At 71.6% G+C, this 91,286-nt stretch carries 34 protein-coding genes; 23 read left to right on the forward strand and 11 right to left on the reverse strand.

What is annotated here, in order from left to right:
* Positions 1-822: 822 nt before the first annotated feature.
* The 3 genes from ACZ7CH_RS37375 to ACZ7CH_RS37385 all read left to right on the forward strand — a co-directional run bounded on the left by ACZ7CH_RS37375 (position 823) and on the right by ACZ7CH_RS37385 (position 37,232).
* A complete protein-coding gene (locus tag ACZ7CH_RS37375) occupies positions 823-35,538 on the forward strand; it encodes a hypothetical protein (RefSeq protein ID WP_470376087.1) in 34,716 nt (11,571 codons plus the stop codon).
* A 68-nt stretch (positions 35,539-35,606) separates the two neighbouring features.
* Entirely contained in the window at positions 35,607-36,311 is a 705-nt protein-coding gene (locus ACZ7CH_RS37380) for a type VII secretion system-associated protein (protein ID WP_470376088.1), read from the forward strand.
* Between the two features lie 420 nt (positions 36,312-36,731).
* Positions 36,732-37,232, forward strand: a complete 501-nt coding sequence (locus tag ACZ7CH_RS37385) for a hypothetical protein (protein WP_470376089.1) — start codon at positions 36,732-36,734, stop codon at positions 37,230-37,232.
* Between the two features lie 33 nt (positions 37,233-37,265).
* Here ACZ7CH_RS37385 and ACZ7CH_RS37390 read toward each other — a convergent pair whose 3' ends face one another.
* On the reverse strand, positions 37,266-37,925 hold the full coding sequence (locus ACZ7CH_RS37390) for a helix-turn-helix transcriptional regulator (protein WP_089919718.1): 660 nt from the start codon (positions 37,923-37,925) through the stop codon (positions 37,266-37,268).
* Positions 37,926-38,302: 377 nt separating this feature from the next.
* Here ACZ7CH_RS37390 and ACZ7CH_RS37395 point away from each other — a divergent pair, with 377 nt between their 5' ends.
* The 15 genes from ACZ7CH_RS37395 to ACZ7CH_RS37465 all read left to right on the forward strand — a co-directional run bounded on the left by ACZ7CH_RS37395 (position 38,303) and on the right by ACZ7CH_RS37465 (position 74,572).
* Complete coding sequence (locus tag ACZ7CH_RS37395; protein ID WP_360388218.1) at positions 38,303-38,716, forward strand: YbaB/EbfC family nucleoid-associated protein; 414 nt, start codon at positions 38,303-38,305, stop codon at positions 38,714-38,716.
* 5 nt (positions 38,717-38,721) lie between these two features.
* On the forward strand, positions 38,722-39,189 hold the full coding sequence (locus ACZ7CH_RS37400; protein ID WP_470376090.1) for a hypothetical protein: 468 nt from the start codon (positions 38,722-38,724) through the stop codon (positions 39,187-39,189).
* 49 nt (positions 39,190-39,238) lie between these two features.
* Entirely contained in the window at positions 39,239-50,452 is an 11,214-nt protein-coding gene (locus ACZ7CH_RS37405; RefSeq protein WP_470376091.1) for a protein-glutamine glutaminase family protein, read from the forward strand.
* A gap of 271 nt (positions 50,453-50,723) precedes the next feature.
* Positions 50,724-53,018 (forward strand): helix-turn-helix domain-containing protein, encoded by a 2,295-nt coding sequence (locus ACZ7CH_RS37410; RefSeq protein WP_470376092.1) that lies wholly within the window; start codon positions 50,724-50,726, stop codon positions 53,016-53,018.
* Between the two features lie 50 nt (positions 53,019-53,068).
* Positions 53,069-55,300: an ATP-binding protein gene (locus ACZ7CH_RS37415; protein ID WP_470372038.1), complete on the forward strand. Its 2,232-nt coding sequence runs from the start codon at positions 53,069-53,071 to the stop codon at positions 55,298-55,300.
* 105 nt (positions 55,301-55,405) lie between these two features.
* Positions 55,406-56,056 carry an ESX secretion-associated protein EspG gene (locus tag ACZ7CH_RS37420; protein WP_360388232.1) on the forward strand — a complete coding sequence of 217 codons (651 nt, stop codon included), beginning with the start codon at positions 55,406-55,408 and terminating at the stop codon, positions 56,054-56,056.
* 367 nt (positions 56,057-56,423) lie between these two features.
* A complete protein-coding gene (locus ACZ7CH_RS37425) occupies positions 56,424-56,744 on the forward strand; it encodes a WXG100 family type VII secretion target (protein ID WP_360388235.1) in 321 nt (106 codons plus the stop codon).
* Between the two features lie 45 nt (positions 56,745-56,789).
* Positions 56,790-57,092, forward strand: a complete 303-nt coding sequence (locus ACZ7CH_RS37430; protein WP_143091682.1) for a WXG100 family type VII secretion target — start codon at positions 56,790-56,792, stop codon at positions 57,090-57,092.
* Positions 57,093-57,164: 72 nt separating this feature from the next.
* Complete coding sequence (locus ACZ7CH_RS37435; protein WP_458433021.1) at positions 57,165-57,767, forward strand: hypothetical protein; 603 nt, start codon at positions 57,165-57,167, stop codon at positions 57,765-57,767.
* A gap of 89 nt (positions 57,768-57,856) precedes the next feature.
* The gene (locus ACZ7CH_RS37440; protein WP_470376093.1) at positions 57,857-61,777 is read left to right on the forward strand and encodes a WXG100 family type VII secretion target; all 3,921 of its coding nucleotides are present in this window, start codon (positions 57,857-57,859) and stop codon (positions 61,775-61,777) included.
* Positions 61,774-65,805 (forward strand): type VII secretion protein EccCa, encoded by a 4,032-nt coding sequence (gene eccCa / locus ACZ7CH_RS37445; protein WP_360388245.1) that lies wholly within the window; start codon positions 61,774-61,776, stop codon positions 65,803-65,805. The genes ACZ7CH_RS37440 and eccCa overlap by 4 nt, the downstream gene beginning before the upstream one ends.
* A complete protein-coding gene (eccD, locus tag ACZ7CH_RS37450) occupies positions 65,802-67,205 on the forward strand; it encodes a type VII secretion integral membrane protein EccD (protein WP_470376094.1) in 1,404 nt (467 codons plus the stop codon). Before eccCa ends, eccD begins: the two co-directional genes overlap by 4 nt.
* Positions 67,206-67,208: 3 nt before the next feature.
* Positions 67,209-68,582: a type VII secretion protein EccB gene (gene eccB / locus ACZ7CH_RS37455; RefSeq protein WP_470376095.1), complete on the forward strand. Its 1,374-nt coding sequence runs from the start codon at positions 67,209-67,211 to the stop codon at positions 68,580-68,582.
* Between the two features lie 48 nt (positions 68,583-68,630).
* A complete protein-coding gene (locus tag ACZ7CH_RS37460; RefSeq protein WP_470376096.1) occupies positions 68,631-71,228 on the forward strand; it encodes a hypothetical protein in 2,598 nt (865 codons plus the stop codon).
* On the forward strand, positions 71,228-74,572 hold the full coding sequence (locus tag ACZ7CH_RS37465; protein ID WP_470376097.1) for a right-handed parallel beta-helix repeat-containing protein: 3,345 nt from the start codon (positions 71,228-71,230) through the stop codon (positions 74,570-74,572). Before ACZ7CH_RS37460 ends, ACZ7CH_RS37465 begins: the two co-directional genes overlap by 1 nt.
* 62 nt (positions 74,573-74,634) lie before the next feature.
* Here the strand turns inward: ACZ7CH_RS37465 and ACZ7CH_RS37470 are convergent, their stop codons facing one another.
* The 4 genes from ACZ7CH_RS37470 to ACZ7CH_RS37485 form a co-directional block, all read right to left on the reverse strand.
* Complete coding sequence (locus tag ACZ7CH_RS37470) at positions 74,635-76,743, reverse strand: Hsp70 family protein (RefSeq protein WP_470376098.1); 2,109 nt, start codon at positions 76,741-76,743, stop codon at positions 74,635-74,637.
* A 147-nt stretch (positions 76,744-76,890) separates the two neighbouring features.
* Positions 76,891-77,391, reverse strand: a complete 501-nt coding sequence (locus ACZ7CH_RS37475; protein WP_470376099.1) for a hypothetical protein — start codon at positions 77,389-77,391, stop codon at positions 76,891-76,893.
* Between the two features lie 211 nt (positions 77,392-77,602).
* The gene (locus ACZ7CH_RS37480; protein WP_470372047.1) at positions 77,603-78,922 is read right to left on the reverse strand and encodes a PrnB family protein; all 1,320 of its coding nucleotides are present in this window, start codon (positions 78,920-78,922) and stop codon (positions 77,603-77,605) included.
* Positions 78,819-79,730 (reverse strand): cytochrome b5-like heme/steroid binding domain-containing protein, encoded by a 912-nt coding sequence (locus ACZ7CH_RS37485; RefSeq protein WP_470376100.1) that lies wholly within the window; start codon positions 79,728-79,730, stop codon positions 78,819-78,821. The genes ACZ7CH_RS37480 and ACZ7CH_RS37485 overlap by 104 nt, the downstream gene beginning before the upstream one ends.
* A 616-nt stretch (positions 79,731-80,346) precedes the next feature.
* On the opposite strand from ACZ7CH_RS37485, the gene ACZ7CH_RS37490 reads away from it, so the two are divergent.
* Positions 80,347-80,664, forward strand: coding sequence for a hypothetical protein (locus tag ACZ7CH_RS37490; RefSeq protein WP_470376101.1), 318 nt, complete (start codon positions 80,347-80,349; stop codon positions 80,662-80,664).
* Here ACZ7CH_RS37490 and ACZ7CH_RS37495 read toward each other — a convergent pair.
* A complete protein-coding gene (locus ACZ7CH_RS37495) occupies positions 80,612-81,139 on the reverse strand; it encodes a DUF2017 family protein (RefSeq protein ID WP_470376102.1) in 528 nt (175 codons plus the stop codon). The genes ACZ7CH_RS37490 and ACZ7CH_RS37495 overlap by 53 nt on opposite strands.
* A gap of 265 nt (positions 81,140-81,404) precedes the next feature.
* Between ACZ7CH_RS37495 and ACZ7CH_RS37500 the strand changes: the two genes are divergently transcribed.
* Positions 81,405-82,037 carry a helix-turn-helix transcriptional regulator gene (locus tag ACZ7CH_RS37500; RefSeq protein WP_360388266.1) on the forward strand — a complete coding sequence of 211 codons (633 nt, stop codon included), beginning with the start codon at positions 81,405-81,407 and terminating at the stop codon, positions 82,035-82,037.
* 27 nt (positions 82,038-82,064) lie between these two features.
* Here ACZ7CH_RS37500 and ACZ7CH_RS37505 read toward each other — a convergent pair whose 3' ends face one another.
* Genes ACZ7CH_RS37505 through ACZ7CH_RS37520 form a run of 4 tightly spaced genes read right to left on the reverse strand, consistent with a single transcriptional unit; the run spans position 82,065 to position 87,178 of the window.
* On the reverse strand, positions 82,065-83,420 hold the full coding sequence (locus ACZ7CH_RS37505; RefSeq protein WP_360388268.1) for an NAD(P)/FAD-dependent oxidoreductase: 1,356 nt from the start codon (positions 83,418-83,420) through the stop codon (positions 82,065-82,067).
* The gene (locus ACZ7CH_RS37510; protein WP_470376103.1) at positions 83,417-84,895 is read right to left on the reverse strand and encodes an amino acid adenylation domain-containing protein; all 1,479 of its coding nucleotides are present in this window, start codon (positions 84,893-84,895) and stop codon (positions 83,417-83,419) included. Before ACZ7CH_RS37510 ends, ACZ7CH_RS37505 begins: the two co-directional genes overlap by 4 nt.
* Positions 84,892-86,037: an acyl-CoA dehydrogenase family protein gene (locus ACZ7CH_RS37515; protein ID WP_360388273.1), complete on the reverse strand. Its 1,146-nt coding sequence runs from the start codon at positions 86,035-86,037 to the stop codon at positions 84,892-84,894. Before ACZ7CH_RS37515 ends, ACZ7CH_RS37510 begins: the two co-directional genes overlap by 4 nt.
* Before the next feature lie 34 nt (positions 86,038-86,071).
* Positions 86,072-87,178: a methyltransferase domain-containing protein gene (locus ACZ7CH_RS37520; RefSeq protein WP_360388275.1), complete on the reverse strand. Its 1,107-nt coding sequence runs from the start codon at positions 87,176-87,178 to the stop codon at positions 86,072-86,074.
* A gap of 138 nt (positions 87,179-87,316) precedes the next feature.
* Here ACZ7CH_RS37520 and ACZ7CH_RS37525 point away from each other — a divergent pair, with 138 nt between their 5' ends.
* Genes ACZ7CH_RS37525 through ACZ7CH_RS37535 form a run of 3 tightly spaced genes read left to right on the forward strand, consistent with a single transcriptional unit; the run spans position 87,317 to position 90,520 of the window.
* Complete coding sequence (locus ACZ7CH_RS37525; protein WP_360388278.1) at positions 87,317-88,468, forward strand: cytochrome P450; 1,152 nt, start codon at positions 87,317-87,319, stop codon at positions 88,466-88,468.
* Positions 88,465-89,658, forward strand: a complete 1,194-nt coding sequence (locus ACZ7CH_RS37530) for a hypothetical protein (RefSeq protein ID WP_470376104.1) — start codon at positions 88,465-88,467, stop codon at positions 89,656-89,658. Before ACZ7CH_RS37525 ends, ACZ7CH_RS37530 begins: the two co-directional genes overlap by 4 nt.
* On the forward strand, positions 89,645-90,520 hold the full coding sequence (locus ACZ7CH_RS37535; protein WP_470376105.1) for an alpha/beta fold hydrolase: 876 nt from the start codon (positions 89,645-89,647) through the stop codon (positions 90,518-90,520). The genes ACZ7CH_RS37530 and ACZ7CH_RS37535 overlap by 14 nt, the downstream gene beginning before the upstream one ends.
* Here ACZ7CH_RS37535 and ACZ7CH_RS37540 read toward each other — a convergent pair.
* Positions 90,498-91,142, reverse strand: coding sequence for a GNAT family N-acetyltransferase (locus ACZ7CH_RS37540; protein WP_360388286.1), 645 nt, complete (start codon positions 91,140-91,142; stop codon positions 90,498-90,500). The two genes, ACZ7CH_RS37535 and ACZ7CH_RS37540, sit on opposite strands and share 23 nt — an antisense overlap.
* Between the last annotated feature and the right edge of the window lie 144 nt (positions 91,143-91,286).

Consider the following 91,286-nt stretch of genomic DNA (forward strand, 5'->3'; position numbering starts at 1 on the left):
TCGCAGACGCCGGGCTCGCAGACGCCGGGCTCGCAGACGCCGGGCTCGCAGACGCCGGGCTCGCAGACGCCGGGCTCGCAGACGCCGGGCTCGCAGCCTAGTGGGGTGCAGCCGGGTGTGTTCTCGCCTTCGCCGCAGGGTGGGGACGTTTCGGTTGTGGACGCTCCGCGTCTGGACTCGCCGGCGTTGAGTCCGCAGGATTCGGGCGGGGTTCGGTCGGAGGTTCCCCCGCCAGGGGCCGTGCACTCGCAGCTGCCGCCGACCGTCGGGGGTGAAGCGCGCACCGATGTCGATGCCGTGGGTGAAGAACGGCGTGAGTCCAGCGCACCGCAGCCTCAGGCGTCGCAGCCTCAGACACCGCAGTCCCACACACCGCAGTCCCAGACGCCACAGCCTCCGCCGGACCAGGCTCAGCCGGATCAGCCTCAGCCGGGTCAGTCCCAGACGCCCCAGAGCGAGCAAGGTCAGCCGCAGACGGGGCAGCCGCAGACGGGGCAGCCGCAGACGGGGCAGCCGCAGACGGGGCAGCCCCAGACGGGACAGCCGCAGACGGGGCAGCCCCAGACGGGACAGCCCCAGACGGGACAGCCCCAGACGGGACAGCCGCAGACGGGGCAGCCCCAGACGGGACAGCCCCAGACGGGACAGCCGCAGACCGGGCAGCCGCAGACCGGGCAGCCGCAGACCGGGCAACCCCAGCAAGGACAGCCGCAGCAAGGGCAACCCCAGACCGGGCAGCCCACGGGCCGACCTGGCCGGGACGATGTCGTGGCACCGCCCCTGCCTTCGTCGGTCGAAACACCCGCACCCCAGCACGTGCCGGTGAGGCCGGACGTGCTCCCGGTGGTCGAGGCGCCGAGCGAGCTCGGAGTGGACCGCGGGACAACGGAGATCCAGAATCCGGAGGTCTCCCACACCCCGACGCCACACGCGGCCGAGGTGGACACGGTCTCCGACCACGACTCTGACCGCGCGACCGACCGCGACTCCGATCGCGCGACCGACCGCGATCCCGACCGCGACTCCCACCGCGAGACCGATCGCGCCTCCGACCGCGAGACCGACCGCGACTCTGATCGCGACTCCCACCGCGAGACCGGTCGCGAGACCGACCACGACTCCGACCGCGAAACCGACACCGAATCCGTCTTCGACGACACGCTGACCGACGACTCCGACGTGGAGTCGGAGCCAGACCTGGAAGCGCAGCCCACCCCAGCCGCCCCCGCACAGCAGTACCGCCGTGACGCACTGGAACAAGCCCCCGCCCACCAGCGGGGAACCCTCCGCGGCCTGCCCGGCCAACCGGAGGTGCAACGGTCGGCGTTCGAGGTGCGCAGGGCGGTGCAGGACGGTGTGTGGACGACGGAGCTGACCGTCGTCGTCGACATCGACCCCGAAGGCCGCTTCGGCGAGGACGTGCGGCGGGAGGTGTTGCGGGACGCCCAGGACGGGGTGGACCAGTACCTCAACGGGCCGGACCTGCGCACGGACGACGGGGACCTGCTGCGGTTCCGGGTTGTTCCGCACGACGGGAGCTCGCCGGTGGTGCACCACGTGGTGCACCTGGACCCCGAGCACGACGTGGACCAGACGCACTGGACGCCGGGGCAGGGGCCGTTGGCCTCCGCGCACGAGGTCGGGCACATGTTCGGGCTCGTGGACGAGACCGGTGGCGCGAACCGGCCGACGGTCGAGGGCACGCTGATGGGGCGCCACCAGCGGACCGGGCCGGACGGGGTGCCGCGGGCGGTCACGAAGGTCGAGGTGCCCTCGCGGTACCTGTCCGTGCTGTCGCGGGTGATCGGGCCGGTCGAACTGCTCGCCGACGTCCCCCGCGGACGGGTCACGGCCGATCTGCCCACGGGCGCGGTGGAGCCGCGGCTGTACCGGGGCACGGAGGAGAAGGGGGCCGGCGGGCGCCGGGTGCGGTTCGCCCTGCCGGACAAGGAACCCGTCAAGAAACCCGACGAGGAACAGGAAAGCGGTACAACACCGGAGGAGCAGACACCCGAGTCGGCGGAACAACGGCTGCGCGACAGCCTCCCGCAGTATCTCCGGGACAGCCGCGGGCTCGGTGCCGCCGAGCAGATCGACGTGCTCCGCGGGGACGACGGAGCGCGCGTCGAGGTCGAGCAGGCGCTGAGGCGCCTCGCACCCGGCGTGCAGAAGTGGGACGGTGCCGCCGAGCTGTCCGAGGGGCTCGAGCACGCGGTCGCCGGCGCGTTCCAGGAGCACGGCAGCCGTCCCACCGTCAAGGGTGACGACCGGTTCCACAGCCTGGAGGTCAAGGCCACGGCGCACTGGGACCGCGTGGTGGTCCTCGGCGAGGCCGAGAACAAGCAGGTCGCCTCGTCGAAGACCAAGACGTCGTCCTCGGTCGAGGAGGACGGCACGCGGCAGAACAACCTCTCGCCGCCCCTGCAGTTCACCGGTCTGCCCGGCGTCGTGGTCCAGGTCATGCCCACGATCCCCGCCGCGCCCGTCGAGCAGGTGAGCAGCGAGCAGAAGAAGGAGCTGGGCAGGTCGACGAAGGTCGAGCACACCCCGGCGGTGAAGGCCGACGTCCCGGTCACCCTGTCGTTCCGGCTCTTCGACGAGGACGGCCGCAGGGTCATGTCACCGGAGGGGGAGCAGGAGGTCGAGGTCAGCGGCCGGGTGACCCTGACGGTGCCGACCGACCTCCCGACGAAGGACGACGCGGGCCGCGCGGTGCTCCACAAGGAGATCGGGCCGCGGATCGGCGACGTCGTCGGAGCGGACATCGCCCCGGTCACCAGGGCGGACCGCGAGCGGCTCGTCGCCGACGACCCGGTGTGGCAGGAGAAGCAGGGGGACGAGACCACCCGCCTGCCGGAGCTGACCGGCCTGCCGCGCGGCGTCGCCACCGAGTCGGCCGTGGTCAACAACCCCGGCACGGCCACCTTCGCCGAGCAGGTCCTGTCCCGCCTGCAGCCGCGTTTCGCGAAGGCGACCGCGCTCGGTTCGGACGGCCGCGAGGTCGTGGAGGAGTTCTTCAGCGAGAGCACGATCGCGGAGAACCTGCCGAAGATGGCCGTCTACGACGGCGAAGCCGACCCGGAGAAGGGGTGGGTCGCCTCACCGCCGATCTTCAAGGGACGTGGGCGCGGGTTCGAGTGGCGTCCGCGCAGCACGCAGCTGGAGATGCGCGCCGTCGCGCGGTGGGTGCGCGTCGACCAGGTCAGGGACAAGGTCAAGATCACCGAGCGGACGCACGCGCACTTCGAGCACTCCGGCAAGTACGCCGTGAAGCGGAAGTTCGCGTTGTCCGGCTTCATCGGTGGTGGCGGCGAGCCGATCCCCGGTGTCATGGCGGCGGGTGGCCTCACGGGCAGCGCGAGCGTCGAGCGGAACGCGTCGGGGAAGGTCTCCGGCTCGACCGCGGGCAAGCAGGCGCTGAAGATCACGGGCGACGCCGTCCGCTACGAGATGGTCTACGACATCGAGGTCCGCCAGGTCGGCAAGGAGGGGCAGCGGCCCTGGAAGCTGGACGGCAACGTCACCGCACTGCACTGGACCTCGCGGCGCAACGCGGCACGGGTCGGGCTCGCCGGGCCCGACCCGGAGGACGGCGGGTTCCGCGGTGGTGCCGACCGGACCGTGCAGGGGCCGCCGGAGTTCGAGCGGGGCAAGGCGATCCTCGGTGTGGTGGAGGAGGTCGACAGCGGCCGGCTGCTCGAACAGGCGCTGGTGCCGCTGCTGCACGACGTCCCGCTGCAAAGGCGGTGGTACGTCAGCAGTTCGATGTTCGTCCGGCAGTTCACCGACGGCGACGTCGAGGACGGGCGGCTCACCGCGAAGGCGGTCGAGGCGATCCAGCGGGGCCGATCGCTCGCGGAAGCGCTGGACGAGAACGAGATCGCCCGCCTCACCCGGCGCCTGAGCGACGGCGGGCTGCTGATCCCGGTGCGGCGCAAGGGCTGGTTCCACGACTACCGCACGACGGTGACCGTGACGGCACGGGTCAGCGACATCGAGGAGGGTGACCCGCTCACCGCCGACGAGCTCGAAGAGGTCTACGTCGGCAAGGCCACCGACGGCATCGAGAGCGGTGGTTCCAGGTCGGCCGAGGTCGGCGGCGGACCCCAGCTGCGGTTCATGGGCCTCCTTCCCGGCTCGGGGCCCTCGACCACCGCGTTCGGCGTCCTGCTGTTCGGCGTGCGCGGAGCGCGGAACTGGTCGAAGGAGACGACCTTCGGCTCGAAGGCGAAGCGCAGGGTCGAACGGCGCAAGGGCGACTCGCTCACCGAGGAGGGCAAGATCGGCGACCGGGCGGTCCGCCAGTTCAAGTCCACGCTGACGATCGACTTCAGGGTCGACTCGGAGCGCCGCCACGCCGAGGCCGTGCGCAGGATCATCCCCGGCCGCAGCGGTCGTCAGCTGCCCACGCACGCGGAGATGCCCCGCGTGCCCGGCGAGATCTCGGTCGAGATGCGCACGCTGGTCCCCGAAGTCTTGCTGGCACCGGGGAACCCGTTCGACGCCGAGCCCGCCGCGCCGGTCGTGCCCACGCCCACGCGCACGCTGCCCGACCCGCCCGCACCGCACGCGTTGCGCCCGCCGATGTCGCACCGCTTCGACGACGTCGAGATCGTGTCGTTCCACGGCGCGGAGAAGCTCCAGCAGGCCGCGCTGGAGGTGATGAGCGCCGCCTCCGGTCACGACCCCGTGGTGCGCAGCCGCACCGGCGTCATCGCGCAGACGGTCAGCGAGGAGCTCGCCTCCGAGAAGCTGACGCAGGACCTGCGCCTGTTCAGCGACACCTTGGTGATCGACTCCGCCAAGAAGCTGCACGGCCGCCGGGTGCACGACCTGTTCGGCAGCTGGGGCGTCACCTTCGCACCGCGCCTGTCGGCGACACCCGTGACCGCGCACGAGTACCAGCAGGTCGTGCGCGAGGTCCAGGGCACGTCGAAGGTCACCGGTGTCGGAGGCCCCACGGACAGCTTCGGCGGTTACGTCGTCGGGGTTCCGGTGCTGACCGACAGGAGCCTGACGGCCGGCGAGCAGGGCACGCACGCGATGCCCCGCGGCATCCTTGTCCTCCTCGGATCGCCGTACAGCGGCAGCGACAGCCGGTCGGACTCCGGCTACGTCGAGACCGCGGAGAAGCTCTCGATCAGCGAGCTGCCGCAGAAGATGTTCCTGGTCCGCCTGGACGTCGACGCGACCGTCGTCGCGGAGGCCGTCCACAAGAACAACCTCACCTTCGGCCTGACCGCCCCGAAACCGCTCACCAGGGCCGGTGAGGTGGTCCACCTGCCGGAGTCCGTGCTCGCCTGGGTGACGGCGGACCAGCTCGCGGAGCTCGCGACCGGCACCCCTCCTGCCGCGCCCCGCCCCGACGGAACGCTCGCCGTGCCGCCGGGGCTGAGCCCAGGACGGACCGAGGGCCAGTCGGTCGGCCTCGGCGGCATCAGCCGGCCGATCGACCTCCGGCAGCACGTCGACGCCCTGCGCGACGAGCTGGCACGCCACCCCGCCATCGGCGCGGACAAGGCCGGAAGGCTGCTGCCGGACTCCACCCTCGACCCGAACAACGTCAACATCGCGAGCGTCAAGAACTTCCTGTCGGACGCCAACCGCATGGTCAACAGCCTGATCAACGGCGGGCAGGTGGCCCCGAACAGGCTGGAGGACCGCTTCCACGGCGAGACCTACGAGCTCGTGATCGACGCGTCGTTCACCGAGGAACCCTCCCAGGGCGCGGTGCGGAACGTCGCGAAGCTCAAGGCCGGGGTGAGCACGGAGCTCGGCGCGAAGGGCGTCACGAGCCGGGTGCGGACCCTGTTCACCGCCATCGCGTCGTCCCGCGCGGCCGTCGTCGTGCGCAACCCCGGCACGACCGACCCGAGCAGTGGGCAGGACGAGAACGCCAAGCCCAAGCGGACCGAGGGACAGGCGGGCGCGGGGCCCGGTCTCGAAGGGATCTTCGGCCGCAGGGAGCTGAAGAAGTCCACGGAGGAACGGACCAAGTACAGCCAGTCGGCCACCGTCGAGGGCCCGGTCGCCGTCCACACCGGACGCCTGGACGTCACGCTGCGGGTCCAGCGCCACGGACGTGACTACGGCTCGGTCGAGGTGACCGAGGAGGCCGAGGTCACCAAGCTCGCGGAGGAGGCGTTCCCCCCGCCGGTGCGGGGAGGCCGGTTCGGCTCGGCCGAGGCGGACAGCGGTGTCCGCACCGGCCCGCTGAGCGACGAGGACATGGCGGCGTGGCGGACGACGCTGCCCGACGGCACGCCCGTTCCGCCGATGAAGGACCTCGGCGCCCACTGGGCGGAGCACTACTTCGGAGACATCGACGTCCTGCGCCGCGACGCGGTGGACGTGCTGCGCGCCGCGGGCGTCGACATCACTCCGAAGGTCCTGCGCGTGCTCCGGACCGCGATCACCCCCACGAGCGTGCGCGCCGCGTTCCAGGCCGCGCTGGACGGCCGGTTCGTGCTCTCCCTGCACGACGGCCTCGACCACGACGTGGAGATCCACTTCCGGCCGTCGCGCACGCCGAGGTTCGCCAGCACGAGCGCGGGTGTGCGGATCGACGCCCAGCGGGTGCGGTCCGAGGAGACCGAGGTCGGCTTCACCAGCGGCAACGAGGCGGAGCTGCTCAACACGGCCCCGTTCGGCGCGCTGGGCCAGGCGACCTCGACCGGCTCCGGCAAGGGCACCGAGTCCGGGACGAAGCCGTTCCGCAGCCCGTTCGACGCGAAGGGCGCCTCCACGACGAGGACCACGCACACCGCGCTCGGTCCCGAGCTGGAGGAGAGCGAGCTCTCCCGGACGGACGAGTCCAGGAGCGCCGAGCCGATGAGCTCCGAGACCAGGACGGACGAGAAGCTCACCCGGGCACTGGTCGCCAGCGTGGACACCCGTGTCGTCGCCCGTCCCCGCACGCAGCACGGCGAGACGGAAGCGGTCGCCTACAAGGACCGCCGCGTGCACGACGCGTTCGCCGTGCGAATGTACGACACGAACGCCACGCAACTGACGGGCAGGGAGCTGCCCGACCAGCTGGTGGACTCCACGACGGTGCTCGCGGAGAAGGCCGAGGCCTGGCTGAAGGCCGAGCGGGCCCGGATCGCCGCGTCCGACCGGGTGGAGGTCGCCGCCCGGCCGCTGGAGGCCGCCGACCAGCGGCGCTCCACCGCGATCGTGGACCGGCAGGACATCCGGCCCCTCGTCCAGGCCCAGCGGGAGCTGGCACGTGAGCGTCGCGACGAGTTCACGCGGGCGCGCGAGGAGTGGAAGAACGCACCCGCCGAGTCCAGGGAGCACCACCGCGAGGAGGTGAAGCGGCGGCGCGGTGAGTGGGCGGCCGCCGACGCGGCTCTGCGCAGGCTCGTGGACCAGGAAACGCGACTCGCCCGCGTCATCGCGCAGTCCGGTGCGGTCACCGCCGCCCACGCCGCCACCGTCGAGGCGGAACGCGCGGCCGTGCGCGAGGAGGAGAAGGCGAAGCAGGAGTGGTGGGCCGCCAAGGCCGAGCACGACCGCGAGATCGCCGCCGAGCAACGCCGGGAAGCCGACGAGGAGATCGCCGAGGAGGTCTCTGACGAGGAGGTCGCCGAAGAGGAGGTCGCCGAGGAGGAGGTCACCCCCGATCCGGCACCGGAGGTCGAGGAGCAGGAGGCTCCCCGCACCGCGGCCCCGGACCTGCTCTCGCGCCTGGACCAGGTGGGAGAGGTGGACCGCCGCTGGGGCAAGGCGCCGCAACGCGAGGTGGACGCGCTGCGGCAGGAGGCGCGCCGGATCGTCGACCGGCACGTGCGCAGGCCTCCGTTGTTCATCGAGGTCCCCGCGCAGGAGAACCTCGACCACGACGCCATCGTCACGCTGGTGGCCTACCGCAGGTACCAGGAGCTCCGCGGTCTGGTCGGCGACGGGGACAGGCCGGAGGACCTGGCGGCGCACCTGGCCGCCGAGACCGGGACCCAGGTGGTCGAGCGCGAGCGCGAGGGACTGCCCGGCGGCGCTTCTCCCGCCGGTCCGGCCGGTACCGCCGGAAGCCCCTCGACATCCCCGTACGCCGTTGTCACCTACCCACCGACGAAAAACGCACGCGAAGCGATCGCCCTGGTGTCCGACGAGTCGGAATCGGACGGGTGGCCGCAGCGGGTGCACGAGTGGCTCGGGGAGGGCGACTGGACGGCGACCTCATCGGCGTTCGTCCTGCTGGAGTTCGAGGACGGTCACGCTGTCGCCGGTGACCACCTGCTCGACGCGGACACCGCCGGCCGGGTGGTGCGCGACTCGGACACCTTCCGGTCGCTCGACCGGGAGCTGCCCCTTCGCGTCATCCTCCTGTTCAGCTCGCCCGACGCGTTGACCAAAGATCCGGCTGGCGAGGTGCGTGCCGCCGAGGACTTCGTCCACCGGTTCGCCGAGGTGGTTCTGGCGGACGCGCCGAACCGACCGGTGTGGACCAGGGTCGATCAAGACCAACCGGACGATCTCCGCACCCTGTTGGAGCCGGCCGACCTGCTGTTCGACCGGGAATACCTGACCACCTCCGAAAACGTCGTCTCCGGTCCCATCACGAACTCGACCGGCGCTCTGATCGGGTTCGACGTCTCCAGAGCACGCTGGTTCACCCCTCTACCGGGAACCGTCCCGACAGTGCACGCGGAACGGGTCTCGGCGGTGGTTCCTCCGGGCCGGCCCAGGGCGGAGGGACGTGAACTGCCGCTTCCGTGGGCGGTGCTCACCGAACCGGGGCGGGTGCGCCCCCTGGTGGTGGCACTGTCGTCGACCCCGGAACCAGGGCACTTCGACCTCGCGGTCGGTCAAGACGGCAGGATGCTGCTGTCGACCCCGCGGGAGACCGCCGAGTTCCTGGTGAACAGGCCGGAGTTCCTCACCGCGGTCACGGGACCCGAGCAACCGGCCCTGGTGCTGCTGAACCGGAACGTCTGGGGGGACCCGCAACAGGCGCTCGGCCTCACCGCTGAACTGGCTGCCGAACTCTCCAGAGCCACCGGGAAGACGTTCGAAACCCACACCGCCGCCGGCGAGATCGGGATGAGGACGGACGGCGTCACGATAGTGGCGACCGGCGTTCTCTTCGGCCACCACCCGCTGCCGGTCGACGCGACGTCGGTGTTCCGCTCCGGTTCGGTGTTCGGTCTTCCCGGCGCGGAGCAGACGGGCCCGTGGTCACGTGACACGTTGCAAGCGTTCTCCGACGCCGTGGAAAGCGGCCGTTTCGTGGTTCCTGGGCCGTGGGGCGCCGCACGGCCGTTCTTCGTCGCCGCCCCCGGTGATGCCGCGGGTGCCGCCCGCGCGACTCTCGGCGACGGCGCGCAGGTCGACGTGGATGGTGCCTGGGGCGGAACGGCCCTGTTGTCCGACCAGGGCTTCTTCTCGGCGCTGACGGCCGATCCCACCCGTCCCGTGGTGATCGTCAAACCGCACCTGTCCGGTGAGCAGGACTTCGGCACCTTCGCCTTCGACCTCGTCACACGGCTGCACGAGTCCGGCTTGTTCCCGACGGTGTACGCGTTGCGGGGCGGCGGCGACCTCACGACGATCGCTGATCCGGGAACCGGCTACACCGACGTGTCGGGGCTGCGAGCCGGTGACCTCGACGTGACGCTGGTGCTGGACCGGGAGGGCGACCCCAGGGCCCTGGTCGTGCGCACCCTGGGCGACGACGACTTCTTCGCCCAGGTCCAGGCGTGGGCCGCCGCAGCGGAGGACGACTCGCTGTGGTTCCCGAGGCTTCCGGACGGCACTCCGGTCACGGCGAGCTGGTCGAACGAGGACAGCACGCCGGGGTTCGTCCTCGTGCGGACCGGTCCGGTCGGCTATCGCGCCTCCTTGCGAGGACTGCGCGATCTCGACGTCACCCCGCAGGTCATGATGACGGTGCTGCGGAACGACCTGAGGCTGCGGTTCCTCCTCGGCAGCGGACCGACGGAGGCCGACGGTACGGGCCTGGTGGAACCGTCGGTCGTGTTCGCCGCGATCGACGGTCCCGTGGTGGGGCCGGACGAGTTGGCGACGGGCCTCGCCGGAGGCGGCTACTCGCGCAGGATCCACTGGTCCGGTGGACGGATGGGGTTCTCGTCCGACGGTTCAGTCGTCGTGGAGGTGCCCCGGTTCGACAGTGCGGCCACGCCACCCGTCGAGATCTCCAGCCTCGTCTCCTACCCCAAGAAGAACGACCTCCACGGTCTTCACGGTGTGATCTTCCCGTCAGCAGACTTCGATCTGGTCGACGACGTGAACGACGCGGGCAGAGCAAGCGCCGGCTACCGCGACTTCTACTTCTCCAGCCGCGTGCTCCAGGACTCGTCCGGCACCGGAGCGAACACCCTGGTGCCGAAGCTCAGTCCCTTCTTCGGGCTTGAGACCTGGTACGCCGGGGCGCACGGGAACCGGTCGGCCGTGTACGCGGCGCTGCCGGGAAATCGGCCCTACCTGCTGGGTGACGCGGTCCCGCTGGACCCGCGAGCGGCGGCTGCCGTTCTCAGCGGCCACCACCTGTTCGCACAGGCGCATCCGAACACCACCCCGGCCCTGATGCTCGAGATGTGCTTCGTGGGTGGTGTCGAACCCGGTGACAGCGGCGAGAGCATGGCCAGCGCGATCCTGCGGGCGTGGCGGTCGGTCGCGCCGCAGCGGGCGGTCCCGAGGATGTTCGCGGCCACCCGGGAACTGTTGCCCGGCAAGGGCGACAACTACGTGGTCGAGGACGGCGGCGACATCGTGGAGGTCGTCCCTCCCGGCGGCCGCGCACGCCCGCCCGTCGAACTGCGGGAACTGGCGGCCAACGACGTTCCCGCGGTCACCGCCGCGTTCGACCCGGCCGGAACGGACGTCCTCGCCGGTTCGGACGCCGAGATCGAGACGACCGCTCGTGCCGTGGTGCGGGCCGCCGCGTGGCGGCAGCTGAGGCTCGCGCAGGAGCACTGGGTCACGGCGATGCCGGCCGTGACCATCGTGGGCGGGGGGACGAACCGCGGTCCGGTGCACCCGCAGACCGGCGGGCTGCTCTCGTCCGCGCGGGTGGCCGAGGTCGAGCGCCGGTTCCGCGCGGCGCTGGCCGACGAGGCGCAGGACATGGCCGACCGCGGCATGCCCGTGGACATCGACCACGTCCGGATCACGACCAGGGGGCCGCAGGGCGACCACGGCGTCGGGCCGCACGAGGTCAGGATCGAGGTGGCGCTGGAGGCACGACCCGACTCGGACGTCGTCAGCACCGGGAACCACGAGAGCATCCGGGAGCTGTTCCGCGACCGGCGGGGTACCGCGATCGGCGCGGCCTTCCCCGCGATGAGCAACTCCGGCAGCGGGCGGGCCACCGTCGCGGTCTCGCGCGCGGCGTTCGACGGTCCGTCGAGGACGGTGGACCGTTCGGACGGTGTCCGCACGACGCGTGGAGGTGACACCGCACCGCCGGTCGCCCTCCTGCCCCGGCCCGCCACGCCGGTCCCCGGCGCGGAGAGCGACGACTCCGGTTCGGACACCGTGAGCGAAGCGGGCTCCATCCCGGCCGGGTTCGAACTGGTGCAGCCACCGGTCACGCCCGCACTGCGCGACGTCGTCAAAGAGCAGCTGGCGCAGGCGAGCCTCTTCCACGTCGACCCGGTGTCGAACCAGCTCTCCGACCCCGCCGAACAGGCGGACCTGGCGGTGCTCAGGTCCAGGCTCGCCACCGCCGTGACGCTCCAGCAGGACTCCGGCTCGGCGATGCCGGTCGTCCTGATCTCCGGCAGGCCCGAGCAGACGACCGTCGTCGCGGCCCTGCTGCGGGACGGCCAGGCGGTGGACCCCTCCCAGCCGGCGCCGGACGTGCTGCAGCTGGCGGTTCCGTCGACCGCGGTGAGCGTCGTCGTGGACCTGCCGGACTGGCCCCAGGGCCACGAGCACGCACCGACCACGGCCGCGGCGGGAGGCCTGAGCTTCGGCTCCGGCTTGCCGGACGAGCCGCCCTGGGTGTTCCTGCACGCGCGGCAGCCGGTCAACCCGCGAGCGCGCAAGTCGTTCTACGTCTACGCGACGCTCGTGGGGGACCGGTTCCTCGTCCGGGGCGTGCCGGTCACGCCGGCGACCCTCGCGTCCCGCGTCCGGAACTCGCCCGCCTACCGGCGCTGGGTCACCCCCGCCACGCCGATCCGGCTCGTCGGTGCCGACCCCGACCGTCCCGAGGCGTCCCGGCGCGCGGCGCAGGAGTTCGCGGAAGCGTTGTGGCACGCCGGATCGCGCCACCTCGTGAGCGCGGCCACCGATCCGCTCGGGCTCGGCCCGTCCAACAGCACCGTGGTGATCAACGACGGCTACTACGAGCCCGTCTCCCAGGTCCGGCCGAGTGATGTCGGCTGGGTTTCGTTCAGGAGGAACGACGGCGGCCTGGTGGGCATCGGGTTCGCCACCCCCGGCGTCCTCGACGGGGACGTGCTGCGGTCGATGGCCCTGTCCACCGACCAGTCCCAGCGACTGGTGGCCGAGGAGCTCAAGGACGCGGACGGTCACGTGGTGCACCACTACCGCGCCGGGAAGTGGGCTCCCGCGACGACGGGCGCCCGGACCCGCCCGGTGACGCTGGTGGGCGAACACGGCCAGAACGGGTACACCCTGCCCCTGGTGGACGGTTCCACCCTGCCCGTGGACGCCGAGGTGGCGGCGCACATGCTGGCGGGATCGGCGTTGTTCCGCCAGGCGACGGCCGGTCCGGTGCGCCCGCAGTTGCTGCTGTTCACCCATGACGAGTCACTGCCGACCGGCTCGGTGAGCGGAGCGAACGCGAAGCTGCTGGCCACCCTCCGCGACCTCACCGGACCCGTGCAGGGCCACGACTTCGGGGGCAGGCTCAAGTTCTCCGACGAGGGCGCGCTGGTGATCCCCCATGACGCACGGGTCGAGGAGAGCGGGACGCCGACCGCCAGCGACGTGGTGAGTGTCGCAGGCGGCCCGGTGACCGGGTTCCCCGTGGCGGGCCTGGAAGCCGCGACGATCCAGGACTTCGCGGACGCCCTGCGGACGGGCCGCACGGAAGGGCCGACGGGTCCGTGGGCACCCGGCTCGCCCCTGGTCGTCGTGGTGGACTCTCCCGACGGCACGTTCGTGCGCGTGCGGTCCAAGGCCGGAGCGGTGCTGGAGCTCGGAGGCGGGGACCTGGGCCGGTTGTGGCTGTCCGACAGCGGTTCCCGGGCCGCGCTGGAGGCCGATCCGAGCCGTCCCGTGGTGCTGCTCGCGAATTTCGCCGGCACCGAGGCGAACTTCGGCCAGCTGGGGTTCGACTTCGCCGGAGCGTTGCACGAGGCGGGTTTCTTCACCGACGTCTACGCCCCCGACGGTGCGGTCGAAATCAGGGACGACTCGGTCACCCACGACCCCGCCACCGAGTTCCCCCTCGTGTCCCCCCTGCGCGCCGGTGATCTCCAGTCGGTGGTGCTGCGCAACCGCGACGAGGTCGCCGTGGCCGTCTACCTCAGGGCTCCCGGAGACGAGACCGAGTTCGAACGGGCGAGCCAGTGGGCGGAGAACGTCACCGCGGACACCGTGCAGTCGTTCCGCGTGGCCCAGGGCAGCGAGCAGTCACCGTGGCTGGACCGGCTCCCGGTCTTCCTGATCGCGAGCTCCGGCAGGCGCGGGGTCCAGGCGGTGCGCCGTGACCAGGCAGCTGTGGACCTGACCCCCGCGGCTCTGGCCAAGGTCATGCGCGCGGACGACGAGCTGCGCGCCGCGCTGACCACCGACACCGGCGAGCAGAACAGCCGAGGTGTCGTGCTGCTCGCGCTGAACGGCGTGGCCGGTGACTTCGACGCGTTCTCCAGCGTCTTCGCGGCCGGTGGGTACTCCAGGTGGACGTACTCGCCCAGCGGTGTCGCCACGTTGCACCAGGACGGGACGATCTCCCTGCAGAGCGGGGAGTTCCTCTCCTCTCCGCCGTCGAAGGCGTCCTCCGCCGACGTGATCACCCGTCCCCTGGTGAGCGACCGGCTGGGCGAGCACGGCCAGTACTTCCCGCTCACCCTGGTCGATGACCACCACATGTCCGCCGCCGCGCGGCACAGCGACGAGGTGGAGCTGCAGTACTACCTCCGCGAGGTCATGACCGGACCGGGCGGCACCGCCGTGATGAAGGCCTACGTCGCACCGTGGGCGGGCTCCAGTCGTGTCCCGTGGCTCGTCGACGGGCACGGTGCCCCTCGTGGGCTCATGTTCGGTCTTCAGACCGATCGTCCTTTCGTCTTCGGCGACACGCAGACGTTGAACGGTGTCGACAGCGCTGCGGTGGTGGCGGGGACGACGCTCTTCGCCGCGGCGGCTCCGGATTCCGACACGCCGGTCGCGTTGGTGCAGTGCTGGCTCAACTCCTCGATCTCGCCCACGACCCCCACCGCCGCGGAGCTGTTCCAGCGGGAGTTGGACCGGAACCACGGGTCCCAGGTCTTCGCCGCCACGAACGTCGTCAGCGTGCACACGAACAACGCGGTCAGGGCCGTCAAGAACGAGGGGAGCTTCACCGCGGCCGACCCGCTGGCGCCAATCCCCGAGGTACCGCTGTCCGATCTCGTGGCGTACCGGATCGACGACACCACCGTGCAGTTCGACCCCGGCCAGACCTACCTGTCGTACCTGCAGGCCGCGGACGTCCGGGAGACGGCGCGCCTGGTGACGCGCGCGGCAGCGTGGCGGGCTCTCAAGCAGGCCGGTCTCCCCGCGGTGGAGATCATCGTGCACGAGATGCCTCTCGACGGCGTGGACCGCGCGCTGGCGGAAGCGCGTGCCGAGGGCATCGAGCGGATGTTCCGCGCGGCGGTGGCCGCGGAGAGCGCGCAGCTCGACCGGCTCGGCCTGGGCGTGGACCCCTGGGTCATCGGGGTCAGCGTGACCGTCGACGTCGCGACACCGGGCTCGGAGCCGCCCGCCCGCGTCATCGTGACACTCCCACCTGAAATCCTCGGCGCGCGGCAGCTGGCAGCCGTGGAGGCGAGACCCGGCTTCCCGCAGGCGATCCACGACATGAACGAGGCGTTCGCGCCGCTCGCTCGCCGTGGTTCGGCGACCGTGCAGTCCCCGCAGCCGGTCGGACTCGGCTCCGGTGCTCAGGCGCAGCCCGTCCGGCGCGGTCCGGCGGTGGACGAGAACCCGTCCCACCACGAGGTGGCGACGCGATCGGAACAGACCGCGTCACCGGTCGACCTCGCGCATCAGGTCGAACCCGCCCGCCCGCGTCCGGTGGTCGAGGACGAGCGCTGGCGGCATTCCCGTGCCGAGCGGGCGCCGTGGTTCGACCCCCAGGACGCGCCACTGCGGCCGTCGGACTGGGAGCACCTGCGTGCGGGTGCCGAGGTCCGCACCGTCGACACGGAGCTGTTCGACCCTGCCCGCGGCTGGCTCTCCCGCAGCGGACCGGCGGGGTACGTCCAGCGCGTGCGGTACGACGTGCGCCGGATCGAGGTGGGGGACCGGCACGTCCGTGAGCTCACCGTCCGGTTGCGGCCGGTCGGCGACATCGCCCCGGACCTCCGGCTGGAAGTGGAGGCCGACGTCCAGCGCGGCCTCGACACCATCGCGAACGCGGGGTACCGGCTTCCCGGCGGCGACCAGCTGCACGTCCGGGTCGAGTTCGCGGGACCGCACGAGCTCGCGCACTCCGACGTCGACATCCGGCCGCGTGGTGACGACGACGCCAGCCGCCAGACGCGGTGGCGTTCCGACGACCGCGAGGCGCTCGCCCACGAGGTCCTGCACTTCGTCGGGCTGGTGGACGAGCACGTCGACCCGCGCCGGGTGTTCCTCGCCGACGACTCGCGCAGCCGCGTCGTGGCAGACGACGGCCCGATGGGACCGGCTGTCCACGATGGACTGCCGGTGCTCAAGCCGCGGCACGCCTGGATGATCGAGCGGACGATGGTCAGCCAGCTCGGGCCCCTCGAGGGCTGGAACCCCGTGCGGCCCGACCGGACCTCGCCGCTGGTGGACCCGGCCGCGCGGACCGCGGACGCACCGCTGCCCAGGAACAGGTCGGTGCCCGAGCTGCTCCGGTCGATCTCCGACGGACTCGCTCAGCTGGACCGGCACCTGACCGCGTTGCCCGGCGCGTTCGGCGCCGAGCTGCGCGACCGGGCCGTGCACTGGCGGCAGGTCGCGGCCCGGCCGGCGGAGACGTTCCCCCCGACGGTGGCCGATGCGTTGCAGGACCGGCTGGATGCCCTCGACGCCCTGCTCACCCGTGCCCGAGCCGTGCGGCTGCGCCACATCACCGGCATCTACGACCGCGCACGAGCCGTCGTCGAGCGGGGCGGCAACCCCCTCGGCTTCCACCCCGCCGGCATCCCGGGCGGCCTGACCGCGTCTCCGGAGGCCAGGTTCGGGCTGGAGGTCGAGTTCGAGACCGGTGTGCCGGAGAAGATCGGTCGCCGCCTGGAGGAGCAGGGCTTCCTGAGGTGGGACGACGGCGTCCGCTTCTACGACGAGGCCCCTTCCGCGTCCGATGGGCTTTACCGGTTGGTGGCGGAGCACTCGGACGATGACGGTGCCGAGCTCGTGTCACCGGTGTTGCACGGTGGCAGGGAAGCGTGGGAGGGCCTTCGCACCGTGCTCAGCACCGTGCGGCGGCAGACCGACGCGGACGGTGACACGCCCGACGCGAGCGCGATGGGCGGCCACGTCAACGTCAGCCTCCCCGGCGGTCTCACCGCGGAGCAGGCGGTGCGCCTTGCCCAGCTGGCCAAGGCCAACGAGGAGGTCCTGTTCTGGCTGGGGAACCGCGTCGAGGCGGACGGCCAGGACCGCAGGATCGACCTGCTGGGGCCGAACCCGGTGCCACCGCACTCCGTCGACGAGTACGCGGACGGCATGCGGGCGGAGAGCCACGACCAGCGCGTCGTGTGGTCGTTGAACGCGAACAGGAACGAGGCCGTCAACTTCGAACACCTCGGGGAGCCCGACGAGGCGCTGCGCCGCGTCGAGTTCCGCTTCTGGACGGGCAGCCTCGACCCGGCGACGTGGCAGGTCCAGTCGGAGATCAGCGCTGCGATGTACCGGGCGGCGACGGACGCGAGCACGCACGACCGGATCGCCGCGATGATGCGCGAACCGCTCCTGCTCGCGCCGGGCGGCCGGGTGGAGGACCGCGAGTTCTGGCTGGACCGCCTGCTGTCCTTCGCGGAGCTCCTGCCGCTGAGCCCGGTGGCGCAGCAGGAGCTGGTCAAGCGCGCGGCGATGAGCGGCCCCTGGCACTTCAGCCCCGAGGTCGACGCCACGCTGCGTTCGCAGGAGGTCGGCAGGAAGGACGCGATCGTCTTCCCCGCACCCGAAACCGAGCTGCGCCAGGTGCTCGCCCTGCTGGACCGGCTGCCCCGCCGCCGCGACGACCTGCTGCTGTCCGTGAGCCTGACACCGGACGGCCGGCACGTGCGGCTGTGGAACGGTCAGACCCGGTCGGTCGCGGACTTCGCGGCCGCTGCCGAGGAACGCGGGATCGGTGAGCGGCAGAGCGTCGACTGGCAGGGTGGGACGCCCGCCGGTCGCGTCGTCCTGCTGACCTCGGGAGGCACCGGGCTCGCGCAGCACCTGGCGAACCGGATCGGCGCGCCGGTGCTCGCCACCACGGGGGACGTGCGGTTCGACTCGGCCGGTGACCTGGTGGCGGTGGGGGAGAACGGTCCCGTCGAGTGGGTCGAGTTCACCCTCGCGAACGAGCCGTCCGGTACCGGCACGGACCGCCTGGAGGCCGCGCTGCGCGTCGCCGAAGGTTCCGAGGACGACGATGCCCTGCCCGCGACGTCCTTCGTGCCGATGCCGCCGAAACCCTTCACCGGCGACGTGGTGGCCGACGCGGTGCACGGTCGCGAGGCCGAGCCGGACCTGAGCGGTGCGCGGGAGGACGCGGCCTCCCTCCTGCCGGACCCCGCGGTCGAGGACATCCCGCTCGTCACCCTGGTGAGGTCCGAAGCAGACGGTGCTGCGGTCGAGGACGGCGCACCCTCCGCGGAGGAGTCCTCAACCGCCGGTGGCCTCGACCTCCCCGGCGACCGGTCCTCGGGGCTCGTCACCCAGCGCGGTGAGATCGCGGGCGGCGCGGCGGTGGACGCCGCGATCGACGCGCTGCTGCCCGAAGGCGAGCGCAAGGGTGTCGAGCACTTCGTGACGGCGTTGAAGACCGGTGTCGGCGGGTTCCTCGGCGACGGGCGGTCGGAGGACGTCGAGATCGGCGGCAAGCACTACGAGCTGAGTGCCAGAGCGCGCTACCTCTGGGACGGCGCGACGGAGAGCGGAACGGCGTCGCGGTCGGTCGGGCTCGACGGTCCCACCGGCAGCGCGACGCTCTCGGCGGCGTCGAGCGCGGCCCAGGCCAACTCCGCGCTGGCGCTGGTCCTCATCCCCGCCACCCCGGGGTTCACCGCGGTCGGCACCGTCGGGGCCTCCACCGACGCCAGCAACTCGGTCGCGGTGGGTGCCAGTGCGACGGCGAGCGGTGGCCGGCAGGTGGCCGTGGCGTTCCCGACGCGGGACGTGTCGGTGCCGGTGTGGATCGAGCTGACCCTGCGCGACGCCCGCGGCCGGGTCGTCGGCGACCCCGTCGAGGTCGGTGACGTCGTCGCTGACCTCTCGGTGCCCGACGTGCCGGGCGGGGAGCCGGGAGGCGTTCTCGCGGACGGCCCGGCCTTCGTCGAGTCGGTCCACATCGGACGGAACGCGCCGGGCAGCTACCGGGGCAGGCCGCTGCCGCCGGACGCGGACGGCGAGCACCGGCTGTTCGACAAGGTCGTCTCCGCGCTGCCGGGCTCGCTGGTGAAGCCGGGCCGTCCCGGACGCAACAACCTGAGGGAGTTCCTCGACGACAGCACGTTCAAGAAGCGCTACCAGGACATGGCCGTGACCGCCGAGCAGGCCGAACGCGGGCACGGCTGGGTCCGGTCCGAGATGCTGTTCACCGGCAAGCACCCGTTCGTCGCGTGGCTGCACACGCCGAGCGCCGTCGAGATGCGCCTGGTCGAGCGCGAGGAACCGGTGGTGCTCCGCACGCTCGACGACGTCACGTTCACCGACGTCGAGTCGATCGGTGCGGAGGTCTCCGACTCGGGCACCGCCAGCCACGGCGCCAACTCGAAGATGATGGCCGGCCCCGGGTTCGACCTCGGCGTCGCAGGCCTGGTCGCCGGTCCGGTGGTCATGGGCGGGGTGGAAAGCGCGCACAAGCAGTCCATCAGCCGTTCCGGCGAGGTCAAGCACATGAGCACCCGGCGTGGGCGCGCGCAGCAGGTCGAACGCGTCTTCGACCTCCAGGTGCGGGTGCCGGGCAAGCCCGCGATGACCTTCGCCGGCGATGTGCGCGCGGTGGAGTGGCGTGAGGTCAGGGCCGAAGTCGCACCGGAGACGGACGCCGTGCCGCCGCGCCGCCTCTACGGGCCCGAGGCGCTGGAGTCCGGCCGGGCCCTCGCGGGAGCGTCGCTGGAGGTGTCGCAGGTCGCGTCCCAGGTCCTCGGCCTGATCGAGAACTCCATTCGCACCGTTCCCGGCCACAAGCGGTGGTACCTCAGCAGCGACCGGTTCCTGTCCCAGTTCGACGACCCCTCCGCGGGCAGGACGATCGGCCGCAAGCTCCAGGAGGCGCTGGGCCGCAGGGACGCCCTGCGGCGCCTGCTCACCGACCGCGAGCTCGGTCTGCTCGCGGACCGGGCGCTGTCCGCGGACGGTCTGCGCATCCCGGTGCAGCCCAAGCACGGCTGGGGCCACGACTACCACGTGTCGTTCACGCTCAAGGCGTCGATGTCGGACCTGCGCGACACCGGGGAGGTGCGCACCGCCGCCGACCCCGCCGTGGTCACCACCTCCGACACGCAGGCGACCCAGCACACCAAGTCCCGCACCAAGTCGACCGGCATCGGCGCGGCGGGCCGCGTCACCGCCACGATCACCGAACGCGCCGTCGTCGTCGTTGCGTCGCTCTACAGCGCCTTCGCCTGGACCAGGTCCGGGCTCTCCGGCGTCACCGCGAAGCGGGGCGAGGAACGGCGCGAGGGCGGCGCGCTCGACGACACCGGTGCCGTCGTCGCCGAGCCGAAGCACCGCTTCACCGCCACGGTCGACTGGACGCTCAGCGGCCAGACCTACAAGCGCCACAACGCGATGGTGCGCGGCCTGAGCATCGGCCGGCCCGGCCTGCACGTGCCGCGGACGGAGCCGGTCACCCTGGTCGACCCGGAATCGGGCGCCACCTCGGAGGAGACGACGTTCCGGGTCGAAGCCGACGTGTGGGTTCCCGAGGCGCACGTGTCGCGCATGCGGCCCGACCCGGTCGTCGTGGAGCGCACCGCCGGACGCCAGGACCAGCCGCACGTCCGGTTGCGACCGGAACCGGACGCCCCGGTGTCCGCCGACCCGTTGCGCCGCGGTCTCTCCCGTGACCTCGACGGCATCAGGGTGCTGAGCTTCGAGGGGTTGGCGCACGTGCGCGCCGCCGTGAAGGACGCCCTCACCCGCGCCTCGGGGGACCCGGCCTTCTCGTTCGCGGAGTCGGACAACAGCGTGCTGGTCGACACCGTTCTGTCGCCCGACTCGGTCATGGCCGACCAGCGCGTCTTCAGCCGCACCACCGGTGTCCGCGGGCTGCAGTGGGCGCGGCGCCGGGTCAAGCGGTTCGCGGCGGCCGAGGTCTCCTTCCAGCCCCGCGACGTCGAGGTGCTGGGCGAGGGCTGGCGGCAGGCGGTGACGTCCGCCGCGGTCGAGACGGGTGTCGGTGCCGGCAAGGAGTTCACCGCGGCGGTGACCGCCGCGGCCGACCTGACGGCGTTCGCCTTCTACAAGGACGTCACGACCGACGGCAAGGAGGGCGCGACCGTCAAACCCGGTGCGCTGCTGGTGATCGAGGGCGACCCGATGGTGCTGGAGAAGTCCAGCACCGAGGACGTCGCCACGGACGTCGCGACCGGCACCTCCACCGCGCGGCAGCCCGAGCGCCTGCACCTCGTGCGGTTCGGTGTGCGGACCACGGTCGTCGCGGAGGTGCGGTCGCGCCGCTGGCGCAACGCCTGGGGCGTGCTGCGGCCCGCGGCTCCGGCGACGGCCAACGAGCAGTTCGACCTTCCGCGTGCCGTCACGGCCTGGGTGACCACCGCACAGCTGGACGCCATCCGCACGAAGCAGGCCGAAGAGGACGCCCGCGTCCGCGACCTGGCCACGAGGAGCGATCCCGCCACGTCCGCGCTCGCGGCGCTCGCGGTCACCACGCTGGCCGGCACGGCACCGGCCGCTCCCTCCGCCGTCGCCGACGCGTTCGCGGACGACCCGGCCGCAGCCGTGGACGACGAGACCGGGGAGACGGCAGGGGACCGGGTCGTCGCACCTCCCGCGTTCCTGCGTCCCGGCGAACCGCTGTCGGTGGGCCTGGGCGTGGTGGACGGCGTGGTGGACCTGCGGTCCGTGCTGCCCGAGCTGCGCCGCGACCTCGAACGCTCGCTCGGCCCCAAGCGCGCCCGCCGCCTCATCCCGCTCTCACCGTTGAGCACGGGCCACGACAACTACGCGGCCATCAGCTCGTGGCTCTCCGACGCGCAGACCACGCTGGAGGACTCCGCGCGCGGCGGCGTTCCCCAGCCGTTGCGCCTGGAGGACCGGACCACCGGTGAGACCTACGACGTCGTCATGACCAACGAGCTGCTGGACCGGCCGGTGTTCGCCGGCCTCGAACACGGCGACGTCAAGCAGACCAGGGGCACGACGACGCTCGGTTCCCGGGTCCGCACCTTCACCAGGACGTTGCTGCGGCTGGAGCCGGTGGTGCTGCCCGCACTCCAGGCCGGCGGCCCGGCGCCGGACGAGAACGCCTCGCGCAGCAACCCGTACGCGATGATGGGCGGCGGCGTCATCGGCGACGTCCTGCTGGGACGCAAGAAGAAGACGACGAAGAAAACGCACAAGGTCGTGCGTGAGAGCAGCGCCGAGACGTCCGGCACGTTCGCCAGGTTCCACGCGCCCGTCGAGTTCACCGTCGCGATCGAACGGCACGGCCGGCGGGTGGCGGAGGCCGGTGCCGCGCACGACGTCTCGATCCTGCACCTGCCGGAGGACACGGTTCCCGCACGCCCCGCCGCGGTCGTGGCCCCCGTCGTGCAGCCGGAGGAGGAAGCGGAACCGGACGCGCTCACGCGCTGGCGCGGCGACACCGGCCTGGGCCGCGGCTGGGCCGGGCACCTCAGGTTCGACGTCGGTGACCTGGTCGCCGCGGCCGAGCTCGCCCACCGCGAGGGAACGGGACTCCGCGAGGTCCCCGCGGACGTCCGCAGCGCCCTGCGCACCACCCTCACCGGGCCGCGCTTCAAGGCGTTGCTCCCGTTGCACGCCACCACCGGGACGCCCCTGGAGATCCCGCTCGGCGGCGGCCGGTCACTCGAACTGCACGCGCGCAGGACCGGCACCCCGACGCTGACCGGCGTCTCGGCGCGCACCACCGTCTCGACGCAGGGCAACAGCTCCGGCACCGAGACCGTGGCGGAGGAGTCGGCCGCCGAGTTCGGCATGGCCGCCGGCCCCCTGCTCGGTCCGGGCGGCACACAGCCGCCGGGCCACGAGAAGTTCGGCGAGCAGAAGACCCTCGGCGGCGGCGCGGCGTTCGCGGTGCCGCTGCGGGTGGTGGGCGGCACCGGCTCCGAAGGCGAGGCCGAGGCCGAGCACCACCACGACGGCGAGTCCGTTCCCGCGTCGAGCTCTACGGGCCTGGCGGGGCTGTGGCTCAACGACATCGAGGTGCGGTTCGTCGCCAGGACCCAGGGCCGCACGCGGCACCGCGACCGCGCCGCCGTGGTGGACTTCGGGGTCCGCGACGCGGTCGTGCTCGTCGACGACGACCACCAGGACCGCATCCCCGCCGAGCTCGCCGACACCGCCCGCACCCTCGCGGCGGCCGACGCGACGCTCGTGGCCGCAGCGTCCGCCCTCGCGGGAGCCCTCGACGCCGCTCAACGCGACGTCGAGGGTTCGGCGGAAGCGTTGGCGCGGGCGGAGAACGCCCACGCCGACGCGCTCGACGCCTGGTGGGACGCCCTGCACGCGCACGAGGCTCAGGTCGGCACGCTCACCGAACCCGCTGACGAGCACCTGTTGCCGCCGCTCGACCTCGGCCCCCGCGACACACCGGCCGAGCTGCGGGACCTCCTCGACGACACGATGGAGACGCCCGTTGCCGTGGACGAGTCCGGTGCACGGGTGCCCGCACCGCGTCCCAGCCCGAACCCCACCGCGGAGATCCGCCTGTCCCCGGCAGCGCCCCGGCTGACCCCCGCCGACCGGGTCCGCGTCGGCCGGGTCCTCGGACGGGCGGGCGAGCTCTCCGCCACCGGTCTGGAGATCGTCGCCCACGGCGACCTCACCGGTCCGGCACCGGCCGCCGCGGTGTCGGCGGTGATGGCGGAGATCACGCGCTCCGCCCGGCGTGGTGCGGGATCGGCGCCGCGCCCGCCCGTCCAGGTGGAGATGAGGCACGTCGCGGAGGCCGGGGACGTCCGGGTGGAGTTGCGGGCCGTGCTCGCCGCGGACGACGCACCGCCCGTCCGTGGTGATGTGCCGCCGAGTCCGGAGGAGGTGCGGCCGGCTCCCGTGGAGTTGCCGCCGTTGTCAGTGGAGTTGCCGCCCTTCTCGGACGACGTGTCGTCGTTGTCGGACGACGTGCTGCCGGTGCCGGACGACGTGTCGTCGTTGTCATCGGAGGATCTGTCGCTGGTGTCGGGTGATGCGTCGCCGTTGTCGGAGGATTTGCCGCTGGTGTCGGGTGATGTGTCGCCGTTGTCGGAGGATTTGCCGCTGGTGTCGGGTGACGTGTCGCCATTGTCGGACGACGCAACACCGGTGTCAGGTGATGTGTCGCCGATGTCGGACGACACCCCACCGGTTCTGGCTGAGGTGCCGGTTGCGGAGGACGTGCCGCCGACGCCGGACGACGCACCACCGGTCCCGGACGACGCACCACCCGCCTCGCACGAGGACGGCTCCACTCCGCCACCCCGGCCGCTCGCCGCGCCCGCCGATGACGCCGCGCCCGCCGCTGAGGTCGCGGACACCGCGGACACCGACCCGACCGGCGACACTCCCTCCACTGTGGACCCGGAGTCGAAGCCGGAGGTCGACTCGACGGCCACCGTCCGCGACGGTGTGTCCACGCGTGCCGACTCAGCGGCTCCGCCGGAGGAGGCGGTCGTCGAGGTCTCGGGCGAACCGATCAGGACGGAGTCGGGCACCACGTCCTTCGCGGGCCTTGACGACCTGGACGCTGCCCGCAGCGGTTCACCGCGGACCGTTCCGGCCGGGCCTGAGCAGCGGCCGGAGTGGACGGATCCGCGGCAGCCGGCTCCGGTGTGGTGGCAGAAGATGCCCGCCCACGCGTTGAGCGCGTTCCACGACCAGGCGCGCAAGATCGTGGAACGCCACTCGGTGCCGCCCATGTCCCTGGGAGAGCCCAGTGCGCAGCAGGTGGAGCAGCGGAACAAGCACGAGCTCGCCGTGGAGGTGGTTGCCCACCACCTCTACACCACGGACCAGGGGGTGTCGGCGGTTCCGGCCCTGAGCCCGGACGATTTGGTGCGCACACTGGCGAAGGACCTGGGACTGACGAGCCCGCGCGGGCCCCGCGGTGGAGCGCCCGGCGATCAGGACCTCCCGGTACGACCCGATGCCTCCTCGTCGAGCGCGCAACCGCTACCCACGGGGGGCGAGGCCTACGTGGGCAGCAGGTTCAGCGACGAGGAGATCGAGGACAAGATCCGGAGGCGGCATGCCGAGCATCCTCGCGAAACGCAGAAGGACACCCTCAACGCTCTGCGTCTGCAGGGTGTCACGGGCAGCGACACGCGGCTCCTGAAGCTCTACTACAAGGCCACGGGTGTCGTCCCCAGGAAGAAGCAAACCTGGACCGACAAGCAGATCGAGGATCTCATCCGGAAACACCTCTTCGGTCACAGCACCGCCGAGGAGGTTCGTGAAGCACTTCGCGCGGAGGGCGTCCGGGTCAGGAACGAGCGGTTCCTGAACGCGTACCACAGGGTTACGGGAACCGAATCCCGGCCGTACCTGTTCGGGTCCGACGAGGAGAAAGCCGAGTTCTTGCAGAGGCAGATCCTCGCGGGTGGGACTTTCGAGACCGCCATCGAGGCGGCTGGCCTGATCGGCATGGCGGCCACCCACGAGAAGTGGCAGGCCCTGTACCGCCAGGCGGAAGAAAGGGTGAACCAGGACCGCAGCGGGGAGAGGCGGCACGAGCCGGGCGCGTCCGGCTCCGCGGCGAAACGTCCGGTTTCCTCCGTCGAAGGTGTGGTGACCTCACAGCACAAGCGAAGCAGGCCATCGGTCGCCGGCGCGGTCGCGAACGAGCTGGTGGCCCTGTCCCTGGAGGAGAACAGCCCCGCTGCCACTGCTGCTGCGCTTGGGTTGCGTGTCGTCGACATCGCACCCGACGGCGACCACTTCTACGCCGCCGTGCTCGCTTCCGTGCCTGAGCGGGTGTGGTCGGCCCGGCTCGCCGAGCTCGGCGTGGACGTGTCCGTGGCGGGGTTGCGCCAGGCCACGGCGGATGCCTACCGCCGCTTGAAGCTGCCCGAGCTGGGCGGACGGAGCCTGGAGGGCATGAGGCTCCCGGCGGATGCGGTCGAGGACGGTCTGCGCACTTCAGGACAGTGGGACGGCGAGAGCGTTGACGTCGCTCCGCGGTTGGTGCCCGGAGTGTTGAAGATCAACCTCAAGACGATCGCCCACGACGGTCGGCTGTCGACCAACGGCGTCGTCATCGACGACAGCCTCGACACGTATTACGTGGTCCACGACGATGTGGACCACTACCAGGCAACCACCTCGCTCGACGACGCCTCGAACGTCCCTGCTCACGAGCCGTCGGACGACGAGCGGGACCTCGAACTCGTTCGTGAGCGCATTGCCGGTCATCCCGATGACGACGACAGCACGATCCTTGCGATGGTTCGCGCAGGGGGCGCCACGAGTTCCGACCACCGGCTGCACGAGCTGATCGGCGAGGTGCGGAAAGAACGCTTGCAGCGTCTGATGCGCGCTGTCAGGCGGCGGGCGGACGAGCCGAGGGCGGTCAAGGACCACGGCGCCATCACGCGTTCGATCCACGAACGCCTCGTCGAGGATCCTCTCGCCGACAACGAGTCGATCGTTCAGGCCCTTCGTGACCGGGGTGTCGTCCTCGGGACCTCGGGACTGGTGAAACTGATCAACGACATCAGGCTCGCCACCGTCGCAAGCGACCTCGGGCTGCGCGTCGTCGACGTCCCACCCGGCAAGGACTCCTTCTACGAAGCCGTGCTCAAGTCCGTGCCCGGCGATGTGTTGTCCGCCAAGCTCGGTCAGGAAGGGTCCGTGACCGCGTTGCGCCACGCCACGGCGGATGCCTATCGTCGGCTCAAGGCGCGCGAGTTCGGCGTGCGGCACCCGGACGAACTGGCGCCGGACGAGGTCGAGAACGGTCTGCGCACGTCGAGGCACCAGAACGCGCAAAGCGGTCAATGGGCTCCGCAGCTGGTGGTCGACGTGCTGGGCGTCAACCTCAAGACGATCCACGAGAACGGCTGGGTCTCGACCCATCCCGGCTTCGACGACGGACTTCCCGCCTATCACGTCGTCCACCGTGATGGGAACGACTACCAGGCGACCGAGCGCGCGACTCTGCCGGACGAGGTGCGCGAGCGGGTCGTCGCTTTCGTGCCGGCCGTTCACAGCAGGGACACGCTGCTCGATGCGTTGAAGCACGTCCAAGCCCGCCAGTACCCCGCTCTGAACTTGACGAGGGGGCCCAGTGGCGTCCCGGTCAGTCCCGTCACCGCGGAGCTGGTCGGCGAGTGGGTGTCGGCCATGCGGGAGAACCGGCCTGCGTTGACGCCCGTGGAGATCGCGCGGCTCTCCGGCGGTCTGGTCACCGCGGAGGCGGTCGAGCGCATCCACCGTGCCGCTCGCGACACCACGCCTGCCGCACCCGCTGCGCCTGCGGTGCCGGGGGATGCGGACCTGCCGAGTGACGACCGGCTCAAGGACATGATCCCGGATACCGGGCACCGCCGGGCGACCGCCGGGTTCTCTGCCGCCCAGGACGCCTTGATCCACGCACCGGTCGGCGACCCGGACCGGCCACGTCCGAGCGAGCTCGCCGTCGGGCCGCTCGCCGATCGGGATCTGCCGGTGCGGTCCGGCCCCGCCTCGTCGCCCACGGAACCAGCGCCGGTGCTGCCGGGCGCCGAGGACGGCTCGCACGGCGAGAACCCGCCGGTACCGGGAACACCGTCCCGTCCCCGCAGGGGGTTGAGCGACGATCAGGTCATCGCTGCGGCTCGGGAGTACCTTGCCGAGAATCCTGATGCCGGCATCATGCTGCTCGTCGAGGCCGTACGTCAGCGGGGCGCCACCGGCGGCGAGGAGCTGCTGCGGCACCTGGTTCACAAGGCGAGGGGAACCGAGGCCCAGTCTTCTGGTGTCTCGAGTGACGAGGAAATCGAAGGTTTGATCCGGGAGCACCTTGCCGAGAATCCCGATGCCGGCGTCGTGGCGGTCAGGGACGCCATTCGTCTGCGAGGTGCCATCGGCGGCGACGGGAAGTTGCGGAACCTGGTTCACCTGGTCAGGGGAACCCAGGTCCAGGCCTATGGTGGGTTGAGTGAAGATCAAATCAGTGATTTGATCCGGAAGCGTCTTGACGAAAATCCTGGCGAGCGCGTCAAAGACATCATCAAGGCTGTTCGCAGGCAGGGCGCCACTGGCGCCGACCTGTATTTGTCATCGTTGGTTCACGACGCCAGGGGAACCCAGGCCGAGGCCCGTAACAAGTCGAGTGACAGTCAGGTCATCGAGTTGATCCGCGAGTATTTCGCCGAGACGCCTGATGCGGGTGTCTGGACGACTGTCAAGGCTGTTCGTTCGCGGGGCGCCAGTGGCGGCGACAAGCGGTTGGGGGACCTGGTTCGCCAGGTCGTTGATGAGCGGAACACCGGGTTGATCCGTGAGCACGTTGCCGAGCATCCCGAAGACGACTTCAAGGCGATCGTCGATGCTGTCACCGCGCGGGGCGCCATCGGCACCGAGGAGAGGTTGCGGCTCCTGGTCAGCCAGGTCACGGAAATCCAGGGCGGGTCGGAGGAGGATCAGGTCAAGGACTTGATCCGCGAGCACATCGCCGACCATCCCCGCGACAACGTCAAGGCGATCGTCAAGGCTGTTCGTCAGCGTAACGGCGCCGGCGGCACCAACAAGATGATGAAGCTGATCAAAGCTGTTCGGGACGAGCGGGCCACGCCGAGGGCGACCGGGGAGCACGGCATCGCGGCGGGTGCGGTGGAGGAGGGGCTGGGAACTTCGTCAGCGGAGGAGCACGGCCCTTCCGCGCAGTCCGCTGCGGCCGCTGCTCGGCTGGGGCTGCGAGTCGTCGACATCGAACGCGACGGGGACTGCTTCTACGAAGCCGTGCTCAGGTCCGTGCCCCAGGACGTGTGGTCGCGCCGGCTCACGCAACTCGGCAGGAATGCGACGGTGCTGGGTTTGCGCCACGCCACGGCGGACGCCTACCGCGGCCTGAGGAGGCTGGAGCTGGGTTGGCAGAGCCCGGACGACCTGGGCCTGCCGGCGGACGCGATCGAGATCGGGCTGCGCACCCAGGGGCACTGGGCAAGCGAAAGCGGTGACTTCGCTCCGCAGTTGGTGCCCGGAGTGCTGAAGATCAACCTCAAGACGATCACGAACGACGGCGGGCTGTCGACCAACGGCGTCGACATCGACCCCGGCCTCCGCACCTATTACGTCGTTCACGACGGCATCAACCACTACCGGGCGACCGCGCCGCTCGACGCCGCCCAGGACGCCTCGATCCACGCACCGGTCGGCGAACCGGGGCCGTCGCGCGCGGAACCCCTTGCGACAGCCGGTACCGAGGACCGCTCGCACGACGAGACCCAGCCGGCACCGGCAACCCGGGCACCCGCTCAGGAGAAGTCGGCTGACGAGCGGGACGTGGACCTGATCCGCGAGCACGTCGCCCGTCATCCCGACGACGGCGACGCTGCGGTTGTCGCCACGGTTCGCGGATGGGGCGCCACCGGTTCCGACGATCACCTGCACAGCCTGGTCAGCGAGGTCAGGAACGAACGGTTGCAGCGTCTGACGCACTTCGTCAGGCACGGGTCGGATGAGCCGGGAACGGTCGAGGAGCAGCGCGCCGCTGAGCGTGTGATCCACCAGCACCTCGTCGAGAACCCCCTCGACGACACCGAGTCGACTGCTCGGGCTGTTCGTGAGCAGGGGATCCTCCTCGGAAGCACGTGGTTGACGAGGCTGATCGACGACACCAGGCTGTCCATTGCCGCCGACGGGCTCGGGCTGCGGATCGTCGACGTCGCGGCCGGCCGGGACTCCTTCTACGAAGCCGTGCTCAGGTCCGTGCCCAGGGGCGTGTGGTCCGCCAAGCTCGACCGGTTCGGGCAGGAAGGACCTGTGGCGGCGTTGCGTCAGGCCACGGCCGATGCCTACCGGCGCCAGAGGTCGCGCGAGCCCGGCGAGCAACGCCCGGATGAGCTGGAGGCGGACCAGGTCGAGGAGGGACTGCGCACTTCGGAGCATCAGAACGCGCACAGCGGCCACTGGGCTCCGCAGTTGGTGGCCGGCGTGCTGGGCGTCAACCTCAAGACGATCCGCAAGAGCGGCTGGGTGTCGACCCATGTCGGTTTCGATGACGAGCTTCCCACCCATTACGTCGTTCATCGCGATGACGACTGGTACCAGGCGACCGAGCACAAGGACCTGCCGACCGCCGTGCGTGAACGCGTGATCGCCTTTGTGCCGCCTGACCGCGGCTGGAACACGCTGCTCGATGCCTTGGAGTACGTCCAAACCCACGAGCACCCCGCTCTCGACCTGACGAGGAATGCCGGCGGTGTCCCGGTCGACCCCGCCACCCAGCAACTGGTCGGCCAGTGGGTGGAGGCCATGTTGAGGAGTCGGCGTGCGTTCACACTCGCGGAGGTAGCGGAACTTTCCGGCGGCTTGGTCACGGCGGACGTGGTCGAGCGCATCCACCGTGCTTCCGGCGGCACCGCGCCTGTGACACCCGCCGCGCCTGTGACACCCGCCGTGCCGGCCCCATCCGCTGCACAGGTGGCTGTGGAACCGCCGAGTGACGACCAGATCAAGGATTGGATCAAGGAGTATCGCGACGGTGATCCCGGCAGCGGTGTCAAGGCCATCGCGCGTGCCGTTGCCCGACGTGGCCGTGTGCCCAACGACAACTACCTGCGCGCTTTGATCTACGAGGTCATGGCGAGTTCGGTCCGGCGCCGGCAGTTCCGTGACGACCAGATCAAGGACTTCATCCGCAAGCACGTTGACGAGTACTTCGAAGACACCAACAAGATGATCAATCTTGCTGCTCGTGCGCACGGTGTTGCCGTTCAGACATCGCGGTTTTCGGATCTGATCTGGGAGGTCAGGCGGTCTGCCCTTGCCGCTGCGCTCGGGCTGCGCATCGTCCGCGTCGCGCCCGGCAACGACGCCTTCTTCGAAGCCGTTCTCGCGTCCGTGCCCGAGGACGTGTGGTGGACCCGGTTCTGGCAAGTCCGCCGGGAAGCGTCCGTGCGGGGTTTGCGTCACGCCACGGCGGATGCCTACCGCCGCCTGAGGTTGCGCGTGCTGGGCGAGCAGCACCTGGATGCGCTGGAGGTGGATCAACTCGAGACCGACCTGCGCACTCCAGGGCGCTGGGACGCGCGCATCCACGACCTGGCTCCACAGTTGATGGTCGACGTGCTGAACATCAACCTCAAGACGATCAACAGAGAAGGCAAACTGTCGACCAGCGACGCCTTCTCCGACAACCGGGACACCCACTACATCGTTCACGACAGTGGCGTCAGCTACCAGGCGACCGTCCCGGATGCCTCGGCCCAGGCGCCGGTCGGCGCACCGGGACCGCTCGTGACCGCTGCGGGATCGTCCGCCGGTGTCCAGGGCAGCTCGCACGACGAGAACCGGCCGATGTCGGAAACCCGGGCTCCCGCTCAGGAGAACGCGGATGACGTGCGGGACGGGGACCTGATCCGCAGGCATCTCGCCGAGCATCCCGGAGACGACTTCGCGGCGATCTTCAAGGCTGTCGGTCCGCACGCCACCGGCACAGAAGGGAAGTTGCGACTCCTGCTCTTCCAGCTCACCGGTGAGCAGGACGACAGCGCGTGGAGTCCGAGCCAGATCAAGGACGTGCTCAAGGACTACCACGAGGCCCACCCCAAGATCAGCATCACGAACACCGTGGACGCTGTCCTCGCTCAGGGTGTCGCAGCTTCCCGCGCGCGAGTGGCCGCCCTGCTCCGCGACGTCATGGGAACCCCGGTCCGGCATCGCAACAAGTTCACTCGAACCCACGTCCTGGGTTTGATCCGCAAGCACCTCGAGCAGCATCCCGGTGCCGACCAGGTCTCGACTGCCGCAGCCGTTCGCAAGCAAGGCGTCTCCCTCGACAACGAGGAGATGCTCAACCTGCTCCGCCTGGTCCAGCAGTCCATCGCCGCCGCTGAGCTCGGGCTGGACGTCGTCGAGGTCACCACCGGCCCGCACGCCTTCTACGAAGCGGTGCTCAGGTCCGTGCCCGAGGACGTGTGGTCGCGCCGGCTCGGGCAACTCGGCAGGGAAGCGACGGCGCTGGGTTTGCGCCAGGCCACGGCGGACGCCTACCGGAACATGCCGTTGCCCCACCTGGAGTCACGAAGCCTGAACGAGCTGGGGCTCCCGGCGGACGAGGTGGAGCAAGGCGTGCGCAACCCGGGGCCTCGGGACGTGCGGAACAGCCATTGGGTCTCGACGTTGATGCCCGCGGTGCTGGGCGTCAACGTCAAGACGATGACTCTCAAACGTGGCCGGCTGGCGGCCGAGAACGTCCTGATCAACGACGAGCTCCCGACCTTCTACGTCGTTCGCGACGGTAGCGGCCACTACCGAGCCACCATCCGGCTCGAAGCCGCCCCGCGGAACGACGAGGCGACGGGCAGCGGGAGCTGGTCGGCGCCGGACGCCCCGGCACCCGCTCAGGAGAACGCGGGAAGCCGGGATCACGGCGTGCGGACCGACGACCAGATCAAGGATCTGATCAAGGAGTACCACGGCGGCCATCCTGGTAGCGCGGTCCGGGAAATCGTGAACGCTGTCAGCGGTCAGGTTTCCGAGGTCGACCCCGATCGGGTGCGTGCCCTGGTCTACGAGGTCGTCACAGCGTCGGTACCCGTCAAGAACCTCGATGATGAGCGGATCGGGGAGTTGATCCGCGTGCACCTCGCCGAGTACCCCGACGACACCGACAAGGTGATCGTCCTGGCTCTTCGCGTGTCGGGTGTGGCCACCAGGAAAGCGCGGTTGGCGGATCTGATCCACAGGGTCCAGCAGTCCGTCGCTGCCGCTGGGTTCGGCTTGGGCGTTGTCGAGGTCGCTCCCGGCCCGGACTCCTTCTACGAAGCCGTGCTCAGGTCCGTGCCCGAGGACGTGTGGTCGCGCCGGCTCACGCAACTCGGCAGAGAAGCGACAGCGCTGGGTCTGCGCCACGCCATGGCGGACGCCTACCGCCGCATCTGGCTCCCGGCGGGCGAGGTGGAGGAAGGACTGCTCGTCCTGGAGCGTTCGCCCGTTCCGGGTCACGACCTGGTCCCGCGGTTGATCGCCGAAGTGCTGGGCGTCGACGTCAAGACGATCCGCAAGAACGGCCGGTTGGCGACCACCCTCGCCCTCGGTCGCATCCTCCCCACCTATTACGTCGTTCACGTCGGTGCCGATCACTACCGCGCGACCGCCCCGCTCGCCGTCGTCCAGGGTGGTGGCTCGGTCCACGCACCGGACCTGCCGCGTGTGACCGTGATCGATGATGGGATCTCCGCCGTTCACACTCCGCCGGAACCGTCCGGCCCCGCCCCATCGCACGCGGAACCACCCCCTGCGGTGGAGAGCGGCTCGCACGACGGGAACCGGCCGGCGCCGGAAACCCAGCCCTCACGTCAGCAAGCCCCGCGTCAGCAAGCCCCCGGTGAAGCCCGGGTCGAGAACGCCGAGCAGTCCGTCGCCGCCGCGGGGCTCGGGCTGCGCATCGTCGACGTCACAACCGGTCCGGACTCCTTCTACGAAGCCGTGCTCAGGTCCGTGCCCGGGGCCGTGCTGTCGGATCGGCTCGGGCGCCTCGGCCAGGAACCGTCCGTGACGGGTCTGCGCAACGCCACGGCGGACACCTACCGCCGCATGAAGCTGCCCGAGCGGGGCGGGCGGAGCCGGGACGAGCTCGGGCTCCCGGCGGATGAGGTCGAGACCGGTCTGCGCACGCCGGGACGTTCGAACAGGCAGAGCGCCTTCTTGGCTCCGCAGCTGGTGATGGAGGTGCTGGGCCGCAACCTCAGGGCGATCCGCGAGGACGGCCGGCTGTCGACCCACAGCGCTTTTGGCGAAGACGTCCCCACCCATTACGTCGTTTTCGACGGTGACGACAACTATCGAGCGACCGAGCTCGTGGAGATGCCGGCCGCGGTGCGTGAACAGCTGATCGGGTTCGTGCCGCCCGCGTACGGGTTGGGCACGTTGCTCGATGCGCTGAAGGACGTCAAAGCCAAGGTGTTCCCCGCCCTGGGGTTGGAGAAGGACCCCAGCGGTGTCCTGACCGATCCCGCCACCCGTGAGCTGGTGGACCGGTGGGCGTCGACCATGCTGAAGCACCGGTCCGGGTTCACGCCCGCGCAGGTCGCGGAACTGTCCGGCGGCCTGATCGTTGTGCGGCAGGACGAACGCGTGCACGACGTCCCTGACGACACCCCGGCCGATGTCACGGCCGGCCCTGTGGAGTCCGCTGTGCCGATGGGCACGGACATGCCGGCCGTGGTGCGTGAGCGGGTGATCGCTTTCGTGCCGCCCGCGTACGGGTTGGGGACGTTGCTCGACGCGCTGAAGGACGTCAAAGCCAACGCGCACCCCGCCCTGGACCTGACGAGGGACTCCAGCGGCATCCCCACCAACCCCACCACCAGGGAACTGGTCGGCCAATGGGCGTCGACCATGCTGAAGCACCGGTCCGGGTTCACGCCCGCGCAGGTCGCGGAACTCTCCGGCGGCCTGGTCACCGGAGCACTGGCCGAGCACGTCCACACCTTCCCGCACGAGACCCCGTCCGAGGTCGCACCCACCGCACCCGCAGCACCCGCCGCACCGGTGCGTGCTGATCTGCCGGACGACGTGCGCGACCGGATCGTCACCCTGGTGCCACCCGCACACGGCCTGGCCACGCTGCTGGAGGCGTTGGAGCACGTCAAAGCCAACGTGCACCCCGCCCTGGACCTGACGAGGAACTCCGGTGGTGCCCCGGTCGACCTCGTCACCCGCGGGGTGGTGGGGCAGTGGGTGCTGGCCATGCTGGAGCACCCGTCCAAGTTCACGCCCTCGCAGGTTTCGGAGCTGTCCGGCGGCCTGATCGCCACGCACCAGGTCGCGCACCTCTACAACATCGCCGACGACACCCTGCCCGACGTCGAGGGCATGACGTGGTTGGACCAGGGACGGCGAAAGCAGACCTTCGCGGCCGAGGAGGCCGCGCTGTCCCAGGACCTGTACGTCTCGCACGCGATCACCCACAGCCTGCAGCCGATCATGGGGATGGACCAGCAGTTCCCCTGGCGCGACCCGGCCAACCCGCTCTACGCGGTCACGCCGATGCTCGCCGGGCCCGACGGCGACATCCACCCCGTGATCCGCGCCGAGGTCGACCAGATCACCGTCCGGGTCGCCAGGGGCAAGAAGCTGGTCGAGCGCATCGCCGCCGACCCCGACGACCACCGCCTGCCCCCGATGACCCCGGAACAGTTCCGCGCGCTGTGGAAGGAGCTCGAGTACAACATGACCGAGCGCCTGCGCCACATCGTGGCCACCGCGGTCAACCCGACTCCGGAGAGCATCACCATCGCACCCCCGCGGCCCCAGCACCCGACCGACCTCATCTACGTCGGCCGTGTGAAGCAGCGGCACGTCCAGCCCCGGGAGGAGGTCCTGGTCGGCCAGTACCAGCTCCTGCTCGCCAACCCACCCGGCAGCGTCCCGGTCGACCAGCAGCCGCTGCTCAGCCAGGCGAAGTTCCTGGAGTTCTACCTCGGTGGCATGTTCGACTTCCGCAAGGACCACGACGGGCAGCTGGAGGAGGAAGCGCAGTGGAGGGGACTGCACCCGCACTACCCGGGATACCTGTTCCACGGAGGTTCTAGGACGAAGCAGAACCTCATCAGCGCCGAAGGAGCAGGCAACTCGACCGCCTTCGCGAACTCCGTCCTCACCCCTGACGGCAAGATCGACCACGATCGCGTCAACGTCGTGTTCCTCGGCATCGAAGCCGTGTTCCCGGACCCGAACCACCCCGAGGGCCTCCTCCAGGTCGGTGGCGGCGTCCAGGTCGCGTTCGACAACGCCGTCGACCCCGCCGCGAACCCCTTCGGAATCCTGCTGGCCGACTACTCCGACGAGTACGAGTTCCCCAAGATCAAGCAAGAACCGCAGGACCAGTGAGCACGAGCGCTCCCGGGAACAGGGCGTCGGCACTGCCGGCGAAGACGTGAGGGACGAGGATGGAGAACATGACCGAGAGCACCGAGGACACCAGGGACAGCGGGCCGCTCGAGAACTGGTTCCTGCTCATGGACCCGGCGTGGGCTCCGTCCGAAGAGGACGAACTGCCGCCGGCGCAGGCCGTCGTCGGGCTGTGGCCGGTGGAGGGCGACGGCCGCGTCGGCCGGTTCCGGGCCAACCCGGACTACGTACCCGCCGACGAGCACTCGCCGACGGACCCGCTGGACGCCGTGCTGAGGCTGGTCCTGCACGGCGGCGCGGAGGTGGAGCACATCCAGCTGATGCTGCGCGACTGCCTGTTCGACATCGCGCTGAACGGGGACGGCAAGCCGCTGGTCGTGCAGTCGCCGGACGACATCGCCTGCGTCGTCGTGGCCACCGCCGAGCCGCACCGCAGGAGGGTCAGCTCACCGCAGTGGCGGCGCATCGACCTCGACGAGCTCGTGATGCTGCTGGCCGACGGTGTGGACGTGCTGTTCAACCCCGGCGGCCCGGCCTCCGTCCGGCTCACCGGCGACTTCATGCGCGAGACGTTCATGATGAGCGACGACGAGGTGTCCGCCGTCCACGAGCGGTTCCGGCAGGAGTCGGGCATGCGCGTCGTTCCCTGGGGGCCGGGGCAGGACGAGACGCCGGCCGCGCAGGACTCCGCCGCACCGCGGTTCAGCACGGAGGCGGAGGCACCGGCCGCTCCGGAGGCGCGGCGGTCGTGACCGGGGTGCGGGAGGACCGGTCCCCGCTCGCCGGTTCCGCGTGGTCGCGAGGAGGTGACTGCGTGCCCGGCCGGGCGGGTGGCTGCTCGGCGACCTCCGCCCCGTCCGGTTCCGCCGCCGGCTCGCCCACAGGTGCGGCTCGCGGGCCTTTCTGCTGCTCCGCGGCGCAGCGCCGGAGCAACCGGGGGTCGATTCCGCTGGGCGACACGGTGTCTCCGTCCACTGACGAGCCTCTCCTCACGCGCCCCGCGGCGCGGCCTTCGGTGCAGCTTTCGGAGGCTGGAGGGGCCGATCACGACTTCGGGTCTCGTTTGGTCCTTCGCCGCCCGTTAGCTTGATCTTTCCGCGCCCCGGCAGACCCCGGTCAGCTCGTGCGGCGGACGGAAGAGGTGAGAGCACGCGCTGCGAGGAGACGAAGCGGTGAACCGTTGGGACCGATGTGGCGACGAAGGCATGATCGGTGTGCTGTCCGGGGGTGAGGTCGAACTGCTGCGGTCCCACGCGGACGGGCTCGTCCTGATGGCGGAGCGGTGGCTGGCCCGGTGCCGGTGGGTGGACGGCAGCACCCGCGGCTCGGGTCGCCTGGTCGCCGACGAACCGGTGTACGACGAGCGCATCACCGCGATCGTGCGCGAGCACGTGCCCGCGGGTGCTGCCGACTGGGAGATCTCGTGGTGGGCGCCGGTGCACCTGGCGGAGACCGCGGAGGCGGCACGGCGCGTCCTGCGCACGCTGCCGGAGTCCGGCGGCGTGGTGCTGCTCGAGACCGCACAGGACGTCGACGCCTGGTGCCGGCTGATCGGCGACGTGCTCGCCGCCCTCAACCCGTGCGGCGACTGCTGCGAGGACGGGCCCACGAGCGCTCAGGCGTGGCTCGAGTCGTTGCTGGGGCCACTGCTGGTCGGCGTCACGGCGTTGTGACCGCGGACGGCGGGAGGCCGTCCGCGGCCGGTCTCAGATGAGGCCGTGGCGCAACGCGTAGGCGACCGCGTGGGCGCGGTTGCGCAGGTTGAGCCTGCTGAGCAGGTTGTGCAGGACGTTCTTCACGGTGCGCTCGGAGTAGATGAGCCGCTCCGCGATCTCGGCGGTGTCGAGGCCGTCCGCGAGGAGCCTGATCACCTCGGTCTCGCGCAGCGACAGACCGGCGAGGGTGAGGTCGCGCGGCCCGAGGGTCGTCTCCTGCAGCTGCTTGAGCCCCCGCAGGACGTTGCCCAGCTGCTCGGCGGGCAGGTCGCCCCGTCCCTCGCGGGCGTCGGTGATGGCGCGCAGCAGCCTCGTCCTGGCCGTGGCTTCCGCGCGCGGCACCAGCACGACGAGTCCGTGCTCGATGGCCGTCCACAGCTCCGCCTGGCGGAGCTCGTCCGCGATGAGGACGAGGCGGGACGTGCCGGGCTGGAACGCCTCCTGCAGGCAGTCGTCCGCGACGGCCACGGTGACGTCGGCGTTCTGCGGGTCCGTGACGATCTCGATGCCGGGCGTCGGCCGCAGCATCGCGAGCAGGCCCGATGCGATCAGCGGGTCCGAGGCGTGGACCAAGACCCGGATGGCCGTGCGGCTTGCGTGCCCTGGTGCCAGGGGGCGCCGGCCGTCCGGCCAGGCGGTCTGCGAAGTCATGTTCACAGGAGACCGTGCGAGCCACGCGGAAGGCCAGCGAGAACGGGGGGCAGGTTTGCGAAACGACAAAGCTGCCTGTCGACCGCCGGTGCCTGCCGGTGCCAGGACGCGGCTGCCGGGAAGCTCGAACTTACCCCTGGTCCACCGGGTGGGGACACGGCTGTTTGCAGCCATATCACCGGGAAGTAATCGATCTCTCGACTCGAACTCTGCCTTCTTGAGGGCCGCGTCTCAATCGGTACCGCCGCATCGGGTGCGTTTGGGCATCATGCGGTTCCTTTCAGGTTCGGAACCGGTCCGTTCGGGGGCGGACGCTCTGCTTGTGCCCGTTTACTGCTGATGTCCGGTCACGGCGAGCAGGCCGAGGGAGGCGTGCGGTGTCCTATCCCCAGTCCGAACAGGTCGAGCAGCTGAAGAGCCAGTACGAGCGGCAGTTCGCCGAACTGCGCGAGACGCAGCGACGGCTCAGCGAGCTGTCGTGCACCGTCACCGCTCCCCGCCGGGTCGTGGCGGTGACCGTCGGGCACGGTGGCGTGGTGAAGGACGTGAAGTTCCCGAGCGGCGCCTACAAGCGCATGACACCGGCAGAACTGGAGTCCGCGGTCCTGAAGACCATCACGGACGCGCAGCAGCAGGTGGCGGACGAGGCCGCGGACGTGATCGCGCCGACGCTCCCTCCCGGGGTCGACGCGCGCAAGCTCTTCTCCGGGGACGTGGACCTGCAGTCGCTGCTGCCTCCCACGCCCGAGCTGCGCCCCACCACCCGTGACGTCATGAACATCAGGGACTGAGCGCGATGATCAAGTCGGAGAACCCCGGCGAGGACGCTTCCGGTGACGAGCAGAGCGGAGGCGGCAGCAGCAGGCCGGCCCCGTTCAACCTCGGAGACGGGTCGGGGCGGATCTCCGTCGACACCGACCAGCTGAACCGGGGTGCGGCGGGCTTCGAGTCGGCTGCCGACCGGTTCCGCCACTACGCGAACAGCAACAGGGAGCTCGCCTCCTACGCGCCGTTGCCGTCCGGTCAGGGCGACGAGAGCTGGAACGCGTTCGCCCCCAAGTACTACAAGCGCTCGGAGGAGTACCTGAACGGCCTCGCCAGCCTGGCGAAGGCCATCGGCGTCATCGCCGGCAGCGTGAAGCAGGTCAGAGCCTTCTGCGTGGGCACGGAGGAGAACGCCACGGACATCTCGCTGAAACTCAAGGATGCAATGGGCCCCGGGAACGCGCCCGGCCAGAAGCCGGACGGTGACGGCCGCCGCTGACACCGCTGCTGCTGCTGCGAGGATTTCGACGGACGTCTGCTGAGGAACGGTGAGCCTGCACTTCGATCCGTCGTTCGACTGGCTCTGGGTCCTCGTGGCAGGGCAGCAGGCGCCGAAGGTCGACGTGGCGGCCACGCGTGCGCTCGCGCAGCACTGGCTGGACAGCGGCCGGACGCTGCAGGAACTGGCGGACGGCGTCGCGCAGCTGGTGAGCTCGGTCGAGCACGCCATCGGTGGCCGCGCAGGGCGCGCGTTCCGCGAGCAGGTCACCCGCGTGCTCGGCCAGGTCCCCGGCATCGCGCTGATCGCCGGGGCGCAGTCGAGCAGCCTGCTCGACCTCGCGCTGAACGTCGAGCACTCCGTCTACGCGATGATGGTGGAGATCGCCTTCTTCGCCGCGTCGATCCTGTGGGCGCTGTCGAGCCCTTTCACCGCGCCGCTCGTCCCGTCGTTCATCACCTCGGCGCGCATCGCCGTGCAGCAGATCTCGATGCGGCTGCACTGGGCCATCCGGTTGATCGGCGAGGCCGTGGAGGGCGGCGTCGAAGAGGTCGTGCAAGACGCCATCGCACAGCTCTCCCAGGTCGCCGAGGGCAACCGCCACCGCTGGGACGGCACCAGCTCGCTGATCAGCTTCGTGGCCGGTGGCGCGGCGGAGGGCCTTGCCGGCGCCATGCACCTGGGCGCGGGCCGGTGGAAGCCGCGCGTCGAGGACACGGCAGCGTTCCACGGCGCGGCGGAGGCGGTCGCCGACGTCGTGGTGGGCGCCGGTGCCGCGGGGGTCCTCGGCGGCAGCCTGAACGACCTGTGGGCCGGTGCGGTGGGCGGTGCTTTCAGCGGTGCCGCCGCGAAGAAGGCGCACGACGCCGGGGACGCGATCGACCGGCTGGTCAACGGGGACGCGGTGAAGGTGCCCGTGCCGGGGGCGATCGGTGGTGTCGGAGGTGCGTCGGCGAACGGGCCCGTTGCCGATGAGGGCGCGCCTGGTTCTGTGGCGGAAAGGAACCTGTCGGCGACCGATGGGGCCGGGACGTGGGCAGGCGGAGGCGCGGCTCGTGGTGCGGTTCCGCCGGGGCGGAAGGGCGGGACGTCTGCCGGGGGAGGCGTTCACGCGGACGGAGGCGCGCAAGCGTCCGGAGGCGGTCGGCCGGGTGCCGTGACGGGTCCGGCGTCCGGGTCGACGCGGAACGGTGGCGCCGACGCGCCGCTCGGTGGGCGGGTGGCGCCTGGGCGAGGCGGTGTTCCCGCTGCGGTCGAGGTTCCGCGGGATGTTCCCGCCGGTGGGCCTCCCGCCGTGCCGGGGACCGGGAACGGGCCGCAGGCCGGACCTGCCAGCGGGTCTTCTTCGGCCGAGTCGTCTTCGGCGGTGGTGGCTCCGGCAACCGGGTCGCCTTCGGCGGTGATGGCTCCGATGGCCGGTTCTTCTGCGGCGGTGGTGCGTCCGGCGGCGGGTTCGTCTCCGGCGGTGGTGCCTCTGGTGGCCGGGCCCTCTGCGGGGGTAGTGGCTCCGGCAACCGGTTCGTCTCCGGCGGTGGCTACGGCGGCGGGTTCCTCTCCAGCGGTCGTGCCTCTGGCAGCCGAGTCCTCCGCCGCGGACGTGCCGTTCACCCCGCAGACGTCGCCCGCCTTGCGGGACGAGGTGCGGACGGCACCGATCACCGGTGGTCAGGACGCTCCGCTGGGAGCGCAGCCGCGTGCCGAACACGGACTCACCGCCTCCCCGCCGTCCGGGCAGCCGGGTGCGGACTCCTCCGCCACCCACCCGGCGGCTGTGAACGACCCGCAGTCCGCGCCGTCGGCCCAGCAGACCAGCGACGACCGGCCCAGCGGACGCGACGTCGCCGCGGGGCAGGTCTCCGCGAACGAGACACCACCCGTCGAGGCCGGGGCAACGTCCACGGGTTCCGGCGGCAGGGTCACCGCCGCACTGCCTCCGAGCACGGAGGTGCCACAGGCACCGGGCCAGGCCCCGGACACCGTCAGCCAGGCCTCGGACGTCGTGAGCCAGGCCTCAGACGTCGTGAGCCAGGCCTCGGACGTCGTGAGCCAGGCCCCGGACGTCGTGAGCCAGGCCCCGGACGCCGTCAGCCAAGTCGTGCGCGCCCAGACGCCCGTGGCACCGGAGCAGGCCACGGACATCGCACACCGGTCCGTCGTCTCCACGCTGGAGCAGCCCGCCGTCAACGGCAGGCGGTTGCTGGTCGAGCTGCACCGGCTCATGGAGGTTCCGGGCGCGCAGGACAGGTCGTACCAGCTGGCGCAGGCGCTGTCCGCCGCGCACGAGGACGGGCGGCTGTCCGGCGCCGACTACGAGCGCGCGTTGCAGGTCATGGGGCGGGTGACCACGTTCTTCGCCGACCCCGCCGCCGAGATGCCCCTCGGTTCGATCGCGGTGGGGCCGGATGCCGACCCGGCCGAGCTGCCGTCGGTGCGGGAGCTGGTGCGGGAGGTCGATGCCCACGTCCGGAGTGACGACTTCGAGGGTGCGGTGACCTTGCTGGACGGTCTGAGCAGGGACCCCCAGACGGTCAGGGTCGTCGAGGACGCCTACTGGGACGAGTTCCGCGAGGACCTCGGCACCGAGCTGCGCCGACTGCGGCCGGACGAGTCCGCCTACGTCGACCACCTGCTGGGCGACGTGATCACGGACCCCGTGTCGCGGGAGCAGGCGGACGCGTGGTTCGCGCAGCTGCGCGAGCTGACCTTCGACGACCACCTCTTCGGCGAGCGGCGCCTGCCCCACGACTACGCGGACGACGGCTGCACCTACCGGGCCCACCGGATGGCCGTCGCGCTCCAGCAGCGGGGAGCCGACCCGCGCAAGGTCGTCATCGGGGGACCGGGGCTGGGCACGGCCGAGGTCGAGTGGGACTTCCACATCGCCGTCGCGGTCGCCGTGGTGACGCCGAACAGTCGCGAGTGGGTCGTGTTCGACCCGTCCGTGAACGCCGAACGGCCGTTGAGCATCGACGACTGGGCTCGTGCCGCGGGCGCCGACAGGGTTCGGCGGTACCAGGGCACCGCCGAGGCGGTGCAGCAGCAGCTGATGGACGACCAGCGGAACTTCCCGGCGAGGTGGGACGACGGCTATCCCGTCGACGTGCCGGTGCTGGTGCTCACCGACTCGCACGTGTACGGCTTCCCCGACCTGGTGGGCCCGCACGACACCTCGTGGGCACACGCCGACGCCGAGTCGCGGGCCGCCATCGTCGAGATGCGCGAGTTCTACGCCCTTGCCGCCGAACGGCGGGTGGACCGCGCGCTCGCCGACATCGCCGCACGCGTCGACCTGGAGACAGCCTCCGGTGCCGGCGTGTCCATCGACCTGGTCCACGACGCCCTGTCCGCTCTCGCGGAACGCGAACCCGTCGGCGTGAGCGGTCTGTTCGACCGGGAACCCGAGCCGCTGCGGCGACTGCTCCACCTGCTGCCCGACCACGCCGACGCCATCGAGGACGCGGTGACGTCCGGCGGGGCACTCGACGCCGGAGCGCAGCCGGAGCGCACGGGCGTGGTGCAGCGGGGCCGCATCCGCGCACTGCCCGGCCACGACGCGGTCGAGAGGTCGGCGTTCGAGGTGCGCCGGTTCGCGACCGGGGACGGGCCGGTCACCGAGGTCACCGTCCGCGTCGCGCTCGACCCCGAGGGGCGCCACGACGAGGCGACGCGGGAGGCGTTGCTGCGCAGCGCTCAGGCCGGTGTGGACCGCTACTTCAACAGCGGACGCGACGGGGGGCCGCTGCGCAGACCGGACGGTGAGCCGCTGTGGTTCCGCCTCCTGCCCGCCGACGGGACGTCCGCGGTCCACCACGTGGTGACGATGGACCCCGGCCGCCTGGTCGACCAGACGAACTGGCACCCCGGTCAGTCGCAGGAGCACAGCGCGCACGAGTTCGGCCACATGCTGGGGCTCGTCGACGAGACCACGAACCAGGGTGGCGGGCTCGACGTCAGCGGAACGCTGATGGGCCGGTGGAGCCCGGACGCGGTGCCCGCAGGCGGTCTGCGCATGCCGCGGCGGTTCACCGACGTGCTGGACCTGTTCATCGGTGACGTGCCGCTGGACGACTTCGCCACGGTGTTCCCCGACCGCCCCGTCGCCGGCCTGCCGCGGCACACCGTCGTCCCGGCGGCGCCGCGGCCGGAGTCCGAAGGGGAGGATGCCGGCGCGGAACTTCGCAGCGCCCTGCCCGAGCAGGGCGGCCACACCGCGGCACCGCACCCGCTCGTCCCGTCGTCGTCGGTGCTGTCGAGCGTCGCCGAGGTGGACCGCTTGCCGCAGCAGTGGCGGCAGCTGCCACCGGAACGGGTCGCGTCACTGCGGACCCTGGCGGCGCTGACGGTGAACCAGTTCGCGGTGCCGGGGTCGCGGTTCCAGCTGGCCTACGACGAAGTGGTGGAGCTGGTCGCGTACCGGCTGTACCAACTGGAGGAGGGCCTGCCCCCGGGACAACCGGTCCGTGCACTCGCCGAACAGCTGGCGCGCGAGGCCGGGCTGAAGCCCGCGCTGAGAGGCGGAGCGTCGAGGCCGCGGCGGGGAACGAGCCTCCTCAGCCCCGCGGAGGTGCACCGGGCACCCGGTGGTCCTGGCAGTCCGGCGGGACCGGGCAGGCGGAGGTCGGTGCGGCACCGGCGTGGCGCGAGCCTGTCGACGACCGGTTCCTGGGTGACGGCCGCGGAGGAGGCGCGCGCCTGGCGGGCGCAGGTCGACCAGCCGCAGGTCGACGGGGAACCGGACTTCGCTCACCTGCGCAGCGCGCTGCGGGACCAGCTGCGGGAGCTCGGCGAGGACTCGGCGGAACTGGGCCGGTGGGTCGACGTGACGTTCTCCGACGCGAAGCTCAAGCAGCTGGACCGCTCGCTCGAAGGCATCCGCGAGGTGTGGGAGGACTTCGAGGTCGAGGTGCACGCGCTCGGCATCGGAGCACCCCACCACCACGCCGTCAGCACGACCGCGGACCTGACGAGGTCCGAGACGGTCCGGCAGGTGGAGGACGTCACGTCGGCCGAGGTGGTCTCGACGCCGGTGAACCCGGTGCAGGGATCGGTGCCGGCCGGGCCGGTGACCGTGTCGTTCTCGGTGCAGGGCGTGCTCGGCACCGCGTCGGAGCGGCGCACCTCGACGACCGCGACGACACGGGAGACCGTGGAGATCACCCAGGCGGGCGCCAGGGTGACCCGGACGTCGCACGACGTGCACCACCGCCTGCGGATCCAGCCACCGAAGCGGCACCTCCACCGCGAGCGGCCGGAGCCGGTGGAGTGGAAGCAGTCGGTCACGATGACGTTGTCGTGGCCGCAGCTCGGTTCCGCCCCGAGCGAGCAGGGCGACCCGCCGCCGGAGAGCCCGCTGACGGCGAGCCCCGCGCTGAGCTACCCGGACCTCGCCGCCACCCCCGACGCCCTCGCGAGGGCGCGCAGCCACGCTGATTTCGAACGTGCGCGCGACGCGCTCGAACACGTCCGGTTCGTCGGCATCGACACGGTCTTCAGCGCGGTCAAGTCCTCGCTGCGGCTGTCGGGGTCGCACCAGGAGATCACCCGGCTGGAGAGGTGGCTCGACGACCTCGGACCGAAGCAGGGCAAGCGCCTCGTCACCGGCGAGCAGGTCGAGGAGACGTTCAGCTTCCCGGGGCACAAGCCCGTGAAGATCGTGGTGCGCCAGGGGAAAGCGCTGGAGGGGCAGTCGTCCGCAACCGGTCTGGCGCAGACGGCCGCGCGGTCGCTGGGACGCACCGTGGCGGCGGGTCACCGGCACTCGGTGGTCGCGGCGGGCACCCACGAGGCCGGGTTCGAGCTGGGGGTGAACGCCGGTGAGGAGCTCGCCGGCCTGGTCGGGGTGAAGATCGGGGCCGGTGTGTCCTGCAGCCGGGTGAACCAGAACCTCTCCAAGCGGGTGTCGCAGGTGCGGCACGAGCTGACCGAGCGGATCAAGGGCGACTTCGTCGACGACACGATCAGCTTCCCGTTCCTGGTGGTGATGGCGGAGGAGGGCAAGAGGTACCGGCTGGCAACGTTGTCATCCGACGACGCGCACCGTTCGTTCGGGTTCCTCCGACGTGAGGACAAACCGTTGGTGGCGTTGCACGTCGAAGCCGCTGCGGTGTTGCTCTTCTCCCCTGTGGACAGCGACAGCGGCAACAACGTCGGTGCCCGTGACGAGCCGGCGCCCGCGGGGACGGTTCGGGCCGCCGGCGCGCGGGACCGGTCCGGGCTGAGCGCGGACGAGGTCGCCGGCTACGCGCGGAGCCGGTGGAAGCTCAGCGACGTGTCCCGTGAGGCGGTCATCAGCCGGGTCGTGCGGAGGCTCTACGCCGACGGGGTGGTCTCCGGCGCGCAGGACGCACGGGACGTTCAGCGGAGTCTGCGCGACGCCCTGGTCGACGACCCGAGGGCGCTCTTCGGCGGCGACCCGAAGCGGATCTCCTTGCCGGGGGCCGAGAAGGACCTGTTCCTCGGCGGCGTGGTCGCCCCTGGTGGTGGCGAGTACGTGAAGAAGGCGTCGACGAAGGAGCTGCAGGGGTTCGTCGCGACCAGCGAGACGACGAAGCTGACGGCGGAGCGGACGCGGTCGAAGGGCTTCAAGGTCGCGGTCGAGGGCGACGCCGGGCCGGTCGAGCTCGGCGGCACGGCCGGCGTGACGCGGTCCGAGCAGCGGCGCGGCCAGATCAGCGAGACGATGGAGGAGGAGCGCGCCTGGACAGGGGAGGACGTCCCGGTCCACCTCTACCGGCACCCGGCGGAGATCGAGGTGCGGACCGGCACCGACTGGTCGGACCTGGACCCGCCGATGACGTGGTCCGAGCGCCCGGACCCTGCGGCCGACGCGGAGCTCCGGACGGGCATCGCGGCGGAGCTGGAGATCGCGGTCGCCCAGCGACCGGGTCGTGCGGTGGACGCCGGACCGGTCGAGCCAGGGACCGAGAGCGACTGGGTCGACGCCGGGACCCGGCCGGGCGGTGCCGCGGAGTTCGAGCGGGCCGCGGACCTGCCGAAGCGGTTCGAGGTCGACTCGATGGCCGCGATCACCCGCCTGGGCGCCGAGACCGCCGGGCTGCTGGCGGTTCCCGAACCGGAGGGCTCCCGCGCCAGGGCCCAGGAGCTGGCGAAGCGCCGGCTCGTCGGCGCGCGTCCGGCACAGCTGGGCAGCTCCGGCGAGGACGACGCGCAGGACGTGTCGCGCCGGGCACTGGAGCAGTGGGTGAGCTGGCAGTCGCGGCAGGGCAGGCTGGGGCTCGCCGAAGGACCCGGCGACGAGCTGCGGCTGGAGAACTACAACGGCGACAGCGGGTTCGCGCCGCTGGAGCTCGGCAGCCGCAGGATCACCGGCACGGCGACGTTGACGAGCACCTACGGCAACGCCCGGATCATCGGTGTGGACGAAGCCCACGAGTTCACCCGCTCGAACGCCACCCACACGACGGTCGAGTCGCACCGGCAGCGGCGCACCGGACCGAACGCCGGGCTCACCGCGAAGGTGAAGCTGGGGGAGGTGGCCACGGCCGAGGCGAAAGCCGCGGCCTCCTACCTGCGCGGACCGGAGACCACCGAGACCACCACCGTGGACGCGCGCACGAAGGTCGCCTGGGTCGAGCGCGGCTACCTGGTCGAGTTCGACGCGCGGCACCGGCTGACGACGTCGGCCCGGCACACGTGGACCGGTCCGTTCGGCGATCAGCACGACGGTCCGGTGGCCGGCGGCGACCGGCGCAAGTACGTGCCGCGGGCCGTCACGCTGTGGATTCCGGCGAGCGAGGTGCCGAGGATCGGTGAGCTCAGCCGGCACGACCTCGACCACGTCCTGCTGCCCGACGACCTCCGGGCGTACGAGGCCGCGCACAACGCGGACGCGGTGACGCCGCCCGCGACCTCGACGAGCGAGGCCGGCATCGAGCTGGGGATGCCGGAGCCGCTGCGGCCGGACTTGGCCCTGCGGATGGTGCGGGACCTCCGGGACCTGCTGCGCGACTACGAGCAGACCATCACCGATCCCAAGGTGCGCAAGCAGTTCGCCGGGCTGCACGACGAGATGGTGCAGGCGTTCGGCAGGCGGCTGGAGCTCGGCGGGGACCAGGTGCTGGCCAACGTCCTCAACGGTGGTTCGCCGATCTTCGGCGAGCGGCTGGGGGAGTCGGGCAAGCTCGAACAGCTGGTCGTCGTGAGCGCGCAGCGCGTCGACGGCGCTGACCTGGGCGTGGAGGAGGCCTTCCTGGTCGACTCCGAGGTCACGACGACCCGGCGGTCGAGAGGGGGCGAGCGGTCGGAGTGGACCGGGTCCGCGGGCGTGGCCCTGCCGCCGTCCATTCCGAAGTGGATCGGGTCGGCGCTGACCAACGGCCTGGTCAACCCGGCGGTCGAGCTGGCAGCGGCGGCCCGCCGCGGGCAGGACGACCGGGTGCTGTCCCGGACCACCATCGGCTACCGGTGGTCCGGTCAGGCGCGACGGCACGGCCACGGCATGCGGGTGACCGTGCAGGTGCGGCCCTGGGCGCGGTCGGGTGTCTACCGCAGGCACCTGCCCGGGCTGCGGCAGACACCGGTGCGGGACATGCAGGTGCTGCCGGGCTTCACGCTGGAGTCGGCCGTCCAGACGCCGGTGCCGTCCGTCCTGGACCTCGCCAGGACGCCGCTGGAGACGATCGACACCCCGTTGAGCGAGCTGACGCACGGCACCGGCCTGCCCGTCGACGCCACGATCAACGCCACGCCGTTCCACGCCGAGGGGCTGCACGCCCGGCTCGCGGAGCTGTTGCCGGAGCTGAACGCGGGCCGGGCGAACGGGCTGCTCGTGTCCACGACCGCGACCCAGCTGGCCGCCCGCTTCGTGGCGGGCCTGTCGCCCGACGGCTACCAGGTCGACGTCGGCAGCAGGACCGTGTCCACGGCGAAGATCACCTTCGACCTGGGCAGGCGGCAGCTGTTCGGCCCGATCCCCGGTGCGTCGTTGCGCAAGACGACGGCGGAGGGGACCGGCCCGGTCGTCACGACCGAGGAGGACGTGACCGGGAAGGCCGCCCTGCTCGCCGGTCCGATCGCGGAGAACCTCATCGGCACGGGAGAGGTCGAGCGGACGCTGGCCGCCTCGCGGTACGCCTCCCGCGAGGCCGAGCCGGTTCCCGCCGAGGTGCGGCAGGACAGCGCCTACCTCGTGCTGGCGGAGCTGCGCCCCACGCTCACGCTCGGGTACCGGGACGGGAGGACCTCCGCCGCCGTCGCGACCGGGCAGAACGGCGTGGACGGCGTGGACGGCGAGGTCTGGTTGCAGGTCGACCTGGCGGGAGCGCGCGCACTCGGCTTCACACCACCCGGCGCCGGCACCGGCCAGAGCGCTCCGCCCGCCGGTCAGATCTCGCCCGCGACCAGTCGCCCGCAGCCCGACGCGGACCCGCGGCACCGGACCAGGCTGACCTCGGCGTACCGCAACGCGACCCGCGGACGTGCCCGGTTGTCCCTGTCCGAGACCGATCTGGCGGACTGGGCCGGCGAGGTGGTCGCGCTGTCGTCCGGCGCGGTCGAACAGCACGACCTCGCGGACGGCACGGCGGAGCTGCTGCGGAACCTGGACGACGCGCTGGGGACCGTGTCCGACACGGCTCTGCGCGACCAGGTGCGCGCGGTGCTCAACGACGCCGTGCTCGCCGCCACGGTCGTACCGGTCCGTGCCGGTGGTGCCCGGTCCGGTGACCACCGGGCAGTCCGGCCGCTCAGCCCCGACCGGCTCGTCCACCTGCTGACCGACGTGGCCCGGCACCTCGAACAGGGCCACAACCCCTTCACCACCGAGGGGTCCCTCCTGCACGGGATCTCCTACCCGGTGGGCGCCCCGGTGCAGTCACGGCTGGCGGTGCTCGCGACGGTGAACCTCACCGGCCCGGCCCGCGCGAAGGTGCTCGGCGACCCGCTGTTCACCGCGTTGCTCGGCAACCCGGACGCGCTCGCGGAGTCGCTGTTCGCCTCGGCCGGGCACGAGCCCCGGCACTTCCAGACGACCGGCGGTCCCGCCGCGGTGAACATCGCCGTGCGGGACCGGGCGCTGACGATCGTGTCGATGCTGCACGCCGGCGACGCCGTCGTGAGTGCCATGGCGGCCGCGCTGCCCGCCACGTCCGTCGACTTCCGCACGCACCGGGACCGGCCACTGGGCCGCGTGCAGGGCAGCCGCGTGCGTGACCGGATCGCCTTCGCGCGAGAGGAGTTCGCGGGCATCCGGACGCGCGCCGGGGAACTCGCCGCCGCCGCGGACCAGCACCCGGGGGCCTGGCGCGAACTGACCGACCGGTGGTCGAGGACGATGCAGAAGCTCGCGGCCACGGACCTCACCGGGCCCCGGCTGCCCGTGCTCACCCCCACCGCCGCGCCCGGTCGCCCGCACGTCAGCGGGCTCGGCGCCGCGCTGAAGCTCGTCGACCTGCCGGTGCGCCGCAGGCAGCAGCCGGAGCTGGCGGGGTACCTCGCCGCGCTGGGCGCCGTGCTCGCACCCGAGCCGGGCGGAACGGCCTTCGGGGGCGGGTTCGCCGCGGCTGCGGGGGAGCGCATGGTCCCGGTCTCGACGAAGCTCACGACCGCCCGGTCGCAGTACGGCTTCTGGTCGTGGCTCGCCGCGGGACCGGGGCAGGTGCTGCACGGCGGGAGCAGCGCCGTGCACATCAGGGCGGTCCGGCTCGACGGCAGGAACCTGGTGGCGCTCGGCGACCCGCGGCGGGCGGAACAGCGCCTGCACGCGCTGCCCGAGTTCGGCGACCTCGCCCACCGCCACGGCTGGTCCGCGCCCGAGTCGGTGTTCGCCGGCGACGCCGCGTTCCACCGGCACGAGCGGCTCAGCGTCGACCTGCCCGCGGCGAGCGCGGTCCGCGTCGACGCGGGCGTGTTCGTCGGGGCCGACCCGGACGGCCCGCTCTCCACCGCGGCCCGGTACCTGCCCGCCGAGGACGACGTCGTGGCGCTGGTGCTCGACCGCGGCGTCGCGCTCGGCGCGGACGACGTGCGCCGCGTGCTGCGGGCCGCCGGGTGGAACGGCGACGAGGCGGTCCGGCTCTTCACCGCGCACGACGACGTGAACCCCGGCATCGATGCCGCCGACCTCGCCGCGCGGCTCGGCGTCGCGGTGACCCGGCCCACCGCCGACGGCTGGCGCTGGTACTGGCCGGACGGGAAGCAGAGGGCGGGCACGTGTGCGCTGGAGGTGCCGGAGGAGGTCGCGGAGCGGTTCGGGCTCCCCGCACCGCAGGACGCGGCTGTTCCGGTTCAGCAGCCCAGGCGGTAACCCGAGAACGGCGGGGGAGATTCTGCGTGGTCTTCCGGGAAATTCACTGAAAGGGAGTAACGCGGCGCTGGAAAGAGTGTCCGAACGTACATCGATCATGGTGTGGACGTGCAGAGTGAATTCACCCCATGAGGTGCCACGGTGCCCTCGTGGAACTGACGTCAGCGATGTTTTGCCTGGTGGGAAGCGTGACCCGAGTCGGTGCCGATCTCGCCGGTAGTCGTCATCCGCGCGAACATCAAGGAATTATCAAGCCGCTGTTCTAGGTCTAATGCTGACCGTGAGCGTCCCGGATGATGCGATTCCCGCCTTCGGTCAGGTGCTGCTCAGACTCCGGCGGGAGTCCGGTTTGTCCCAGGTCGATCTCGCCCGTTCGTCCGGGATGAGCGTGCGCGCCCTGCGGGACCTGGAACGGGGCAGGGCGAGCTCCGCCCAGGAGCGCTCGGCCGAGGTGCTGGCGAACGCCCTCGACCTGACCGGCGAGGACCGGGAGGTCTTCCTGACGCTCGCCAGGGAGGGCCGTCGCCGCACGGCCAAGCCCGTCGACCCCACCATGCTCCACTCGCTGCCCGCGGTCACCGAGCTGGTCGGCAGGGAACGGGAGCTGTGCGAGCTGATCGGCCTCGGCACCGCGGAGCCCGCCGGCGTCGTCGTGGTCACCGGACCGCCCGGTGTCGGCAAGACCTCGCTCGCCGTCGCGGCGGCGCACCGGCTGGCCGCCCACTTCCCCGACGGCTGCCTCGCGGTCGACCTGGGCGGTTCCGGCGACCGGCCGATGGGGGCGGACGAGGCGCTGGAGCGGATGCTGCGAGCCCTCGGCGTGCCCGCCAGGGGTGTTCCCGAGGCCGAGGCGGACCGCGTCGAGCTGTTCCGGGCACTGCTGCGCGACCGGCGGGTGCTCGTGCTGCTGGACAACGCGGTCGACGAGGCGCACGTGCGGCCGCTGCTCGGCACGGGCCACCGCGGCGTGACCCTGGTGACCTGCCGCCGGGTCCTGGCCGGCCTGACGACCGCGAGCTGGATCTCGGTCGCGCCGCTGACGGCGGAGAGCGGGGTGGCCCTGCTCGCCTCGATCGTGGGCGACGACGTCGTGCGCGGGGAACCGGACGTGGCCGCCGAGCTGGTGGCGCTGTGCGGGAACCTGCCGCTGGCGATCCGCATCGCGGGCAACCGGCTGGCCACGCGCCCGCACTGGTCGCTGTCCTACCTCGTGTCGCAGCTGCGCGATGAACGGATGCGGCTCAGCTCCCTGTCGGCGGGCGACCTCCAGCTGCGGTCCGCGTTCGAGGTGTCGTTCCGGCGGCTGTCCCCGTTCGCACGCCGGGTGCTCCGGCGCCTCGCGGTGATCCCCGGCGAGCACTTCGACGAGGCGCTCGCCGCGGTGGCCACGGGTGCGCCGCGGCCGGAGGTCGGCGCACTGCTCGACGAACTGGTCGAGGCGTCCCTGCTGGACACCGCGCGGTCGCCGGGACGCCTGCGGTTCCACGACCTGCTCCGGCTCTTCGCCGCCGAGCGACTGGCCCAGGAGGAACCGGAGGACGTGCGGGAGCAGCTGCGCGACCACACCCTCCGGTACCTGCTGGACACGGCGACGGCCGCGGGGGCGTCCGTGTTCCGCAGCCCGGCCGACGCGGACGGCTCGCCGTTCCCCTCGCAGGAGAGCGCGGGGGACTGGTTGGTGCGGGAGGGCACGAACTGGTCGGCCGCGCAGCGCGAGGCGGCGGCGCTCGGCCGGCACGCCGAGGTGCTCGGTCTGGCGCAGGCCATGCACTGGTTCGCGGACAGCCAGGAGTTCGACTACCGCTGGGACGAGGTCTACCGGCTCGGTCTGGAGGCCGCGCGGCGGCTCGGCGACCAGGTGGCCGAGGTGGACATGCTCAACCAGCTCGGCTGGGCGCAGTACATGTGCCGCAACGACAACGAGCTCGCCCTCCGCACCAGCTCGCGTGCGCTGGCGCTCGCGGAGGAGATCGGCGACCACCGCGGGAAGGCGTTCGCGCACTGCTACCTCGGCGTCGAGCTGACGCGGCTCGCGAAGGCCGAGGAGGGTCTGGCCCACCTCCGCGTGGCCCACGAGCTGTCGGCGGAGTACGGCTTCTTCGAGATGCGGTACTGGATGCGCAGCACCCTCGGTGTGGCTCTCCAGGAAGCGGGCCGCTACGAGGACGCGCTGGCGGTGCACCAGACCCTGCTCACCGAGGCGCACGAGCACCGGCACGAGGCCGGCCAGGAGGTGGTGCGCTGGGTGATGATGCTGATGACGGAGAACATCGGCCTCTGCCTCGCCGGTCTCGGCCGGTGGCGGGAGGCGGCCGAGAGCCACCACGAGGCGCGCCGGTTGGCCGTCGAGAACGAGTCGGCCCACCACGAGGCGGACCAGGCGGTCAGGGAGGGGCTCGCGTGGCGCGAGGCGGGGGAGCCGGACCGGGCGCGGCGCTGCCTGCTCTCCGCGCGCGAGCTGCTGGACGGTCCGGTCTACCGCACCGATCGCGAGCGGGTGGACGCCGCGCTGACCGCCCTGGCGGAGCACCACGCACCAGGGTGTGATGGAAACGGATTGGGCTGAACGGGTGTCGCTGTCTCGATCGGCCCGGAGCGGGCGGTTACGTTTGCCTCGTGCGCGACTCGGATGGCCAGACGACTTTCGGTGAGCTGTTGCTGGGGTACCGGCGTGCCGCTGGGCTGAGCCAGGCGGGCCTGGCGGAGCGGTCGGGCATCAGCGTGCGGGCGTTGCGGGAGCTGGAGCAGGGCCGGGCCCGTGCGGCGCAGCGCCGGTCGGCCGAGGTGCTGGCGGACGCCTTCGAGCTGGGCGCGGAGGAACGCGAGGAGTTCCTGCGGGTCGCGGAACAGGGACGCAGGCGGCGGCCCGCGGTGTCGGCCGCAGGCTCGGCCGAGATGCCGCCGCTGCCCTCTCACCCGGTCGGGCGGGTAGCGGACCTCGCGGAGCTGCAACGGCTGTTGCAGGCGAACCCGACGGTGGCGATCGTGGGGCAGCCCGGCGTGGGCAAGACCGTCCTGGCGGCGTACGCGGCGCACCTCAGGCGCGAGGACTTCCCGGACGGGTGCCTGGCCGTCGACCTGCGCGGGATGGACGAGCTGCCGTTGCCCGCGGAGGTCGTGTTCGACCGGCTGCTGCAGGCGCTGGGCGTGGGACCGGGGGAGGTCCCCGCGGTGGTGGACGAGCAGTCGAGCCGGTACCGGGCGCTGCTGGAGAAGCGGAAGGTGCTGGTGCTGCTGGACAACGCCGCCTCGGAGGCGCAGGTCCGGCCGTTCCTCGCGGCGGCTCCGGGCTGCCGGACGCTCGTCACGTGCCGCCGGACGCTGGCGGGCCTCGAGGGTGTCCGGTGGTTGCACCTGGAACCGTTCGACGACGGGGACGCGGAGGCGTTGCTGGAGGCCGTCGTCGGGGCGGACCGGGTGCGGGCCGAGCCCGGTGTGGCTGGTGAGCTGATCGAGCTGTGCGGGAACCTGCCGCTGGCGTTGCGGATCGCGGCGAACCGGCTGGCGAGCAGGCCGCACTGGACGTTGAGGTACCTCGTGGGCCAGTTGCGGGACGAGCGGACGAGGCTGTCGTCGTTGTCCGCGGGGGACCTGCAGGTGCGGTCGGCGTTCGAGGTGTCCTACCGGGGATTGTCACCGGAGGGCCGGATGTTGTTCCGGCGGCTGGCGGCGGTGCCGGGCGCGGACTTCGGCGTGGAGCTGACCCAGGTCGTCGGAAGCCTGACGGAGTCGGAGGCCTTCGGCCAGCTCGACGAGCTGGTGGACGCGAGCATGGTGCTGGCCGGTCCGGCGGAGGGCCGGTTCCGCTTCCACGACCTCCTGCGGCTGTTCGCGCGTGAGCGCTGGGAGGCCGAGCACGACGAGGCCGACCGCGCGCTGACGACCGAAGCGGTGGTGGAGCACCTGCTGGACATGGCGATCGCGGCGGGGAGGAGGTTCTCGCCGGAGGAACCCGCGAACGAGGTCTTCGACACGCTGGACGAGGCGCGGTCGTGGCTGGAGCAGGAGCGGTCGAGCTGGCTGGCCGCGTTCCGGCAAGCGGTGCGCACGGGCTGGCACAGCGAGGTGCTGACGCTCGCGCAGGCGATGCACTGGTACTCCGACGACCGCTGGCAGGTGGTCGAGTGGGTCGAGGTCTTCGGCGCCGGTGTCGAGGCGGCACGGGCGCTGGGCGACGTGACCGCCGAGGCGCAGCAGCTCAACTTCCTGGGGTGGGCGCATTCCATGGTGGCCGACACCAAGGCCGCGCTGGAACAGCACCTGCTCGCCCTGGGCCGCGCCGAGGTGGCCGGCGACCGGCTGGAACGGATGTGGGCGCTGGCCTACGCCTCCTACTTCGAGTACTCCCAGGTCGACCGCGCCACGGCGATGGAGCACGCACGGGAGTCCGTGGAGCTCGCCGCCTCCTACGACTTCTGGGCCGTGCAGCTGCCGGTCCGATACCGGTTCGGTGCGCTGCTGTTGCTCGACGGACAGCACGAGCAGGCGCTTGCTCTCATGGAGGCGCTGCACGAGGAAGCGGTGCGCCGCGGCCAGGCGGGCGAGGAGACGAAGTCCCGCAACCGCCTGACGGCCATTCTCGTCGAGGGGATGGCCCGCTGCCTGCACGCGATGGGCCGGTGCGACCAGGCCGTGCCGCTGTTCGCGCGGTCCCGCGTCATGCAGCAGGAGGTGGGGGCCACGGGGCTCGCGGCCGACGCGGCGCTGTGGGAGGGCCGGTGCTGCATCGACGCGGGTGCGCTCGACGAGGCGCGCGAGCTGCTCGAGTACGCGTGGACCGTCTTCGACGAGATGGCGATGCCGACCCGCTGCGCCAACGTGGAGATCGAGCTGGCCCGGATTTCGTGACCTCATCGCCCGTTTTCTGACCGAGTGGGAAGGACCGGGCGATCGAACGGGCTCAAACACGGGCGGCGGGCTGCACGGCGGCCCGCCGCGGTGTTGACTCGGGGGATGCGCATGCCGCAGTTCCCGCTGTCGACGTACGACTTCGAGGTGCTGTGGGCGGACGTCTGCCCCGGCCCGATGCCGTACCCCCTGATGGTGCCGAAGACCGGGGGACGGTCCCAATGCGGCGCCGTGCTGGTCGAAGAGGTCTACCGAGAGCTGGTCAACCGGGGTCTGGCCGACCGCGGACGCCGCGCGGACGCCCGCCTCACCCGGATGCTGCACCTGCTCGGGAACTACCGCGAGGCCGTCGACCTGGTCGCCTTCGTGGGATATCCGCTGCAGGCGCTCGCCGCCCGCGGTGCGGACGACGCCGTCCTCGCCGTGCTCGCCGGCGGCGAGCTGTGGCTGTCCTCGATCAGACCCGACGAGCTGGCCGTGGCGATCACCGACCTGTTGTCGGAGGGCCGCTGGTCCGCTGCTCGGTCGGGTGCCGCGGACGGACCTCCCGCGACCGGCCGGATCGGGTTCTCCGGGGCTGGCCGGTCCTCCGCCCTCCCCGCTCTCACGTGGTGCGGCACGGACGGCGAGCACTACCTCGTGACGGAGACCGGGTCGAGCGAGGCCGAGCTGATGGCGCACGACCACGTCACGCGCAGGGTCGGTGAGCTGCTCGCGTCGTGCGACGTCGACGAACCCGCACCGGTGACGTCCTAGGCGCTGTCCTGGGCGTCCGGTGAGAAGAGCGCCGGATTCGGCGTTCTTCGGCCGTGCGTGATCTTTCGTTGTTCTCATTGCTTTCGCGCATTCGCAATGGCGATCTTCGGCGAATGGCGATGTCGCGCGTCCGGTGGCCTCGGTCGGTTGACCGCAAACGCTTCTGTCCGAATCCGGACAAGCCTGTCACCTGCGGTTCACCGGAGGCGAGGGCGAACGCGCCACCAAAGGTGTGTGGAAGGGAAAGAACGTCCGCAGAGTGCTGATCGGTCCGGCGAGTCGGAGCAAGCTCTTCTGCGGCGGGGCGCTGCTTGAGCAAGCTTCGTTTGTCAGCGACCACTAGCTCGTTCACATAGGGAGACAGCCAATGGCCGGAGTGTCAACTACTACCCCGGGAATGCAGGCGGCGGCAGGCCACCTCGGCAACACGCAGAACGTGGCCAAGAGCGGTGTCCAGACCGTCGGCGACGCGCTCGGAACGCTGAAGTCGACCTGGACCGGTGACGCGTCCGCGGCCTTCGACACCTCGATGCGGGCCTGGATGGACGACTGCACGTTCATCGTGAACAAGCTCGGCGAGATGATCGAGGTCATGAACGGCAACCGGCAGGTCATCACCGCCGGTGAGAGCTCCAACACCGAGACCGCGTCGAGCATCCCCGTGGGTCCGGGCCTGGCCGGCCTCTGATCGCCGCCACACCCCACCCCGCTCAGCCATCGAAAGGACAGTGCTTTGCCCACTTACACCTTTGACCGCGGCATGGCGGACTCGGTCCGCGACCAGATGGCCGCGGTCACCAAGCGCCTGCAGACCGAGCTGGAGAGCATGCACCAGCAGATCCTCCAGAGCCTGGGGGACTGGCAGGACGGCGCCAAGGACCAGTACATGGTCGCGAAGTCCCAGTGGGACGCCGCCGCCGCGCGCATGCCGCACAGCCTGAACTCGGCCGAGGTCGCCCTCAACAACATCACCGGCGGCTACCTCAAGATCGAGCACACCGGCATGAACGCCTGGGGCGGCTACAGCGTGAAGTAAGTCCCCGGGGCGTCGCCGGACGTCCCGGCGACGCCCCCGTTCCGCTGTGACACCGATCGAAGAGAAAGGGCTGTGACCATGCCGGGTACCACGCGGCAGCTGACCGAAGACGAGAAGAAGACGATCGCGGACCGCATCGAGAAGAAGGAGTCGTACGAGGAGGCCAAGAAGAACCCCGAGGAGTACGACGCCGAGGGGCCCAGGGACGGTCTCGGCGACTGGGGCGGTCCCGAGGGGGAGCACTTCGCGAACAAGTACCCGCCGCCCAAGGTGCCGCGCAACAAGGACCACTCCGGCCGCGGCATCCGCGTCAGCACCGAGGCGCTGAAGACGTTCGCCACCAACATCCGCTCGCTGATCCCGACCCTCAAGACCGCGCTGGAGCAGATCGAGAAGGTCAAGGTCGCTCCCGGCATCTTCTACGACGCGCACCAGCTGCAGGTGAAGGTCGTCAGCGGCGGTGAGGGCACGGCGATCCAGCCCACGACCCGCGAGTTCCTCCGCAGGAGCATCGACGCGATCACGACGGTCGCCGACGAGCTCGAGAAGCTCGCGCGCGCCTACGACACCGCCGAGGAGCTCAACGCCGCCACCGGCAAGGACCTCAACGAGCACATCGCGGGTGCGAGGGCCGAGGTCAGCAAGGCGATCTCCGGAGCCACCCCCGCCTCCTAGGGCGTCGTCCGAGCAACGGCCTCCCCGGCGTCGCGTCCACCCCTGTCGGCCCTGCGGGCAGTGCACCCGCGCAACACGAAGGCACCACCATGGCTGAAGATCCGCCCAAGCCCGGCGGCCAGGAAGTCGAAGTCAAGGACAACGGTGCCGTGGTGGCGACCGGCGACGGGTCGGGTTCGTCCACATCGGACTACGACTCGTGGGGCTGGAAAGAGATCATGGCCCGCATCACCGGGTCGGCCGCGATCGGTGCCGAGGAGCGCTCCGAGCTGGGGGCGAGCGCCGCCTCGGACCCGCAGACGCTGTGGGACGCCGCGCTGAGCTTCCGCATGGTCAAGGAGATCCTCGCCTCCACGGGCAGGAGCATCGCCGAGCAGGCCAAGGCGCTGGGTGGCGAGGGCGGCCCGTGGCAGGGCGAGGCGTCCAAGGCCTTCATGGGGTTGATGGAGGAGTTCTCCAAGTCGTTCACCGCCCACGCCATGCAGATCGACGGCGGCGCGGCCCGGCTCGCCCCGGTGCCCGAACAGCTGTGGGCGGCGGGCAACTACCTCGCGTGGGCCATCAAGACGGTCCACGACATCGACCAGTTCTACGCCCGTGAAGCGCAGCGCATCGCCGCGATCAAGGGCGAGGACGTCATCATCGAGAGCGACAAGGGAAACCTCGTCCACATCAGCAAGTTCCCCGAGATCGTCAAGCTGCTCGACCGCGACATGCGGCAGGTGCTGAAGACCCTGGCGGCGGAGTACGAGAAGCAGGCCTACGACACCACGCTGACCACCATCCCGAAGCCGGACCCGTTGGGCGGTGGGCCCGACTCGAAGCCTCCCAAGATCAAGGTTCCGGAGATCAAGATCCCCGGCTTCAAGCCGCCGGACATCAAGGTTCCGCCACCGTCCAAGGTCCCGCCGCCGCCCAAGATCGAGGTCCCGCCGCCGCCCAAGTCCGAGATCCCGCCGCCGCCCAAGGGCAAGGTCCCGGAAGTCCCCGAGATCAAGACGCCGGAGATCCCCGAGGTCAAGTCCCCGGAGATTCCCGGCTTCAAGCCGTCGGACATGCCCGGTGGGAACGCCTTCGGCGGTGCCGGTGGTCCCGGGGACTTCTCCGCCACGCCACCGCCGGGCAAGTTCGACCCCGGCAGCCTCGGCGGTCCCGGTTCCGGACTCGGTGGCTCCGGCGCGGAGATCCCCAAGCCCGGCGAGTTCACCCCTGGAGCGGGCCCAGGCCAAGGCGGCCTCCCCGGCGGTGGAGGCGTGCCTTCGCCGAACTCGTTCAAACCGGGCGATTTCAACGCTTCCCAGCTTCCCGGCGGCAAGTCCGCCGGTGGGAACGTGCCGCCGCCCGACTTCAAGCCGGGTGAGTTCACCCCCGGCAACGGTCCCGGTGGCGGTGGCCTCCCCGGTGGTCAGGGAGCGGTTCCGCCGCCCGTCGGCTCGTTCGTGGGCTCCAAGCCGCCGGCGTCCGGTCGTGGCGGGAACACGCCTGTTCCCAACGTGCCCAAGCCCGGTGAGTTCAAGCCGGGTGACTTCAAGCCGGGCGAGTTCCCCGGTGGGAAGACGCCGCCCGGTGGCAAGGTCACGCCTCCTGGTGACTTCAAGCCCGGCGAGCTCAAGCCGGGTGAGCTCAAGCCCGGTGAGTTCAAGCCCGGTGACTTCAAGCCGGGAGAGTTCAAGCCCGGTGACTTCAAGCCGAGCGAGTTCCCCGGCGGCAAGGTGTCGCCCGGTGCTGGCCAAGGTGCGCCTCCGGCTGACTTCAAGCCGGGCGAGTTCAAACCGGGTGACTTCAAGCCCGGTGAGTTCAAGCCGGGCGAGGTGCCGAGCCCCCAGGACTGGACCGCGGGCAAGGGTTCGGGCGCGTCGAACGACGACCGCAACGCCCTCGGCGGCGGCGGTATGCCGATGATGCCGCCCGGTGCGCCTGGTGCGGGTACCGGTGGTGGTTCGGGTGCTGGGGAGCGTCCGGACGCCTCGGGGCTGATCGGTGGCGAGGTCAAGCCGTGGGAGGGCTCCAAGGCCCCCGGCCTGGGCGACCCGCACGGCGGCGTCCCCGAGCTGCCGTCGACTCCGGAGGAGTGGGCTTCGTCCCAGCACAACACTCCTTTGCTGCCCGGCGGCATGCCCGGTGCCGGCATGCCCGGTGGCGGTATGCCGATGATGCCGCCGGGTGCGCCTGGTGCGGGTACCGGTGGTGGTTCGGGTGCTGGGGAGCGTCCGGACGCCTCGGGGCTGATCGGTGGCGAGGTCAAGCCGTGGGAGGGCGTCGACGCTCCTGGTCTGGGTGAGCCGCAGGCGATCGGTCAGGTGGGGGGTAAGCCGGAGGAGTGGGCTTCGTCCCAGCACAACGGCTCTGCGATGCCCGGTGCCGGCATGCCCGGTGGCGGTATGCCGATGATGCCGCCGGGTGCGCCCGGTGCGGGCACTGGCGGTGGTTCGGGTGCTGGGGAGCGTCCGGACGCCTCGGGGCTGATCGGTGGCGAGGTCAAGCCGTGGGAGGGCGTCGAGCTGCCCGGTGTCGGTGAGCCGCAGGCCATCGGTCAGGTGGGGGGTAAGCCGGAGGAATGGGCTTCGTCCCAGCACAACGGCTCTGCGATGCCCGGTGCCGGCATGCCCGGTGGCGGTATGCCGATGATGCCGCCGGGTGCGCCTGGTGCGGGTACCGGTGGTGGTTCGGGTGCTGGGGAGCGTCCGGACGCCGCCGGGCTCATCGGCGGGGAGGCCAAGCCGTGGGAGGGCGTCGAGCCGCCCGGTGTCGGTGAGCCGAACACGCCCGGCCAGGAGAAGAGCACGCCGGAGCAGTGGAGTGCGGCACCGCAGGGCGCTGCTCAGCCTGGTGCCGGCTCGCCGATGATGCCGCCCATGCCGATGGCGCCCGGACAGGGTGGCGCGGCGGGTGGTGCCGGCGCGGCCGAACGCTCGGACGCGTCCGGTCTCGTGGACGGTGAGACGGCTCCGTGGGAGCACGCGTCCGCGGTGCCCACCGGTGATCCGGGTGGTGCGGAGGCGCCGCGTGGGCGGCCGGAGCCGTGGACGCAGGACGGGTCGGTGCCGCAGGTTCCGGCGCTCGACGTCCCCGCGGCCCACGGTCCGGGGTCGGAGGTCCTGGTGCCACAGGCTCCGGCGCCCGAGGTTCCTGCGGCACACGTTCCGGCGGCCGAGTCCCTGGTGCCACAGGCTCCGGCGGCCGGGAGCGTGGTGCCGCAGGTTCCGGCGCTCGACGTTCCGGCGGCTCACGTTCCGGCGTCCGAGGCCCAGGTGCCCCAAGCCCCTGCCTCCGAGCACCCGGTGGCGCAGCCCTCCGCGCCCGAGCCCCCGGCACTCCAGCCGTCTGCGTCCCAGGCGGCGGCGCCCCAGCCCCCGGCGCCTCAGGTACCGGTGCTGCCGATCATCCCGGCGATCCCGCCGGTCCCGGTGGCTCCGGCAACCCCGGCGGCCCAGGCGGCCCCGGCGGCCCCGGCGGCCCCGGCAGGCCCGGGGGAGAGGCGCCGCGAAGACGCCCTCGTGGGCGTGCCGTTGCCCATCACCGACACCCCGGCCGGAGCACCACTGACCGAGCCGCTGATCGCCCCGTTCGACGACGACCGCGTGGCGCTCGTCCACGCCGGCGGGGAAGAGGACTTCAGCGCGTGGGACGCCGGTGCGTCGGGTGGGTTGCCCTGGCTGCCCACCGCCGCCGCACTGCGGGAGGAGAGCGCGCCGGAGAAGCCCGACTACACGTTGCGCGACTCGACGGCGTGGGGGCACAGCGCGGGACGCGAGGGGGTTGTGCGGGTGCAGGAGGAGACGGCTGCGCGGCCGATCGAGATGTCGTCCTACCTGCCCCGGTTCGACCCGAACGTGTCGGGCCTGGGGTGCGCCGGTCTCGACGCCCCCGAGGACGAGGAGCCGGTGGACGACACCGACGACGAGCAGGACGGGGAGGACGAGCGCACGTCGGCTGACCTGCTCAAGCAGGACACCGGGGTGTGGGCGGACAGCGGCAGGAAGAAGGCGGCGCCGGGGGTGATCGAATGAGCACCGTCACGGCGAAGCGGGGGCCGCGTGCCGAAGGGCCCCCGATGCCGGAGGGTCAGGAGGAGCTGCAGGAACCACCGGTGATGCCCGAACCCGCCGTGCGGGACTTCAGCTCGGTGCTGATGTTCCTGCCCATGGCGCTCGGGCCGATCGCCATGATCCTGATCTTCTCCTCCATGGGATCGAGCGGCGGGTCGCCGTTCATCTTCATCATGGCCGGCGCGATGTCGATCGGCATGGTCGCGATGGCGATCAACCAGCTCTTCCGCAACGCGGGGGAGCGCAAGCGCAAGCTCGACGCGGAACGCCGCGACTACCTGCGCTACATCGGGCAGCTGCGGCGGCGGGCCAGGGAGACGAGCAACGAGCAGCGTGCGGCCGTCGCGTGGGACAACCCCGACCCGTCGTGGCTGTGGTCGGTCGCCACCGGGCCGCGGCTGTGGGAACGGCGGGGCAGCCACGACGACTTCGCCCGCGTGCGGATCGGGCTCGGCACCCAGCAGGCGGCCATGGAGTTCCTGCCGCCGTCGACCAAGCCGATCGAGGACCTCGAACCGCTGTCGGCGATCTCGCTGCGGCGCTTCAGCGAGACCTACCGGACCGTCACCGGCATTCCGATCTCGGTGGGGCTGCGCAGCTTCACGAGCATCGAGCTCGCCGGCGAACCGGACGCCGTCGTCGGCCTGGTGCGCGCGATGATCGGTCAGCTGGTCACCTTCCACGCGCCGGACGAGCTGCGGATCGCCGTGCTGACCGCGCCCTCGAACCAGGCGGACTGGGACTGGGTCAAGTGGCTGCCGCACCTCGCGCACCCCACCGCCCGCGACGCAGCCGGCCCGTTGCGGATGCTCACCTGCGACCACGACGAGCTGGTCGACCTGCTCGGCAAGGACGTCACGGACCGCGGCGACCACGACAAGTCCGTCCTGCCCGGTGTGGTGGAACCGTTCGTGGTGGTCGTCGCGCACCTGGCGTCGATCCCCGAGCACTCCCCGCTGCTCGGCCCCGGCCTGCGCAACACGGTGCTGCTCGACGCCACCGGCGCGCTGCCCGGTGGCGCGAAGGTGCTGCGGCTCACCTGCCGCGACGGCGAGGTCACCTACCCGGTGGGCGACGAGACCGGCACCGCACGGCACGACTCGTTCGGCGTGGTGCAGGCCGACGCCCTCGCCCGGCTGATCGCGCCGAAGCGCACCAGCGGCACGGTCGACGTCGTGGACCGTCCTTTCGAGACGGACTTCGAGCTGCCCTCGCTGCTGGGCATCCGCGACCTGCACACGTTCGACGTCAACGCGATGTGGCGGCAGAAGACGCCGCAGCGCGCCCGCCTCCAGGTGCCGATCGGCGTCACCGAGGACGGCGAGGTCGTGGAGATCGACCTCAAGGAGTCGGCGCAGGGCGGCATGGGACCGCACGGCATGCTGATCGGCGCCACCGGTTCCGGCAAGAGCGAGCTGCTGCGCACCCTGGTGTGCGGGCTCGCGGCCACGCACTCGTCGGAGACCCTGAACTTCGTCCTGGTGGACTTCAAGGGCGGCGCGACGTTCCTCAACATGGAGAAGCTGCCGCACACCTCCGCGGTGATCACCAACCTCGCCGACGAGCTCCCGCTGGTCGACCGCATGCAGGACTCGATCAACGGTGAGATGACGCGGCGCCAGGAGATCCTGCGCGAGAGCGGGTACTCGTCGCTGTTCGAGTACGAGAAGGCCCGCATGACCGGTGGCCAGCTGCCGCCGCTGCCGACGCTGCTCGTGATCGTCGACGAGTTCTCCGAGCTGCTGAGCGCCAAGCCGGAGTTCATGGACCTGTTCGTCTCGATCGGACGGTTGGGCCGCAGCCTCGGCGTGCACCTGCTGCTCGCCTCGCAACGCCTCGACGAGGGGCGGATCCACCGCGTCGAGGGCCACCTGTCCTACCGCATCGCGCTGCGCACCTTCTCCTCCATGGAGTCGCGCAGCGTCATCGGTGTCGCCGACGCCTACGAGCTGCCTCCCGGGCCGGGCAACGGGTACCTCAAGTTCGACACGACGACGTTGACGCGCTTCAAGGGCGCGTACGTGTCCGGTCCCTGCCTCACGAGCGCGCCCGAGCAGGGTGCGATCAGCGGTGAGGACCGCGCGGCGGGCGAGATCGTGCCGTTCTACACCCAGCCCAGCCCGCGCGTGCACGAGCTGCGGCAGAGCGAGCCCGCGGAACCGGAGGCCAAGCAGGAGAAGGCGGAGACGCCCGCGGAGGACGCCCCGAGCGTGGTGGAGGTGCTGATCGGCAGGCTCGCCGGTGCGGGACCCGCCGCCCGCCAGGTGTGGCTGCCGCCGCTGTCCGCGTCGCCGAGCCTCGACGCACTGCTGCCCAGCGTGGTGCCGCACCCCGAGCTCGGCATGTGCGTGGACGACCCCGGCACCCGAGGGCGCCTGCGGGTGCCCGTCGGCGTCGTCGACCTGCCCTACGAGCAGCTGCGCGAGCTGCTGGTGGCCGACCTGTCCGGAGCTGACGGCCACGTCGGTGTCGTCGGCGCTCCCATGAGCGGCAAGTCCGCGTTGCTGCGCACGCTGGTCCTCGGCCTGGCGCTGACCCACACCCCCGAGGAGGTCCAGTTCTACGGGCTCGACTTCGGTGGCGGCGGCATCATGTCGATCAGCGGTCTCCCGCACGTCGGTTCGGTCGCCACCCGCATGGAACGCGACCGCGTGGTGCGCACCCTCGAAGAGGTCGTGCAGGTCATGGAGCTGCGCGAGGCGGCGTTCGCCGAGCACGGCTTCGAGTCGATGGCCGACTACCGCGCCGCACGGCGAGCCGGACGGGTCGAGGACGCGCACGGCGAGGTGTTCCTGATCATCGACGGCTGGTTCACCCTGCGCCAGGACTTCGGCGACCTGGAGACGAAGCTGACCGAGATCGCCGCCCGTGGCCTCTCCTTCGGAGTCCACCTGGTGGTGTCCTCGACGCGCTGGTCGGAGATCCGGCCGTGGCTGCGCGACGTGCTGGGCACGCGGTTCGAGCTGCGCCTCGGCGACTCGATGGAGTCGGAGGTGCAGAGCCGCAAGGCCGCCACCGTGCCGAACCAGCCCGGTCGCGGTCTGACCAGCTCCGGTTTCCACTTCCTCGCCGCCCTGCCGCGGCTGGACGGGTCCTCGGCGACCGAGGACCTGGCGAGCGCCACCAAGTCGTTCGTGGAGGAGGTCCGCACCTTCTGGCCGGGCCGCAGCGCGCCCGGTGTGCGGCTGCTGCCGACCCGGCTGCCGATCGTCGACCTGCCGAAGCCGCAGAACGGCGGCCTGAAGGTGTGCCTGGGCCTCGACGAACAGCGCCTGAACCCGGTGTGGCACGACTTCAACGCCATCCCGCACCTGTTCGTGATGGGCGACGCGGAGACCGGCAAGACCAACGCGCTGCGGCTGGTGATCCGGTCGATCGTCGAGGGCTTCCCGCCGGGTGAGGCCAAGATCCTCGTCGCGGACTCGCGCCGCGACCTCGACGACATGGTGCCGGACGAGTACAGGATCGGCCACGTGGTCAGCTCGGACGCGCTGACCGAGCTCGCGACCAAGGCCGCCGTGTCGCTGCACAAGCGGGTACCGGGCCCGGACATCTCGTCCGAGCAGCTGCGCCGGCGCGACTGGTGGGAGGGACCGCAGCTGTTCGTGGTCGTCGACGACTACGAGCTGATGACCTCGGGCACCGGCATGGGCACCCCGCTCGACACGCTGCTGCCGTTGCTGGCGCAGGGCGTCCACATCGGGTTCCACCTGATCGTCGCGCGCAGCAGCGCGAACGCCCTGCGCGGCATGATGGACCCGGTCATGCGCCGGCTGTGGGAGCTCGGTTCGCCCGCGCTGCTCTTCTCCTACCCCAAGGAGGAGGGGAAGTTCCTCGGCGAGGCCGCTCCGCGCACCCTCCCGCAGGGCCGCGCCCAGCTGGTGACGCGACGCGGCGTCAAGTTGATCCAGACCGGTCTCGTGCCGGTCGACAAGTCGCAGGACGAGCCGGCCGGTGTCGGCGCGTTCGCGCGGAACGAGGGCATGTGACGACGACCTCCGAACTCTGTCGCATCACCGTGCACGGTCCCAGCGGCAAGGCCGACCTCTCCGTGCCGGTCTCGACGACGGTGGCGGTGCTGCTGCCGACGCTGGTGCGGCACGTGGTGCGCGACCACGACCGGGGTCACGAGGGTGAGCTGTACGGCTCGTGGGTGCTGCAACGGCTCGGCGGCGCCCCGTTCGACCCGGAGGGCACGCCGGAGACGCTGGACTGGCTCGACGGTGAGCAGTTCCACCTCTCCCGCGCCGAGGACCCGTTGCCGGAGCTGGACTTCGACGACGTGGCCGAGGGCATGGCCACGGCGGTGAACCGGCAGGGCAACCGCTGGAACGAGGCGGTGAACCGGAAGCTGTTCCTCAGCCTGAGCGGGTTCGTGCTCCTCGCCATCGCCGTCTCGCTGTTCGAGAACGCGAGCGCGGTCGCGGCGACGATCACGGCCGGTGTCCTGGCGCTGGTGCTGTGCCTGGCCTCCGTGCTCGTCGCGCGCACGATCGGGGACGGCGTGCTCGCCGGGCTGGTCGGGGTGGCGGGCTGCGGGTACGCCGGACTGGCCGGCCTGATCGGTGTCGCCGGCGTGGACGGGGCGCTCGCCCTGGACCCGCACGGGGTGCTGATCTGCGGCGTCGTGCTCATGGCCACGTCGGTGGTGTTGCTGGTGGTGCAACGGCTGCTCGCACCGAAGCTGCCGATCGTCCCGTTCGGGTGCGCGGCGGTCGCGGGCATCGCGATGGTGCTGACGGTGTGGCTGCACCTCGGGCTGGAGCTGACCCGCCTGCAGATCGCGGCGTCGTTGATGAGCGCCTTCTTCGCACTGCTGCTGTTCGCGCCGAAGCTCGCGACGAGGGTCGCCCGGTTGCGCGGCCCGCAGCTGCCCCGCAACGCCGACGAGATGAAGATCGACGTCGAGCCCATGCCCGCGGCGCAGGTGATCGAGCAGACCGGGACCGCCGACCGCTACCTGAGCGTGCTCGCGACGGGGGCGTCCGCGGTGCTCGCCGTCGGGTTCGTCTACCTCGTGGCGGACCCCGGCTGGCTCGACTACACGCTGAGCGGGCTCTTCGCGGCACTGGTGCTGCTGCGCTCCCGCGAGTTCCTGAACGTCGGCCAGCGCACGTCCCTCGCGCTGGCCGGCACCTGGGGCGCGGTGCTGCCCGCTCTGCACATGTTGTCCGGGATGAGCGACCTGGAACGCCTCTTCGGCGTGCTGATGCTGTTCGCCGCCGCTCTGCTGCTCGTGCTGGCGGCGCTGCGCCCGTCCTACCGCCGGGTGCTGCCGATCTGGCCGCACCTGAGCGACGTCGTGGAGAACCTGCTCTGCCTCGCGCTGGTGCCGTTCGTCCTGCACGCACTGGGCCTCTTCGCCTGGGCCCGCGGACTGGCGGGGTGAGCGGTGCAGACCAAGAAGGACCACGTCCACGCCTACCAGACGCTCGTCGGCCGGATGAGCTCGGCGTTGTTGCTGGGGGACACCAACTACAGCGAGGCACCCGCGCGGCGCGCCCTCATGGGCCTGGTGTTCGGGGTGGTGCTGGCGCTGCTGATCGGCGTGGCGTTCTGGGTGTACGGCCTGATCAACCCCGGCGGCAACATGGCGTGGAAGAAGCCCAACGCCATCCTCGTGGAGAAGGAGAGCGGCGCGCGGTTCGTTTACGAGCGGGGACAGCTCGTGCCCGTGCTCAACCACGCGTCCGCGATGCTCCTCAAGGGTGCCGGTGCCAAGGTCGAGTCCATCTCGCGGGCGTCGCTCGCCGCTCTGGAACGCGGCCAGCCGGTCGGCATCCCCGACGCGCCCGACCCGGTGCCCCCGGCCTCCTCGCTGGTGGCCGGGCACTGGCTGCTGTGCCTGCCGCGCAGCGCCGGCGTCGAGGTGGAGGGCACCGGTCTGATGAGCATGACCGTCGACCCCGACGTGCCCTCGGCTCCCGTCGCCGGGACCGAGTACCTCTGGGTGGCGTCCGCCGAGGGCCAGCAGTACGTGGTGTGGGGCAACCGGAAGCTGCGGCTCACCGACCCGCTCGTCCCCCTGGCGCTCGGGCTCGGCGGGGGCAAGCCGCCCGTCGCGCCGCCCGTGTGGCTCTCCGCGCTGCCGGACGGCCCCGAAGTGGGACCGGCGGTCATTCCCCAGCAGGGCAAGAAGAACGTGGACGTCGGGGGTGTCGCGCGGCCGGTCGGCACGGTGTTCCGGCACGTGGCCGGCAACGGCGTCGAGAACTTCTCCGTCCTGCGCGAGGACGGCCTGGCCCCGGTGTCGCGCACCGAGGCCGTGCTGCTGCAGGCCAAGAACGGCGGCGCCGCCGTCGAGATCGGGTCCGAGGCGCTGGCGAGCGCACCGCACTCGGACGACGACTCGCTCGTGAAGCGCGTTCCCGACCTGCTGGCCGCGAAGCCGGTTCCCGCAGGGGAGCGCGCGTTCTGCCTGCGCCAGCAACCCGACGGCGCGGAGGTCGTGAGCCAGGCCGTCACGGTCGACCGCGCGGACGCGGGGTTCGGCATGAACGAACGGGTCGGGGTGCGCGCGAAGCCCGGCACCGGGGTGCTCGCCGCGTCGGTGCCCGCCCCGAAGGGTGCCGGTGCGAAGCCCGACCGCTACCTCATCACCGATCGCGGCCTGAAGTACCGGCTGGCCGACGACGACAGCATCAGCGCACTCGGGTTCGGCGGTGTCGCACCGGTACCGGTCGCCGCCGGGGTGCTGGCGCAGATTCCCAGCGGTCCGGGCCTCAGCCGGGCCGCCGTGGGCGTGAGTGGGAAAGGACGTGGCTGAGTGAGCCTGCTGACCAGGAGGCCGGATCACCGCGGTGGTGACCGGGACATGACCAGTCACACGATCGGCAACGCCCTCGTGGTGCACCCGCGCGATGTCCTGCGCGACGAGGTCCGCGACATGGCGCTGAACCTCGCCGCCGACCCCGACCACGAGCTCGTCGTGGTCGACCTGCCACCGTCGAGCACGTTCACGACGTGGGAGTCCGCGGCGAAGCTGTTGCCCCGCAAGCGACGTGGCGTGCGGCTCGTCATCGGTGGCCGCACCAGGGAGACGACGGTGCTCGCGGGCCAGTGGTTCTCCGAGCGGCTCGGCCGCACCGTCATCGCACCCGACGGCACGGTGATGCCGGGCGTCGGCGGCTCGCTCTTCGTCGACGCGGGCTGGGGCACCGGGTGGGTGCGGTTCCAGCCGGGCAAGCCCCCCAAGCGGGACGGCAAGCGCTTCCCCAGGCCCACCTGGGAGACCGTGTCCGCGCTCGCCGAAGTCATGCCGACCAGCGCGAGCGCGGTGAGCGAGCCGTTGCCCGGCGGGGTGTGGCTGCGTCCGCGCGGGTCGGAGAGCCTGCTGATGCAGCACCGGCAGCGGCTGATCGAGACCATGCCGTGCCAGCCCGACGTCTGCACGATCGTGCTGGGCTGCCCCGGCGCCCCTCCGATCACGCTCTACGACATCACCCGGTTCTGGAGCTGGCTGCCCCAGGACCTGCGGGCCAAGCTGCGCGTGGTCAGGTTCGGCCCGATGACGCTGCCCGACAGCGGCCCGTACGGCCAGCACGTCGCCGACGCGCTGGGCGAGCAGATCACCTGCTACAACGGTCTGCCGGTCGGGTCGCGCACCGATCCCCGCATCGTGACCCTGCGCTCCGACGGCACGCCGGGCTGGCAGCCGTTCGCGCTGGAGGTGGCCTACTTCCCCGCCCAGCAGGGGCAGGCCGCACCGCTGCCGGCCCTGCTGAGCTACCGGGACCCGCTGTTCGGCATCGAGGAGGTCGAACCGGCCGTCTACCGGTACACCCAGGACGTGCTGCTGGAGGTCGTCCCCGCGGGGCTCTGGGTGCGCCTGGAGCAGGAGGTCGCCCACGCTCCGGCGGTCAGGACGGCCGAACCGGACGGCGAGCGGCACCTGGTGCTGTTCGAGGAGGGCGTCGACGCGGTGGCACCGGAGGTGCGGCGCGTGGCCCAGGACCTGCTGGGCAGGCTCGACTCGCAGACGCGCCGGGTGAGCGAGCTGGTGCCCGCACTGGCGGTCGCGCGGCAGCGCAACCAGGTCGGCGGCAAGGCGTGGGGCGTCGTGGAACAGCAGCCGGCCGAGCCGGTCGCCGCTCCGGTGCTGACCCCGACCACCGAGGTCGCGCCGCTGCCGCTGCCGGTGGCCGAGCCCGCTGTCCCGTCGCTGCCGGCCCCCGCACCGCACCTGCCGCGCGAGTTCACCACGGCGCCGACCGACGCGCCGTTCGCCCTGGAGCCGTCGTTCGAGACGGCGACGGTCCGCCTGGAGAACGGGCAGCTGGTCGCGGACCCGCTGCCGGCGCAGTCGCCGCTGGTCTCCGAGTCGGCGCCAGCGCCGGCGCCTCCCGCGCCAGTGCTGGACTTCGGACCGGTCTCCGCGCCTCCGGCGAGCACGCCACCGCTGCTCCCGCCCTCGGCACCCGATCTGACCGTCGCCGAACCCGCTGCTGCTCCGCCACCGGAGCGTCCGGCCGAACCCGCGGTCACCGAACCCGCGGTCACCGCGCCTGCCGCGATCCCGGCCGAGGAACCGCCTGCGGCAGAAGAACCGGCACCGCCGCAGGCCGCGGCACGCCCGGTGGTGACGGTCGTGCAACCGACCCCGGCGGCCGCCGCGGCGGCGCTCGTTCCGCAGCGCGGGCTGGAGGAGGAACGGGGCTGGCTGCGCCGCACGCTCAGCCAGGAGTACGCGGCCGTGGCCAACTCCGTGAACCGCGTGCTGTCGGAGCACCCGGGGTTCCAGGGCGCGATCGAGCGGTCGTCCGGCGCGGTGCTGACCGACGCCGTCGCGATCCGGCTGTACCTGTCGCCCAGCGGTGACGGCCTCGACCAGTCCCTGCGCTCGGGCGGGGTCGGCCCGCACGTGCCGTTCGCGCGCTGCGTCGTGTCGGGGCTGAGCAGGCTGCCGTCGCACCGGGGACCGGCGGTGTTCTCCACCTCCCTGACCGAGCAGGAGCTCGACTTCTACGGCGGTCGCAAGCTCGTCACGGAGTGGGGCTTCATCAACGCGTTGAGCGCGCCCTGTGCGCGCCAGTCCGAGCAGAACGACGTCGACGTGCTCGTCTGGTCGATGACGGCCCGGCGGACGAAGCTGCTGGAACCGGACGTCGACGCCGTCGCCGACCGCGTGCTCTTCGTGCCGGGGACGAGTTTCAAGGTGCTGGAGCTGACCCCTCCCGCTGACGGTGCGCGCGGCCGGTTGCTGCTGCGCGAGCTCGCCGCCGGCGAGATCGACCCGACGGGCAAGGTCGACCGCAACCGCGAGGCGCTCGACGAGCTGGCGCTCAACTCGTTGCGGCGGTGCGTGCAGACCTGGGGGGCGGGCACGCAGGAGGCACGGGTCCCCGAGTCGTCGCTGGCGCGCTTCGTCCAGCGGCCGGGGCTCACCAGGACCACGACCCACGAGGAGAGCTGATGAACCGGCAACTTCTGGTGGTCGCCACCGACCGGCCGGGCGCCTACCCGACGATCGGCGCCGCGCTGCGGGAAGCCCGCGACGGCGCGACCATCAGCGTCCTGCCCGGCCGTTACGAGGAGAACCTCGTCATCGAGCGGATGGTCACCATCACCGCCGAGGACGGAGCCGGCACGGTGGAGCTCGTCGCCCAGACCGGCAGCGTCGCGGTCGTGGCCGCCGCGGCGGCCCAGTTCTCCGGCCTGGTGGTCACGTGCACCGACTCCGGTGTGCCGGCCGTCGACATCCGGGCCGGCGAGGTCGCGCTGAACGACTGCCGGGTCTCGGCGTCCTCGTGGGCGGTGCTCGTGCAGGGGCGGGGGAGCCTGGTCCTGCGCGGGTGCGCCATCACCAGCACCGGTGGCGCGGGCATCGTCGTCACGTCGAGCGTGCTCAGCACGGTCGAGGACACCGAGGTGGTCGGCAACGCCTCGTCCGGCGTCGTGGTCACCGAGGACGGCAACCTCGTGCTGCGCCGGGTCGCCGTGCGCAAGGCCGGTGGCAACGGCATCTGCGCCAACGGCCGCGCACGGCTGGTCGTCGAGGACTGCGAGATCGTCGAGGCGGACAAGCCCGCGCTCGTCGTGGAGCAGGAGGCGAACGCGGACGTCCGGGGCGTCAAGATCAGCCAGAGCGCGAGCCTCGACCTCTACGTGCGCAGCACCGGCGACGTCACCGTCACCGACTCCGTGTTCACCGGCGCGGGCGTGCAGTCCGCGCACATCGCGGGCGGTGCCTCCCCCCGGTTGCGGGGCTGCCACTTCACCTCGGCCGGCCGCAACGCCGTCTACGTCACCGGCGGGGCCTCACCCCGGTTCGACGACTGCCGCGTCGGCGCCAGCCCGGTCGGGGTGGTCGTCGACACGGCGTCCAAGGCCGTGTTCGGCAAGCTCACCGTCGAGGGCAGCGACCGCGGCGCCGTGCTGGTCGACTCCGGGTCCACGGTGGAGCTCAAGGGCTTCCGCACCACCCCGGCGAGCGGTCCCGCCGTCCTGGTGAAGGGCCAGTCCCGGCTGGTGCTCGCCGACGCCGTGATCGACGTCGGTGACGCGGCGGGCATCTCGCTGGCGGAGTCGGCGCAGGCCGAGGTGACGGACGTGCGCGTCACCGGGTCCGCGGAGCACCTGGTCACCGTGCTGAGCGGAGCACGGGGCGAGTTCGCCTCCACCCTGGTCCGCGGCGGCGGTGTCCACGCGAACGACGCCTCGCTGTCCATGAAGGACAGCGAGGTGGTCGCGGCGGCGGGAGACGGCCTCAGCGCCGGTGCGGGCAGCGTCCTGCAGGCGGTGCGGTGCCGGGTGAGGTCCGCCCGGCGGCACGGCGTGCACCTGCTCAGCGGCGCGCGGGGAGAGGTGCGCGGGTGCGAGATCACCGACAGCGCGGGCGACGGCGTCCTGCTGGACACCGAGGAGGCGGTGACCGTCGCGGACTGCACCGTCACCGGCAGCGGTGGCAGCCCGGTGCGCCGCGCGGTCGAGCACGAACGGCTGTCCGTCACGGGGATCATCACCGGTGAGCAGGCCTCCCAGCGGCCCGCGCAGCCCGCGGCTCCCGCGCCCAGGCCGGCCGCGCCGGAACACCCCTCCGGCACCGCGTCCCCGGCGTCGTCCGCGCTCGGCGGTGCGATGGGCGCCGAGCTGGACGGCCCGCTGGCCGAGCTCGACTCGCTGATCGGCCTGGACGGCGTGAAGCACGAGGTGCTCGGTCTGATCAACCTCATCAAGATGTCCCAGCGGCGGCAGCAGATGGGCCTGCCGATGCCGCCCATGAGCCGCCACCTGGTCTTCGCCGGCCCTCCCGGCACGGGCAAGACGACGGTCGCACGGCTCTACGGCTCCGTCCTCGCGGAGCTCGGCATCCTCGCCAAGGGACACATGATCGAGGTCGCCAGGGCCGACCTGGTGGCCCAGTACATCGGTGCGACGGCCATCAAGACGGCCGAGGTCGTCACGAAGGCGATGGGCGGCGTCCTGTTCATCGACGAGGCCTACACCCTGTCGAGCGGGTCGGGCGGCAGCGGCCCCGACTTCGGTCAGGAGGCCATCGACACGCTGATGAAGATGATGGAGGACCACCGCGACGAGATCGTGGTGATCGTGGCGGGCTACTCCGAGCTGATGGAGCAGTTCCTCGCCTCCAACCCCGGTCTGGCGTCCCGCTTCTCCCGCACCATCGAGTTCCCCAACTACAGCGTCGACGAGCTCGTCACGATCACCACCAACCTGTGCCGCAAGCACTACTACGAGCTGACCGACGACGCGGTCGACGCGCTCACCGACTACTTCGAGCGCGTGCCCAAGAACGACACGTTCGGCAACGGCCGCGTGGCCCGCAAGCTGTTCGAGTCGATGGTGAACAACCAGGCGTCCCGGCTCGCGCTGGCCCCACCGGACAAGGACACCGAGCTGAACCGGCTCACCGGCCAGGACCTCGCCGCCGAGGTCACCGCGCTCGGCGAGGTGGCGCCCAGGACCGCGGGACCGGACTCGGCCACGAACCCCGTCGCCGCAGTGGAGGCGACGCTCGGCTGGCAACGCGTCGTCGCGATGTCCGGGCTCACCGGCGTCCGCGAAGCCCTGGGCCGCACCCTGGTGCAGCTGTGCGGGCTCAAGGCGCGCAACAAGGGCGTCGGCCGGCACGCGAACGTGGTGCTGTCGGGCAGCAAGGGCATGGGACGGCGCGCGGTGGCCGCGCACTACGCGCAGGCGCTGGCGGAGCTGCGGCTGGTCGACTCCGGTCACGTGACGCGGCTGTCGCTCGGCACGGACCTGTGCCCGCGCTGGCCCGGACAGGCGATGAGCCTGATGGCCACGGCCTTCGACGACGCGCGCGGCGGTGTCCTGCTGCTCGACGTGGACGACGAGTGGGCCGCCGACTCGGCGGAACGCCGCATCGAGGTGCTGGAAGCCTTGGTCGAGGTGACCCGGCGCAACCCGGCCGGACCCGTCGTCCTGCTCAGCGGTGAGGACCTCGCGCTGGCCCGTCTGCTGGAGTTCTCCTCCGAGCTGAGCGGGTGCTTCGCGCAGCGGTGGGACTTCGAGGACTACGACGTGGACCAGCTGGCGGCACTGGTCGTGCGCCACCTGACCCGCCGCGGGCACGAGGTGCCCGAGGAGGTGACGACCGCACTGCGCGACCTCCTGCCGCACACCCGCGGCCGGACGGCCAGGGACGTGCACCGGCTCGCACAGCGGCTCGCCACCACGGCGGCCTCCCGCACCCTCACCGCCGCCGATCTCGAACTGCTCATGAGGAGCGGGACGCCGCGGGTCGCCGCGGAGGAGGGGCTGGCCTCCGTGGGCTGAGCAGCCAACGCGACCAGCGGTTCCAGCCCGGGCTGGAACCGCTGGTCACGTCAGGAGGAAGCTCAGGAGAGGTCGGCGCAGGGGGTGACCGGCGCCGAACCCGTTGTCCCCAGGGGTTCCCACCGCACCTCGGCGAACTTGGCCTCGAACGCGCCGGTGGTGTGCACCAGGAACGGCACGTCGACGGCGGCCGTGTCCAGGCCCTTGCCCGCGAAGCAGCTCAACGGGATGCGCATCGTCGTCTTCTGCCCGACCGGCAGCCGCTGCAACGGTTTCGTGACGTTGAGCTGCGCCGCGCACGGGTAGCCGCAGTGGGCGGCGAGCGACACCTCGGCGGTGGGCGCCTTCACGACGACCACGTCGAAGGTCAGGGTGCCCGACTTCAGGTAGGACGTCGCGTCCAGCCGGCCCTGCGGGTTCTGCACGTAGAACTGCGCCGCGCCCTTGCCGGTCCACGTCACCTGCCGCCCGTCCTTCGAGCCGTTGACGTCGGCGGGGCGGACCGCGACCGCCTGCTGCGAGGCCTTGCCGTCCGCCGTCAGCGCGGTGCCCGCCCAGTTGGCCTCGGAGCCGACCATGCTGTGGAACGGCGCCACGTCCCGGCCGTCGTGCAGGAACCTGGGGCCGGAAGACGCCGGGGGAGCGCTGGTGCCGTTCGCCGCGGCCGGGGCCGGCGGTTCGCCGGAGTCCCCTCCCGAGGTCAGCACCACCGCTGCGGTGATGGCGCCGGCGGCCAGCACAGTCACGGCCGCTGCCGCGATCACCGCGGTGTTCCGCTTGCGCGCGGACCTGGTGGGCGGTGTAGTCGTGACGTTGCGACGCCGCACCGGGAGCTCGTCGACGGAGGCGACGGGCCGGATGCCGGGCATCGACGGGCCTGTGGGCAACGACGGGCCTGCGGGCGACGGGCCTGCGTACGGTGGCTGGCCTGCGGGCGATGAGGCGCCCGCAGGCACCGACGGACCCGAGGGAGTCGGCGGGGTCGCGTGCACCGGCGCGCCCACGGGAACCGGCCCGACCGCAGGAGCCTGCGGCCCCGCCGGGTGTCCGGGCACCGCGTGAGCAGGCACGGCGGACCGGTGAGCAGCGGCCGGCACGGCAGGGGAGCGCTGAAGCGCGTTGCGCGCCAGGGCAGCGGCGCCCAGGGCGACGGAGAGCTTGGGGTGCAGTCCGGCGCGGAGCGGTTTGCCGACGGCCTTGGACAGCGTGTCGGCCACCAGGGGGATCTGGGAGGACCCGCCGACGAGCAGCACGCTCGCGAGGTCGTCCGCGCGCAGACCGGCCGACGAGATCGTGCGGCGGAACGCGTCCGTCGTGAGCGCGAGCTGGGGTGCGATGGCACGTTCGAAGTCCGCGCGGGTCACGGTCACCTCGCGGGTGCCGTCCGGGAGGTCCAGCCGCAGCACGGTGTCCGTGGCGGCGGACAGTTCCTCCTTCGCCCTGCGGCACGCCTCCCGCACCGACAGCAGGACGCGGGCCTGCTCGGCGTCGGCCGCGTCGAGCCGGGTGATCTCGCCGTCCACCCGCTGGTCCACCAGCGCGAGGAGCGAGTCGTCGAAGTCGATGCCGCCCAGCCGTTCGACCCCCTCCGGGGTGCCGAGGATCTCCATGCCGTGCCGCCGCGCCTGCAGCACGGTGGCGTCGAAGGTGCCGCCGCCGAGGTCGTAGACACCGACGATCTCGCCCTCGCCGAGCCTGCGTTCCACCGAGTGGTGCATGGCAGCGGCTTCTGGTTCGGTGACGATGACGGCGTCCTGCACGCCCGCCAGCCGCGGCACCTCCGAGAAGTGCTCGCGGCGGTACGGCCCCCACACCGCGGGGCAGGTCAGCACGACCGACTCCGGTGGCCGTCCCCGCATCGCGGTCGCCAGCGAGACCGCGTCGCGCAGCTGCGCGGCCATCAGGAGCGCGGGGGACCGCACCACGTCGCAGATCTTCAACGGCGTCGGGTCGGCCAGCCGCCGCTTGTGGGAGTGGGAGGCCCGCAGCGGCTGCTTCCTCGACTCCCCGTCCGCGGCGTCACCGGTGATCAGCTCGCCGCCCTCGGTGGCGAACACGACGGAGGACACGACGACGTCGCGGCCGAGCGGGATGGCACGGGTGCCCGAGGCGTCCGACACCGCGGCGGCCGTGTAGGTCGTGCCGATGTCGACACCCAAACCGTAAGACATGCGAGTACTCCATGGTGTTTGCCGCACTGCGGTGACATCCCAGTCAACTGGAGATCGCGGCGACCGGCCGGAACTCGAACCGAACAGGCAGACATGTCTGCCTTCGACCGGCCCACGCGTCCCGGTGACCGCGGAGCCGGAGCGGTCTCAGCCGATGAGCGTCCGCGCTCGCACGGCAGCGGTGACGGACCTCGCCGGGCGCAGGCCGGGCGGAACCACCGCCATGAAGGCCGCCAGCACCGAGCTGGCGGACGGCAGCCGGCGGTCGTCGGCCTTCGGGCAGCGCACCCAGCTCCTGTCCTGGGCGGTCGCGGCGACGTGCACCACCGGCAGCTCGACCGTGCTGGGTGCCATGAGGTAGCGGACGCCACCGGGCATCTGGCACTGCCCGAGCACGGCACCGTCGGACTCCGCGAGCACCACCGCCGTCCTCCCGCGCCGGTCCAGCACAGTGGGAGGCATCTCGATCCCGCTGTGCTCCATGACCTTCCGCGCCCGCAGGAGAAGGGAAGCGGTGGTCTCGAACGCGACCAGCCCGCCGCCGAGCGACAACACGATCGACCTGCCGGCGACCGCCGTGTTCCAGAGCATGCGTTCGCGGTACCACCGCGCGCCGACCTGCGCCGGCTCCGGCTTGGTGAGCACCATCGGCCACCTCCTCGCTGAGCACCCGTGAGCGGGTGCGGTTCCGAGGTTAGGAGCCAGTTCCGCTCCGGTGTGGGAACAGGTGCTCAGGGGCAGCGCGGTTCTCCCTTGTGGTCCAACGGCGGGCGGATTTCCCCGACCTGGACCGGTGTCGATCCGCCCGCCTCGGCGAGGTCGCGGCACAGCGGCTCGACACCGGGACGATCCGGCGCGATCAGATCTGGTTCTCGTCCACCGCCCGGACGGTGCGCTCGTCCCTCGCCTGCTGGAGCTTGTCCGCCATGCTGGTCCAGGTGGCGTCCGCGATGAAGATCTGGTCGTGCGCGGTGGACTGGTTGCGGCCGACGACGGTGCCCACCCCCAGGTAGTCGACGACCTTGCCCTTGTGCACGCCGAGGAAGCCGTCGTCACCGGCGAACGACGACACGACCTCGTTGAACGCCGCGGAGACCTCCCGGTACCGCGCGGGCGCCGAATCCGCCAGGCCCGTCACGTAGCCGCGCACGTCGAGCTCGCGCACCAGGTCGAAGAAGACCCGGTGCTTCGCGGGAAGCTGGTTGTCCCGCAGGTGATGCGCGAACTTGCCCAGCTCGGTGTCGTAGCGGGAGCGGCCGATCAGCGCGTCGAAGAAGTGCAGGACCGGCGTCGCGGAGCCGCTCGGGCCGGTCGGGTAGCCGGGAGCGGGCACGTCCCACATGGCGAAGGTCTTGGCCAGTTCGACCGGGTCGCAGTGGGTCGCGGAACCCTTGTGCGGACTGACGCGGCGGAAGGCCTTCATGGCGCCGCGCGCACAGTCGGCGATGCCGGACAACAGGGCGCTGATCTCGCCGTGCGCATCAGGACCACCTTCGGCGAGCAGTTCGGCGAGCCGGCAGGTCAGCGGCACCACCGGTGCGATCACCGAGTTGACCTCCACGAACGCCGAGATGAACACCCGCTCGGCCGCGTTGCCGAAAGCCGGCACCTTCGGGCGGATCAGCTCGATCCTGGCGTCCTCGATGCGGTAGGTGCCGTCGTCGGCGATGCGGTCGGCGTCGATGAAGGTGAAGTTGTTGAAGAAGCTGTCCTCGGTGCTGAGAATGACCTCGGCGCGGCCGAGTCGGTGGTTCACCTGCCGCCACGGGCGTTCGACCACGGCGGGGAGGTCCGAGGAGATCTGCTCGCCGCGTGCGAGGTACATCGGGCCGATCCCGAACCGCCAGTACGACTGGACGATCGTCCCGAGCACCGTCGCGGCCCGTTTGAGCTGGGAGTCGGGCAGGTCGTCCACTCCCGCCGGGATCATCGGGAGGTCGGCGATGATCCGCTGCGCGTGCGGAGAGGTGGTGAGCGTGGGCAGCTGACCCGCGAGCTGTTCCCACGCCTCGTGGGCTCCGGTCAGCGGCCGGTTGGCTGCCGTGCGCGGCATGAACCCGTTGGAGAACGTCAGATCACCGTCGAGGTGCAGCACCTCGGGATCGGAACACGACAGGACGTGGTCCGTGAGCGCGTTCTTCGTGCGCGCATCGGTGCTGCTCAGCGTTGACGAGGTCATGTTCCTCACTGATCCATTCGTTCGCAAGGCACATCATCTTGGTCGCATGACAGGAGGTGGTCTGGTGGACGTTCGCGGCGCGCAGTTCGCCGAGCGCCTCGGAGCCGATGCGCAGCAGGTCGTCCAGGAGCGCCCGGCAGCGCTGCTGCATCTGCCAGGACAACTCGGTCGCGGCGGGTGCGTCCGCTGCGACGACCACTGCCTCCACCCGGCCGGGCACGGCCTCGAAGACCCGCCGCAGCCGTTGCGACGCCGCCGGTTCCACCGGCACGCCCACCGTCTCCGCCAGCGTGTTCAGGAGTGACACGAGGTGGTCTCCGACGAAGTGGCTGTAGAGCTGCCCGACGTAGAAGACGTCGGAGATCGGGTCCCGCGCCGGGTCCGCCTGCACGTCGAACGAGTTGAGCAGAAGCCGCACGTAGTCGACGAACCTGGCGAAGTCCTTCGCGGCAGGCGGGATCGTCAGGGGAGCGACCTCGGCGATCACCTGCTGGTCCAGCTTGCGGGTCACCGCGGCGCGAGCGTGAGCGGTGACGTGGTGGAAGTCCGCGGAAACGTCCCGGCCGAGGTTCGCGAGGAGGACGGACGCCCCGCCGGGGTGGTGTTCCAGGAAGCCCGAGAGATCCAGTACCCGGCCGTCCAGAACCACGAGGGGAACCGAGGTGCCCGCCTGCGCTCGCACGCTCTCTTCCGGAATGCGTCTCACGATGTCTCCCGATCCTTCGAGATATCCGCCCGGCGCAGGTCCCGGGTGGTGGGGGGCTGCCGGCGCTTTGTCCTTGAGCTGGACGGACTGCTCGCCCCACACCCGTTGTGCGTTCGTCGAGCTCGCCGGTCGGTGCCGATGTGACTGCTCACCGGTGCTGCCCAGAGGGATGCTATGGCGCCGGGCTGCCCTGGAGAACGTCCCGTCCCGACGGGCGGAACGAGTTGATCGCCTGACCGGAAGTGCACGGCGGCGCTGTTCCGTGTGCGTTCGGGCAGTACGGAACCAGGACCGGGTGTGACCGGGTTACAGTGGTCGGCGGCTGATCCAGCCGTTCGTACGCCGCGCCGAGGTGTACCCGTCCCGGGTTCGTGCCACCAGGCCGGGCCCGGGATGCATCTTTGTCCACTGAGGACTTCAGTCGGTCGCCTCCTCCAGGCAGGATCGCAAGTTCGTTCGGGCAACGAGCTTGAGCCGCCGCTCGGGGCGCGGAAGCCTGGTTCGGTTGTCCTGTGCGAACACCGCCGATGGCGGCGGTCACCACCGCGATCGGAGAACGGACGTCTGAGCCCGGTGGGGAGAACGGGCACGGCCCTCTGGTGAGGCCACCGGGACCGTGGAGGCGGACTCCGCGCGGATCGACGCCTCGGCACGCGAACGCCTCGCGCGTCTCCCGGAAGCACCTCGACGAGTTCTCCGCTCCGTGAGGTGGACTGACGTGGCGGAGTCGCTCGAAGAAGTGCTGCGCCGGCTCTGTTCTGCACTGCGGAGTGCCGGTGAGGGCCGCGCCGCGCAGGACGTGGGAGAGCTGCAGTTCGCCGTCGCCGCGGCCGCCGAGATGATGGCCGCCTTCGGGCGGGATGACCACGAAGCGGTGGCGTTCCACCTCGACCTGCTCGCCCGTCAGGTGGAAGGCACGCGAAACCCGGGCTTCCGCATCGGTGAGAAGCGAACGGCCAATCGTCCACAACGGACAACGAGTGTCAGCGGCCGATCGTCATCGTCGGGCTGGCAGTGCCGTCCAGCACCGCGCTGAGCCCCGCTGACACCTCGGTCAACCAGGACACCGTCGGCTCGCAGGCGTTGCCGCACACCTCTCCCCGTTCGTCCGCCACCGCGGTGATGATGACGAGGACGAGCCGGATGCAGCCCAGCCAGGCTTCCGCTTCCGCGCGGGAAGCGAGGTGGACGACGCCGGTCGTGGACGACAGCGCGCACCCCATGAGGCGAGCGCGGGACGAGACGTCGCGCAGGCACGCGGCCGCTGAGAGGGAGTGGACCCAGTCGGGTTCCTGCCCTCCGATCTCGGCCAGGAGGATCGCGGTGGCCCTCACGTCGCTGTGCAGCGAGGGGTGCGGCCAGGCCCACCCGTCCGGTGTCGTGTCGAACAGGGCGAGGTGGTGGTCCAGCAACGAGACGAGCCCGTCGGCGTAGCTGCGCAGCACCTCGATCTCGTACCTGCTCAGCACTCCGACGTAGATGGAGTCGCCGCAACGGTCCCAGCTGATCATCGGGACTCCTCCGGGTCGTCGGGTGTTCACCAGGTCGAGTGAGGATGCTCGTCCGACGGCCGGAGGTTCTCGACTTCACCTGGGCTTTCGAGTCCGTTTGGGCATGAACTGTGCGCGAACACCCCTCCCCGGGCCGTGCGGGGGCCACGGTCGCGGACCGGGTGTGATCAGGTGCCGTTTCGGGCGGAACGACCTCGTCGGGGCGTGTCACCGTGGGAGGGGCCCGCCCGAGGAGCTCGGAAGGCCGTCCGGACAACGGAGTTCGATGACCGCGACCTGCTGCGCGGCGAAGGTGGGGATGATGTTCTGGCCGCCTCTCCAGGGCGACCGCGGGGGTTCCGCGTTGGTCGTGAGCGTCGACGCGCACGTCACGTCGTTGGTGGCGGACTCGCTGGACGCGGTGGACGTGCGGGTGGTGCACCCGGCGCCCGGCTTCGAGTCGCTGCGCCGCCTGGTCCTCGACGAACCGCCGGGAAGGCTCGCCCTGGTCGACCTGGCGGCCACCGGGCGGCGGGGTGCACACCTGATCAGGGCGCTGCGCACGCTGGGGTGGAGCAGCGTGCTGGCGGTGGTGCCGCAGCACGACGAACAGGCGCACGCGGCGGTTCTCGACGCGGGCGTGGACGGTGTGCTGGTCCGGCCGGACACCCACCCTGCGCGGGGTGGCTGGGCCGGCCGGGTCCTGTCGGGGGACCTGTGCCCCGGCGACCTGACGGCGCGCGAGGTCGAGGTCATCCGGCTGGTGGCGGCGGGCTGCACCAACAGCGGGGCCGCGAGGCAGCTCGGACTGTCCCCCATGACGGTCAAGTCCCACCTGGAACGCATCGGGAGGAAGCTCGGCACGGGCGACCGGGCGGCGATGGTCCTGCAGGCCCTGCGCCGGGGGCTCATCTGGTGACGTGACGACACCGGGAACGGCCCGCTGTCACCTGCTGTCGAGCCACGCCTGCGTCTGCAGCGAGCGGAGGGCGTCGTGCCACGGGTGGTTCGGGTTGTTCTCCACCAGCTCCAGCTTCTCCCGCATCTTGCCGAGCACCGCCGGTTCCTCGTCGTCGTCGAAGAAGTCACCCTGCAGCAACCGGACGAGGTCGAGCCGGTGCTCCGGATCGCGGATGTACGAGCTGAACAGCACGTTGAGCCGGTAGTAGAGGACGATGAAGTTGCGCCACCACTGGGTCGCGTTGCGGCTCTTGCGCTCGAACTCCGCGAACGCAGCCTTGGAGAACCCGGTCGGAGCGGCGGCGATGATGCTGCTCGCCGCGAGCCGTGCGCTGCTGAGCGCGATGCCCACGCCGCTGGAGAAGATCGGGTCGACGAACCGGGCCGCGTCACCGACCAGCACCCACCCGTCGCCGCACAGCTCGCGCATCGAGTAGCTGTAGTCGCCCTCCGCCTTGAACGGGCGCAGCCGCCGTGCCGAGCGGAGTGCCTGCGCCAGCGGCGGGCGCGTGCCCACCCACTCGTCGAAGAACTTCTCCAGGTCGGCGCTCGCGCCGCGCAGGCGCGACTTCTCGGTGACGACGCCGACGCTGGTGACGGTGTCGGAGATGGGGATCTGCCACATCCACGAACCGGCGAACGGCAGGAAGTGGATGATCGTGTAGTCACCGATGCCGGTGGTGCCGCTCGCGGCCTCCCGGTCGAGGCCCTCGAACCAGCTGTGCACGGCGTACTGGTTGAACGCCGGGTCGGGCACCTTGAGCTTCAGCTGGCGGCCGAGCAACGTGCCGCGTCCGCTCGCGTCGACCACCATCGGCGCGCGCACCTCCGACGTGACCCCGTTGTGCCGGTACACCACCCGCTTGGTCTCGCCGTCGAGGTCCACCCGCAGCACCCTGGCCTGCTGGCGCACGACCGCGCCCAGCTCGGCGGCGTGCTCCAGCAGGATCGTGTCGAACCTGGCCCGGTCGACGTGGTAGGTGTAGTCGAACGCCACACCCGTCTGCTCGCGTTCCGCGAACCGGAACTCGACCTGCGGGATGCTGAAGCGGGCCCGCCGGCGCCGTTGCACGCCGTCCGGCAGCGGGAGGTCGTCCGCGGAGGCCGTCCAGGCGGCGCCGTACTTGCGGGCGAAACCGGCCTTGTCGATCTTGTCCAGCACGCCGATCTCGTCCAGTGCCACCGTGGACCTCGGCACCAGGGACTCACCCACGTGCTCGCGCGGGAACGAGTCGCCTTCCAGCACGATGCAGCGCATGCCCGCCATCGCCAGGTAGGACGCGGTGGTGGAGCCCGCGGGACCGCCACCGATGATGCACACGTCGTAGACATCCGTTGTCACGGTTGGAGCCTCTCTGAACGGTTGTCCTGCTCGCTCAACGCACGGCGGTCCACCTTGCCGTTGGTCGTCCTGGGCAACCGGCCGGCAGTGCGCACGAGGTCGGGAACGAGGTGGGGAGCGAGCCGCGCCGCCAGGAAGCGCTTGACCTCGCCTGCGCGCAGTGGCTGCCCGGAGCGGGTGCTGACCCACGCGACCAGTCGTGCCAGGTGCCCGGAGCCGGTGACGGTCACCGCTGCCTCGAGGACGTCCGGGTGGGTGTGCAGCACCGCCTCGACCTCACCCGGTTCCACCCGGTAGCCGCGGACCTTCACCATGCCGTCGCGCCGCCCGAGGTACAGGAACCCGCCTTCTGGCAGCCTGCGCACGACGTCACCGGTGGCGTACGGGCCCTTCAACGGCTCATGGCCGAGGTAGCCGGTCATCAGCGTGGGACCGGAGACCACGAGCTCGCCCTCCTCCCCTGGCGCCGCGATGGTGCCGTCCTCGCGCACGGCCCAGATCTCGTCGCCCGCCGCGGCCGTGCCGATCGGGACCGGTTCCGACCGGTCGGCCGGGATGTCCCCGACGCGGTGGCTGGCGCAGACGTTCGTCTCGGTGGGGCCGTAGAAGTTGTGGAGGGCCGCCGACGGCAGGCGTTCGCGCAGGACCCTGAGGTGGGCGACGGGGAACACCTCTCCCGCGAACACCACGGCGCGCAGCGGCAGCCGGGGCACGTCGAGCAGGTGGCCGAACTCCATCATCATCGTCAGCGCGGACGGCACCGAGTACCAGACGGTGATGGCGTGGTCCACGACGAACCGCACGAGGTCCCGCGGGAGCGACAGCTCGGGGACGAGGTGGACCGACGCGCCCGACCGGAACGCCGCGTAGAGGTCGAACACGGAGAGGTCGAACTGCAGCGGCGCGTGGTTGGACAGGCGGTCCGACGGGGTCACCTCCAGCTCGGCGGCCGCCCAGGTGACGAACGCGGAGGCCGCGGAGTGGCTGACGCACACCCCTTTGGGCGTGCCGGTCGAGCCGGACGTGTAGAGCACGTACGCGAGGTCCGCGTCGGGCGAACGCTCCACCGCCGGCCGCGCGGCGGGTTTGGCCGCCCACCCGCTGAGGTCGTCCTCGGCGACCAGCGCGGGCAGGGGTGGCAGCGCGGAGATCCGGCTTCCGGTCGTCACCACGGCGGCGGGCCCGCAGTCGGCGATCAGCGCGGCCACCCGTGCCGGGGGAGCGCTCGGGTCCACCGGGACGTAGGCCGCGCCCAGCCGCAGGACGGCCTGGGTGACCGCGACGGCGAACACCGACTTCGGCACCCACAGCACCACCCTGTCACCCGCCGCCACACCGAGCGACGCCAGCTCGCGTGCGAGCACGTCGGCTCGCACGTCCAGCTCGCGGTAGGTCAGGTCGCCGTCCGGCCCGCACACCGCCAACGCCTCCGGTGTGGCCTTCGCGAAGCCGGAGACGTGCTGTTCGAGCCTCATGACCGCAGCTGCGCCGCGATGATGTCGCGGTGGATCTCGGAGGTGCCGGAGAACATGACCGCGGGAACGGCGTCGGCTATCGCCTGGTCGACTCCTGACCCGGCCATGACGCCCATCGCGCCGTGCAGGTGCACCGCGTCGAGTGCGTTGAGCTTCGCGGCCTCGCTCACCGCCAGCTTCGCGAGGGAGACGTCGAGCGGGGTGGCCTGTCCCCGGTCCCGGCGCCAGCACGCGCGGTACAGCAGCAACCGCGCGCCCTCCAGCCGGAGCTTCATGTCCGCGAGCCGGTGCGCGACGGCCTGGTGCCGCGCGAGCGGACGGCGGAACTGGCGGCGCTCACCGGTGTGCGCGACGGTCGCGGCGAGCTGCCGGTCCATCGCGCCCACGTAGGCGGCGAACAGGCACGTGCGTTCCCAGTCCATCGAACCGGTGAAGATCGCCCGCCCGTCGCCCTCCTCGCCCAGCCGGTTCTCCACCGGCACCACGACGTCGTCGAAGTAGACCGGTGCGAGCGGGGACGAGGCCAGCCCGGTCTTCGGGAGGGGAGCCCCGACCGTGACGCCGGGGGTGTCGCGGGGGACCACGAACGCGCTGATGCCGAGGTAGCCGCTGCTCGGGTCGGTGCTCGCGTACACGACGAACACGTCCGCGAGAGGTGCGTTCGTCACGTAGTTCTTCGTGCCGTTGAGCAGGTAGCGGTCGCCGTCGCGGACAGCGGTCGACCGCATCGCGTACACGTCCGAACCCGCCTCGGACTCGGTGATCGCGTTCGCCGCGACCCACTCGCCCGAGACGAGCCGCGGCAGCACCTCGTCGCACAGCGCCTGCGTTCCGTGCTCGGCGATCGGCATCCCGCACGCGAACGTGTGCGCACACGCCGAGAACACGAACCCCAGGTCGGCATGACCCCTGGCGAAGGCCTCGACGGCGGTGCAGGTGCTCACGGAGTCCAGCCCGAGACCTCCCCACCGTTCGGGAACGCTCAGGCCCAGCAGGCCGAACTCCGCGCAGCGCCGCCACTTCCGCCTGCTGAACCACGGGTCGCCGGAACGGTCGTGCTCGTCGGGTGCGTTGAGCGCCAGGCCGAGCTCGTGGCTGCGCCGGGCGAGCAACGACTGGTCCGGGTCCGGTGCGAAGTCCATGGGCTCCTCGGCCAGGTGAACGGGTGCCGGCAGGTCAGGCGGGCAGCCTGTCCGCCACGATCAGGACGTACTGCAGGACGTTCGACCGGTAGCCGTCGAGGAACGCCTTCTCGACGCCGGTGCTGTGCTCGGACCGGGTGCGCAGCTCCCAGTAGGGGATCGTGTCGGCGTTGAGGACGCTGACGCGGCTGGGCGAGAAACCGGCCGCGGACAGCGCGGCCAGGTACTCGCTGCGCTTGTGCATGCGGGTGCCGTAGTGCGCGTCCACCGCCTCGCAGGCCTCGCTCGTCGGTGCGAGCGTGTCGTTGACGCAGTAGGTGACGCACGCGTACCGCCCGCCGGGCTTGAGCACCCGCGCGAACTCGCTGAACGCGTCGGCCAGCTCGACGTACATCGTCGTCTCGTTGGTGAGGATGCGGTCGAAGTGGCCGTCCGGGAACGCCGTGCGCGTCATGTTCTGCAGGTGGAAGCTCACCTCGTCGGTGCAGCCGTGCCTGGCCGCGAGCTTCGTCGCGAAGTCCACCTGGTACTGCGAGAGCGTGATGCCGTCCGCCCGGCAGCCGAACCTGAGGTGTGCGCTGAACGAACCCCCGCCCCGGCCCGACCCCGCGTCGAGCAACCGCTCGTCCGCGGTCATGGGACCCAGGGCGTCGAGCACGACGTCCATCTGCGCGCACTCCAGGCGGTGCAGCTCGCGGATGATCGCGGCCTCCCGGTCGGGCGCGGTCAGCACGGCGGGGTCGTACTCGCCGAGGCCGTAGTGGTGGTGGACCAGCCCGTCCTCCTCGCCGAGGAGGAGGTTGATGGGGTCGTTCTGCTTCTCGTTCCAGTAACCGGCCACCCACTTCTCGTAGTCGCTGACAATGGCCGCCGGCTCCTCGTCGGGAGCCTGTGCGTGATCGGCGGGCGCGTGGGTGCGGATGAGTTCTCCCATGGCGTGAATGGTCTTCCAGTCCGAGTGCGGCCAACGGCTGAGTGACACGGCGAAGGTCTGCTCAACGTGGACGAGCAGCTCCTCCACGTTGAGCGAGTCGATCAGGCGGTGCTCCAGCAGCGGCGTGTGCTCGTCGAACTCGACGTGCTCGCCTTCGAGGAGGACCTCCGCCACGAAGTCCTTGATCGCGCGTTCCACATCGTCCACTGCGGACCCCCGGGGTTCGGTGCTGATGGGACACATGGTCATCCTCGTCCGGTGGGTCGGCGGGACCGGTTGACCGGAAGGGCAGCCAACTCTGCCCTGGACGACGACCGCGGTGGCGGTGAAGATCTGCGGGTGGGTGTGGAAGAGGATCGCGACGTGTGGCGGGAGCTCCGCCGGACCTGTCCGGTGCGCGAGGAGACCAGCCAGGGCGGGGTGCCGTTCCGGTCGTTCTACCGCCATGCGGACTGCCAGACGATCCTGCGTGATCCCGTTCTGTTCAGCTCCACCTCGGGCACCCTGCTCACCTCGGTGGGCACACCCGACCCGCTCGGTGGGCACACGTTGGCGACGACCGACCCGCCGCGGCACGCCGCCCTGCGCAGACCGTCCACACGCGCGCTGGGTCCGGTGGCCGTGCGGGCGCACGCCGACGGCATCGACCGCGGTGTGCGGGAACTGCTGCAACCGGTGCTCGCCGGAGGTGTCCACGACCTGGCCGTCGTCCTGCGCCGGCTGCCGATGGTCGCCGCCGGGCCGATGCTCGGCCTGCCGGAGAAGTCGTGGGAGATGGCGGTGTCCGCCTCGACCGCGACCATCGCGCCGCACGACCCGCTGCACGCCGACGGCGACGGGACCGAGACGGTGCTGCGGGCGAGCACCCGGTTGTTCGGTGCCATCAGGGAAGCGCTGACCACGTCGCTGACGATGCCGCACACGTTGCCGGGGACGTTGTCGGAGGTCTCGGTCGAAGGGTCCGCCCTCACCCGCCGCCAGGTCATGGCGAACGTCCACAGCGCACTGATCGGGGGCACCACCGCCACGCTGAGCACGGCGCTGCACCTCCTGCTGCACCTCGCGCGGACACCGGAGCTGTGGCGGGAGGTGGTCGAGGACCGCTCGCTGGTGCCGGGACTGGTGGACGAGGCAGCGCGCTGGAGCACCCCGGCACGTCAGCTGGTCCGCCGGGTCACCGCTGACGCGGAGCTGGCCGGTGCGCACCTGCGCGCGGGGGACTGGGTCGTCGCCTGGCTCGCGTCGGCGAACCAGGACGAGACCGTGTTCGCCGACCCGGACCGGTTCGACCCCCGGCGCGCACCGAACCCGCACCTGGCGTTCGGGCTCGGTCCGCACTTCTGCGTCGGCGCGGCGGCCGGTCGCACCCTGCTCGCCGCACTGGTGGGCGAACTGGCCGACAGCGGTGTCCGGTTCGAGCTCGCCGGTCCGCCCCGCCACCTCGTGTCCACTGTGGTCAACGGGATCACGGGCCTGCCGATGAGGTTCAGCCGATGAGCACGACGTGCGCCGACCTCGCCGACGCCGCCGTGCGCGGGCTGTGCCGGGCCAGCGGTCTCACCGACCTCGCCGACCGGACAGCAGCCGACGTGCGGCTCATGGGCGAGTCGTGGGGACACCGCTCACCCGGCACGCCGCCCGCCTGGTCGACGCTCACCGCGGACAGCACACCGCTGGAGCTTTCCGTCGTGCTCGGCGACCGGCCGCTCGGGCTGCGCGCCTCGGTCGAGGCGCAGGCCGAACCCGGAAGCCCGCTGTCCTACTGGGAGAGCGCCCTCCGGCTCAGCGAGCGCCTGTCCTCCGTCCACGGCCTCGACCTGCGCAGGCTGCGGCAGATCGAGCACCTGGTGGCGCCACGGCCGGCCGACCGTCCGCCGATGGCGGCCTTCCACACCCTGGGGTGGGTGCGGGGCAGGCCACCGGAGGGCAAGATCCACCTGTGGCTGGCCGGTGGCGGCCGGTCGGCCACGGCCGAGCGCACCGACGCGGTGCTCACCGCACTGGGGTTCCCCGGTCAGTGGAAGGTCGTCGCGGACGTGATGGACGACGACGACACCGTGTCCTACCTGTGCCTCGACCTCGCCGCGGGACCGTCGGCGAGGACGAAGCTCTACGTGCAGCACCGCGGGTCCCTCACACCGGACCGGCTCGCCCGCTGGGACCGGCTCGGGCCGTCGGCCGAGCTGGACGACGGCCCCACGATGGCCCGGATCGCGGCCAGGGCCTGGGAACGGTCGGCCTGGCGGCAGGACGTGCCGTCGCGCACCCGCCTCGAATGGCGCTCCAACCACCGCCGTTTCTGGTCGTACGGGACGTACGTCTCGTTCCTGCCGGGGCGCGCCCACCCGATCGAGTCCGTCATGCACCAGTTCGGGCTCACCCCGCGCAGCCGCTCGGACGCCGAGGCGCAGTGGATGGTCCGGGAGGTGCTCGACGCCTACGACGTGTCACCGGAAAGCCGTGCGGCCTACGAGCGGTGCGCCCAGTTCTTCCTGGGCGGTGACGCGAGCGGCGAGATGTACGCGCACTCCTTCCTCAGCGCACAGCGTTCCGCCGACGGTCCGGCGCGCGTCGCGGTGTACTTCAACCCCCGCATGTTCTTCCGGCGCCACGGTCTGTCCAACGGCGACCTCGCGCTGGCAGAACGGTTCCACGGGGGCGGCGGAGCCGGCCGTGGCGATCGCTGAACGAACAGGCACGCTCCGGGTCGACGGCGCGGACATCAGCTTCACCGTCCGCGGTGGTGGTCCGCCGGTCCTGGTGCTGCCCAGTGGCGGCAGTGACGCGCACAGCGCCGCCCCGCTGGCGGTCCGGCTCGCCGCAACGCACTCCGTGCTGACGTACGACCGGCGCGGGCAGAGCCGCACCTCGGTCGCCGACCCGCTGCGCCCGGTGCCGATCGAGCAGCACGCCGAGGACGTGGCGGCGCTGGCCGCGCACGTCCACGGGGACACCCCGGTCGCGGTGTTCGGGTGCAGCACCGGCGCGGTCATCGGTCTGGAGCTGGCGCGGCAGCGACCGGAGCGGGTGAGCGTGCTCGTCGCCCACGAACCCCCGCTGCGGTGTCTCGCCAACGCGGCGGAACGCGTCGAGTTCGACGCGCTGCACGACGAGGTTCGGCGGGTCCACGGGAAGTCGGGCTGGCGCAGGGCAGCGAGGCTGCTGCACGTCGGCTTCGGCGCGGAGGCGCGCGACCCGCTCGACCGGGAGCCGGACGTCGGCTGGGAACCGCCCAGCAGGCGGACGATCGCCAACATCGACTCGTTCCTCGCCGTCGAGGCGGGCATGACGTGGGCCTACCGGATCGGCGAGGAGGGCTGGGCCGCCCTGCGGTCCGGCACGGCGAGGGTGCGGCCGGCGGTCGGAACGGTGAGCTCGGCGTTCCTGCGCCGCACCACGATCAGACTGGCCGACGTGCTCGGGGAGGACCTCGCCGTCCTGCCCGGCGGCCACGAGGGGTTCCTGACCCATCCCGCAGGGGTCGCCTCGGCGGTGCGCGCGCTGGTGACCGCGCCGGACGACCGCGTCAGCACGCCACTCCCACGGTGATGACCCCGCACGACGGGTCACGGCTGATCTCCGGCAGGGGCATGCGCAGGCCGGGATCGCGCACTCCGTACAGCCCACCGGGGTAGCGGTTGCGGATGAATGGCAGTCCCGCGCCGTCGGCGCCGAGGTGTGCGGCGTAAGTGCGGACGGCCATGGCGACGCCGGGGTGGTGCAGCGTCCGCAGTGGACGGTCGGACGTCAGGTCCGGGAGGACCGTGCGGAACTCGGCCGCCATCATCCGGCACACCGCCGGGTTGCGCGTGACCGTGGCGACGGCGCTCGCCCCGGTGGTGTCCACGAACTCGCGGAAGCACCGCGTTCCCAGCCCTCCCCGCTGGTGAGCGGGTGCGATCGCCCGGCCCTCGACGACCCACAGCCCCTGCTCCCGTCCGGGGACGTCCAGCCGGTCGAACAGGCCGAAGCCCACGATCTCGCCGTCGACCCGCAGGATCTGCGCGAGCGCCGCCTTGGCGAACCGGTCGGCGACCTGGTGCCTCATCACGGTTTCGGGCTGGGCGAAAGCGCCGGCGCCGATGCCCGCCAGCACCTCGGCGTGGCGGCGGAAGAACGCCGCGGGATCGTCCGGCCACTCGATCCGGAGGTCTTCCACCGAGCTGGTCATGAGGGCTTCCAACCGGTGCGGGCGTGGGGGGGGGGGAACCGGTCGTGGGGGGTCGTTTGAAAGGGGGGGCGGGGGGAAGACAGGGGGGGGGAACAAGGAACAAACCCCCCCCAGTTTGTGTTTCGCTCGTCCCCTCCCCTCTTT

The sequence above is a fragment of the Lentzea sp. NPDC037011 genome (assembly GCF_055607425.1).

Coding starts and splice junctions, on each gene's coding strand:
- eccCa (WP_360388245.1), top strand. CDS start 61,774: ATGAGCACCGTCACGGCGAAGCGGGGGCCGCGTGCCGAAGGGCCCCCG.
- ACZ7CH_RS37420 (WP_360388232.1), top strand. CDS start 55,406: ATGCGCATGCCGCAGTTCCCGCTGTCGACGTACGACTTCGAGGTGCTG.
- ACZ7CH_RS37410 (WP_470376092.1), top strand. CDS start 50,724: ATGCTGACCGTGAGCGTCCCGGATGATGCGATTCCCGCCTTCGGTCAG.
- ACZ7CH_RS37425 (WP_360388235.1), top strand. CDS start 56,424: ATGGCCGGAGTGTCAACTACTACCCCGGGAATGCAGGCGGCGGCAGGC.
- ACZ7CH_RS37530 (WP_470376104.1), top strand. CDS start 88,465: ATGAGCACGACGTGCGCCGACCTCGCCGACGCCGCCGTGCGCGGGCTG.
- ACZ7CH_RS37460 (WP_470376096.1), top strand. CDS start 68,631: ATGACCAGTCACACGATCGGCAACGCCCTCGTGGTGCACCCGCGCGAT.
- ACZ7CH_RS37470 (WP_470376098.1), bottom strand. CDS start 76,743: ATGTCTTACGGTTTGGGTGTCGACATCGGCACGACCTACACGGCCGCC.
- ACZ7CH_RS37400 (WP_470376090.1), top strand. CDS start 38,722: ATGATCAAGTCGGAGAACCCCGGCGAGGACGCTTCCGGTGACGAGCAG.
- ACZ7CH_RS37515 (WP_360388273.1), bottom strand. CDS start 86,037: ATGGACTTCGCACCGGACCCGGACCAGTCGTTGCTCGCCCGGCGCAGC.
- ACZ7CH_RS37540 (WP_360388286.1), bottom strand. CDS start 91,142: ATGACCAGCTCGGTGGAAGACCTCCGGATCGAGTGGCCGGACGATCCC.
- ACZ7CH_RS37500 (WP_360388266.1), top strand. CDS start 81,405: ATGACCGCGACCTGCTGCGCGGCGAAGGTGGGGATGATGTTCTGGCCG.
- ACZ7CH_RS37390 (WP_089919718.1), bottom strand. CDS start 37,925: ATGACTTCGCAGACCGCCTGGCCGGACGGCCGGCGCCCCCTGGCACCA.
- ACZ7CH_RS37480 (WP_470372047.1), bottom strand. CDS start 78,922: ATGACCTCGTCAACGCTGAGCAGCACCGATGCGCGCACGAAGAACGCG.
- ACZ7CH_RS37510 (WP_470376103.1), bottom strand. CDS start 84,895: ATGAGGCTCGAACAGCACGTCTCCGGCTTCGCGAAGGCCACACCGGAG.
- ACZ7CH_RS37495 (WP_470376102.1), bottom strand. CDS start 81,139: ATGATCAGCTGGGACCGTTGCGGCGACTCCATCTACGTCGGAGTGCTG.
- ACZ7CH_RS37475 (WP_470376099.1), bottom strand. CDS start 77,391: ATGGTGCTCACCAAGCCGGAGCCGGCGCAGGTCGGCGCGCGGTGGTAC.
- ACZ7CH_RS37440 (WP_470376093.1), top strand. CDS start 57,857: ATGGCTGAAGATCCGCCCAAGCCCGGCGGCCAGGAAGTCGAAGTCAAG.
- ACZ7CH_RS37380 (WP_470376088.1), top strand. CDS start 35,607: ATGACCGAGAGCACCGAGGACACCAGGGACAGCGGGCCGCTCGAGAAC.
- ACZ7CH_RS37465 (WP_470376097.1), top strand. CDS start 71,228: ATGAACCGGCAACTTCTGGTGGTCGCCACCGACCGGCCGGGCGCCTAC.